The sequence below is a fragment of the Paenibacillus hodogayensis genome (assembly GCF_039536325.1).
GTDB lineage: Bacteria > Bacillota > Bacilli > Paenibacillales > NBRC-103111 > Paenibacillus_AB > Paenibacillus_AB hodogayensis.
Genome location: NZ_BAAAYO010000002.1, coordinates 1 through 115343, shown reverse-complemented (window position 1 = coordinate 115343; position 115343 = coordinate 1). Strand labels below are relative to the sequence as shown.

Below are 115343 nucleotides of genomic sequence, written 5' to 3'. Positions count from 1 at the left end.
GGTAAACAGGTTCGGTTCGACACGCTCCAACTATTGTCTTCCGGCAGGACATAGGCGCAAAACCATAAAGCCCGGATTAACTAGCGGAGACGGCCATACGGCTTCCGCGAGCATCCGGGCTTTTTGGGCATGCGTATTTTAAATCGAGTAAGAAGGATGTTTTGCTGCAGGGACGCTGCGTTCCTCGCGCCCGAGAATGCGGTCGAGAATGATTTTCTCGAAGTGGGCGAAGCCGCTATCCTTCTCGCGCGGACGGTCCAGCGTAATGGCGATGTCGAGCGTAATCCGGCCGTTCTCGATCAGCACGACCCGATCGGCGAGGGCGACGGCTTCGCTTACATCGTGGGTAACCAGCACGGCGGTGAACTTCTGCTCGTCCCACAGCCGCTCGATCAGCCGCTGCATTTCGATGCGCGTCAACGCGTCCAGCGCGCCGAGCGGTTCGTCCAGCAGCAGCAGCCGAGGCTCCCCGACGAGCGCCCGGGCGAGGGCGACGCGTTGACGCTGCCCGCCGGACAAGACGCCGGGCCAGTCGTTTGCGCGGTTCTCCAGGCCAACGTCCCGCAATGCGTTCAGCGCAAGCTGGCGCGAGCCGTTCCTGACGCCGATCTGCACGTTGGCCGCCGCTCTTTTCCAGGGAAGCAGCCGCGCGTCCTGAAACAGCATTCTCGTGCTTTCGCGTATGCCTGTAATGGCTGTGCCGTCGATCGTGACGTCTCCGTGCGTCGGCTGCTCGAGTCCGGCCATCAGCCGGAGCAGCGTGCTTTTACCGCAGCCGCTGCGGCCGACGACCGCGACGAATTGGCCGGCTGGAATATCGAGCTCGATACGGTCGAGCACCTGCTGTTCGCCGAACGATTTGCTGGCTCCGCCGACAAGCAGCCGGGCTCCTTTGCGGGTTTCATGCATAGGTTTTACCCCTTTCGTTCGCGTTTGGCATAACTAGGATGCCATTGCAGCAGCCATCGCTCCAGCCCTTTGGCCATACTGTCCGACAGTTTCCCGAGCAAGGCGTAGATCAGGATCGACAGCACGACGATGTCGAGCCGCATGAATTCCCGGGCGTTCATCGCCATATAGCCGATGCCCGAGCTGGCGGATATGGTCTCGGAGACGATCAGCGTCAGCCACATGAAGCCGAGCGCGTAGCGCAGCCCGACCAGAATCGACGACAGCGCTCCCGGCATAATGACGTGCCGGTAAAGCGCCAGCCCGCGCAGGCCGTATACGTCGGCCATCTCGTTCAGTCCAGGATCGATGGAGCGAATGCCGTGCAGCGTATTCATATAAATGGGGAAAAACACCCCGAGGGCGACCAGAAAAATTTTCGCCGACTCGCCGATGCCGAACCATAAAATGACCAGCGGAATGAGCGCCAGATGAGGCACGTTGCGCACCATTTGCAGCGTGCTGTCGAGCAGCCGGTTGGCGACCACGAACACGCCGTTCAGCAGTCCCAGCAGGAAACCGATGCCGCCGCCGATGCCGAGTCCGATAAAGGCCCGTTGCGTGCTGATGCCGATATGGCGAAAAATATCTCCGCTGCGCACGAGCGCCAGGCCGGCCTCCGCCACTTTCAGCGGAGTCGGCAGCGTGCGGGTGGAAATCCAGCCGAATTGGCCGAGCAACTGCCAGGCGACCAGGATCAAAATCGGCACAAGAGCCGGAACGTAAGGGCGGTACAGCTGTTTACGGAACCAATTCATGAGAAGCTCCTCCAGTTGGGGCCGGGACGCCCGGTTCGGGGCGTTTGTTGTAAGCGATCAATTCCCCGGAGGCGGGAATGGCCGGGGCCGCCGCGTTCTCTCTCGCTGCCAGCGGCAGAAGGGGGAACAACAGCTCGGCCGTCCGGTAAGCTTCCTCCAGGTGAGGATATCCGGATAAAATGAACGTTTCGATGCCCAGCTCTCCATAGCGCTTCATGGCTTTCGCCACGGAGGCGGGATCGCCCACCAGCGCCGTTCCGGCGCCGCCGCGGACCAGACCGATGCCCGCCCACAGGTTGGGTCCGATAACCAGCGACGCTTTGTCGCCGTTGTGCAGTTGGGCCATCCGCCGCTGCCCGACCGAGTCGTACCGACCCAATACTTGCTGGGCTTCGGCGATCGTCTTTTCGTCTACGTGGCGAATAAGCCGATCGGCCGCTTCCCACGCCTCCTGCTCCGTTTCGCGGACGATGATATGCAGCCGGATGCCGAAACGGACCTTCCTTCCGGCGGCGCGGGCCAGCTTGCGGACTTCCTCCAGCTTCTGCTCCACCGCTTCCGGCGGTTCGCCCCAGGTCAAGTAATAATCGACGTGATCGGCGGCAATCTGCTGCGCGTCCGGCGAGGAGCCGCCGAAGTAGAGCGGCGGGTAAGGCTTCTGAAGAGCGGGGAACAACAGCTCGCCGTTCTCGGCGCGCACGTATTTGCCCGCGTAGGAGACGACCTCCCCCTGCATCAGCCGCCGCCACACGGTCATAAACTCGTCGGTTTGCTCGTACCGCTCCCGGTGGGACAGGAAGATGCCGTCCCCGGCCAGCTCGTGCGGGTCCCCGCCGGTAACGATATTGACGAGCAGCCGGCCTCCGGACAGTCTGTCGAACGTAGCGGCCATTCGTGCCGCGGTCGACGGGGACATCAGTCCGGGCCTTACGGCGACAAGAAATTTCAGCTGCCGCGTCGAGGGGAACAGCGAGGACGCCGCTACCCACGCGTCCTCGCACGCCTTGCCCGTCGGCACCAGCACGCCGTGATAGCCGAGCCGGTCGGCGGCTTGGGCGATTTGCCGCATATAATCGAAGTCCACCGCCCGCGCGCCGGTCGCCGTGCCCAAGTAGCGGCCGTCTCCGTGCAGCGGAATAAACCAGAACAGTTCCATGCTTGTCTCCTCACTCCCTTCGTAGGGCAGGGGTTACTTCAATACCGCCTTGCTGACGTTGATCGCGTCCGGAATAAGCTTGAGCGCGAAGAAGGCGTCGGCGACCTTTTGCTGCTGGGCGATAATGCTGTCGTCGATTGGCAAAATCCCGTAGCCGCGGTGCGACAAAGCCTGCTTCAAGGACGGAACGTCCAGCCCGAGCCCTGGCGCCAGCAGTTTGGCGACCTCTTCCTGATTATCCTTGGCCCACCGGTCGGACAGCTCCAACTGCTTCAGCAGAATGTCGATCACATTGCGGTTCGCCTCTGAAAAACCGCGGGAGCCCAAATAAAATTCGTAGTTGCTTACAAGACCTTCCCCGTCGGCGAGCACCCGCGCTTCGGTGGCCAGCTGCGCTGCCGAATAGAACGGCTCCCAGATGACCCAGGCGTCGACGCTTCCCTTCTCGAAAGCTGCCCGCGCGTCGGCCGGGGGCAGGAATACGACTTCCACATCGGTGTACTTCAGCCCGACCTTTTCCAAATATTTGACGAGCAGGTAGTGCACGTTGGAGCCTTTGTTCAGGGCGATCTTCTTGCCCTTCAGATCGGCTCCCGTCTGAATCGGCGAGGTTTTGGGAACTAGAATGCTCTCCGCCTTCGGACTTTCCGGCGACCGGGCCAGGTAGACGAGAGGCGTGCCTGCGGCTTGGGCGAAAATGGGAGGCGCTTCCCCGACGTTGCCGAAGTCGACGCTGCCGACGTTCATCGCTTCAAGCAGTTGCGGCCCTCCCGGGAACTGGATCCATTCCGCCGTGTAGCCGATTTTGGCCAGCTCTTCCTCCAAGCCGCCCTTTTCCTTCAAAATGTTGATCGAAGCGTATTTCTGGTAGCCGATTTTGATCGACTTTTTGGCATCCGCCGTTTTGGCGCTGCCGGACGGAGTGCCTGCGTTCGCCGGCGCATCGGAGGTAGGGCTTGACCCGCATGCCGCCAACAGCCATAACGTCAGCGATAATAAAATAGCCCCGGCCGCGCGCATACCCGTTTTGAATGTCCCCGCTTGCAGTTTCATCGTCTCGCTTCACTGCCTCTCTAATCAAAAATTCATTTTAAAAACTTATAATTCCAATTGAATTACTAAGTTTTATTACACCGAAATTACCATCCTCGGGAAGGGGTGTCAATACAAGGAGCGCACATGAGGAGCAATGAGGAGGAATGAGGAACAAATTCGCAATGGCGAACGGATCAGCGAAAGTATCGATACCTATAGATAATCGTTATAAAATATCTTATAATACCTATAGTATTAATTGGTATTATCGTTTCGGAGTAGCGGGGTGCGGCTTATGTCCAAAGAACGCTTGAATTTGCTGACTCTTCAGGAGGCGATCGATCTGCTCGGCGTCAGCCGGGCCACGATCGACCGCTGGCGCAAGGAGAAGCAGCTTCCCTATATTAAGATCGGCAAAGAAATATGGGTCGACCCGGAGCAGCTGCACGCCTGGGTGCACCTGCACGCTCTCGGGAACGGAGCGGAACGGCGGAGCGTGCGGAAGGCTGCCCGCAAGACGGTTACGGTCGGCTATCAGAGCGGCGCGGCTTTGCTATGGAGCACGCTCATTATTAAGCAGCTCGGGCTGTTCGAGCAGGAACTGGAAAAAACGAGCCCGTCCGCGGACTACGAGGTGCGTTGGACGAACGCGTCCAACGGGATGGAGCTGGTCGAGGAACTGATCGCCGGTCGCGTGCAGATCGTGTCCGTCGGAGATTATCCGATCGTTGCCGGTCGCGGACTCGGACAGCTGCTTCCGCGCTTCCGGCCGCTCGTGCTCGCCTTCGACGGCAAAACGAGCGGCGGAGGCGGCATCTCGCTCGTCGTTCCTGCCGGCGGCCGCGTCCGTAAGCCGGAGGAGCTGGCCGAGGTAGCGATCTCCACGGTCGGCCATTCCAGCGCCTCGTACCGGCTCGGCCAATATATGGGCGCCTTCGGCTTCGATTCCGCGCCGGTCGTCCATCGCAGGATGGGCGACTGCCTGAGCGGGCTCATGGAGGGCAGCGCGGGAGCGGCTGTGCTGTGGGAGCCTTATCTGAGCTGGGCGCAGCTGCTCGGAGCCGGATCGCCGATCGGATCTGAAGGGGTAGGCGGGGACTATTTGACCGGATTGATGACGGACGGCAACTGGGCGGACGGGAACGAAGATACGGTGATTGCCTACTTGAAGGCACATTTGCGGGCGCACGCCTTTATCCGCCGCCAGCCGGAACAAGCCGCTGTTCTTATTCACCAGGCGAGCGGCTTTCCCGTATCTGTCGTCAGCCGCGTGCTGCCGCAAATTCGGTGGGACGCTTCCATATACGGCCGCGATCTGCAGACACTGAGCCGCGTCGGCGGAGGGCAATACGGAGAACCGAATGGAGACGGGGGAGCAGGCGGAGCGCCGGTTTTTCAGAAGCGGTATTTGCAGGAGGCCGTAGAGGCGCTCAGACTGCCGCTTTTACCGGACGCTCCATTGCCGGGGGAATGGTCGCGGGAGCACGTGTACTGACGCTTCGCGGCTTTCCGGCGTTTCGGATGAGATTTCTGTTGCCGCTTTCATAAGGCTGCATTATGATGGGAATGAAGGGCTTGTCTGGTCTTCTTTCCATGTTCGGGAGACTTTTGAACGGCTTGCCCGGTAAAAGACCATTATGGAGCATGGCAAAGGTGGAGCTTGAAATGACGGATACGCAGCAAGCTGGGGAACAACGTTACACGCTTCGGGCCAGAGATACGGCCGTCGTTCTCGGAGCGGACAGACAAAGGCACGGCCTGGTGTCCTTGACGGCCCCGGGTTTGGAGAGAAATGTCGTACGGGAGCCGTATTTTGCGCTGAATTTGTACCGGATTATGCATGGCGGTCGACTTGCCGCGATTGCCCGATATGAGCCGTTCGAGCTTGTATATGCGACGGAGAGCGGGCTGAAGCTGGCATGGCAGCCGACGGAAGCCAACCCGTGCCGGTTGGAAGCCGAATATACGATTGTCGACGAAGCGACCGTCGATCTCAAGCTTTTCCTGGAGGCGCAGCAGCCGCTGTCGAATTACGAGCTTACGGTATCCTCCTATTTCGATTTTGCCCTGGAACCCTATTCGGTCGTTCCGAGCTGGCCGGGGAAAACGGCAGAAGACGATCTGCTGCTGCTCAAGCTGGAGGACCATCCTTACATAAAAGGCCATTACGTCTATTTGCCGCGGGATAACTCGGCGGCGCACACGCTGCTGGACGGACGATGGCTGGACGAAAAATCCGGCAGGCCGATCGCCCATTTCGTCACGGGCCCGTGCTACGGGGTACCGGCGGCCGTCATGGGAACGGAATCGCTGCACATCGTTCAGGCCGCGCGGCCGGACGAGTGCCGGGCGATCGGCATTACGTACTCGAGTCCGGACGAGAGCGATATCATCCGGCAGCATAACGCGCTGTATTTCACCTTGTTCGGCGGAGATCTGGAGCCGGGCGACCGGCGCACTGCGGCCATCCGGCAAACCCTTGTGGCGGGACCTCCGACGCTGGCCAGCGTCCGGCGAGTGTACGAGAGCTTGACCGAGCCAGGATGATATGGACGAGTTAAAGACAGCTTCGTTTATTGCCGCAAGGAAAGCGGCTGTTTTATAATAATGGCATACAACGCTCATACGGTCTCCCAGCGTATTCGTCGGGAGACCTTTTTGCGGCTTGCGAGCAGCTACACTACGGAAGCGGAGGAAAGCCATATGAGTTACAAAGTAGCTTTAATCGGAGCGGGCGGCATTACCGTATCGCATTTGGAAGCGCTTAGCCTAATGGACGAATTGCAGGGTGTGGCGATTGCGGATATTTCGCAGGAACGGGCGGAGGCGGCCGGCGCGCAGTACGGACTAACCGCTTACACCGACTACCGGCTGATGATCGAGCGGGAGAAACCGGATATCGCCGTCGTCACGCTGCCGCATTTTCTGCATAAGGAAGCGACCCTGTTCGCAGCCGAGCGGGGCTGCCACGTCATGCTGGAGAAGCCGATGGCGCTGAACGCCGCCGAATGCGACGAGATCATCGAAGCGGTCGGCCGGGCGGGAGTGCGTCTGATGGTCGGCCATACGCAGCATTATATCGAGCAAAACCGCACAGCCAAGGCGATTATCGAGGAGGGCCGGCTGGGCCGGCTTGTCATGATAAACGACGTGCGGCATGTGCCGTATTACCGCGATACGCGTCCGGCCTGGTTTTTCGAGAAGGCCAAAGCCGGGGGCGGCATATTTATGAACCTCGGCTCCCACTCCATCGACAAAATCCAGTGGCTGACCGGCAGTCGCGTCGCCCAGGTGAAGGCGGAGGTCAGCCATTACGGGACGAAGGGCGACATCGAGGGCAGCGGCATCGCCTGGCTGCGAACCGAAAGCGGCATTACGGCGACAATTTCCCAATCCGGGTATACGGTCGTGCCGCGCAACGAGACGGAGCTTATTTTCACCGGGGGCATGCTGAAGCTGCTGACCGGGCAAAGCCTCTGGATTAGCGAAGACGGGCAGTACGTCGAAGTGCCGGTAAAGAGCGAGGAGCCGTCATTCGTGTTGCAATTCCGCGATCTGCTCCGCTATATCGAGGAAGGCGTCGAGCCCAGCTCGTCGATGACTTATTCCCGCAGCGTCGTCGCCGCGGTTGAGGCGATGTACCGGTCCAGCGAGACGGGTGCGGAACAAAGACTGTGACGGCGAAAGGTTTTGGACGGAAAAGGAGGGTGGAGCGATGAAGTGGAGTCTCTGCTCGACCGGCAACCAGGACAAGCCGGTCGAATATGTGTTGAATCGGGTAAGGGAACTTGGCTTGGAGGGCATTGAGCTGTGGATCGGCCATATCGACGATTACGCCGAGCGTCACGGCTCGATTGACGGCTTGATCGAAGAGTTGGGCCGGAAGGGCGTCAAGGTGCCGGCCGTCAGCCCGTACGTAGCGTTCTCCAAAAGCGACGAGGAGCGGGAGCGAAGCCTGGCTATCGTCGAGCAGGCGGCACAATACGCCGTTCGCTTCAATAGTCCCATCGTACGGATCTTTCTCGGCCATCTGCCTTCGGCGGAGACGCCGGTCGAACTGTGGGAGCAGTCGATGGAGGCTCTGCGGAAGGCGCTTGCCATTGCCGACCGCTACGGGGTGAATCTCGGCCTGGAGCTGCATAACAATACGTTTGCCGATACGATCGGCTCGATCGAGCGGATTGTCCGGGAAGCGAACCATCCCCGGCTGCGCCTGATCTTCGACGGATTCAATCTGTATCTGGAACGGGTCGATCAGGCGGAGGCGCTGGAGGCTCTGATCGCTTATACGGATCATGTGCATATGAAAAGCTATTTCTGGAATCTGGATGAGCCCGAGACGCGGAGGCCGACGTCGGTATTCGACGGGGACGTGGACAACGCCCGCATCTGCCGAGCGCTTCAGAGGCATGGCTACGCCGGATTTATTTCGTTCGAATATTTCGGGGAAGACGGGGAGAACTGCGTGAAAGCTTCCGTCAGCGAGCTCCGCACGAGCGGCTGGATGAAATAATGAAAAAGAGCAGGCGCCAATCCTGCTCTTTCTTGCGTTGCATGGTCTGAACGAACCTATGTATTCGTAAAAGGTCTGACTTTGTTCTATGGCTTGTCCGGACTATCCTTTCAGCTGGTCACACGACCGGCTTTTTTATTTTGCCGCCAGCGCCGCAAATATTCGCGGTTGTATTCGCTGTAATATTCCCAATTTTCGCTTTTCCATTTTTTATTGTAAGCGGTTACCTTCTCCAGGTTCGCCTCCCGGTATCTCCGGCTTGCTTCGCGGTGCCGCTCCAGTCGCTCCTCGTCGGTGTAAATGCGTTTTCTCGGCATATCATCATCATCCTCCTAAGGTAAGCGGTTCGGAGAACCGACTGTTTTGTGATACTAATTGTATCAAAAACCATCGTTTATGCCAAGTGAATTGTGACAATTTGTATCTTTTAAACCAACCCCGCGGTTCACCGAATGTTCGCTGGCGTTCCTGGCTCCGTTTCGGTATTCTTGTTGGTAGAACTAGCAACAGAAGGGAGATTGTCTGCCATGTTTCGCAAATATGCAAGCTGGGGTGCCATCGCGATGCTGCTGGCGGTTGCCTTGGGCGCATTCGGCGCTCACGGCTTGAAGGATAAAATCGAGGCCAATATGCTGGCCGCCTACGAAACCGGGGTGCAGTACCATATCGCCCACGCACTCGGCCTGATCGCGATCGGTCTGATCGCCGATAAGCTCGGCGAGTCCCGGACGATTTCCCGCGCTGCGGGATTTATCGTTGCCGGGATCATACTGTTTTCGGGAAGCTTGTATGTAATGGCGGTCACCGGCATCGGCAAGCTGGGCATCATTACGCCGTTTGGCGGGGTATCGTTTCTGGTCGGCTGGGCAATGGTCGCAATAGCCGTCCGCAAGCGCGGCTGAATCGGCAACGGAACAGGAAAGAAGCCGGTCCCCCGATAGGGGCCGGCTTCTTCTGTTATTGCCTGATCAAAAGCCTGTCACTAAAAAAAACCCGGATATCCGCCATACCCACCGTACCCGCCATATCCACCGTATCCGCCATACCCACCATACCCACCATACCCACCGTATCCGCCATAACCGCCATAGGAGCCGATAGCGAGCAGATCGAACAAAACCAGCGGTACAAACGCTTTTGTTTTGACCGTCTTCCCTTTGCTTTGCTCCACAATTAGTTCATTACCCTTCATGCCCCGCAGGAGACCGGTTACGACGGCGCCGTTTTTTCGCACCGCGTAGATTCTTTTCCCTATCAGCTTTTTCACGTCCTGCCTTTTCACGTTAGATTGCATCGGAAGAACCTCCTTAATCTCCAATCTACCGTATAGTATGCAGGCGAATGCTTGCTGCTTGGACAACAACCCGCTCTGTCCCAAAATCCGGCTTGTCTGCTCAGACGGGAGTGGCCGTTGGCCACTTGGGACGATTGAACCGGAACAGATCGGCATCCGGATGATACCCGTCCGTAATGAGTCCGGCGATGATCTGCGAGGCAAAGGTGCAGTAGGCGGTGCCGTTGCCTCCGTAGCCGAGTGTAAAGAAACACCGTGGAAACGACTCCTGCGTTCCGATCAGCGGCAGCCCGTCGTGGGTGTCGCCGAAGGCTGCGGTCCAGTGGTACTCGGCCCGCAAGCCGGGAATTTGCGGGAACAGACTTTGTAACTGCTCAATCAATAGCTCGGCTTTATGCGGCAGCATCCGCTCCCGTTCTTCGGCATCGTTCATCGGTTCGTCCAAGCCGCCGACGATGATGCGGTTATCCGCCGTCGTTCGCATATACAGGTAAGGACGGGCCGTTTCCCATATCAGGCTGCGCTCGTGCCAGCCGGGGAAACCGTCTAGCCGCTGCGTTGCGACCGCAAACGTGCTGGCGATCGCTGCATTCGGATTCCGCCTCCACTCCTGAGCCTCATAGCCTGCGGCGACAATGGCGTACCGCGCCCGGATGCGATTTGCCGGCGTATAGAATTCGATTCCGTCGGCGGTTTCGGTGTGGCGCTTGATTTCCGTATGCTCGTAGATGCGCGCGCCGTGCCGGGAAGCATAGAGCAGCAAAGCGTTTACATACCGGTACGGATTGATTTCGGCATCGTTTCGCGTATAGATGGCTGCTGGCTTACGGAAGGAGAATCGTTCGCCTATGACGCGCTCTTCCCAATACTCGACATCGAAGCCATGGGCGGACAATGCCTCGTATTCTTTGCGCAAATCGGCCACGTCCGCCTCGCTGCTCGCATAGTACAAGCTGTCCCGGCGTTTGAACTCAGGATCGACGTCCAGCATCTTGCTTATGACCTCGATGCGGGTCAGCGCCTCCCGGCAAAGCCGGTAAAACCGCACGCCCTTCTCCGTCCCGAGCGAGTTGATGCAGGCAAAGAGCGGCTTATCGTTGGATGTTTGCAGCAGCCCGGTATTGGCGCTGGAGCTGCCCGATCCGACCTCTCGCTTGTCCACGACGACGACGTCCAGGCCGCGACGTACAAGCTCGAAGGCGCACACGGCCCCTCCGCTGCCCGTGCCGATCACCAGCACGTCGCAAGTAATGTCCTTATCTAGAGCGGGATAGGAAGGAAGAGGCGGAAGTCGGTCCAGCCAATAGCTTTTTCCTGAATGCAGATCCATAACGTTTCAACCTCGTTTTAGAATGTATTTACCCTATGTACGCGAATCAATAACAGGCGCAAATAAACGGTTGGCCCGTGGAATGTGTACATAGTATGTGCGCCAAGTGTCAGGCCATTCATACATAAGAGGGAAGGCGTTGGGGAAATGTAATCGTCGAGAGAGCTAAGCTCTTAGCAGGAATGAGAAGGGAGGATACATGCAAATGAATCAAGGAATGAAGCCGTTAACCGCCAAGGAGTTGGAATATGTGGCGGATTCGATGTCCAACGAAGATTTGCTGATCAAGCAGCTGGCCGCTACAGCTTCCGAGACCAAAAATCAGGTGATCAAAGATAGCTGTCTGAACATTCTTCATACGCAAGAGAAACATTACCAGACGCTGCTCGGCAGCCTGCAGCAGCATATGAATCTGGCGCCCCAGCAACCGGCGGCGAACTAAGAAGAAGGAGGAGGTCCAAACGATGTATACGGGAACGCAACAGCAAACAAGACAACCCGGGCAGCAATCCCGGCAAATGACGCCCCAGACATGGCAGCAGCAACAGCAACAGGCCAGCGCGCAATGGCAGCAGGCTTCCCAGCACCAGCCCAACTATCAGCAGCAGCATGCCGCTCCCCAGCTCCAGCAGCAATGGCAGCAGCAATCCAACCAGCAATCTCAACAGCAACAGCAAAATGCTACGTTCATGGAGGACCAGGATTTGCTGTATACGATCCTGTGCGATCTGAAACGGACTTGCCGCGAATATACGACGGCCGCCACCGAATCGAACTGCCCGGCGGTCCGGCAAATGTTTACCCAACTGCTGAACGAAACGCTCAACTCGCAAGGGCAGCTGTATCAGTTGATGAGCCAGTTGAACATGTACAATACGTCTTCCCCGGCGTTGCGCCAGGAAGTTGACAAGCAGTCCAAGCAGTATACCCAGTCCGGGCAGAAAACATCCCAATTCGTTCAGCAAAAGCTGTCGGCTGCCGGAAAGCAGGCTCAACCGGGCGTTCCGTTCGCGGCGATGTCCTTCAATCAGGGATTTTCGACAGCGGGTCACCCGCAGTACAACTAACATTCGGCTAACAGCCAACAAAACAGGGACGGTCCCGCAGAAGTCGGCGAACTTCGCGGGGCGGTCCCTGTTTGCGCTACAAGACAATATCTTCGATTTCGTTTAGATTGAACGAGTACACTTTTTTCTCGTCGACGTGGTAAATCGTCAACTGCTGGGCAGAGCTGTCAAAATTGAGAATGCGGCAAGGGATGCTCAGCTTTACTCCTTTTTCTTTGACCGCCGTAATCCGTACGAGCGTCCCGCTTTCTTGCAAATGGAGCAAATTTTGCAGATTGAGCGTTCCGCCTTCGGCATTGACGGGCGACGGAGGAGGGCTCTGCCGCTGATCCGGAGAGACGAAGCTTCCCTGCTTCCGGGAAGAATCCCCGTTTTCTTTGCGGCTTGGCTGCTGCTGACGCGTATCTAAGCCGTTTTTTGCCGGAACGGTCTGATTTTGTGGAATAGCGAACGGCTGCGGCTTGGAAGTCTGTACGATCTGTTCGATCGCTTTCCCGAATTGCATACCGTCCAATATGCGGAAATCGTCGACCTTCGGATGATTCAATGCTTGCAGCAACGAAGCCAATGCCAGCGTGTGGGTCGATTCTTCGATCATAATCTCTAAGCGAAACAGATGCTTCTTCCTTTCAAATGCCGGTTTACGTGGTTCCATGAGCTCACTTCCTGAGTTTTCAATAGGTCTTCGGTCGTCTTATTATAACAAAACGAAACGGAAAAGTAGAGCCCGACCTTTTTGATCCCGCGAGAAGAGCATGGCGTAAACATCCCCGCGCAGCTTGGGCAAACGACCGGACTTCCCCGGCTGGGCATGCATATAGTGGTATTGACTACGAAGCGAAGGGAGAACGTCCGACCATGATGGAGGTAAAACCGATAGTGATCGAAGGCCGAACGGTTATCGGCGTCACCGTAGAGCTGCCGAAAACGACGCTCATCGCCGTATCGACCGACAAAGGCTACATTATGTGCGGGGCATTGGACGTAGGGCTGCTGAACGAACGGCTAAAGGACCGCGGTATCGTCGCCGGACGCGCCGTAGGCGTGCGTACGCTGGAGCAGCTGCTCGAAGCCCCACTCGAATCGGTTACGCACGAGGCGGTCGCTCTAGGCATTCATCCGGGAATGAAGGGGCGGGATGCGTTGATGCTGATGTAGGCTTGAACCGCGGAAGGCTGGAGAGGGGGCCATAAGGCCCGCTCTTTTTTAATCTTGTCATTTGCCGAAGGGGGGCTGGCTGACCGGCCCATTCGCAAGGAAGCGTTCTGGTCTCCTAGTTAGGCTCGACGCTATATATCGAATCGTTTGCTTTTTTTGATCGGAGCAATCAATTCCCCCGGAGTGATCCCCCAATATTTGCGAAAGACGCGAATAAAATGACTGTAATCTTTATAGCCAAGCGCAACGGTGACATCGACTATCCGGTTGCCGGCGAGCAGCATTTGTTTGGCCAACAGCATCTTTTTCTCCGACATATAGGCAGAGAAGGGCTTGCCCAGCTCTCTTTTGAACAAGCGGCTCAGGTGGGACGAGTTCACGTGCAGTCGTGCCGCGACGTATTGAAGGGTAAGCTCCCGATCCGGCTCCTGCTCGACAAGGGCAATGACTTGCTTGATCAGAATAGGGGCAGATGCAATATGCGCCGTGCCGGAGTAATCGACGAATCTCTGTAAAACACGCCGCAGAAGGGAGTAAGTGCCGTCGCTTAAAGTCATGCCCGGCAAATTCAACAGATCCATATAATCGTCTCGGGCAACTTCCTCAAGCTTCCATCCTCTCCTTTCGGCTATGTGCAAGAACACCCCGCCCATGTTCAACAAATATTCGCGTGTCCGGTTGTCGCTGCCGGCAACGTCCGGACGGCTGTTCCATATCAATTGCAGCGTCTCTTGAGCTTTGTGCAAGTTTCCCGCCAGAAGGCTGATTTCCAGCTGGTTCTCCCATGCTCCGACACTTCTTCCGATCGTGCGGTCTTCGGACACGAATGGTTTCCGCTGCGCTTGCTCCAGACCGGATGTCCTGGCGTTTGCTCGGGTTGCGGCCGCGTCGGTTATCAGCTCGATCCGAAGTTCATCTCGACCTTCCGGGGCCTCCGCCACGAATAGATGAACCTGCCACGAATCCCGATCAAAATGCCAGGTTGTATCCTCCCCTTCATTTCCCGGCGTAGCGATCCGTTCCGGCAACGATTGACTATTGACGAATACCCGAATCGGCTTCGCTTCCAAGTGGATATACACAGCGTAGCTGCGTATTCGGGGCATGCCTTGAAAATGGCCTTCTCTCGGCTCGATACGAATCGCGACATTCCCGTTCTCCGCCCTGACGCAAATGTTCGTTTTCGACAATTCCCGGTTTAAGTAGCCGTAAGTGACTCCATCATCTTCATAAAGGGTATATTCGCTCCATCCATGCGGGTAAACGTGCAGACCGATCCGTTCCGGAACCCCTTCTTCGATGGAATTCATTTCGGGCCAGACGGGAATGATGGAACCCGCTCTCGCGAATAGTGGACCTCCCGCATGGTCGGGCGCTGTATAGAGAAGCTCCTTGGGACCGGTGTGTCGTTCGTTCGTCCAGTAATCGATCCACGTTCCCTCCGGCAAATAGACTTTATTCGTGAAGGCCGCTACCAGAAAGGATCCGCCAAGCATATAGTGGTTCAGCAATTCGTCCGACCTTGCGTCATCCGGAAAGCAAAGAGGCATCGCTCGAAGGATGGGCATTCCCGTTTCCGCGGCAACGTGAGCTGCGGAATAGATGTACGGGATCAGGCTGTAGCGGAGCTTGGCGTATGCCCGGAACAGACGCAGCAATGCCGGATCCAGCATGCACGGATGCTGCCAGTAAGCGAAATTGTTCAGGTGGGACCAAGGCTGTAAAAAACCGAAATGAATGCCCGCCGGGGAATGGGGCTCCATGTCGCTGGTCGTGTGGACATGCCCGGACAAGCTGTGATTTAGCAAGGACACGAGCGATTTGGCGCCCTTGTTCGAGGACCCCGCCCACGTCGCGGCATATTGCTGCAAGCCCGTATAACCGGTCATGGCGTACATCATTGCCCGGCGGCCGGTCTGCTCCCGGTACCCTTCCTGCATCTGTTTGAAGAGCAGAAGCGGGTAAAGGTTATGAATTTCCTCGGGGCTCATCCCGTTCCCCCATTTTCGGTTGGGACGGGCAATCGGCATATGGCTTCCGTCCAGCTTGAACGCCGAAACTCCTTGGTCAACAAATTTGCGCAAATGATCGTACCATATTTCCTCCTCTCCGTCGCCGGATTGGACATCGCCGGATAGGAGACGCTCCTCGTGAAGGCTCAGATCGTAATTGCAGCAAAGCCATAAACTTAGCTTGAAGTTAAGCCGGTCCAGCGCGCCCAGAAACGTCCGCGGGCTTCTCGATGCCCATGGCGGGATAGAAAATCGTTCGGGATGCCAGTTTTTGTCCGTGGAGTGATCGTAATGTTTCTCCATCCAGCCGGGCTCCAGACCGATCATATCGCAGGGGATTTCTTCCCTGCGGAAGTTCAGCGCATCCTCCACGACTTCCCGAGCGTTGGCCTGCTGGTTGCAGGTGAAGGTCAGCCCGTAAGCCCATTTCGGCAGTAATACCGGCTTGCCGGCAATGTCGGTATACCGGTCGAGAATGTGTTCGTAGCGCTCCCCGGCGAACAGGTAATAATCGGGCTCGCCGCCCTCGCATTCGATGCGCAATTGATCCGGAATCGAATAGCCGATATCGATGGTTTGCCGCCAAACCGAATTGACCAGCATGCCCCAACCTCTACTGCTCATTAAAAATGGAATCGGTACGCGCGATTGATGCGGGGACACCCGCATGTCGGCGAGACGGCCTCTGTGCTGGATGCAGGATCGGGATTCGTCCCCGAGCCCGTATAGTTTCTCCCCCTCGGTCAAGCCAAACTGTGCCGTGAATCCTTGGGCGGAACTTTGCAAGCTAACGGCGCCTTGGAGCAGCATCCGTCCATCCGAACGCATAAGCCGGATGGTTCCGTCCCGTTTGTCTGCCTGGAGCGTCGCTTCGGATGTTTTTATGAACAGGGCGGATCCATCTTCGTTCAGGGTATAGTCGGCCGGATACGCGGAGCAGCGCAAAATCCCGTATCGGTTCAGCGGAGGCTCCGGGAATTCGTCCCGAACGCTCGTCCTGATGCGAAACGTATGCGCGGCCGCAGGCTGAATGCGAACGTAGTTGCCGTTCAAAGCGCGGAATTGAATAGGGGCGGGTACGGTAGACAATCAATCCCTCCTCAGCTGCTGCTTGTTTGCGATGTAATGAAAACGCTGTCATGTATGGGTGCAATTATCATACCATAGCGGATCAACAACAGTCATCCACGTACCGTAACATGCAATCGATGAACCTAGAATACAAGGATTATGCCTTATACAATTAAACCATACCGGATAAAGGGGGGAATTTCAGTCGTTTCGAATAACGATGGCACTATGAATTCGGAAACTATTCATTTTACAGGGAGGTAGAGATGTTGAAAAGATGGGCTGGAATGCTTGGCTTATTCGCGCTGTTTAGCGTACTTGTTCTGGGAGCAAAAAGTTACTTATTCCCGAATGAGATAGCAGCCCAACAAGATTATGGCTCTGCGAAACGATCGATTGTGGCCACCTCCCCAAGCAATAACGGCGGCATAAACTCCGGCGTTGTAAGCGGGGAAACGTTCGCTTACTTCAAGGATACCTATACCGTCTTGCAAGATGCAACCAATTTGCAATTCATCCTGACCAACTATTACGGAGATAAAATCGGCAAAAACAGTTTGACGCTGAAGATCGGCTTCCAGATTATCGGTTCGGCGACGTTTTATCCGGTGCATTTCCAGGGAAGCCGGCAAGTCGTAGTGGACCCGGGCGCGGATGTATTAACCGATCCGATCGGGGTATATGTCAAGGCGGGCGACAAAATCGTCGTTCAAACGAGAGTGGAGGTGCCGCCAGGCGGAGAATGGCCTGTAGGCAATCAGGCGCTCGAGTACGTGGCCGGCTCCGCATCGGGCAGTCTGGATTACACGTCCCGGACGTTTCCTCCCGGCTCGGCTGCCATAGCGGGCTACAGCCCTGTCGGTGTTCTGGGCACGGTCAGCAAGGATAGCTGGCTTCCAACCGTAGGGATTTACGGCAGCTCCACATTTGCGGGAACCAACGATAACTGGAGAGGTCTCGGCGCGGCCGCACTCGAAGGAAAGCTTCCTTATTTTAAAGTGGCCAAGGGCGGAGAAATACTGCAGCATATTACCTTCCCCCGTCTGTCCCTGTTAAAGTACGCTGACGCCGTTTTATTGTACGTTACCTCCAACGACCTCAATTCCGGCCATTCGTTTGAAACGATAAAAAGTAATCTGATGCAGTTGTTTAACCAAATGCATGTTCAAGGCATCAAAATATACGTTTGTCTCCCGATGCCCCGTACGACGAGTTCGAACAGTTGGGTCGATTTGAACGGTCAAACGCTGAATGCGGTCTACGGACCTGGGGGGAACTGGGAAAAAGTCGTGGAATGGCTAAGCTCCGCTCCATCCCCCGTATCCGGTGTATTCGATACGCTATCTCCTGTGGAGTACAGGCTGCCGGACGGACAACGAACGGGCAAATGGAAGCCCTTGCTTACGAAAGACGGGTCGCATCTGAAAGGTCCGCTGGCGTACGACACCGTTTCATCCGCTATTTATACGGATGTTATCAAGGCACTGGGCAATACCGGTAGCATACCCTTTATACCGATAACCGTAAGCGGTACGGATGCGCCTATGCCAGCAAGCGATTATGATTCGTTCGACCGCGCGAACGCGACGACTTTGGGAGACGGCTGGTTGGAGATGGAGAACGGCTTCGAGCAGTTCCCGGTCTTCGGGATCGAATCCAACAAAGCGTATAACTCCAAATATCAGGGCATGGCCATACGACGCATTGCCGACGGCAACAATTTTCATTTGACCGCGAATATCGAATTCCGCTCCAATTACCAATCCGGGCTCGCCTGGAACGTCATCAGCAGAAGCGATTTCTTCATGCTTAGGGGCGACAAGGGAGGCGGGGGCGGCGTTAAGCTATTTGCCATCAACTCGGGAGGCTATGTGACGGTCACTTCCGCCAATGTACCCATTGTAGCCGGTGTTCCCGTCAAAGTGGAGGTCATTAAATACGACGGTGTGATTACGGTCAAATTCGATGACGTTGCACTTTTAAGCTATACGTTGACCGCTGCCGAAAGCAGCAAATTCAACACGGTTAACAGTGCCGGAATATTTGTCAATGACGGGGCCAGCTCCGCTTCCAGATGGTTGGATTACAAGGCGGGCAAAGCTGTGGAATGATGTGGGCATGACAATACTCAATAATCGGGAGGATGGATCAAATGGATCACGAAAAGGGGCAGCAGGTCGAGCCAGGACAATCGGCGGATTCGGCAACAGGCGGGCAATCCGGGCAAATGCGCAAGGAAGCGATCGGTGCAAAGCCGATCAGCCGCCGGAAGCTCCTGGCTTCTCTTGGCGTATCGGGGGTGGCCTTCATGTCCGGAGGGATGGTGACGAACACGTTCGGCCAGCAAACGGTTACAGGAGCTGTATACGACGAAGCCTCCAGCGCCGATGACATCTATTACCGGCTGAATGCCAGTCTGACGGAAAGATCCGTAGGCGACAAATTGCGCGAATCGGTCAGCGTCAAAGACTTCGGCGCGGTCGGCGATGGCATTGTCAACGACACGGCCGCCCTGCAAGCCGCCGTGGACTACATGCGCAGCGTCGGCGGGGGGAGCATCTACTTCCCTGTAGGCGTTTATAGAGCGACCGGAGTCCGGCTCTATTCCTTTATAACGCTGCGCGGGCCGGGTCACAACATGTGGGGATTTTCAACCAGAGGGAAGAGCGCAGTCATTAAGTCGTGGGACGAGGGAGACATCTTCTACTCGACCGGGGATACGATAGAAAACGTTACATTCGAGGGCGTTACATTGGTCGGCTTGCAACCCACCGGTACGAAAAATACGCAGGGCATCGTCTTGCACAATTCCATAGGCGTAATCATCAACGGCTGCGACTTTTTTCTGTTCAAAAATGAGGCAGTTTGGCAAAAGGCCGGCGGCACGCTGCGAATGAACAATTGCAAAATATTCGGCGGCAGCCGAAGAGGAACGTCCTTTGCGGAACGGACGGGGGCGGTTCGCCTGAGCGGTCACGATAATATGATCGCCAATACGGAGATCGGCGCGGATTATTCGGGCGATTCGACGAACTTGTGGAATTGTGCGGTAAAGCTGGAGAAAGCGTCCGCGAACATGTTTGTCAATTGCGTATTCGAGGGGGCGGACATTGGGATCTACGTAGCCGGTCCGGACAACAACTTCGTCAATTGCCGGGCGGATATCAACTACGGACACGGCTGGTGGTTCAGCCGGGAGCTTCCCAGCCATGTTCCGCCAAGGAGAAACCGCTTGTCCAACTGTTGGGGTCACCGTAACAGCCGGTATGAAAGCAACACCTTCGACAATTTCAGAATCGAGCCCGGACAAAGTATTACAGGCATCCAGATGACGAACTGCAAGTCGTCTGCCAATGCGAGCAACGATAAGTGGGCGCATCGGTACGGCTTGTACGACGGAGCGGGAGACACGCTTGTTATCGGCTACAGGGATGATGAAGCGATGACCAAATGGTTTGATGGCATAAGCGGCTACGCGGGTCCGCAATGCAGCTTCAACCAGCAGGTATTCGTCCCGGCTAGCGGAACGACCGACCCGGATGTGACGGCCCGGGCCATTATCCGCTTTAACAACGCCGCCCCGACGACCGTTACGGGCTTTGCGAACGGAGTAAACGGACAGACGCTGGATGTACTGTCGATCAATGCGAATACGAGTATCGAACATAACGCTGCGATTAAAACGAACACGCTTGCGACCAAGGTGCTGGTCGCGTTTACCCTGTATCGTTTTAAAAATATTTTGGGAACCTGGTACGAAACGAATTAACGATAGAACTCATTGTTTATAAAGAACGGCGCTCCTTGGATTGGATCTATGTCAAAGATCTATCAACGGGGCAGCCGTTCTCGTTTTATTTCAAGCAAACTTGCAAAATGCATTCATTTTACCATGCACCCCCCGAAGACGTCATCTGCATACCATTTTCCTGCAATCGAATGCTCTAGGTTCCGATATCTTTGTTCTATACAATGAAGAAGCAAGCTTGATTGCAATTTGTATGTGGAGGAATGTACATGGGCGTTAACAAACCATCCAGCAGTAGAGAAACCGAGAAGCCGCCTCTCGCCGGAAAAGATGGAGGACTTCACGATTTGGAGAGGCCCGAAAGCGGGGAGCGGATGAGCCGGCGCAAACTGCTTACGACCCTTGGCGTCACGAGCGCTGCCGTAGCTTCCGGCGTATTGTTGAACGCCATGAACGGGGAAGCTTCTGTCACAAATTCGGTATACGGAGGACCGGAAGCTTCCGATGCTGATCAGATCATGTTCCGATATGCAAGCACGCTTCCGGAGCGGACGGTTGCCGACAAGCTGCGCGAACGGATCAGTGTGCGCGACTTCGGAGCGGTGGGTGACGGCTTGGCAAACGATGCGCCATCGATTCAAAGTGCGATCGATACCGCCATCTTCGCCGGCAAGAAGGAGGTATGGTTTCCGCCCGGAACGTACAAGCTCGATGCGGCGCTTAGCAACTCCACTTCTGTCGTGTTTGTCGGAGACAACGTCCAATTTAGCGGAGGAATGTACCGGACCGTCAGCTTGAGCGCGCATGAAGAGCAGCTTGCCATTCGGTTCAGACACCATATCAACGTGTTGTCCAAAGGGGCCGACCCTACCGGAGGGGCGGACGCAACGGCTGCTTTTGAGAGCGCTGTCACTGAACTGTTGTCGAAGACGACGAGCAGACCGGATATATTTGGCGTGAACAATGAAGGAAACGCTGTCATCGAGCTGCCTCCGGGAACGTTTGTTCTGAATGCGGACGATCCGCGGCTTTTCTCCGCTACGGCTATCCGGACAAGGGGGTTGGTTATTAAAGGTGCGGGCCGCGGCGTTACGAAGGTGCTGTTCAAGCCGGCGAATAATGACGGCTACTTGTTTTACAACAACGATAAATGGCTCCATATTCATATGGAGGGGATTACGTTTATCGGCGATTTTACGAAAAACACAAACTTTATGTTCTCGTTTTCCACGGGAGGCGCGCAAAACTACACGTTCAGCATGTGCGACTTTATTGATTTTAACTACGGTTGGAAATTGCAGGGCAATAATACAAATAGCGAATATTCGTTCTATCATTGCGGTTTCTACGGATCTTGGAACAAAGTCGTGTTTGCGGAAGCCTCCAATGCTAGCGATCAGTTTCTGAACTACAACTTTTTTGCTTGTCAATTCGAAGTGACGAGAGGCGATTTTCTTCATTTCGAGAAGGGCGGCAACATCAATATATGGGGCGGCAGCTACATCCATACGAGTGCAGCCGGAGGAACTTTCTTCAAGTTGTATGGAGGCGCTCACTCCTATGGCGTTCAGAGATTTCTGTGCATCGGGGCCAGATTCGAGACCAAATACGGAGCCGGAAAGTTAATCGATTGCAAATGGAATGACGGAAACGTTTCCTTCATAAGCTGCGATGCCGATGCGCAGGCTTTCCAGAGCGGGGCGGAGAGCTGGATGGTAGCCAAGTTCACGTCTACGAACGAAAAAATGCCGGTGATTTCATTCGATAAATGTAATCTGATGGGTATTCACGAGTATGCATACACCGGAAACTCGTTTAAGTTTCCGCATAATGTTTCTTATACGAATTGTCAGTTCGCCAAAAAAGCATCCCCTTCCGACTTCATCCTATATACCCCTACAGGTACGAGCAACACGGGGGGACAACCGCCAATCACTTTCCATCATTGCCGGGGAAACGGAGATACCAGGGCTGTAATCTGGAATATGGTGTATGGATACAACAAGGCTAGTACGGCGGTATTAGGCAGGCACATCGTATCGATAAAAGGCCCGGACGGCAAGTTCCCCGCTAATTCCGGGTTTGTCGACATAGAGCTCCCGCTCCATGCGATTGTTACCAAAGTCACCTTGTACGCTCCGACCGGCGCGGTAACCGAATCGGATAGCGCGACCTTCACGGTGCAAACGACGGAGACGGTCCCTACCGTTCTCGCGCAAGCGGCGCCGGCAGCACACCGCGACGGCTTTCAGGTTAGCGAGGAGGTTATGTTTGTCTGCGATTCCGATAAGAAACGGAAGCTGCAATTGGTAGCGGGCGCCGATGTATCCAATTTCAATCCGCTTGCGCTCTGTTTGATCGAATATATCGGGTAAATGGTTTATGAATGCGGCGAGGGCTTATCATAACGACTGGAGAAGATAGGATGGATACGAACGTGTTGCTGGGAACGGCAAAAATGGATATTACTCCGACTTTCCCGGCCGAATTGCAGCCTGCCCATCCGCTGCGTCAAGATGCAGCGTCGGAGTCGGTACGCAGGCTCTATGCACGAGTGGCGGTATTTCAATACACAAGCAAACGGAGTCGACCCCAATATGCCGTTGTCGTTTCCGCGGATATCATTTATTTCGTCGATCAAAGAATCGACTCGTTGCGAAAGCAACTACTTGAGCAATGGGGCATACCGGGTGAAGCGATTGTTTTTCAAGGCACGCATACCCATTCAGCCCCGTGCCCCGGAAGCCGATTCGGAGAAGCGTTCGATGGTCCGTACCGCACGTTCATTGAGCTGCTCGAAACGTCGATCGTGCAAGGGGTGGAGCGGGCGATCGCCAATCTGGAGCCGGTTGCCGCCGAGCGGGGCAGCGGCAGCTGCGGTTTCGCCACAAACCGGCGGAAACGGGAAGACGGCAAGATCGTCATGGCGCCATGCGACGAGGGGCCGACCGATCCGGAGGTGACGGTGATCCGGTTCCGGAAGCGTGACGGGCGTGAGAAATGCGTGTTCATCCACTATGCTTGCCATCCGACGACGACGTATGACAACGCCTTCTCGTCGGAATTTCCGGGCGTGGCGGTGGAGCAGGTGGAAGCGGCGCTCGGGCATGATGCGACCGTGTTCTATTTGCAAGGGTGCTGCGGAGACATCAGGCCTGCCGTCGTCCGTGACGGCCGGTATTATGCCGGCTCCAATCTGGAAGTGTCCCGCTATGGCTGCGAGCTGGCGGCAACCGTATTGGGGGTGCTCGTCTCCCGAATGGAGCCGCTTCGCTTCGTCCCGTTCGAGTGCCGCAGCGCACAGGTGCGGCTCCCCTTCCTGTCGCAACCTTCCGCCGATGAGCTCGAAAAGCACAGGGACAAGTCGGACGGCTTGGGTACGTGGAGCCGCATGCTGCTGGACCATCCCGATCGCAATGTCCCGTACGAGCTGTTGTGGATCGGGTATATCCGATTGGCGGACGGACTGGCGTTTTTGGCGATGAACGGGGAGGTTGTGGTGGAGTATGGGCTCTATACGAAGCGCGTCTTCGGCGGCAAGGTGCTGCCGATGGGCTATAGCAACGGGCACACGACCTATATCCCGACGGCGGCCCAATTGAAGGAAGGCGGATTCGAAGCGCATGACGTTTTTTATGCGAGCGGAAGACCTTCGCCTTACGACCTGTCGATCGAGCAGGCGATCAAGGAGGCGATCGTCAGGCTGGTTCAACAATAAACGCTGTGGCTGAATCTAAAGGCGACCTGCCCGTCCTTGTACGGCTGGCCTAAGCACAACCCGTTGTCGTCATCATCAAACGAGGGTAAGCGCGTGTAACATACAATCGTTCTCACCAGCCTGCTCTCTCCCTCCCACATTTTTGTGGGAGGTTGTTTGTTTTGGGGAGTTATTTTAAAGAATTGTTGTGGTCTTGGTTTCATCGGGAAACTGTTGTTGCCTTCTTGCTTACTGGACATCTGGAGGACCGCTCTAAACCAAAATGAACCTTTCTATGGTCCAAAGGATTGCACGAGCCAGTACAAAGTCAGAGCTAATAATGTTTATTCAGCAAAGCTCCCATCCTTTGCGCTGTAAGGGATCGGTCCGTACAATGGATACCGTTTAACTAGATGAAGATACCGTTTTGGCAAGGGGCGACCGAGCGACCGGCCGTTGAGCAGTTGAGACGGAGCTTTCCTGTTTACAGGCAGAGTCTCCGTTGTTTTGTCGTCTGACTTGTTGCGGCCTGGTGGTATTAGCGCCTTCAATAGGTCTTATGGTGTTTTATTGTAACAAAATGAAAAACGAAAAAGTGGAGTCTCCCGTGCTGCGCCGGATGCTAGCTTAAACACCGTACATTCCACAGGGATTAATGCCAATTGAGAAAAAGCGCTTAGTTAACGTGACAGCCCAAAGAATCCCATTCAATAGTACATGGGATTAGCAACGTCAAACTGGCCTCAGGATATACTTTGTTTTCGAGATAAAATCTAGTTGGACGATTGAATCTCAATCCTGTGCAAGCAGAGTTCATGCAAACGATTTAACTACATCTACCTATGTCGCTGGATGTGAGTGGCAAATCCTGAAGGACTTTTCGAAGGTTTTTATGAAGAGAGGTAACTTAATGAGGTGAATCAAGTAGGCATATCCAAACTTTTAAGTTTGAGGATATGCCTAACTTCTTCGAAAGGATCTACTTCAAGGAGCGTTCTGCCCGAACGAAAGCTATGAACCGTTTTGCCTCCTCAACCGTTAGTTTACGCCCGTCGACGGTAAGAGCGAATTTATCCAAAATGCTATCATCGGACAATTCCAAGCTGTCGACGAAATCCCGAACTTCTTGATCTAATACCGATTGCGGATCATTGGTACGTCCCAGTAAGTAATCCAATGAGATGTCAAAGAAGTTGGCAATATTTTTTAACGTATCGTAATCCGGCTCTCTTCGGTTCGTTTCGTAATGGGATAGGGCGGCGCGTGATATTCCTAGTTTGACGGAAAGCTCTTCTTGAGTGAGGCCACGCTTCTCTCGCAAGTACGCTATTCTGTCTCCGCATCTAGCCATTATTAAGTCCTCCCAGTTTGCTCAATTATCAACACAGCATAAGTATATCCACTAATACCCTGTTGAAACAAGAAGTTATATACGAGGCAAGCTAAAAAAAACATAAAAAAATAATAACTTGACTCTGATACGAACTGTATCTAAAATAAAAAAGGTGAAAGAAAACTACAGGGAATGAACTTTGACAGGTAAGGGCTAAATAGAATGAAAAATGTCGAATTTAACACATTGTCGGATTCTATTGTACAATATACATTCGTCTTTTGCACGTGACTTATGGGGGGAACGGATCACAACCCACGGAAAGGTATCATGGTTGACGAAGGAAAATATGTGGAAGATTCGTTATTCCAAGCGGCTGAGACGTTTCAGAACGGGGGCGCTATGAAACAAAAAGTGAACATCGATATTTTCGAAGTGATGAAATATCTAGAAATTGATCCTAAGAAAGCATACCAGTTTTTATCGCGTCTTCAGTATACGGAAGACGAATCAACAACCGGAGGAGTACAATCCCGCGAAAGGGTTAGTTTGGGGAAGTCACGCACAAGGTCGAAGAAAATGACAGATCGTTGAGCAGGGCTTTTTTTATCGCTTGACAAGATACGAAACGTATCATAAAGTAGGTGTTATGTTAATGATACATAATGTATCATTTTTGGGGGGGACACATTGAAAAGAAGAGCATATTTCCGTATCTATCTATCCACGCCTATTCGGACGGTCGCTACGCTGCTATGCATCGGAAATGTGATCGCAGCCAACGGTCGATTCCCAATGAATATACACGATATAGGCCCTGGCGGTATGCGCATTTCGAGCCAATTATGTTTTCCGGTCGAGAAAGGTTGTATCATCAAGATTCCCGCCCTGTGGGATACGACCTCGATGTCCTTTTGGGGAGTTATGGTTTGGAGCAGGAACGAAGCAGGCGTATGGGAGTATGGGATCCGGTTCTTGATCGGGGAGCGAAGAAAGGAAGCTTTGACGGGACAACTAATCCGAATGGCATATACGAGACCGTTCACTATTCGTACGGCCATCCGCGCATACGGACGTTATGTGCGTACGATTTCATCTGAATTTTTGGAGGGACCTTTATGGACTTGGAATTGAAGGAATTTTTGGCCATGATTCGCAAGCGCTTTTGGATAATCGCTCTTATTGTCCTGACCGTATGCTTGGCAACTGCAGCAGTAAGCTTGTATGTGGTTAAACCAGTTTACTCGGCTAGCACAAAGTTAGTCGTAACCAATACGAATCAGTATGCGACTGGTATCGTCTCGCTTGATCTCACTACATTAACCGCGCAAATCAAACTAGTAAATACATACAAGGAACTTATTACGACTGCGGCCATTATGGATCGAGTGGCGGAGCAGCACCCGGAGCTAGGGCTTTCGTCTGTTCAACTGTCCGAAAGAGTCAAGGTCAGCACTGTTGAAGATTCTCAGGTGCTTACCATAAGCGTGCTCAATTCCAAACACGAGAATGCCGTTACGATTGTCAACTCGGTAGCGGAATTGGCAAAGACGGAAATATCGAAAATCATGAAAGCAGACAACATTACGATTGTCAATCCGGCGAAACATTCCGATAATCCGGAACCGGTCCGACAGAACCTTATCTTGATTCTCATGATGGCCTTTGTAGCCTCGTGTCTGGTATCTTTAGGCCTTGTGTATTTGCTGGAGATGTTGGACGATTCGCTCAAAAACGAGAAGGATATACGGCAACATCTTGGATTGCCAGTACTTGCATCCGTTAACCGGATCACCAAGAAGGATTTGGAGCGATATCCTGCTTCTTCATCTTCTAAGTCCAGAAAGGTTGGTGAAGCGAATTATGTCGGTATTAACCAATAAAACTGCATTCGTTACTCAGATTAAACAGATATCATACGTAGCTGAATCGTACCGTGCATTGAGGACGAATATTCAATTTTCGTCTGTCAATAGGCCGATCCAAACCATTCTGGTCACATCTGCGCAGTCATCGGAGGGGAAAACGACCACTGTTACTAACTTGGCGATCGTATATGCGCAAGAGAATAAGAAGGTACTGTTGATCGACGCGGATATGCGAAAGCCTACGCTACATCAAATTTTCGTACGGCCGAATATACAAGGTTTGAGCAATTTGCTTGCGAATCAGATTGCGATCCAGGAAGCAGTCAATGATACACATATAAGCAATTTGTCGATTATGACATCGGGGCCGATTCCACCCAACCCTTCGGAACTGCTTGCTTCAATACGGATGCAAACATTAATAAAAGAACTTCGCGGAATATACGATGTCATATTGTTCGATTCTCCGCCAGCGCTCCAAGTAACGGACACGCAACTGCTGGCTGCACAGTGCGACGGTGTATTGCTTGTCGTCAAAAGCGGCAAAGTCAAACGCGATCATGTCAAAAAAACGATAAGCAGTCTGGAATACGTCAAGGCACGCATTCTAGGAGTTGTTCTGAACAATAAACGAAAAAAAACGAAAGATTCCCTTTACGCACAATAAAAGAGTTTGTATGAAGATAAGGGCGTCTGACTACCGGTTATGCTTGGGCGTCCGATCAACGTGATAAGAGAACGGGACGTAAGGTAATGTCTACTGTACCTTTATCACTGTAGGCACTCGGCCATGCTGTGGGAGCTTTTTAGCGCCTTAGACGTGAATCGTCGATGGTGTGGTGAGAGGAAGGGTTTGATGCCCTCATATTTATCATGGGAATAAAAGAGTCCGTTAAGTCTTGGATTATTCGGTACTTAGCTGATTCTTTTATTTGGTATGATGTGGAGGATGATCGGATATTATGAGCTATAACAACAAAAGATTGTCGGGCTTAATCGGCATAGACATGCTGATCGTATCGTTTGGAGTTTATGCGGCATATGTTCTGCATTATGGAGGAGTCGTAATTATTCCGGAACAATTGGGGGATTGGGGGGTCTATACAGGAATTTCAGTAGCAGTTTGTACGATCGGGATGATCACATTCAAGCTATATAATCGAATTTGGCATTATGCCAGCATCGGTGAGCTGTTATCTATTGTTAAAGCGGTAACCGTCACATGTTTAATTTCATGGATACTTACATCGGCCGTCATCGGTCATCTAGTGCCGATCCCCTTACTCGTACGATCCTTTGAGACTATTTTACTCCTCATGGGAGGCACACGTTTTGCATGGAGGGTTTTCCGTGATAGTTATTTTAAAAGCAGTGATAGACCCAACAGAGCTCTTATTATCGGAGCAGGCGACTGCGGAACACTGATCGCTAAAGAAATGAAATGTGACAAAAGCTCGCTAATGACGCCCGTGGCTTTCATTGATGATGATATTCGAAAACATCACTTGCAGGTATTGGGGCTTCCCGTATACGGTGGTCGTGACAAAATAAGCGAAGCCGTAGAACGTTTGAACATCGACGAAATAATAATTGCACTTCCTTCAGTGCTCAAAAAAGATATTTCGCAAATCATTAGTCACTGTAAATCAACTAAAGCGAAGTTGAAAATAATTCCGAAGATTGGAGACTTGATACAAGGGATTGTGACGATAAACGAAATTCGCGATGTCGAAGTAGAGGATTTGCTAGGTCGAGAACCGGTGAACATAGATTTGCAAGGAATCGCAGATTATGTTAGTGAGAAAATAGTCTTAGTGACGGGGGCAGGTGGTTCAATCGGTTCCGAATTGTGTCGCCAATTGGCACCTTTTAAACCTATTCGGCTGATTATGTTGGGGCATGGAGAAAACAGCATTTACTCAATCGAAGCGGAAATCCGTCGCAAATATCCGGAGCTTATTATTGAATCGGTAATTGCCGATATTCAGGATCGGGCGCGGATTGAGTTTGTTTTCGCAAAGTACTCTCCTCAGCTCGTATTTCACGCGGCTGCGCACAAACATGTACCACTTATGGAGCATAATCCGTCGGAGGCCGTGAAAAACAATATATTTGGGACGAAAAACGTTGCGGATTGTGCTGATCGTTTTGGAGTAGAACGCTTTGTGTTTATTTCTACGGACAAAGCAGTTAACCCAACTAGCGTAATGGGTACGACCAAACGTGTTGGAGAAATGTACATTCAAAGTCTAAATGCACATAGTGTCACTCGATTCGTTGCTGTAAGATTTGGCAACGTGCTCGGAAGTAGAGGTAGTGTAATTCCGAAATTTAAAGAGCAGATTCGAATGGGAGGTCCGGTAACTGTTACCCATCCTGAAATGATTCGATATTTCATGACCATACCTGAAGCTGTTCAACTCGTGATTCAAGCCGGAGCAATTGCTAATGGCGGAGAAGTATTTGTGCTTGATATGGGGGAGCCAGTAAAAATACTGGATTTGGCGAAAGACCTTATTCGTTTATCGGGATTTGAACCGGGTTTAGATATTGAAATCAGTTATTCTGGAGTGAGGCCTGGAGAGAAGTTGTTCGAAGAATTGCTCACCGATGAGGAAGGGCTTGCCTCTACCAAGCATAATCGTATCTTTATCGGAAAACCAGTCGTAATTGCCAGAGCAAATTTGGAGTTCCAATTGTCGATGCTGGAAAAGGAATTAAGTAAAAACGAACGAGAAATTAAAAGAGCATTGAAGCAGACAGTGCCTACTTATCAGTATACGGAACAAGAACAACAGATGGTGCTTGTATGACAAGTGTTGTATGGCTCTTCGGATTAGTTTCGGCCGTGTTTTTCTTCATTGTTTTTCTGACCGCTAAACCTGAATTTGTCGTAATCTTTTTATTGTTCGGGAAGCCTTTAACTGCCCACTTAATTGCAAAGTATGGCATACCCGTACCAGATATTGGGGTCAATCTGGCAGTGACAATACCGATTTTACTGAATCTTATAGTCCATAGAAAATTGGGACGATTATTCAACCCAATCATGTATATTAGTTTATTATTACTATGCTGGTTATGGATCGGATTGCTATATGTACCTCCTTCATCAGTCGGCTATGGTACCGCCAAATTTATTTATATAATAGCGGGAAACCTACTAGTTGGAGCGACTACCTTAATTCTCTTTAAAGACCAAGCCTGGGTAAATTCCATTCTGAAAGCAATGTATGTAACGGGCTGGATTTTTACAGTTTGGGGTCTTATCGAGCTGATTGGGAAAGATTTTTCTTCCTTAAGCCGATTCAGTCCCTCTTACTACAATCCCATTGAATACTCCAGGGTAATTGGATTAAGCGTTCTTTGTGCCATCTTTCTTGGAGAATCAAGGAACGAGGCAAGTACGGGAAAACTCAGAAATAGGGGGAGGATTGTACATATCATTATAGGACTCCTATTAATGGGTTTAACCGGATCAAAAGGTCCGATTATCGCTTTAGTGGTTGCGATTCTTCTATTCAACCTAGCTAAGAAGAGAAGAATATCCGGAGCCAAACTTTTCAAAATTGCAATGGTATCCTTTTGTACAATAGCACTTTTACTGGCTGCACTTCCTAATCAAATAAAGGATCGCTTATTATTTGAGGATAATAGTGGCGAAGGCAGTGTAGCTTCGCGAGTAGATTTGCTTACGATCGCTGTCAAAGGATTTGAGGAAAAGCCTCTAATTGGAGGAGGAACGGGGAGCTTCGCCGATTTCTTTACCGGCGCAAGGATATATCCTCACAATATATTTGCAGAACTTGCGACAGAAAATGGAGCAATAGGGTTGTTATTATTCATTGTCTTTTTGGGATACATCTTTTGGATAATTCGTCGAGCGTTTGCATCCACCCGTGATACAGATACTCTGAACGTGGAGAGGGTATTGCTGTCTGCAGCTGCTGCCATCACCATTTATTATTTGATTACGATGCAGTTCTCGTTCGATATGCAAAATGCTTCAGGAATATGGTTCGGAGCTGCACTAGCCTATTCGTTGACTCGCATGATTCGCACTTCTAGTCGTACATTTCAGTACGGGGGATAATTTTATGTCAATAAAACGACAAGTAGTGCGCGGTGTTTCGTGGACGGCCAGCTCTATGGCTATCACAACGATTGCTCAGTTCGCTCAGCTTTTGATTTTGGCAAGGCTGCTTCCGCCGAGTACGCTAGGATTGATGGCAATGCTGCTCGTTGTGCTCAACTTCTCCCAGCAATATGCCGATCTTGGTGTTTCCAATGCAATTATCCATAAGCAGGGACAGTCGCGCGAGACTTTATCCAGCTTATACTGGATCAATTTGATTGCGGGTTTCGCTCTTTTTCTGCTTATATTACTCGGGGCGCCTATCATTGCCGCTGTTTTTCAGGAACCGCACTTAACGAAGCCGCTGTACTGGACCGCGATTAACTTTGTCATTCTTCCGCTAGGTCAGCAATATCGCGTGCTGCTTCAGAAAGAGATGAGATTCAAGGCGATAGCGATAACGGATTGTACAGCGGTTGCTTTAGGGACGTTTGTTTCTATCCTACTAGCAGCTAACGGATATGAAATATACGCCATTGTGTGGGGCTATTTGATTATCAGTACGATAAAGAGTGTCACCTTCGCATATTGGGGTTTCAAAGCGCAAAAACCGATATTTCGGCTACGATTTGGTCATACCAAAGAATATTTGCGCTTCGGAATGTATCAATTGGGCGAACGGACTGTATTTTTCGTGAATTCCAATTTGGATTCCTTAATCATAGGTCGCATGCTGGGAGCAGAGGCGCTCGGGTATTACATGCTTGCCTATAACTTGGCCATCGTTCCGATTCTCAAAATAAACCCGGTTCTTACGAGTGTAATGTTCCCCGCATTCTCAAAAATGCAGGGAGAGGACAGGAAACTGAAAGAAAGCTACTTCAAGGTGATTCGCTACTTGTCTTTTGTCAATTTTCCGTTACTGCTAGGTATGGTTGCGGCGGCACCGTATGCAGTGTCTCTCGTCTTTGGTAATCATTGGAGCAGCAGTGTGACGCTTATTCAACTGTTGGCGTTTGTCGGAATTATGCGAGTGATCGGAAACCCGATCGGGGCATTGCTGATGGCAGTAGGTAAAGTCGATATGGGCTTTAAGTGGCATATGGCCATGCTCGTTACCGCGATCCCGATTTTGGCTACGGGTGCTTATACATTCGGGGTAGTCGGCGTCGCTTCCGGGTATATCCTTTATCAATTAATTTATGTAGTGACTAATTACTCCTATTTGCTTCGGGGGCTATTCGGTTCCTGCCTTCGCAGCTTTATTGGTAGTTTTGCGCCTGCGCTCGCTTTCAGCACAATAATGGCAGCATCCATGGTGGGGGCCGCGTTATTAATCGAAAGTGACAAGACAAGCGTAATCGTAGTGCTGCAATTGCTTTTGGGAACTATCGTTTATGCGCTAATCTCGCTCGTATTTGTTAGGAAAAGGCTGACCGGAGGCAAGTTGCATTCAGAAAGGAATTTGTCATGAAATTCATCATTATTAGTTACCATTATTCACCCGCTATGGTACCCAGGGCGTTCAGATGGAACGCTATCGCCGAACATTGGGTCCGACAAGGACATGAGGTCGACGTTGTGTGCGCATGGAAGCCTGGATATGAAAGGGCCGAGAAGATTAACGGCGTTCAAATATATCGGGTCGGCGGACAGTTCTCGGAAAAGTGGAGAGGGAGGCTGACAACGGCTCACCCAATTGCCTCCCCATCTGGTAGCGGTAGAAACAATATATCCTTGAAGCGGCTGTTCCGATTAACCGTAAAATTTTTGCACGATACGACATGGAAACAGTTGTATTGGCCGGATTTCGCATGTCTATGGACACGAATTGCAGTTCTGACGGCGAATGAGCTTGTGAGAGAAAGGGGATATGATGCTATGATATCGGTCTCTCACCCGTTCTCTTCACATTGGGCTGGAGCGGCTGTTAAAAGGAAGCGACCAGGATTGAACTGGATTGTAGATATAGGCGATCCGTTTTATTTTCATACGATGCCGGTCAACAATATCAGACTATTCGGACGGATTAACTTTCGAGCGGAGCTTAACATTGTAGAGTTGGCCGATAGGATCATTCTCAACACGGCAAAAATTATGGAAAAGTACATACAAACCTTCGGAACGGATGCCGACAAGTTTACTGTCAGTCCTCCACTATTGTCTGCGCCTCCGCTATTCGTCGCAACTAGAGATTACAGGCAGGAAGGACCTCTCAAATTCGTATTTATCGGTACGCTTTATTCAGATATTCGCAGACCGGACGGACTACTCCGATTATTCGAGTTGCTTCTGCAGGAAAAGATGCTCAGAAGACCGGAATTGCATTTTTATGGGAAAACGGATGAATGTGTTGCCTCTTTCGAGCCTTACCAACCTTACCTGAACCGTAGCCTGTTTGTTCATGGAGTAATATCGCGGGAACAAGTGTATCATGTGATGAAAGATGCTGACGTTTTGGTCAACATAGGAAATAAGACACCAGAGCTTCTTCCCAGCAAACTGGTCGAGTACGCCAGCACCGGAAAGCCCGTTTTAAACCTGATCTCCATTCTTGAAGACAGCTCCGCAGACTTTTTTGCCGAGTATCCTGCTGCTCTAACTATAGAGGAACGACTGATTTTCCCTGGATCGGACGTTATGGGAGATGTTGTCCGATTTTTGAGCCGTTTGCACGAAATCAAAGTAGAACACCTGAGGAAGTTTCTCGACCAATTCTCGATCGAGTCGATATCGAATCATTATGAAAATTTAGCCTTAAGGTTCGTATCTGAAAAGCAACGTGCGGCGCGGGAAATCCATACTCGTGCAGAAAAGGAACAGGGGGAATTTGGTTGAAGGTTAAACAACACGTCATTATAGTAGGACCACTGCCGCCACCTATTTCGGGCCAATCATTAGCCGTACAAATGTTGGTAGACGGATTTACGGAGCGGGATCTACCGTACTGTATCATCAATCTATCCAGCGGTACCGGGGAGAAAATCAACACGAAATCCAGGGCGTTGCAGTATGTAAGGATTTTGCTCGACTTTATGCGGAAAACCGCTTTTGGGAAAAAAACAGTATATATTACAATCGCCCAGTCTCTCCAAGGCTTTTGGAGGGATTTTTTCATGATATGGTTTGCCAGACTTTTCGGGCATCGTATTTTACTCCATCTTCATGGCGGGAATTACGACGGTTTCTATGCCAAGCAGCCTGCCTGGATCCGTGTCGTTATACGGGCAACGCTGCGAAAGGCGCATGGTTTATATGTACTTGGCGAAAAGCTTAGAGGGATGTTCGATTTCGAACCGGCATTGACCTCCAAAATTAGTGTTATTACAAATGGAATACCGATCAAGGCTGAGGACCGGTGCGGCCGCAAACGGTTGCCAAACTCCTCAGAAGAACCGATCCGACTATTATACCTATCGAACCTGATCGAGTCGAAAGGGTATTTGCACGTTCTAGAAGCGGTAAGACAACTCGTACATAATAGCCAATTAAATGTTAAATGTTCATTTTACGGAAGATTTCTCGCAAACCGAGACGATATCATAGTACGTGACGCGGAGCACGGCCGTCAATTGTTTGAAAGTTACGTCTTGCAAAACGGGTTGAAAGACTACGTTGAATACGGAGGTAGCGTAGAAGGAGAAGCGAAAATAAAGGCTCTCGAACAAGCACATTTTTTTGTTCTACCGACCAACTATGACAATGAAGGGCAACCACTTGCAATCATCGAGGCGATGGCATATGGCAATGTTGTCATTACGACAGATTATCGGGCAATCTCCGACATGGTTACAGATAAACAGAACGGAGCATTCGTTCCTTTTGCGGATCCGGATTCAATAGCCCGGATTATATCGGAAATCGCTGCTGACCGTGAACGCTATGAGGACATGAGCGATGCCGCGAAGATCCGCTTTCTAAACCAATTTACGAGAGAAGCCCACCTAGAACGGATGTTTTCTCTACTGCTAGAGGAGAAACACGATACGACGCAAAACAGTCGATACGGGAGGATGAACAATGTTTAACAATCACACGCTGTTGATAACCGGTGGGACCGGCTCATTCGGAAACGCCGTACTGAAAAGGTTCTTAAATACCGGGATTAAAGAGATTCGCGTATTCAGCCGAGACGAGAAAAAACAGGAAGATATGCGGATCGAATTGAATAGCGTCAAGGTCAAATTTTACATCGGTGACGTCCGGGACGAGGGTAGTATACAAGCGGCTATGCGAGGGGTCGATTACGTGTTTCACGCTGCCGCTCTGAAGCAGGTCCCGTCTTGCGAGTTTTATCCGCTGGAAGCGGTGAGAACGAATATCATCGGAACGGAAAACGTATTAAATGCTGCAATCGCGAACAATGTCAAAAAAGCGATATTTTTAAGCACAGATAAAGCCGTGTATCCGGTAAATGCAATGGGGCAATCTAAGGCGCTGGCTGAAAAAATCATGGTCGCCAAGGCTAGGACCTTAACCGAACATCAGACGGTGATTTGCGGCACCCGATACGGAAATGTCATGGGTTCCCGCGGTTCGGTTATTCCATTATTCGTGAAGCAGATAAAGGAAAATAAACCGCTTACGATTACCGATCCGAACATGACGCGGTTTCTGATGTCATTGGATGAAGCAGTCGATTTGGTGCTATATGCGTTTGAACATGGCCGTCAAGGCGATATTTTTGTGCAAAAAGCACCGGCGACGACAATCATCGATTTGGCCGAAGCTCTTAAACAGCTTTTTGACTCAGTAAGTCCAACCCAAATTATTGGTACCCGGCACGGGGAAAAGCTCTTCGAAACTTTGTTGACCCGGGAGGAACTTGCCAAAGCGTTAGATTTCGGAGAATATTTCCGGATTCCGGCCGATAATCGCGATTTGAATTACAACAAATATTTCATCGAGGGTGAACAGGAAATTTCGCAGCTCGAAGATTACAGCTCCCACAATACAGAGCGGATGAATGTGGAACAGATCAAGAGGCTGCTGCTCAATCTCGAATACATTCGGGAGGAACTTCAGGCAGGCGATCTTCTGAGAGTTTGAGGAGGCGAAAAACATAATGACAAACGTACTGGTAACGGGAGCAAACGGTTTTATAGGTAAAAATCTGATAGACCGCCTAAAAAGGCTCAACGTTACGATAAACGTGTTCGGTAGCAACGATGATCTTCAAACACTGGAGCATCATTTAATACAGGCGGATCTTGTTTATCATTTGGCTGGTGTGAACCGACCGGAATGGGAACAATCGTTTACGGATGTAAATGCGGGGTTGACCGAGCAAATTGTCTCCTTGCTGGAGCGTCACGGACGACGGACGCCAGTAGTGTTGGCTTCTTCATCGCAAGTCGCATTGGATAACCCTTACGGTAAAAGCAAGAAAAGTGCCGAGCAATCGGTTCTGCTCTATGGTAACAAAATGAGTGCAAAAAGCTACATTTATAGGCTGCCGAACGTATTCGGAAAATGGTGCAGACCAAATTATAATTCAGTCGTTGCCACGTTCTGCCATAATATCGCTCGGGACTTAGATATTTCAATATCCGATCCGGAGCGTAAATTGTCCCTTGTTTATATCGACGATGTCGTAGAGGCCTTTGTCAGCCTGATTGGGGAAATTGGGCTAGAGGGTTCTGCAGAATATCGCGAAATCGAACGCATCTTCGAAGTAACATTGGGAGAATTGGCCGATAAGCTGTACCTTATAAGGGATATTCGGAAATCTCACATTCTTCCGGATCTTTCTGATCCGTTTATGAAATGTCTGCACGCGACGTACTTGTCTTTTCTTCCGAAACAGAGATTTACATATCCGTTGGAAATGAAAACGGACCATAGAGGCAGTCTGGCAGAAATCGTCAAGTCAAAGCAGTTCGGTCAAATCTTTGTTTCAAAATCATATAAGGGAATTGTCAGAGGAAATCATTACCACCACTCAAAAGTCGAGAAGTTTTGTGTAATTAACGGAAAAGCAGTAATTAAATTCCGTAACGTTTTCGAAGAAGAGGTACTTTCTTACGAAGTATCTGGCGATGATATTCAGGTTGTGGATATTCCTCCAGGGTACACTCATTCTATCGAAAATAAGTCGGATGACGAACTTATTGTTTTGTTTTGGGCGAGCGAAATATTTGATCCGCAATCACCGGATACTTATCTGTTAGAGGTGTAGGATGAAAAAGATGAAAGTAATGACTATAGTCGGTACCCGTCCGGAAATAATACGGCTTTCTGCTGTTATTCGTGCATGCGATCGTCATTTCGACCATGTGCTCGTGCATACAGGACAAAATTGGGATTACACCTTAAATGAGATCTTTTTCGATGAATTAAACTTGCGAAAGCCCGATCATTTCCTCGGTGTGGTGGGCTCTCATCTTGGGGAAACAATGGGAAACATAATTGCGAAAACTTATGAAATTTTACAAAAAGAGATGCCAGAAGCTCTGTTGATTTTGGGAGATACGAATAGCTGTTTGAGTGCTATTGCCGCAAAAAGACTGAAAATCCCAATTTTCCATATGGAAGCAGGCAATCGGTGTTTTGACCAGAACGTTCCCGAGGAAATCAACAGAAAAATTGTTGATCATACCAGCGATATCAATATGCCATATACGGAACACAGCCGCAGGTATTTGTTAAGTGAAGGATTCAGGAAGGAGCATATTTTCGTAACCGGTTCGCCAATGTCTGAAGTGCTGCATGATCATTTGGGATCGATTGAACGCAGCGAGGTACTGGAGGAACTGCAATTGGAGCCTAGGCGTTATATTCTCGTTAGTGCACATCGCGAAGAAAACGTGGATTTGGAGAACAACTTCAAACAATTGGTTCAATCCTTGAATTCGGCGGCTGAAGAGTTCAATCTCCCGATCATTTATTCTACACACCCTAGAAGCCAAAAACGGATCGAGGAGAGGAGAATCCGCTTCCACCCGCTGGTCCGGTCGCTCCCCCCATTCGGATTTTTCGCATACAACAAGCTGCAAAAGCATTCCTTTTGCGTATTGTCAGATAGCGGAACGCTCAGCGAAGAATCGGCGATGCTCGACTTTGCAGCCGTGTTAATCCGAACGAGCACCGAAAGACCGGAGGTGCTAGACAAAGGAACCATCGTCATTGGAGGGATCAAGACAGAAGATGTGCTCCGATCCATTGATCTTGCCGTATCCATGCGAGAAGAAAAAACAAGCTTTACGCTTCCAGGTGACTATGCGGATCGTAACGTGTCGCTTAAAGTAGTGAAGCTGATCCAGAGCTATACCCCCATTATTAATGCTTACACTTGGCGTAAAATCGAAACGGAGCCAGAAACAGGCGGGGTCCGCATATGAACGTCTTATTTCTGATGATATCGTTTCCCGAAAGCTCTAAAGGCTCCAATTTGTATACAGACCTCGCACAGGAGTTTCATCGTAATGGGAACGAAGTATATGTCGCAACTTTACTAGAGAGCAAGTATGGACGCGATACCTGCTTGCAGGATGAGCAAGGACTAAATGTGTTACGAATCAAATGCGGTGATCTGTTTAATGTTGGTGCCATCAGGAAGGGGCTTTCGACTATCAGGTTGCCGGGAATTTTTAAGCAAGCGATTAACACCTATTTCAAAGGCGTCAAATTTGATTTAGTTATCTACCCTACGCCGCCGATCACGTTTGCTTCCGTAGCGAATTATATTAAGAGGAGAGATCGCTGTAAATCCTACCTTATACTTCGCGATATTTTTCCGCAAAACGCACGGGATTTGGGCATGATTTCGGGAGGCCCGGTGTTTGCTTATTTTCGAATGCTGGAAAAAAAGCTATACACGATTTCCGACCATATCGGCTGCATGTCGAAGGGAAACGTAGAGTATGTAATGACGCATAACCAGCAAGTAAAAAGAGAAAAGTTGGAATTATTGCCCAACTGGAAAAAAGTTAATCGGGAAAGCAACAAACCTAATATAGCCATTAAAAAGAAGTATGGGCTTGAAAATAAATTTGTAGCTATATTCGGGGGCAACCTAGGGAAGCCTCAGGAACTAGATTTTTTACTAGAATTAGCGGCGTTATATCGAGAGCGGGATGAAATAGCATTTCTTATTATCGGGGACGGTACTGAACGACAAAGGTTGCAAGCTAAAATTCATAAAATGGCTTTGAATAATGTGTTGTTGAAGGAGAGGGTGCCCACATCGGACTACGATGCACTAGTAGGAGTATGTGACATCGGACTGATAAATTTGAACAGGCACTTCACGATACCGAACATTCCTTCTAAAACGTTATCCTATTTCGAAGCGGGAATTCCGATATTAGCGGCGGTGGACCGCAGCACGGATTTCGGGGGGATTTTGGAGGAAGCACAAGCTGGTCTTTGTTCTGTGACTGGCGAATTGGAAGAGTACAGAGAAAATTTCGAAAAGTTGTATCGAGACGAATCATTGAGAAAGCGTCTCGGGAGAAACGGAAGGAACTATTTGGATAAAAACTTAACAGTAGAACAAGCTTACACGAATATTAAAAGGCATCTATCTAATGGATAACTCGGTTTTTTATATTATTTTTGATACAATTTGTATCTAGAGAGGAAGAAAATCAATGATCGCTAAAGTGTGTGTAATTGGTTTGGGGTACATTGGTCTACCAACTTCGCTCGTATTTGCAAAGGCCGGATTCGATGTCACCGGAGTCGATGTTAGTGAACATGTTATCAAGTCCTTAAATAATGGAATTATTCATATTGAAGAGCCGGGGATTGAGGAGGTTTACGAGGAGGTACGTAGCAAGTTTGCCTTCCGAGCGCAAAACGTACCAGAGATGGCCGATGCTTACATCATAGCTGTACCGACACCCGTTAATGGAGATCATACGGCCAACTTGGATTATGTAGAATCGGCCACCCGATCTATTGTACCGTATTTGCGGTCTGGGAATGTCGTTATTATCGAATCGACAATTCCCCCCAGAACTACGAATGACGTTGTCGCTCCTATTCTTGAAGATGCGGGTTGGCGGGTTGGAGAAGAGATTTATTTGGCGCATTGCCCCGAACGAGTACTTCCAGGCAGCATTTTTAGAGAACTGGTAGAAAACAATAGAATTATCGGAGGATATAACCGAACTTCGGCGGAAAGAGCCGCTTCATTCTATCGGACTTTCGTCCGGGGCGAGATCGTATTGACTACATCCACCTCTGCAGAAATGGCGAAATTGATGGAAAATACGTACCGAGATGTAAACATTGCTCTGGCAAATGAGTTGACTAAGGCTTCTTCCCTGCTTGGCGTCGATGCGTTGGAGGTCATAGAGCTTGCCAATAAACATCCGCGTGTAAATCTTCATTCACCAGGGCCTGGAGTTGGTGGGCACTGCATAGCCGTCGATCCTTACTTCATAATCGAAAAAGCTCCATCCGCCACTCCTCTTATGAGCGTATCACGTCAAATTAACAATTCGATGCCTGAATTTGTAGTCGAACAAGTGGAGAAGCTCGTTCCGCCATTTCAAGGTCACTCGGTTGCCGTTTTCGGCTTGACTTATAAAGGTAATGTTGACGACATCCGGGAAAGCCCAGCGGTCCAAGTTGTTAACCTGTTGAGGAAAAGAGGATTCCAGGTAAAGGTTCATGACCCTCACGTACAGCCCGATCATTGCCCGTTTCGGCTTCATTCGGCAGAGGATGCTTTAAATGAGGCGAAGTGTCTTATTGTTCTAGCGGATCATAATGAGTTTCGCTATATTAACCTTGATTGGTTGAAAGGTATGCAAATGCCAGTCGTATTTGATACGAAAAATTGCGTTAAATTTGCCGCAGATTCTAATGTGGAGTTATACAACTTTGGCAATTTGCACTCGCTTAATAATAAGGAAACGGTGGCAATACGTTGACGTATGTCAATGATAATTGGAGTGATGGGCATTATGAGAATAAAGCGTTTTTTAGATTTCACCATAGCATTAATTGCGTTTCTAGTGTTGCTGCCTCTCATTGGTATCACAGCACTGCTGGTTCGAATAAAGTTGGGTTCACCGATTTTGTTTAAACAGCTTCGACCAGGATGGAGAATGCAGCCGTTTCAAATTTATAAGTTCCGTACGATGGCCGATTTATACGACGTGCATGGGGAGCTTCTTCCTGCTGAAAAACGTCTTACTCCATTCGGTTCATTTTTGAGACGGTATAGTCTCGACGAGCTGCCCCAACTGCTTAATGTGATCAAAGGCGAGCTAAGCTTGGTTGGTCCGAGACCCTTGTTGATGAAATATGTGAGTCTATACAGTCCTGAACAGGCTCGACGTCACGAAGTTCGTCCAGGAATTACGGGATGGGCTCAGGTTAATGGTAGAAATAGTTTATCCTGGGAACAAAAGTTTTCACTGGATGTTTGGTATGTGGATAACAGGACCCTCTGGTTGGACTTTCTCATTATATGGAGAACGGTTCTAAAATTAATTCGCCCGGAGGGGATCAACCATTCCGGCTCTGTAACGATGCCTGAATTTCAAGGAAACTCTCAAAAGCAGGCGGTCAAACAGTGAAGACAAAAACCAAAAATAAAATTGTTATTATTGGCGCAGGGGGATTGGGAAAAGGAATCGCCCAATTGATCAATGATTTGAACAAAGTTGAGGATGTTTGGGAACTGGTCGGCTTTCTGGATGACGACCCCAGCTTGCGAGGGAAAATGGTCAACAATTACCCTATCCTTGGAAAAATGGATCTTTTGGCCGATCGGTCGTTTCAGGATGTTTATGTCATGAGTGCGATTGGTGATTCTTCCGGACGTATTCAAGTTTTACGTAAGGCGTTGGAGATAAACCATAATTTGCGTTTTCCTAGTTTGATCCATCCTACAGCAATTGTTGGGGAAGAAACGGAGATCGGTGAAGGTACATCCGTTGGTGCCTATGCGATTGTCGAACCTAGTAATCGAATTGGTTCGCATGTATTGGTTCATTATGGGACAACGATTGGCCACGATTGCGTAATCGAAGATTTTGCAACCGTGCTACCCGGAACGAACGTCTCGGGTTTTGTAAAGCTTTGTTACGGAACGTATTTGGGGACGAACGTTTCCGTACTGCCCGGCGTGGAAGTAGGAACGGGTACGATTGTAGGTGCAGGAGCGACAGTCATCCATTCGCTTCCTGCCAACTGCACGGCAGTAGGTGTCCCCGCCAAACTGATTAAGTTTCACGATGAAGTGTTCTCGTAAGGGAGGATAAAGAGAAATGGCAGTGTCGGAAAGAAAGAAAATTTACTTATCATCTCCGCATCTGGGAGATGTGGAGATGAAATATGTTCAGGACGCCTTCGCGACGAATTGGATTGCTCCTCTCGGTCCGCATGTAGAAGGATTCGAACGGGAGGTTGAACGATATGTAGGAGCTCGAGCAGCTGTCGCATTAAGCTCTGGAACGGCTGCTCTGCACCTTGCGCTCCGTTACTTGAATGCAGGCCCTGGACATACTGTTTTTTGTTCCACGCTAACCTTCGTCGCCAGCGCCAATCCAATTCTCTATGTAGGAGCGAAGCCAGTATTTATCGATTCCGAGCCCGATACATGGAACATGTCCCCAACTGCTTTGGAACGGGCGCTACAGGAAGCGAAATCTCGAGGAAACCTGCCTAAAGCCGTTATTGTTGTTCACTTGTACGGTCAAAGTGCCGACATGGATCCAATCGTGGAATTATGTGAAACCTACGGCGTACCATTAATTGAGGATGCTGCAGAATCGATTGGTGCCACTTACAAGGGCCGGTCTAGCGGCACGTTTGGTCATTTCGGGCTGTTTTCATTTAATGGCAATAAAATCATCACTACGTCGGGCGGAGGGATGCTCGTTTCTGACAAGGTTGAAGCGATCGATAAAATTCGATATTGGGCCACTCAGGCAAGAGACCCCGCCAGGCATTATCAGCATAGCGAAATCGGCTATAATTATCGCCTCAGTAATATACTGGCAGCCATAGGAAGAGGGCAGTTAGTTGTGTTGAACGATCGAATAGAGGCAAGACGGAGTATATTTGACTCTTACCATCAAAGATTCGGAAAGGTTCCAGGAATAACGTTTATGCCAGAGCTTCCCGAAAGTCGTGGAAACCGTTGGTTAACGGCCTTCACGATAGATCCCGAGGTTGCCGGGGTAACTGCTTCTGATTTGATGGAGCGGCTTGAGCAGGACAATATAGAAGCTAGGCCGATATGGAAGCCCATGCATCTACAACCGCTTTTTCAAGGCTGCACATACTATCCGCACAATGAGGTAGAAAGCATATCGGATCGCCTGTTTGAGAGTGGTATATGTTTGCCGTCGGGTTCTAATATGACCGATGAGGACTTGGACAGGGTTGTTCACGTCATTGAGAAATGCTTAAAAAAGGTCACACTCATATGAATACAGTTGAATGTTCACCCGAGCTGAGGGGGTTGTCTCGTGATTTAACCTTCTTTATTGCCAGCACGTATAAAAGATGGGAGCATGATACATCTGTGCAATGTTATATCGAAGAACTGAAACATATCCTTTTAAGACATATTATCAACGACCAGGATCGGAATTTTCGCGAAGGGGAACCGTTAAATGAAAGTGAGAAAAGCAATCATACCGGCTGCGGGACTCGGAACGAGATTTCTCCCTGCTACGAAGGCACAGCCTAAAGAAATGTTGCCGATCGTGGATAAGCCTGCTATTCAATATATAGTTGAGGAAGCGATCGCGTCCGGAATTGAGGACATTATCATTATTAGTGGCCGTAACAAAAGGGCAATTGAAGACCACTTCGACATATCGTATGAATTAGAGGATGTACTGCGGACGAAGAAAAAATGGACTGACTTAAAGGATATACGAAACATTGCAGAAATGGCCAATATTCACTATATCCGTCAGAAGGAACCACTTGGTCTCGGACATGCAATCTGGTGCGCCAGAGCCTTTATCGGAAAAGAGCCTTTCGCGGTCCTGCTTGGGGACGATATCATTCAATCCGATACGCCTTGTCTCAAACAGTTGCTAGGTGTATACCATCGCTACGAGTCGTCAGTAGTTGGCGTTCAGAGTGTTTCAGAACAGGAGGTGTCCAAGTACGGGATAGTTGCTCCTTCTGCAGAGCACTTTGGCGACAATATCATAGGCGTTGAATCGTTTGTCGAAAAGCCTGCGGCTCAACAGGCCCCCTCCACTTTGGCGATCATGGGCAGGTATGTACTCAGACCAGAAGTATTTGATGTCTTGGAAACACAAGAGCCCGGAATGGGTGGTGAAATTCAATTAACGGATGCTCTTAAAGGATTGAACCGGGACCAGAAAGTACTTGCTTACCGGTTCGATGGAAAACGTTACGATGTTGGCGATAAGCTTGGTTTTATCAAGGCTACGATTGATTTCGCTTTACAGCGTAAAGAGCTTGTACGGGAGGTCCGACAATATTTGCACGAAGTACTAGATAAGGATATTTATGCTTTGAGAAATTAGAAACAAGTTCGGGCAGCTTACCATGGCGATGATAAAATCCATTAAAACTTTGGAGGGTACGTTTGTCGTGAAGAGATTATTTGACTTTACAGTATCCTTGCTTTTATTAATTGTTTTTTCTCCTCTCCTAGGAGTGATAGCCCTTTTTGTTCGTATGTATCTTGGTTCCCCAGTCTTGTTCAAACAATGCAGACCGGGGCTTCTGATGCGGCCATTTTATATTTGGAAATTCCGTACGATGACGGACAAACGGGATGAAAACGGCTGTCTTCTCAGCGATTCGGAGCGACTCACTTCATTCGGGGCGTTTCTTCGCAAAACAAGCCTCGATGAACTCCCCCAATTAATCAATGTGATTAAAGGGGAGATGAGTCTGGTCGGTCCAAGACCTCTGCTACTCAGATACTTGCCTTTTTTTACTGGAGTGGAAAAAAATCGTTTTCTCGTCAGACCGGGAATCACGGGTCTTGCCCAAATATCAGGGCGTAATCGGCTGACATGGGATGAGAGGCTGCATCTTGATGTTCAGTATGTCGAGCGACATTCTCTTCTGCTGGATTTGTCAATTATGTGGAAATCTATTACTCAAGTATTGAAACGCAACGGATTTGAGGAAGTGACAGAGAGGCAACTGCTGGATTTGGATGTCGAGAGAATGTCGATTCCGTCTTCGGCTGCTATATCGAGAGGAATGACCGTTAATGGAACAAGATAATATGAAGAAGTCTGTTATATTATTCGGTTCGATGGGGCCGGCAGTCAGCATTTTGGAATGGCTTTTGGAAAATCCGATTTTTGAAGTAAAGGGAGTCGTATGTAGTAAGGAAGCAATGTCGAAATGGCGAGAGAGCATCAATGACCGTGATATGCAGGAGATTGCTCCGACTCTGGGCGTTCCCATACTGAACTTAGAAGATGTCGTCCAGATGGAAGCGGATATTGGTTTGGCAATACGATTCCATTTGATATTGCGAAAACGTCACCTTAGTCGGTTCCGCCTTGGAGTCGTGAATTTGCATGGAGCTCCGCTGCCAGAACTTCGGGGAGTTATGGGAGATGCGATCGCTATCCTAGAGGGAAGGGCGGATTTCGGACCGACACTTCACTGGATGGATGAGGGTATCGACACAGGAGATATTTTGGCAGAGGATAAATTTCCTATTTCAGAAAATTATACTGTGTATGATTTGTTCCAAAAATGTAATGAGGCTGGGATTGAGCTCGTGAAATCTCGGTTTCAGGATATCGTGAATGGTAAGGTAGTAGGAGCTTCGCAAGAAAAGGTAGCTGCAGAGCGAAAAGTTGAAGCCAGGACGTTTACTCGAAAAAAAATGATGAGACGCAAACAAATTGACCTATCTTTAGGGCAGGAACAGTGGAGAAGAGTTGCTAAGGCTTTCCAATTTCCAGGACAAGAGCCTGCTTATATTGAAACGCCCGACGGTCGAATTTATTTAACCGTTGACGAACGATGGGGAAAACGATAATTCGAGGAGTATGAGAACAATGAGTTTCGAAATTCTAGCGATGGCAGATAAAGAGGCATGGGAACGATATATTCTTTTACTTCCGAACGCGGACGTTTACTTCACATGGGGGTATTGCAAAATATATGAAGATAATGGCGAAGGTTTGGCTCGAATGTTCGTATATTCAGATCAAGACGGAATCATCTGCTATCCATTTCTGCTCAGGAAAATCAATGATTTACCAATTATTAGGGGGATAGGGATTGAAGAAGACTGTTACGATATTTCCACGCCTTATGGGTACGGAGGGCCTCTTTCTAATGTCACCGATAGCACCGTTCGAAAGCGGTTGTTTGCTAGTTTTTCGGATGCATTTGGACAATATTGCAGGAGTAACAACATTGTTACCGAATTCGTAAGATTTCATCCGATAATAAAAAATTATCTTGACTATGAGGATGTAGGACCTGTTTTTCTACGGAATACGATTAGCATCGATCTTTTCGGTACAGATCAGGAAATTATGCAAAGGTTTAGTGGAGAGAACAGAAACCGTATTCGGAAAGCGAAGAAAGAAGGGCTTCAGTTTGTTTGTTCCGATGAGACAAATCTAGACCACTTTATAAGGCTTTACTATTCTACAATGGATAGAAATAACGCAAATTCGTACTATTACTTCAGCGATAATTTTTTCCTCAATACAGTTGAACTTTTGTCTGGACATGTCAAATTGTTCGAAGTGAGGCTTAATGATCAAGTCTTGGTTTCTTCTCTTTTCATGTACTATAACAAATACGCACACTATCATTTTATGGGAGCAAACAAGGAATATTTACGCTTAGCCCCGGTCAATTTGCTAATTAGTGAAGCAGCCATGTGGGCGAAGGAACAAGGTTGTCAATATTTGCATCTTGGAGGTGGATATATAGATAAAGATAGTTTGTATAGGTTTAAACGCACATTCAACGAAGAAACTGCACTCGATTATTATGTAGGCAAAAAAGTACATCGCGCGGACATATATAACGATATTTTGACGCGTTTATCCATCGATGCTAAGGCGGAATATTTTCCTGCATACCGGAATCCGTCGTTACAGCGCAGCCATCTTCTAAATACGACTACAGGAACTTAAGTAGTGCAGTTTTTAAATTTAATACGCTGTCAGCACTGTTCGACATTGTTTGACTAACAAGCTCATCCATGAGATAATCGATACATAATGTATCGGGAGATGGTTGTGATGAAGGAAGAAAAATCGAAAAGGATGAATCGAAGGAAAGCGTTGGTAACGTTAGGGGCAGCTGGTCTTGGTTTAATAGGGGCTTCATGGATAAAAAATCGTGAAATTCCGACTGCGGAAGCAGCAGAAAATATATCTGCAGCTACCCAAGCCGGTAATTCTGCGAACAGCGTGTACAACGTGAAGACATATGGAGCTTTTGGAGACGGCTTAAATAACGATGCGGCGGCAATAAATCAGGCAGTCCAAGCGGCCGTTGGGTCAGGCGGAGGAACTATTTACTTTCCGACTGGTACCTATCGTATTCGCTCGGGTTTGACATTCCCGGAAAGCGTTGATTTGGAGTTCGTTAACGGCGCAAGGTTGTTGGTTGATAGCGGCTTTAATTTATACGTTTATGGAGGTGTCAAGGCCGGCATATATCAAATTTTTGAAGGCGGAGGGCGAATTTTTGGGGAGTTTAATGTGCCCCAAGTATATCCTGAATGGTGGGGGGCGAAAGCCGGTAATAACGATTCGACAGCAATCAGTTCGGCACTAGAGGTTTTGGATCCTAAAGGTGGACGCATCGTATTCTCGAAAGGCACTTACCAAATAACCGGTACGGTTACGTTTCAGGGTAAAAACAATATTGTGTTAGAAGGTTTCGGATCGGTCTTGTCGTTCCAAAACGTATCGCTAGGCTTGGAAATCATCGGCTGTACGAATTTTAAAATGCAGGGAATGGAGCTAAATGGAAATTACAATTCCAACAATTTAGTCCGGTTTTCTGGATGCGATCAAGTCTTTATAGAGGATGTAAAGGTGAAAAATTGCCGAAGGGATGAGAATGTTGCAATCGTCCCACTGGTTTTTGTAGGAACAACTAATGTGCTCCTTGAAAAATGTCATGTTGAAAATATCGATTCGAAAGTTTCGAAAATTTCCAGAGGTGTCTATTTTAGTTCGGTGCTGGGTGGCAAAACGAGCCGTTACATTACGATCCGAAGATGCAAGTTTCAAAATATTACACCTATTGATGATGGTGACGCCATTCACTTTTTGCAGCAGGATAACGAAAATGGTGTAGTGGACGGTACAGTCGATGCTTTCATTCAAGATTGTCACTTTATCGATTGCGCAAAAAGAGGCGTAAAGGCACAGGCCAGCGGTGTAACGGTGCAGGATTGCAAATTTTATGATCTTAACTTTCAATATGAGCACTACACCGCGATAGCCCTACATTGTTCCAATAGTTCCGCTATAAGAAACACAGTTCGCTATAACACGTGCTTGATCGGTATTGGAGCAAATAATCATGAAAGTTTACCGCAAAAAAATATACAAATTGAAGAGAATATCATAGAAATCACTCGAACCGGGAATGTCAACCAGTATGGGATTTTGTTCGGAAGCGCATTATCCAGATGGCGCTGCGACAACGTTCGAATCAGAAACAACAAACTGCTTGGCGATAAACTGTTCTCTGCCATTCAATTCACTTATGGTAATGATGTTACGGTTGAAGGCAACGTTGCCCAGTCGATGGCGTGTGTAGTTGGCCAGCAGGACTCTAACTTTAAGGTTACTAATGCCAGCATTACCGGTAATCTTATGAAGAGTCTTCAGTTGGGTGTTCAACAGTCTATAGTAACGCAAAATGCGGTGAAAGGCGGTGGCAACGGCTTCGATCTATTGGCGGTTTGTACCAATTTAGAGCTGGCGAACAACTATATCGACACTTGCAAGGTAGGGGTAAACGTAAGAGCAGGAACGAATTCTGTACAAATAACTGCAAATCGTTTTGTCGGAAATCTTGAGTGGGATCTTCGGATTGATGGGGACAGTCATAAATTGCAAAGGAACGAAGGATTACAAAAGATATACTCTGTTTCTGGAAAACAGTATCAGTTTGATATTCGTTTGTCTGAAGGTGACACCGCACCAGTATCCGGTTTTTGGAGCACTGGGGATATATTCAACAATACAGCTCCAACCAGGTTGAGAAACATCGGATTCTGGAAGTGCGTTTCCGGTGGTTCGGGGGGGGTATGGATGGCTTTCGGCTGTGGGTACGGTACCAAGAACGAAAGAGATTCCATCAAATTAACCCGAAACGATGCGGGATATCAGTTCAAGTTGAATGACGGATCTGGTTCATTATTTATTTGGGATGGAACAAAATGGGTTTAATATTGATAAGGAAGATGCCGTATTCCAGCATCTTCCTCCCATAGATTACTGCGATATTGGACCGAATGGCTTCCAAACACCGGGTTCTCCTGCTGTCGTACATATCCAACCAACATACCCGCCAGGTTTGGGGAGGGTGTTGTAGGTTAGATCCCCGACAGACCAGGAGCCAGTTGTTGGAGGTGAGGCGCTTTCAGTGGTTTTATGGTTTCTGATAGCTATTTGACCGTTCTGTGGCGTAGTCAGTTTGGACAATCCAACATTTGAGAAGATCTGATGTCCCCATCCGCTAATCTGTGCATCCAAATTTATATTTTGATTAAACGTATTTTCGGAGATCTGGATATTGACTGTTTTATCTCTGACCATTAATCCAACGGTTTGATTGGTAATCAGGTTATTATTTACTTTCACATTATTGCATGGAGCGAGCATATCAAGACCGTAGGTATCCCCTCTCATCGTATTGAACGAAACATGGGAATCCCTTGCGGCGAGTGTGATTGTAGAGAACGTGTTATTTGATATTTTGGCGTTGATGACAGGATATATCGTATTTGTTTGACCGATCGTAATTCCTTTCTGCTCCGAAATGTTACCGTTTACTTGAAGATTGTTTCCATAAGTGTACTGTATAACTGTGTAATACTTATCGCCTATAAAGACATTATCCTTGATAATCACGTTATCACATCGCCATGTCGAGTTAGCGTATCCGAACAAGATACCGTACTGATTCTGCGAATCTACCGCAGAAATTTCAATAATATTTCCTTCTACAATAAAATTACTTTGAGGTTTGTCGTTGGAGTTGTTTACGGCAATGACGGATGTGCAGTAATTATATTTAATTCTATTTCCAATTGCGGAGCTGTTTGAGCAAAATAATGCAATTGCAGATAGGTGTTTGTATTTATAATTTTGATCGAAAAATTGGCAATTAATTACCTTGACACCCTTTGCTTGTGACTTGACTCCACGTTTAGCGCAATCTATAAATGTGCAATCGAAAATCAATGCGTCTGCTGTCCCATCAGTTACTCCGGCTAGGCCATCTTCCTGTAATAGTTGGATACCATCTGCATCGTCCACAGGGGTAATGTTCTGAATAATGCATTTGTGGACTTCTATATAACGGCATACTTTCCCAGTATCGTCATATGCAAAATAAATTCCTCGAGCCACTTTTGAAACTGGCGAATCGATATTGTAAATATGGCAAAATTCCACTGTAATAAAAGTCGTTCCGACAAATCTTAATCCAATAACAGGGTCTGAGCTACTTTTTCTACAATCACGAATAATCAAGTTAAGGACGTGGATATTGGAGCAAGTGTTAAATCGCACTAGATAGTTCGAACTGTAGTTTCCGTTGAATTCTAAATCACGAACTTCGATATGTGAACATTTATTAAACTCAAGTCCGGTCTCTACGTTTGAAAAACTGAGCATGGAATTTGCACCATAAATTGTCATACCGTTGCGATTGTTGACCCTCAGTGTTTGTGTAATTTTATAAATACCTTTTGGGATGTATATTTCAGAATAACCGCTGTTCAGTGCAGCTTGAATCGCGTTCGTGTCATCAGCCTTTCCATCGCCCTTGGCGCCGAAATCCAATACATTCCCAGCCCCGTTAGCCATAGATTTGACCTCCTTGTCTTTGATTAAACATACTGTGGTTGTACATTCCTAGCATATGCAATCAGTTTATGAGATGTGAATAATTAGACAGAGCAGGAGATGTAGAGATATGAGACGCTTTTTTTATGTTTTTGGATTAGTAATGCTTTTACATATCTTCATAAGTCAGTCTCTCATGGCTAGTGAAGGGACAAAGCAGAACACAGCTCCAAATCACAATGTGCCCTCCAATGCGTTTCAAGAAATGAAGGAGTCTGTCATAGGGTCTGTCTATGTAAATCAGTATGTAACTGGAGGCCCAAAGTGGTTTGTCAAAAATGTACAGGTTTATGAGGGTGCGAAATCCGCTAAATTAACACTCTTGCGGATGGATGCCAGCGTCATGCAAGCGGTATATTACACAACGGTTGATGACACTGCAATCGCTCCATTGGACTATGTTTCAAACACCGGCCAAGTCCTTTTTAATCCAGGAGAATGGGAAAAAATGATCGAAATTGCGATTGTTAACGATGCGGTGCTGGGAATGGAAAAGCAGTTTTGGGTTGTGCTATCCGACACTTCAGGTGATTTTTCTAGTATCACGGTGCGTGCATCGGTAGTAATCATGGACAACTCTCCGAGCAAAATACGACTTTTTCTACTAAAAGTCGATGACGAAAATTATGATGTATACGTAAACGTAAGGAATAGTAAAGGTATGCCACTTGTGAACCAAACGGTAATATTCAACACCACGATTGGAACTTTAGTATCCAGCGCGGTAACGGATGAATATGGAGAAGCCAACGTCCGATTGAACAGCAAAACGTCCGGCTCAGGAATCCTATCGGCAAGTCTATCTTCAGGGGTTACTGTTAAGTCAAACATATACTTTGATATAACCCCATTGAGTATTAACACTGGATCAACAGATTCAGAAGTGAAGTTAACAGATATACGTTAGGGTAATTATCACTAATATAGTCCCCGTCATTATTTACGTTCGTGTAATTACTTTTTTTTTTATGACTTATTGAGTTAAATAGTGGGGGCGTGATGCATGGAAAAGAAACTTATACCGGAGATGTTTGTACTCAGAAGCATCGCATGTCTGTGTCTAGTTTTCCGCAATAGTTTAAACCGCACCTTTCCGGAATCGAGTTTGCTCGGCAATTTTTTTGAGCTCTTGCTAACGTTCGGCACACCTGCGTTTATTTTTATATCCGAAATGATATTGGCTCATTCTTCACGGAACTCCGTGGACAAACAGTTCTGGTCCAAAAGAATTCAATTTATACTAGCTCCTTACTTCGTGTTCGGAGCTTTTTATGCATGCATGAAATCGGTCCAAGTATGGGCCGAGAGCCGGGAAGTAGAGGTTGGGACGTTATTTACGTTTTTGTGGAGGCATTGGCTGCTCGGAGATTATCACGGTTATTTTATACTGATTGTGTTTCAGTTCTACGCTCTGCACAAATATATGAAAAGTTTGGACAACAGGTATTCTCCTCAAGTGCTTTTGGGGGCTTCGCTTGTTATCAATGTCGCGTATTTGGCCATCTTCAATTTGGTTCCGTCCCCGGGCTCTGCCGTTCTGCACTATGTGTGGAGCAAAGCATACTGGATTCCTTTCCCGGGCTGGGCCTTTTATTTTGTTGTGGCCTACTATTGCGGCAGCCGCTATGAACTGTTTAAAAAGCTGCTGCTCAAATATGGCGGATGGACTTGGGCGGCCGTAAGCGTGACAGCGGTGGTATGCTGGATTGTCCTGCAGCAGGGATGGATCACAAGCGTGTCCTCTAAACGGATCGATATGATCTTCTTTGCATTGAGCGCTATGTTTTTCATTAGTTATTTGGTAATGCGGATCGGGAAAGTTTCTCTCGTATTTATGCATATCAGTCGTTATTCGTTCGGGATTTATTTGCTCCATCCTATGTTTCTGGCTTTCATGTTTGTTCCTTTGCAAATGTTTCCCTCGTTACGCAACAATTGGCTGACGGTAGTTGTTCTGTTTTTGGGAAGCATAGGTTGCTCGGTTTTGATGTCACTCATATTGAATAAAACCAAATGGGGCCCCTATATGATAGGGAAAGTAGGAGCTAGTGAGAAAGGTCGGGCCCAGTACGAGAAAATTCCGAATACCAAGAAAGTTGGCATAGGGTAAGAGAGTCGGAAAATCTATCACCGAAATGATACAAAATGGAACTTGATAGAAAATTTTTCTTGAAAAGATCCAAAATGTATCATATTATAAATATATACGTAGTGTATCATTGTTTTGGACAGTGTGATTCCTATACGGACAAGATGGAGTGAGTTTCAATGGCAGGCTTGCAAGTCCAATTAGACATTGCAGAAATTTTACACCAACTTGCTGTAGACTCCTGCAAAAAGTCTAGCATTATCACATCCGTCACATTACAAGAAAACAGGGACAAGCTTCTTGATCCGCCAAGCAAGACAGATTCATAGTTTTATGCAGTATATCCCAAGTGATGGAACATGGCTTGGGTTTAATTTTTTTTTTTTGGAGGTATCCTTATGCATCGCAAATTGTTCACCTGTCTAATGAGCTTCTTCTTTATAACGTTTCTGTTCAGCAATACTCTGTTTGCTCAATACCCGCCTGACACGACATTGAGTAAAATTGCCGTGCCTTCTGTTTCGATGCCTTCCTATCTTGGCTCCATAACGGACCCGACGTTCGGCACTACAATTACACGAATAGCCGATCAAACGGCATTCAGTACGGTAATGGGAGCAACCTATCAGTACAACCGGCATGGGTACGCCAAGGAACAGCCTTGGAATGCAGACGGATCTCTCATGTTTCTGAAGTATCCGCGATCGGGATCGCCGGGTATCATTGTGGATGGCAGCACGTATGAGATCAAGAAAACAATAAATTTGCCGTCAGGGGCCAAATGGTCGCACAGCGATCCCAACAAAATTTATGGGACTAGCGGCAAGTATTTTGTAAGCTCCGATACGGACGGGAATCGGGTATGGATTCGTAATTTCTCTGAATACGACTCTATTGATATCGGGTATGGAGAAGGGAACTTGTCAGACGACGATCGTTATGTCGTTTTTATTGCCCCCAAAACCGTAAGCGGTATTACGAACTACTTCTTGATTGTGTACGATGTGACGAACAATCTCATCGTATCGACGGCTAATATCGGCCTGATCGCACCGGATGCGGCAACCATTTCTCCCTCGGGCAATTATGTTTGTATTATTTGGGACGAGGACGATGGCGGCAGAAACACGGGCGTGGAAGTGTTCGATCGCAATCTCAATTTTCTGCGGCAGGTCGAAACAAGGTCGGAGCATGGCGACTTCGGCTATGATACAGCCGGTAATGAGGTATTTGTCATGTTAAGCACTAAACCAGGCGAGAGCGTTATTTCTTCTCGTCTCGACGGCGGCGGTAGAATGGAAATGTTGTCAGGAAAGGATGTTAACGGCGGACATCTTTCCATGCAGAATCATCTTCGTCCCGGATGGGCCTACATTAGCGATTACGAATCCGAATCCCCGACTTATTGGGGTCATGATGAAGTATTAGCAGTCAAGTTGGATGGAAGCGGAACTGTAGAGCGTTTTGCCCACCAGCATCATCAGGCTTCGAAAAGCATATACGCGGCACAACCACAGGCCGTGCCTAATCGCGACGGAACCAAGGTCGTGTTTGCCAGCGATTGGGATGGAGGCAACTCGGCTCCGGTATACAGCTATGTAGCGGAGAAGAAGACGGGAAACCAGGTCATGGTCATTACCTCGGAAGGGACCTCCGGCAGTTATGGAGGCAAGCAAGAAATTGTACTGAATAGGGCGGTAAACAGTTTAACGGTTTCCGGAAGAAGCAAAGCAAGCAGTGTAAGCGGGACGAAAGGATCTACGTACAGTATAAATGTGGATATTCAATATTCGGACGGCTCCACTCTTAATCAAACCGCAAACTTCAATACGGGAACTCATGGCTGGGAAACGACTCATGCCACGATATACCCGACGAAATCGATCTATAAAGTAACGGTATACGCTTATTTTAAAAACAAATCGGGAACGGTTTGGTTTGATGATCTGAGAGTCTCGGAGGATCATAAAGAGGCGAACTTGCTAGTAAACCCGGGCTTTGATTCCGGAACGTATCCGTTGGCCGACTGGGTGCCGTACGGGTCGGGATATGGTCTTGCGTTGGAATGAGCGACCCTTTCTGTTTGTTAAGAAACCCGCGTTTCTTGTGGAAACGTCGGGTTTCTTTTTTTGTTTCCAGTGTCTTCAATCTCAATCGTTCACCCGAACAGCTTCCGCAAATTTTCCTCATAGGGCGCCGTCACGACGCCTTTCTCCGTAATAATGGCCGTTACATATTCGTGAGGCGTGACGTCAAAAGCGGGGTTGAACACTTTGACTCCGACAGGTGCGGTCCGCTTGCCGAACCCTTCGGTAATTTCCTGCTCGTTCCGTTCTTCGATTGGAATTTCCGCGCCGGTTGGCGTCCCCAGGTCGATGGTGGACAGCGGACACGCTACGTAGAACGGGATGCCGTGGGCTTTGGCCAGCACGGCGACGCTGTAAGTGCCGATTTTGTTGGCGACGTCGCCATTGGCCGCAACCCGGTCGGTGCCGACGATTACCGCCTGCACCCATCCTTTGGCCATCACCATTCCCGCCATATTGTCGCAGATCAAGGTCACGTCGATCCCCGCCTGTTGCAGCTCGAAGGCGGTCAGCCGCGAGCCTTGCAGCACCGGACGCGTTTCGTCGGCGAATACTTTGACGTTCCAGCCCCGCTCCTTGGCCAAATACAGCGGCGCCAGCGCCGTCCCGTACTTGGCCGTGGCGAGCCCGCCCGCGTTGCAGTGCGTCAGGACGCCCATTTCGTCGGCCAATAAGCCGAGCGCATGCTCGCCGATCAGCCGGCACGTTTCTTCATCCTCCGCGCGAATGAGCATCGCCTCCTGCAGCATCGCCGCCTTCAGCTCCTCCGCCGTAACTCCGCTCCGGACCGCGACCGCTTCCGCACGTGCTTTCATCCGGTCGAGCGCCCAGAACAGATTAACGGCCGTCGGGCGCGATGTGGCCAAGTAGTCGGCTTTGCGGACGATCTCGTCCAATACGTGCCGGACGTCGCCCTCCGCGCCGCTCACGCCCAAGTAGACGCCGAAGGCGGCCGCTATACCGATCGCGGGGGCGCCGCGCACCTTCAGGTGCCGAATGGCCTCCCACACGTCCTCGGCCGTCGTAAGCGGCAAATACACGATCTGCTCCGGAAGCAGCCGCTGGTCGAGCAGGCTGAGATGGTCGCCGGCCCATTGAACCGATTGCAGCGGCTCCTTGGCCGCGCCTTCCGACTGCGGGGCAGCCGGATTGGTGGAGTTGTTCATACGATTAGATATTCCTTTCTATAGGAAAATGGCCGATCTTGCATGTCAGATAACCGATTTCTCCGCAAGCTCGATCAGTTCGTCGATGGAAGCCGCCTGCCGATGCGACTTGATCAAGGATTTGCCGATAGTCAGAGCAAGCCGTTGGGCACGTTCCTTCGCCGCTGCGTCGGGGATCGTATCGATGTCGGCGACGTGGGCCAGTCCGACGATGCGGCGCACCATTTTGCAGCCGGCGTAGCCGAACGTATCTCGCAGCAGCTGTTCGACGTAAATATCCTGGAACGCCTTTGTGCCGGAAATGCGGTCGACGTTCGCTTCGTCCCACAGCTCGCGGAACTGCCGCTCGAAGGTCGTCCAGACGTCCTTGATCGTCTGCAGCAAATAGGCGCGGTATTCGTTCCGGCTCTCGCCCTCTTCGTTCCAGCCTTCCTGACCGGCGTAGTTAAGCAGCAGATTGGCCAGTACGGCGCCGATATCGAAGCCCATCGGACCGTAATAGGCGAACTCGGGATCGATGACCTTCGTCGACTGCTCGGTAACGAAGATGCTGCCCGTATGCAAGTCGCCGTGCAGCAAAGCCTGACCGTTCGTCAGAAAACCGTGGCGCAAGCGGGCTACCTCGAGATGAAGCTCCTTATCGTTCCACAATTGCTCGGCTTCGTCGCGGATCGCCGCGTCGAAGCTGTTGGTGTCGGCGTCCGTGTACGGGTGATCGAAGATGAGATCCTCGGTTATTTTGCACAGATCGGGGTTGATGAACCGCTTCTGCCGCTCCTTCTTGTCCTGCTGGTTCATGCCGAGATCCGACGTGAAGAACAGCGTGCGGGCCAAGAAACGTCCGATGTGGCCGGCAAACAGCGGATACGTGCGGCGCTCGATCAAGCCCTTGCGCATAATGATATGGTCGCTCAAGTCCTCCATGACCGTCAAAGCGAGCTCGGGCTCGTAACGGTACACCTGAGGGACGAGGTCCGGGCACAGCTCTCCCTCGATGCGCAGCGCTTCGCTTTCGATTCTCGCCCGGTCCAGCGACAGCGGCCACGATTCGCCCACCACTTTGGCGTAAGGAAGCGCCTGCTTCAGAATAATGCTCGCTCCCGAAGAAGGATCGGAGATATGGAACACCAGGTTCAGGTTGCCGTCCCCGATCTCGCGGGACGTTAAGACTGCGTCGGGCCGGAACAAGCCCGGGATCGTTTTGGCGAATTCGATCGCTTCCGGTTCCGTAAGCGGGTGGTACTGCTGCGTCATAAAGCACCTCCGTTATTTGCTACAACTTATTCTCTTAGTATAAGGCAAAACGATGCCCGGCGAAATACCTAGTTGACCAACCTGAAAAGTGTATATTTATTTTTACTTCATCTTAATATGTATTCCTGCACATAACGCAACCGGCGAACAGCCACAATAAACGGGCGAACGTTTCAAAGAAGTCCCAGGCGTTTAAGTAGAAACCATAGCGCACATGAATTCCAAGGAGGAATGGACCGATGGCAGCCGCAACCGATACGAAAACTGTAGTGGAAACGCTCAACAGGCAAATTGCCAACTGGGGCGTGCTGTACGTAAAAATTCACAACTACCACTGGTTCGTGAAAGGCAGCAATTTCTTTACGCTGCACGAGAAATTCGAAGAGCTGTATAACGAGGCGGACAAATGGTTCGACGAGCTGGCCGAGCGCGTGCTGGCGATCAAAGGCAAGCCCGTCGCCACGATGAAGGATATGCTGGCCCAAGCATCCGTGAAGGAAGCGAGCGGCAACGAGAGCGCCGACCAGATGGTAAAGGGAATCGTGAACGATTTCCGGATGATGATCGGCGAAATCGCCAGCGCCATCGAGAATGCCGAGAAGTCCGGGGACCATACGTCGGCGGATATGCTGACCGGGGTGCAGCAATCGCTGGAAAAGCACGTCTGGATGCTCGATGCGCTGCTGGGCTAAAGAACCGGGCTTCGTTTAGCGAAGGGAAAATGTGGACAAAAAAGGAAGAGAGGCTTCGAGCCCTCTTCCTTTTTGCTGATGCGGCTTACCTGCGGTGTTCGATTAAATCGATGGCACCCAAAACGATATGGGCGAGTCCGAAGCCGACAATGCCGATTCCCACTGCCGGGTATTTCCGGCCGAGGGCCACGCCGGAGGCTGTAACCGCCGTCCCGAGTACGGTCGGCACCAATCCTTCTCTCATGCGGTTCACCTTCTTTCGCGACAGAGTGCTTGCCTAAGCGAACAACCTTTATTAGATTCGACGGTTTACGGGGAATTATGCGCCCTCCGGTTTGCTTTGTTTTCCCTTTCAATCGTATAATGAAGGGTGATGGAGGTGCTTCGTGTACATGAGCATAGAACCAATCGCGCTTAAGGAATGGGCCGCTGCTATCCGCGCCTTGTCGGAGGGACGGCAAACCGTGCTGCTGCGCAAAGGGGGCATTGTCGAGGAGACGAGGGAATTCCGGCTGGAAAGCCCATCGTTCTGGCTGTATCCAACCTACGAGCATCAGAAGCGGGAGTTGTTCAAGGAAGAGGAGAAGTTTCTTCTGGACGAGTCCCTGTTAGGGTGGAGCCCGGAGATGACGCATGCGGGCATTACGTGCTACGCCGAAGTGGCCGCGGATATCGAGGTGACCAGCCAGGAGCAGCTCGATCGCATTCGCGATTTCCACGTATGGACCGACGAATTTGCCGAGGAACGGCTTAGGTGGAAGCGTCAGAAGCCGCTTCATGTGCTGATTCTGAGGGTGTACAAGCTGGACGATCCGGCGAGCGTGCGGATACTCGACGCCTATTCGGGCTGCAAATCGTGGATTCGCATCGAGGACGAGCTTCCGGACGGAGCCAGGACGCCGGTTTTGGACGACGAGGAGTTCGAACGGATCAGCGGAAATATTCGGCATTTACTTACTTTTTAAACAAAAATGTTGGGAAAATTCCGGATTGCCCTTTATTGATTTACCCGCAACGTTTATAATAAGATTAATTGTTGAGAATCAATGAGAATCATGTTATACGAATTTCAACTTCGTATTGACCATTAGGTTATAATGATTCCAATATAGTTATCACTCATTGCCGCGATTTTTTGCAGCTGGGAAACGAATATGTCGGAGGGAAGCATACATGTCAAACGTACCTAAGTTTACTATTGACGGTCTGAGAGCGTCGATCGAGGACAAAGAAATTTTGAAGGGCATCCAGCTTGAAATGAACGGCGGGGAAGTTCACGCGATTATGGGTCCGAACGGAACCGGTAAAAGCACGCTCGCATCCGCATTAATGGGCCATCCGAAGTACGAAGTCACCGACGGCTCGGTCACGATCGACGGCGAAGACGTGCTGGAGATGGGCGTCGACGAGCGCGCACGCGCCGGGCTGTTTCTGGCCATGCAATATCCGAGCGAAATTCCCGGCGTCACGAACGCCGACTTCCTGCGCAGCGCGATTAACGCAAGACGCGAGGAAGGCAACGAAATTTCGCTGATCAAGTTTATCCGTCAAATGGAAAAGAAAATGAAAGAACTTGATATGAATCCGGAGTTTGCGCACCGGTATTTGAACGAAGGCTTCTCCGGCGGCGAGAAGAAGCGGAACGAAATTTTGCAAATGATGCTGCTCGAGCCGAAATTCGTTATCCTGGACGAAATCGACTCCGGTCTCGACATCGATGCGCTGAAGATCGTGGCTGCGGGCGTCAACGCTATGCGCAGCGAGGAAAGAGGCTTCCTGATCATTACCCACTACCAGCGTTTGCTGAACTACGTCAAGCCGGATTTCGTGCACGTCATGATGCAAGGCCGCATCGTCAAATCGGGCGGTCCGGAGCTGGCTGAGAAGCTGGAAGCGGAAGGCTACGACTGGATCAAGGAAGAGCTTGGCATCGTGGACGAGACGGTCGGACAAAACTAATACGCTTGGAGGAATATGAATGAGCTCGCAAACCTTTCTTCCAATCGACCGCAATTCCGTAGCTGAGTTGTCCAAAAGCCGGAACGAGCCTTCCTGGTTGACCGATCTCCGCTTGCAAGCTTTGGAATTGGCAGGATCGTTGGAACTGCCCAAATTGGAAAAGACGAGAATCGACCGTTGGAACCTCGACGGATACGGAACCTATAAAGCGCCGGTCGCGCTGGAAAGCCTGGATCAGCTGCCCGAGGCGGCCCGGACCTTGCTTGGCGAAACGACCGACAATCTGATCGTGCACCGCAACTCCGGGGTGGTATGGTCCCACCTGTCGGAGGAGCTGGCGAAGCAGGGCGTCATCTTCATGGATCTGGAGACGGCGGCGCGGGAGCATTCCGAGCTGGTGCAAAGCTATCTGATGACGGCCGTCAAGCCGGACGAACATCGTCTTGCCGCGCTTCATGCGGCTTTGTGGAACGGTGGCGTATTCCTGTACGTGCCGAAGGACGTTCAAGTCGAGCTGCCGCTGCAGGCGATCTTCTTCTCCGACGACGGAGAGGCGACGTTCGCTCCGCACGTGCTCATCGTAGCCGAATCGAACAGCTCGGTCGTCTATGTCGACAACTATTTGTCGGAGGACGGACGGGAGCTTCTGCATAACGGCATCGTGGAAGTAATCGCCAAGCCGGGCTCGCGCGTCCAGTTCGCAACGGTGCAAAATCTCGGCAAAGGCTCGACCGCCTTCACGTACCGCCGCGCAATCATCGACAACGACGCCCGCATAGAATGGATCGTAGGGGAACTGAACAGCGGCAATGCGGTAGCCGATACCGATTCCGTATTGAAGGGCAACGGGTCCAGCTCCGACGCCAAGATCATTTCCGTCGGCACGCACGACCAGAAGCTGAACCTGACGACCCGCGCGACTCACTTCGGCCGGAACACGCCGAGCGATATGATTACGCGCGCCGTCATGAAGGACGAAGCGACGGCGATCATCAACGGAATTACGAAGATCGAGAAGCGGGCGACCGGAGCCAACGGCCAGCAAACCGAACGGGTGCTGATGCTCAGCCCGAAAGCTCGCGGCGACGCCAACCCGATCCTGCTGATCGACGAGGACGACGTTAAGGCCGGCCATGCCGCCAGCGTAGGCCAGGTCAATCCCGAGCATATGCATTATTTGATGTCGCGCGGCATTACCCGGGACGAAGCCCACAAGCTGGTCGTTTACGGCTTCCTCGCCCCGGTTATCAATGAAATTCCGTTGGAAAACGTTCAGAAGCAGCTTCAGTCGCTCGTCGAAAGGAAACTCGTATAATGAGCAGCCTAGGAGCCGACATTCGCGAACAGTTTCCGATTCTTCATCAGGAAGTAAACGGTCACCCGCTCGTCTATCTGGATAGCGGCGCGAGCTCCCAGAAGCCGATTGCGGTCATCGAAGCGATTAAATATTATTACGAGCACGACCATGCCAATGTGCACCGGGGCGTGCATACGCTCGGCTCCCGCGCCACCGACGCCTACGAGGAGGCACGCGACAAGGTCGCCGCCTTCCTGAACGCGAAGCGCCGCGAGGAGATCGTCTTTACCCGGGGCACGACGACGGCCATCAACTTGGTGGCTTCGAGCTACGCCCGTTCCGTGTGCGGTGAAGGCGACGAAATCGTCCTTACCCCGATGGAGCATCACAGCAATCTCATTCCGTGGCAGCAAGTCGCCAAAGCGACGGGCGCCACGCTGAAATATATACCGCTGCAGCAGGACGGCACGATCTCGCTGTCCGATGTGGAGGCTACGGTTACCGACCGGACCAAGATCGTTGCCATGACGTACGTATCCAACGTGCTCGGCGTCACGAATCCGATCCGCGAAGTCGCCGCAATCGCCCATCGGCACGGGGCCCGGATGGTTGTAGACGGAGCGCAAAGCACCCCCCACCTGAAAGTGGATGTGCAAGAGCTGGATTGCGATTTCTATGCCTTCTCCGGTCACAAGATGTGTGGTCCGACCGGAATCGGCGCGCTTTACGGCAAGATGGAGCTACTGGAGAAGATGGAGCCGATCGAGTTTGGCGGCGAGATGATCGACCGTGTCGATTTGTTCGAGTCCACCTTCAAGGACCCGCCCGAACGGTTCGAGGGCGGTACGCCGATCATCGCCGGAGCGGTGGGGCTCGGCGCGGCGATCGATTTCCTGAACGGCATAGGAATGGACCGCATCCGCGCTCATGACGCTCATCTGACCCAGCTCGCTTACGAGCAGCTTTCCGAGATCGAAGGGCTCACGATTTACGGGCCGCGCGACCGGACCGGACTTGTCACCTTCAATATGAAGGACATTCACGCCCACGACGTAGCTACCGTTATCGACCAGGAGGGCATCGCCATCCGGGCAGGCCATCATTGCTGCCAGCCGCTGATGAAGTGGCTGAACGTGAACGCGACCGCCCGCGCCAGCTTCTACTTGTACAACACCGAGGACGACGTGGCAAAGCTAGTAACGGCGCTGCGCAATACGGAACGTTTCTTCAACAGCATCGGGTAATGTGCCGACCTACACTGGCACGATTCTCATCAAACAAGGAGGGACACGACAATGGCCAAGCAAATGCCGGAAATGGAAGATTACAAATATGGCTTTCGCGACGAGCATCAGAACATATTCCGTTCGGAAAAAGGACTCACGAAGGAAATCGTCACCGAAATTTCCACGATGAAAAACGAGCCTCAATGGATGCTTGACTTCCGTCTGAAATCGCTCGACCAATTTAATAAAATGGCGCTCCCGCGTTGGGGCGGCGATCTGGACGATCTGGATTTCAACGATATTACGTACTACGTAAAGCCTTCAGAGAAGCAAGGAAAGACCTGGGAGGAAGTACCGCAGGAAATCAAGAATACGTTCGACAAGCTGGGGATTCCGGAAGCGGAGCAAAAGTTTTTGGCCGGCGTATCGGCTCAATACGAATCCGAGGTCGTTTACCACAGCATGCAGGAAGATCTGGAGAAGCAAGGCGTCATCTTCACCGACACGGACACGGCGCTGCGCGAGCATCCGGAAATTTTCCGCGAATACTTCGGCACCATCGTTCCGATCGCGGACAACAAGTTCTCCGCCCTGAACAGCGCAGTATGGTCCGGCGGCAGCTTCATCTATGTGCCAAAGGGCGTCAAATGCGAAATCCCGCTGCAAGCGTACTTCCGGATCAATTCGGAAAACATGGGTCAATTCGAGCGCACGCTGATCATTGCCGACGAAGACAGCTTCGTCCACTACGTGGAAGGTTGTACGGCACCGATCTACAGCACGAACTCGCTGCATAGCGCCGTTGTGGAAATCGTCTGCAAGAAAAACGCCCGCGTCCGGTACACGACGATCCAGAACTGGGCGCCGAACATTTACAACCTCGTCACGAAGCGCGCGGTTGCCGAAGAAAATGCGACCATGGAGTGGGTCGACGGCAACATCGGCTCCAAGCTTACGATGAAATACCCGGCCGTCATCCTGAAGGGCCGCGGCGCGAAGGGCATGGTGCTCTCCATCGCGGTAGCCGGCAAAGGCCAGCATCAGGATGCGGGCGCCAAAATGATTCACTTGGCTCCGGAAACGACCTCGACGATCGTCTCCAAGTCGATCAGCAAGCACGGCGGCAAAGTGACGTACCGCGGTCTCGCTTCATTCGGACGCAACTCCGAAGGGTCCAAAGCGAACATCAAATGCGACACGCTCATTCTCGACAACGAATCGACGTCGGACACGATCCCGTACAACGAGATCATGAACGACAACATTACGCTCGAGCATGAAGCGACCGTATCCAAGGTGTCCGAGGATCAGCTCTTCTACTTGATGAGCCGTGGCTTGAGCGAAGCGGAAGCGACGCAAATGATCGTCATGGGCTTCATCGAGCCGTTCACCAAGGAACTGCCGATGGAGTACGCGGTCGAGATGAACCGGTTGATCAAGATGGAGATGGAAGGCAGTATTGGGTAAGGCTTGCTGGAATAAGGATTTAGGGGATATGGCAGAACGTTTGCCCATTTAATTTTTATTGACGTACTGTCGTAAAGAGAATGGGCGCCGCCTTCGATCTTTTTTGTAACATGTAATACGTGTCCGCGTGATTTGCACGCTTGCGTGTCAAAGTCACTTGGGCACGTATTTTATATTTGCACCGAACTTATATTTGGTATGGGTTAAATCCTTGAGTCGATATTCCCAACATCGAGGTTAACCCGGCTTCGATAGTCCGTAGATGCATAAACCGCTGCGGGCCCAGGGCAAGGGGGGGCTGATTGTGATGGGGTACTTTGCTCAATGCTGTGATTATTGCAGGGAAAAGGGCTCGGTGCAAGAAATATGCATGAGCCCTTTTTTGTATAAAATTTAATAAGTATGCAGCCAAGCGGTATAGGCGACAGCAGGGTTATAGTCAGATGGGGTATGACCATGCACTCTAAACCATACTGTTTCTCCGGCAGGTAGGCTACCTATAGCAGCGGCATCGACTGCACCAGGGCCCAAATCTCCTACAGGAAATACATAACCAGGAATAAACGACATGGTATAGTCGTAATCGTAGTTAAGACCAGATGGAGAGTAGAGTTCTAGTACGAGATTAATGGACGAACCTGTCGTATTAGTGTAAGAATACCAGTCTTCATCCGCTCCGCTAGAAAGCACCTGAAAAGTGCTCGAACCCAATGTCAAAGGCTGGGCTGTCGCCTTAGTGTCTGCCCAACCAGAAAGGGCGAAGGCAGATGATGCGGATGTAATCGTGAGCGCCCCTGCAAGAGCCAATGCTGCAAGTTTTTTCTTCATTTTCATAAATAAATCCTCCTCATATTTTTTGAGTGATAATTGGGTAAATATTCCACTCGATAGATTAGACAACTTATACTGGGAAAAAGTTGCATAAATTTTAAAAAATAATAATAAATCTATTTAAATTGTAAAGATTCTTCTCTTACTGAATACGTGAGAACACCGAGTAAACCCAATAGACTCTGTTGTTTCCTGCACAGATCAGGACTGAACTTCAATTTCAAGCGAAATAGCCTGTTGTTCGGCATAAGGAAACAGAGCCTGCCCTGAAACAAAGCCCAAACCGAACATATGATCTTGCACTCATTCCAACAAAGTCATGTAAATACGTCGAAATGTTGGAAACCAGGGGCTGTGTCGACCGAAACGAAGTTTGGTTTGTCGCGCATGCTCAACCAGGAGGGAGGCGAGACAAATCAAGTTCTCAATGACCACTTTCACCCTTCTGCGACGTACCTTCGCATCAGCCACTCGACGGACTGATCGAGCTGGAAACGAACAGGATTCATGAGAGCACCTCCAGGGTGAAAGAAGAAATAAGGAACTTTTCCCTTTTCCTTCAGTTTGCTTCACTGGAGTCTACTTCTCTAACCTTTCTATTCTTTGTTTCACGTATTTAGGCTCATGTGATGGAAGAAAATTGTGACTCGAGCAGTTAGAAGTCGGCTTGAACGACGCACGGCTATGCATGAAGGTCCGGAGGACGTTATTTTGCTCTATCAATGGAAGACCTCCCGTTATATCTCCGAACCCCGCCCCAATCACGACCGCGCCGCGATCCACAGCGCCTCCAACAGCAGCCCGAGCGCCACAGCGGTTATCATAGCAGCACCCGGTTAAGGGGTTTGGCAGCAAAGCGTTTAACATAGCGAGAACACCTCCTCTATCCTTCTTGATCATGGAACTTGAATTTTATGATTGCTTGGCCTTTACTAAGGATGGAGACAAAACCTAGACTGGACAACTTCACAAAAGTCTTTTTATTCGCTCGGAACAAATCGACCCCGATGTAATACCAAACCGACTAGTCGCTCCCAATAAGAGATCACTGGTATTGAATCCTGAGATCATTCCGATTGCCATAACGATTACACCGGCGGCCCAAAGGAATAGTATCATGCAAAATCTCACTTCCCTTGCATAGGATCTTATTTAAAACAAACTAAACCCATTTATACTATTTTATTACATTCTTCTTCAAACTGTCATCTTCTATCCGCTTTCCCTTGGAAGGTTGATCCTCATGTGGACCTTGTTCTATCATGGATATAACGATTTTTTTATAAGAAACAATCTACCTCCTAGGAGACCCTTATGCTCTTTCTGGCCATTATACTTATTTTCATCGGCCTAACGATGCTGATTCGCCCCTCACTCATCTGGGCAATCACGGAATCGTGGAAGTCGAACGATGCGACCGAGCCGTCCGATTTGTACAAGCTGTCTACCCGGTTCGGGGGTGTCATGTTCACGTTAATCGGGATCGGGCTTTGTATTGCTTATGTATTCATTTAACGATACGGGTCCGGCGATGATCGACCGAATCCGCTTCGAAAATAAAACATCTCTCCGTATGCGGCAAGTGATTTGGCAAAAATGCCGTTTTTTGCATGCTTCATACCGGCCCGTGGCTTGTATAATTCGTATCTCCGCTCCTTAAGCTATAGTTTGGAAGCTTGTCTATTATAGCGGTCAAACGGAGGAGCGAGCATATGAAGCAAAAAATGCGAATTGGCGTAACGCTGCTGCTGGCGGCCGGAATTGCCGTGACGCCGGCATGCGGAGCCATGAACGGAACCGGCTGGCGAAAAACGCCGCAGGCGGCGCCCGAGCCGCAGACGGTCAACCCTTCCACCCCATCGGAGACGGGCACGCTGTCCGGCCCCGAAGTCCGGCTGCTGCAGGCGGAGGAAGGAACCATCCCAATCGTCACAGTGGACGGCAAAAAAATGATCTCTGCCGCCAAGCTGGCCGAGCTGCTCGACTACCAGCAGGACTGGGATGCGGCAGCCGGGAAGCTGCGTATGGGCGACAACGATGCCGAATACGAGCTGACCGGAGGCAGCAAGCAAGCCGTTATGGAAGGAGGAAACGTGACGCTGCCTGAAGCGCCGCAAGTTCATCAAGGGACGCTCTACGTTCCTGTAGACGCACTGGGCGACATTTTCCGTCACGACGTGTTTTCCTACAATCTGCGCGAAGGCGAGGTAGCGTTGCATCCGGCGCCCGGATTTATCGATAAGTCCGTGCTGAAGGAACCGCCCGAGCCTGCGGGAAAAACCGACGAATTCAGCTTCGCCGACGATCCGGACGATCCTTACCGGAACGCCGAGACGCCGGTTTGGCTGCCGGAAGAGGCGGAAGGCGCGTTTATGGCGGCCAAAGCGTACCGCCAGACGGACGAATCCAGGCAAGCTTTGAAAAATATCGATATGAACGACGTAATCTCTACGGCAAAACGGTATTTGGGCATCTCCTATTTGTTCGGAGCGGACCCTTATCCCAAATCCGGCAAATTCGACTGTTCCACCTTCACGCAGTACGTATACGGCAAGAAGGGCATCACGCTCCCCCGTACGGCGCGGGCGCAAGCCCGCCAAGGGGTGCTGACCAGCCGGAAGCTGCTGCGTAAAGGGGATTTGCTGTTTTTCTATGTGCCCGGCCGTTTCAAGTCGGATAAAACGATCGGACATGTCGGCATCTACATGGGCAATAACGAAATGATCCATTCATCGCCGGCTCCGGATAACGGCGTGCAAATTTCCAATATCAATCAGGCTTATTGGAAGAAGACGTTTTTGACCGCCAAACGGGTCGGCTCCTGACCGGTACCCGCCAAACAGACCTCCAGACCCGCCACCGTTGAAGGCGGCGCTGGGGGTTTTGCGTTTATTCAGACGTACCGGGTCGAAGCATGTCCCGGTAAAAATAGGCATAGAATGAGGGGGGGCCGCACGGCGATGCAGGAACTTGCGGGCGGCAGATCGAATGTATGGTGATGAAGGAAGCGAAGGAGGCGGACTTGGAGCATGGACGAGCGAAAACTGGTCCTTCTTCATACGAACGACATACACAGCCATTTCGAACGGATGCCCCGTATTGCGGGCGTACTCCGCCAATTGCGGGACAAACATGCGCCACATCGACCCATCGTAATCGACGGCGGAGACCATATGGACCGGATGAGGCCAGAGACCGAAGGAAGCACTGGTCTGGCCAATATCGCGGTGCTCAATGAGACCGGCTACGATGTGATCGTACCCGGCAATAACGAAGGGTTGACGATGACGATGGAGCAGCTCGGCATCGCCTACGGTCGTAGGCGGGGCTATTCGGTCGTGTGCGGCAATTTGCTCGATGCCGCTACGGGCGAGCCTCCTTCCTGGATGGAACCGTACCGGATCGAGGAGCGCGACGGCATCCGCGTCGGCATCATCGGACTGACGGCCTATTATCCGGACTTCTACTCGCTGCTCGGCTGGTCGATTGCCGAGCCTATTCCGGAAGCGGCGCGGCTGGTTGAACGGCTTCGCCCGGAAGTGGACGTTCTTGTCGTCGTCTCCCATCTGGGCATCAACAACGATAAGGCGATGGCGGAACGCATTGCCGGCATCGATCTGATTATCGGCAGCCATACGCATCATTTGCTGGAGCAGCCGCTTCAGATCGGCCGGACGTATGTAGCGGCGGCCGGCAGCCATGGCAGGCATGTGGGCGAGCTGGAGTTTGCCTACGACAAAGACGGAGGGACGCTTCGCCTTGTCGCCGGAGGGGTGCTGGAGACGGAAAACGTTTCTCCACTGCCTGTTGTGGAGTCGATTATCCGCAAGGAGGAGGAAGCGAGTCGGCTGAGGCTGGCCCGTCCGGTCGCTTTCTTGCAGCGGCCGCTCGCGTTAAGCTGGGAGCGGGAATCCGAGCTCGGCAACCTGCTCGCTTCGGGCCTACGCCTTTCGACCGGAGCGGAGGTCGGAATCGTCAACGCCGGGCAAATTTTGCAAGAGCTGGAGGCGGGCGAGATCAGCCAGTACAAGCTGCTGGAAATATGCCCGTCCCCGATCAATCCTTGCCTCGTGCTGCTGAGCGGGGCGGACTTGCTGCTGGCGCTGGAGGAAGCGCTGCTCGGCGATTTTATCCATAAGCCGATCAAGGGCTTCGGCTTTCGCGGCAAGGAGCTGGGGACGCTGTGCTTGTCCGGAATTCGCGCGGAATACGCTGAGGAAGCGGAGCCTTACGCCAAGCTGCGCTCCGTTACCGTAAACGGGGAAACGCTCGACGTACGACGGACGTACCGGGTCGGCACGATCGATATGTTCACGTTCGGCATCGGCTACTTGTCGCTCGGCCGCGGGGAAACGGTCTCCTACTTTTTGCCCGAATTTATCCGCGACGTACTGGCACAGCAGCTGGACGACGAAGAGGAAGTTCGGCAATGCGCTTCTCAGCGCTGGTTTTCAGTTTCATTTTAACTTGCCGTCATCGGGAGGAATCGGTATTTATGTTCAGCTTATGGGTAGCGTTGATTATCGGGATCGTTGAAGGGCTGACGGAGTTTTTACCCGTCTCTTCGACGGGTCATATGATTTTGGTCGGCCATTTGATCGGCTTTACGGGCGACAAGGCCGATACGTTCGAGGTCGTCATCCAGCTTGGCGCCATTCTGGCGGTTGCGATCATTTACTGGCGGCGCGTGCTGCGCCTGTTCGGGCTGAACGATCGGGAAGTTCGGGCGAAGCCGAAGCGCCTTAACCTGATTCATATCGCGCTGGCGATCGTGCCGGCGCTCGGTCTCGCTTTTGTGCTGCGCGACTATATCAAGCTGCTGTTTATGCCTGAGACGGTCGTAATCGGTCTCGTGGCCGGCGGCATCTTTATGATTATCGGCGAGAAGCAGCAGCCGAGAATTTCGGCCACGGATATGGACCAATTTACGTACCGGCAGGCTTTGTTCGTCGGGGTGGCGCAATGCTTGTCGCTTTGGCCGGGATTTTCCCGCTCGGGCTCGACGATCGCCGCCGGGATGCTGGCCGGGGCTAGCCGCGCCGCCGCCGCCGACTTTACCTTCCTGATCGCTATACCGGTCATGTGCGCGGCAACCGGCTACGAGCTGCTGAAGAGCTTCGGCTCGATGACGGCGGACGACATCGGCTTCCTGGCGGTCGGCTTCATCGTTTCGTTCGTCGTTGCCCTCGTCGCCGTCGTCACGTTCATCAAGCTGGTCGGCAAGCTGAAGCTGACTTATTTTTCGTATTATCGCTTCGTCTTGGCGGCTATTGTGCTAATTTACATGTACACAGTAGGTTTTTAGGTAATTATACCCATCTTTTGAATGGGACTTTTGTCGAATGGTGATGATTTCTGTTGCTCTTTCTCGCGCGATCCGATACATTAAAGAAAGCGGATTGTGAAATTGAAGAGAAGCGTGGGAGAAATCATGAGGCTTGTGCCGATACAGTTGTGCCGCCCCGGCATGCGGCTCGGGAAGAAAGTGTTCAATGAGGAAGGACTCGTGCTGCTGGCGGAGCATGTGGAGCTGTCGCAGAGAATGATTGAACGGCTGGCACAATATGGGATTGCTCATTTATACATAGAGGATTCGCGAACCGACGACATCGTCGCCAACGATCCGCTTCGCGACGAGACGAGACGCGAGGCGCTCGGCACGATACGGACTCAGTTTAAGAAGGTAATGCTGGATTCGGCGCCCCGCTATTCGGTCGGGCACTCGTTTATCGGCAAGGCGTTCAAGGAGGCGTTGACGCTCATTATCGACGACCTGAGTCAAAATCCGAATGCCATGATCATGCTGACCGACATCAGCGTAGCGGACGATTATTTGTACCGGCATTCCTTGAACGTATGCATTTACGCTACGATGCTCGGCTTGTCCGACGGCTATTCGCGCAGCGACTTGACGATGCTCGGTCTGGGCGCGCTGCTGCACGACATCGGCAAGACGAAAATCCGCATGGACGTCTTGCGCAAGCCCGGCCGTCTGCTGGAGGAAGAGTTCGAAGAGATGAAGAAGCATGCCGAGTTCGGCTTCAAGCTGTTGAAGGACGAGCCTAATATTCCTCTTCTGTCCGCCCATTGCGCCCTGCAGCACCATGAGCGGATGGACGGCAGCGGCTATCCGAGAGGGATCGTCGGAGCGGACATTCATGACTTTTCCAAATGGATCGGCCTTGTCGATTCGTACGACGCCATGACGTCCACCCGGGTTTACCGGAAGGCGATGCTGCCGCACCAGGCAATGGAGCAGCTGTACGCGGGAGCCGATACGCTTTATGAGAAAAGCAAGGTCGAGCATTTCCGCGACAAGGTGGCGATCTATCCGCTCGGCGTCACAGTGACCCTCAATACCGGGGAAACCGGCGTCGTCGTCGATGTAAACGGCCAGTTCCCGCAGCGGCCGGTCGTGCGGATTCTGGAGGATGCCGACGGTCAGACGATCCGGCAGCCTTACGAGCTCGACCTGTCCAAGCAGTTATCCCTGATCGTCGTCGGCGTAGGAGACGTCAAGCTGACGAATGTCATATAGAGCCATTGCCCGTCAAACGGAAGCCGCCGCAAGCGCGCGAACCGTGTGTACGGGTTTTCTTTTTGCACCGCTTTCGGGTAAAATGGGTAAGATAAGGAACAGTCAGGTGGGGAAAGGCCATAATGAGACAAAACGATCAAACGGTTGTCCTGCAGCCGCTGTCGCCGGATTACGATCCATGGGACCCGATCCGGTCGCTGCGGCAGTACGGGCGCCACGTACTGACCAGCGTGGAATTTACCGTCACAAACTTATGCAATATGCGCTGTGAGCATTGCGCGGTCGGCGATGCGCTGACGATGACCGAGGGCGCGCGCGTGCCGCTGGCGGACGTGCTGAAGCGGTTGGACGAGGTCGAGCATCTGGAGACGATCAGCATCACCGGCGGGGAGCCGTCATACCAGGCCAAGACGGTGCGCGACTATATCGTGCCGCTGCTGAAATATGCGCGGGAGCGCGGGGTGCGGACGCAGATCAACTCGAACGTGACGCTCGACCTGTCGCGCTACGAGCAGATGGCCCCGTACCTCGACGTGATGCACATCTCGTTCAACTACACCGGAGCCGACGATTTCCATAGCGTCGGGTTCGCCCATGCCGGGCACCCGGTCGGTCGGGAGACGGCCTCGGCGATGTACGAGCGGATGATGCGCAATGCGGCGGAGCTCAGCAAGGGCGGGATGTTCGTCTCCGCCGAATCGATGATCAACTTCCGCACTCACCACAAAATAGCGGATATTCACCGGCTAATCGGCGAAATGGGCTGCAGGCGGCATGAGGTGCATCCGATGTATCCGAGCGCTTTCGCCGCCGATCTCCCGCAGCTGTCGCTCGAGGAAATCCGGGCGGCTATCGACCGTCTGCTGGACAACCGCGATCCGGACATGTGGATGCTGTTCGGGACTTTGCCGTTTTTTGCTTGCAGCTCCGTCCCTGCCGATCAGGAAATCGTCAGGCGGCTCCGCCGCGAGCGGAATGTAACGGTACGCAACGATCCCGACGGCAGAAACCGGCTGAACGTCAACCTGTTCACCGGCGACTTGTTCGTAACCGACTTCGCCGATTTATCTTCGCTCGGCAATATGGCGACCGATTCGTTCAACGGGGTGTTCGACCGCTGGCTAGCCCATCCGCTTCAATCCGGGGTCGACTGCCATTGCGACGCGGCCGCCTGCTGCGGGCCTAACCTGCTTGTGGCCGACGCCTATTACCGCGATGTCGATTTCAAGCGGCGCCGGGCTTATGTGTAGCACAAGCCCGTCCTCATGGGGACAATCGCGCACGAAAAGGAGGAATTCTCCGGGAGTTACCGGAGAGTGACCAGTGGACTATAATTGGATCGAACTGCTGTTGTACATGCTCCTCGTGCTCGTGCTCGTCTTGCTGAATGGCTTGTTCGTGGCCGCCGAATTCGCGCTTGTCAAGGTGCGTCAATCCCGGCTTACGCAGCTTGCCAACGAAGGGAACAGCAAAGCCAAAGCGGCGCTTAAAGCGACGGACAATCTCGATTCGTATTTATCCGCCACGCAGCTCGGCATTACGCTTGCTTCGCTCGGACTCGGCTGGGTCGGGGAACCGGCCATATCGCGACTGATCGTAGACCCGCTGCTTGCCCGACTGGGATTTGGCGATGCGTTATGGGGCCATACGGTGTCGTTCATCATCGCCTTCTGCGTCATTACGTTTTTGCATATCGTACTGGGCGAGCTTGCGCCAAAGTCGCTCGCGATCCAGAAGTCCGAGGGCACTTCGATGTGGCTGTCCACTCCGTTGATGCTGTTCTACAAGCTGTTCATGCCGGCCATCTGGCTGTTGAACGGGGCCGCGAACCGGCTGCTGCGCTTGTTCGGCGTAGAACCGGCGAGCGAGCACGAAGCCGCTCATACGGAAGAAGAGATTCGCATCCTGATGAACCAGAGCGCACGCAGCGGTCATATCGACAAGGACGAGATGGCGCTGTTCGACAACATCTTCGAGTTCTCCGAACGGCTGGCCCGCGAGGTCATGGTGCCGCGTACGGACATGGACTGCCTGTTCACGACGCTGTCCTTCGAAGAAAATTTGAAAACCGTATACGCCTCCAAGCATACCCGTTATCCGGTGGCGAGAGGCGACAAAGACCGGATCGTCGGCTTCGTACACATTACCGATCTGCTGACGTGCGATCCCGACGAAGAGCAACAGCTGAAAACGTTCATCCGTCCGATTTTGACCGTTCCGGAGTCGATGGAGGTCAGTCATGTGCTGCGGCTGATGAAGAAGAAGCGTTCGCAAATCGCGATCGTTATCGACGAATACGGCGGCACGGCCGGGCTTGTGACGATTGGCGACATTCTGGAGGAAATCGTCGGCGAAATGATGGACGAATTCGACCAAGGGCGTTCCAGCGTCGAGGTGAACGGCGAAGTGACGTCGGTTGAAGGCCGGATGCTATTGGAAGACATTAATGATATGTTCCATATCCTCATCGAGGACGAAGAGGTCGATTCGATCGGCGGCTGGCTGTTCAAGCAGTTGGAGGATGTGCCGGTGAACGGCATGAGCGTGGAGTACGGCGGATACTTATTCGAGATAGCCGAGACCGATCGGCTGCGGATTATGCGGGTAAACATAACGAAGGTGAAGACGCCTCAGGAGAGCGAAGAGCAGACGTAAGTCGGAGCGGGAGGCTTCGAACCCGGCGCTGATACGGCAAGCAAGTGGCAGGCGTTTGGAAAGCGCGGGGGTGCGCGCCGAGGCTCGATTGGAAGCGCGGTTGGCGGCATCTCCGTTTTTTTTTGAATGCGGCAAAGCGGTATCGAACCTTTTTATCGCTTTCGTCGTCTTTTTTGTTGGCCTTTGAAAAGTCAAAATCTGTTTGTAGTAGAGAGAGGAGAAGCAAGAGCGTGGGTGTGTGGGAATATTTTGTGGCGATCGTGCTCGGGATCGTCGAGGGCTTGACGGAATTTGCGCCGGTGTCTTCCACCGGGCACATGATTTTGGTTGACGATATGCTGCTTCATTCGAAAGAGCTGTTTCCAGCCTCGGTTGCCAATTCGTTCAAGGTCGTTATCCAGCTCGGTTCGATCTTGGCGGTCGTGGTCGTATTCAAGGATCGCATTCTCGATCTGCTTGGCCTGCGCAGAATGCGCAAGCCCGGAGCGGCTCCGGCCAGAAAGGGCGAACCTCGCTTGAAGCTGGCCCAGGTCTTTGTCGGACTCATTCCGGCGGGAGTTGCCGGGGTATTGTTCGAAGGCTATATCGACAAATATTTGTTTTCCCTGCACACGGTGCTCATCGGCCTCGTGTTGGGCGGTATCCTGATGATCGTTGCGGACAAGCTGGGACCGCGAGTACTGAAGGTAGATACCGTGGATAAAATTACGTATAAGCAGGCATTCGGCATCGGCCTGTTCCAATGCCTCGGCATGTGGCCGGGCTTCTCGCGCTCCGGCTCGACGATCTCCGGCGGGGTGCTGCTCGGCATGAGCCACCGCGCGGCCGCCGACTTTACGTTTATTATGGCCGTGCCGATTATGGCCGGAGCAACCCTTCTTTCGCTGGTCAAGCATTGGGATTCGTTTACGCCGGAGGCGCTGCCGTTTTTTATCGCCGGTTTTATCAGCGCATTCGTATTCGCATTGATATCCATCCGTTTTTTCCTGAAGCTGATTCAACGGATCAAGCTCACGCCTTTTGCCATTTACCGTTTTGTGCTTGCAGCCATTATTGCTCTATTCCTTTATCTGTAATCACCAAGGGAAAGTCCGACCAGGACTTTCCTTTTTTGTTTTTTATCGCTCAGCCCCCGCCCGCAGGCTCCTTGCGGTATTCCGCCGGCGACTTGCCGAACGTCTTTTTGAATACTTTGCTGAAATATTTCTCGTCTTCGTAGCCGGTCATATGCGCGATCTGCACGATTTTCAGCTCCGGGTTCAATAGCAGCGTCTTCGCCCGCTCCATCCGGTGGCGCAGCAGGAAATCGCTGATCGTCTCGCCGAACTCCTGCTTGAACCGGCGGGAGACGTATTCCCGGCTCAAATAAAAGTGGGCGGCTACCTCCTGGACGCTAATATCCTGATCGATCCGGCTTTGCAAATAGCGGGCGATCTCGTAGATCAAATGGCTCTCCTGCTGCGTCACCTTGCGGGCGAGCTCGGACAACCGGAAGAGACTTGCGCTCATTTCCTCCCGCCACAAATCCAGGGACAGTTCGCCGTTCGCGTTCAAAGGCAGCGGCAGGGCGGCCGTTTCCGGGGGTATGCGCACGTCTCCATCGTCTCCGGGGAAAAAGTCTTTCACCCATCGCGACTTCAACGCCTGAAATTCGTGGCTCCACAGCTCCAGATGCTCCAACGAAACGAACGTTTTCTTGCGCACCTCCCCGATCCACCCCCCGACGGCTTCTTCCATTTTCGGCTTGCTGGCGCTGCGGATAGCCAGCCGAATCGGTTCCTCGAATTCGGAGAGGTGAAGCTCGGCCGCGTGCGGCTTCTGCTGCGGATCGAAGGCGTGAACCCATAACGAGCGTTTCAGCAGGTTGCGCTGGCGCAGCGCCGTCTCGGCTTCCCCGAACGATTCGCTTACCCCGCCAGGAAACGGGTGGACGCCGCCCAGGCCGAATTCGACCCGGGCTTGGTACGTCCGCTGCAGCCCGTCGTTGATCGCAGCCAGCAGCGCCGGGGCTTGGTCGGTCCGACCCCAATGGAGCAGGACGACCGGATGCCGGCTGTCCCACAGCCGGAAGGCGATACCGGCCTGCTGCTCGCCAAGCAGCTCGTTGCAGATGTTGACGAGGCTGAACAACAGCAGATCGGTATGAGAGGCGAATTTGCCGCGCAGCTTGCCATGCAGCGTATCCGCAGCAAGCAGGCTGATCCGGCACGGAGCGCCTTCGGCCAGCCCGGGAAATTCCTGAGCGAACGTTTGCTTCTCTGCGGAATAGGAGGACGGCTCGCGGATCAGGTTGGACAGCAGCCGGTCGTAATAGACAGGGCGAAGCGAATTGATGCGCATCGAGCGCATGTGCGCCTCCGTCCGTTCCTTCTCTTCGTCGCGCCAGCTTCCCAGCGCCTTCTCCGTAATGTCCAGCAATTGCTCGGCGTCGATCGGCTTGAGCAGGTAATCCATACCGCCGTATTTGAGCGCCCCCCGCACAAACTCGAAGTCGTCATGGCCGCTGATGACGATCGTTTTGCAGGAAGGGGCGTTTTCCTTGATCCAGCGGAGCAGGGAAATGCCGTCCACGTTCGGCATCATCATATCGGTATAGACGATTTGCGGTCGCTCCTCGGCGATCAGCGTCATGGCGCTGGCCCCGTCCGCCGCCTCTAGTACGGTATCGATACCGAGTGCCTTCCAATCGATCAGCAGCTTGATCGCATCCCTCACATGCTTTTCGTCATCCACGATTATGATTTTCATCGTCAGCCTCGTTTCTTTCCGCAGGAATAAGGATGTCCACCTCGAAGCCGTGCGGCTTTACCGTTCCGATCCGCATATCGGCCGTATCTCCGTACGTCAGCTTCAACCGGGACAGCACGTTGACGAGGCCGATTCCGCCTTCGTTCGCCGTGTCGAGCTCGGCATCGAGGTCATTGCCGGCCCGGCGCAGCAGTAGTCGAAGCTCGTCCAGCTGACCCGGGTCCGCTCCTTTGCCGTTGTCGGCGACGCTAATGGCGATGCGTCCGTCTTCGGTAAACGAGCTGCGTACGACGATCGCCCCCGTCGTCTCGGACGCCGCGTCGAAGCCGTGCTTGAAGTAATTTTCCAGCAGCGGCTGAAGCGTCATCTTGGGCACCAGGATGTGCAGCGTGGCCGGGTCCATCTCCAGCTCGAGCGTCAACCGCTCGTCGAACCGGTTGCGCTGCAACTCCACGTAGGAGCGGATATGATCGATTTCTTTGGCGAGCGGAACCGTTGTTTCCGACGTGTTCATGCTGTAGCGCATCATTTTGCCGAGCGCGGAGATCAGCTTGTAAATGTGCGGGGCGTTCATATGCAGCGCCAGCGTGCCGATCGACTGCAGGGCGTTGTATAGAAAGTGCGGGTGAATCTGCGCCTGCAGCGCCTTCAGCTGATTGGTCCGGTTCGCCAGCTCCAGCCGGTATTCCTTAACGATTAGATTGTTGATATGCTGCATCATCGAACGGAACCTGGCGGCGAGCAGGCCGAATTCGTCCTTTCGCCGTATGTCGATATCCACGTTCATATTGCCTTTCTGGATGGCGCCGATATAGCCGATCAAACGTTTGATCGGAGCCGTGAACAAGATGGCCACGCCTACGGTCACGATAATCGACAGCAGCGAGAAAGCGGCCAGTACGAACGTGTTGATCCGCGCCAAATCGCGGGCTTGCTTATAGAGAACCTCGTCGGGAATGCGTTTGACGATCGTCCAGCTCAAGTAACTTGTCTCCAGCGTATCGTATACCTGCACTCCCTGAAAGCCTTCGCCTTTGGCGAACATGCTGCCGGCCTGCTCCGGTCGGGCCAATAAACCGGAAGCCCACCCGCCGGTCAGCCGGCTGCCCCATAACCGTTCATCCGGACCGTAGATGACCGCCCCGGAGCGGTCGAGGATATAGAACTGCTCCCGGCCCGGGTCGTACAAGCTTTCCGCCATCGCCCGCAATCCTTGCATATTGACGTCCATGGATAAAATGCCCAGCCCTTCGGTCAACGGCACGCGCCGGATGTTCCGGTGCATCGTCATGACGGTCGCCGGCGCGATATAGGCGGTAGGCGCGAAGCCGTAATCGTGACTCGGATGCGGGGGCTCGACAATGACTTCGGCACCGCCGAAATCCGGCTGGTACGGCTGCGGCGAGCCGGGCTCCGGCACCCGCTTGAGCAGGGCGTTGATCATGACGAACGGCTTCTTCGCCTTCTCCATGTACAGGTACACCTGGTAAATGTCCGGCATCACATTGGCCATGTGCATGAGCGCGCGGTACGTTTCCTGGTCGCTCAAATAATCGGTCGATCCGGTCTCGATGATCGCGTTGAGCTTGGCGTCGTTGTAGACGGACAAGGTCGCCTGATGGATCGTGTCCATGTAGTGCCGGATGTTTTCCTTGCCCTGCGCCAGCAGCGTCGAGGTGACCTCGATTTTGTCCTGCGTGATCGTTTTTTTCGTATACCCATAGTTGATCGCAATCGACGTCGCCAGCGGCACGATGACCGCGGCGAGCAGGAAGGCAATCAGTTTGTTGCGAATGCTTGTCCGGAACAACAGAGTCTCAACTCGCTTTCAGCCATGCCCTGCAGGGATCACGACGTCATCAGGTTCCACCTAATAGATCACGATGTTACGTTTGATCGGATTAAATACGGGTTTACAATACAAGTATAAAGATCAAGGAGGTCGATGCCATGAAACGCAGTAAAAGATGGACCGAATGGTCGCTCCAGGCGGCATTCGTCGGACCTGCCGTACTGGCGTTCGCCGTGATCGTGCTCGTACCGTTTCTGATGAGCATCTATTATTCGTTTACCGAATGGAACGGAGTCAGCTCGGATATCAAATGGATCGGTTTTGCCAATTATAAAACCATCTTAACCGATGACCAAGCATTTCTCCACTCCTTTGCCTTCACCGCCCGTTTTACGGTGGCGAGCGTCGTGCTGACGAACGTGCTCGGCTTTTTGCTGGCCCAGCTGCTCACCCAGGCGCTCAAGACGCGCAATGTGCTGCGGACCGTGTTCTTCATGCCGAACGTGATCGGGGGCTTGCTGCTGGGTTTTATTTGGCAATTTATCTTTGTCAAAGGCTTCTCGACGATCGGGGAGATGACCGGCATCGGCTTCTTCAACCTCCCGTGGCTCGGCGACGAGACGACTGCCTTCTGGGGGCTGGTCATCGTCAGCGTCTGGCAAGGCGCCGGCTATCTGATGATCATCTATATCGCCGCGATTAGCAACGTGCCCAAGGACGTTATCGAAGCGGCTCGCATCGACGGGGTCAGCCGGCTGCAGATGCTTCGCCACATTACGGTGCCGCTCATTATGCCGGCCGTGACGGTAAGTCTGTTCCTGGCGATTTCCTGGGCGTTCAAAATGTTCGATCTGAACATGTCGCTGACGAAAGGCGGGCCGTTCGGCTCTACCGAATCGATTGCGCTGAATATTTACCAGGACGCCTTCCGCAACAATATGCTCGGACTGGGCTCCGCGAAGTCGGTCGTGTTCTTCGCCGCCGTCGCTCTGGTTACGCTCATTCAGGTTAGCCTTACGAAGAAAAGGGAGGTGGAGGCCTGATGGAAGCGCGTTCCCGCTATTCGTCCCGCACGCTGCTTCTGGAGCTGTTGGCGGTGCTGCTTGGCCTGCTGTTTCTCGCACCGTTCTACTTCGTTATCGTCAATTCGGTGAAAAGCTTCGGCGATCTTCTCGTCAACTCGGCCAATTTGCCGAAGTCGCTGCATTTCGAAAACTATTCGCGGGTATGGGAGATTACGCAGTTTCCCAAAGTATTCGCCAATTCGTTGATGATTACGATCGCCAGCAACGTCGGCCTTGTCGTCATCAGCGCGATGGCCGCCTACCGCATGGTGCGCGTGCCGAACCGTCTGAACAAGCTGCTGCTGCTTGGCTTCGTCTCGGCAATGGTCATCCCGTTCCAATCGGTCATGATCCCGCTCGTACGAGTGGCCGATACCTTGCATCTGATGGACAGCATTCCCGGACTGGTCATCTGTTATTTCGGCTTCGGGGTATCGCTTAACTTGTTTTTGTACCATGGCTTCGTCAAGTCGATTCCGCAGGAGATCGAAGAATCCGCGGTCGTGGACGGCTGCTCGCCGTTTGGCGTGTTTTGGAGAATCGTGTTCCCGCTGCTCAAGCCGATGACCGTCACGGTCGTTCTGCTGAACAGCTTGTGGATCTGGAACGACTTTTTGCTGCCTTTATTAATACTGGCCAGCCCGGATTTGCGCACCATTCCGCTTGCGACGTATTCGTTTTTCGGGCAATATACGAAGCAATGGGATTTGGCCTTGGCCGGTCTTGTGCTCAGCGTAACGCCGATCGTGCTGTTTTTCCTGGCGATGCAGCGGCATATTATCGAGGGGATTACGGCCGGCTCGGTCAAAGGGTAAGCGGTTCACAAAATTCCACCTGTTCGTTCATCCCCGTACGTGTCGGTGGTGAAGGACAGTGGTTACAATACAGGTAGAACCTAAATCAAACAATAGATTTCAAAAAAGGGAGGAACTTCAATGAAAAAGCGTGTAGCCATACTCGGTGTCGTGTCCGCTTTAACCCTCTCCATCGTCGCGGCCGGCTGCGGCAGCAAGGAGCCTTCTTCCGGGGGTTCGACAGGCGGCGGAGCGAAAAACGTAACGATCAAGATGTTCCAATTCAAAGTAGAAATCGCGGAGCAGCTGGCCAAGCTGGCGAAGGAATACGAGAAACAGACCCCCGGCGTGAAAATCCAAATTGACACCGTCGGCGGCGGAGCCGACTACGGCGCCGCGTTGAAGGCGAAGTTCAGCTCGGGCGACAAGCCGGATATTTTCAACAACGGCGGCTTTACCGATCTCGATCTGTGGCTGGAGCATCTGGAGGACTTGTCCGATCAGCCGTGGGTGAAGGATCTCGTCGAAGCGGCCAAGGAGCCGATGACGAAGGACGGCAAGCTGTACGGCCAGCCGCTCAATCTGGAAGGCTACGGCTTCGTCTACAATAAAGACCTGTTCGCACAGGCCGGCATTACCGAGCTGCCGAAGACGCTGACTCAACTGGAGGATGCGGCCAAGAAGCTGCAAGCGAAGGGGATTACCCCGTTCGTCAACGGCTACGGCGAGTGGTGGGTGCTCGGCAACCATTTCATTAACCTGCCGTTCGCGTACCAGTCTAACCCGAATACGTTCATTGACGGCTTGAATAAAGGCACGGCCAAAATCGCCGGCAACGCCACCTTCGACAACTGGGTGAAGCTGTTCGACCTGCAGCTGAAATACGGCAACGCCAACCCGCTGCAAACCGACTACAACACCCAAGTGACGACGTTCGCCACCGGCAAGGCGGCGATGACGCAGCAGGGCAACTGGACGCAGGTACAGTTGACCAAAACAAACCCGAACTTGAAGGTCGGCTTCCTGCCGATGCCGATCAGCGACGATGCGGCGGCCAACGACAAGCTGCCGGTCGGCGTGCCGAACAACTGGGTCGTCAACAAAAACTCGGCCGTCAAGGACGAGGCCAAAAAGTTCCTCAACTGGATGGTGACGTCCGATATCGGCAAAACGTATATGACGAAGGAATTCCAGTTCATTCCGGCGTTCAAATCGATCCCGGCCGATGAAGCGACGCTCGGACCATTGGCTGCCGACATTATGAAATACGTCAAAGACAACAAGACGCTTAGCTGGAACTGGTTCAAGTTCCCGGGCGGCGAGGCGTCGAGCAAGAAGTTCGCCGATGCGATGCAAGCATACGTGGCCAAGAAGATGACGAAGGAGCAAATGTTCGACGAGTTCCAGAAAACATGGAACAGCCTGAAAAAATAAAGCGTGCCAGAAGCTTCCCGGAGACAACGTTCTTCGGGGAGCTTTTGTCAGGATGCATGACAACATGCATGAAATGCCGCAAAAGGAACAAAATAAACGCGGTTCTATTTTAAAACACAGGAGGAATTACGGAATGCACGAGGTTACGAATCAAATCCGGCAATGCGAGCAGCTGATCGGCCAACTGATGAATCAAACCCAGCAAGCGACGCAGGCGTACCAGCAGCTTCTCCAGCAGGAGCAGCAAAATGCGGCGCGTCTGGAAGAACTGGCTCAACGGGAGCATCAGGCTTCGCAGATGATCCAGAACGCTTTGCACGGCCATCAGCTGGCTATGCAGCAAATGCAGCACATGACCGAGCTTTGTCGGCAAATCGAGCAGACGGCACAGTATTCCGCCTCCAACGCTTACGCGAACGGATACGGCCAAAACTCGGTGAACAATCCGTATGGCAACCCCTCGTACCGTAATTTTCAGTAAACGTTGTCCCCATGGCAAGATGCCGTGGGGCTTTTTTTGCCGTTCTGATGAAAAAAAGTGCATTTCTCGGTTGAAAACAGGTGCATTCAAATTATGTTATCGCTTACATTATGATGGAACTATCTGTAAAGCAATTAAAATTACATTTTTTAAACGATTGGGGGGGTTGGAATGAGAAAGGCATTCGCGCTACCGATTTCCATCATTTTGTTTGCGGCCGTCGTACTTGGCGGCTGCGGGAAAGCGGATAACCAGGAGGCGGGGGCAAAGGAACCGGGTGACGGCAACAAGGCGCCGGCGATCAGCAGCGCACCCGTCAAAATTCGCGTATCGCTCGACGGTACGAATTTGGACGACGATTTCATGGAGCAGCTTGCCGGCGTCCTCCAGAAGACGCATCCGAACATCACGCTGGACTATATCAAGCCGGGCAAAGGGACGACGCTTCGCGAACTGATCGTCGCCGGCGATACGCCCGATATCGTCATTACGTATAACGGCAACATGGCTTCCTACAACGAGCTCGACCTGCTGTACGACATCATGCCGCTAACCAAGCAATATGGCTTCAATCTCGGCCGGTTCGAGCCTTACATTATCGAGGACGCCAAAATCGCTTCGACGAAGGACGAACTGTTCGGCATTCCGATCAATTTGAACTACCACGCGCTGTATTACAACAAGGACATCTTCGATAAATTCGGCGCTCCGTATCCGACGGACGGGATGGCCTGGGAACAGGTGATCGATCTTGCCAAAAAAGTGACGCGTACCGACGGAGGCGCCCAGTACCGGGGACTCGATCCCGGCAGCATCGTATGGGCTTCCCAGCCTCTCGGCATAGCGGCGATCGATTATAAGACGGATAAGGCGACCGTCAACACGGATTCGTGGAAAAAAGTGTTCGAACTGATGAAATCGATATACGCCATACCGGGCAACGAAAATAAAAGCGATCCGAAAAAGGGCTTTCTCACCGACAAGACGGTGGCGATGTACGCGAATTTGAGCATTATCAACGAGTTGGAGAAGGCGAGCCAGGACGGATTGAACTGGGACGTCGTGCAATACCCGAGCTATCCGGAAAAGCCGAACACGTATGGCAATGCCAGCGTCAATGTCATGATGATTACAAAGCCGAGCAAATATAAGGAGCAGGCTTTACAGGTTATAGAAGCGGCCGTTTCCGACGAGCTGCAGCTGGCCAGCGCCAAGCAGGGCCGGGTTACGCCGATGAAAGATCCGCAGTTCAAAGCCGCTTTCGGAGCGGGGAGAGAGGTAATGAAAGGGAAAAACGTACAGGGCATATTCAAAAGCCGTCCGGTCAAATACCCAATTGCCTCCAAATACCGCAGCAAGGCGGAAGCGATTCTTAGCGCGAAGTTCGTTCAGTTCAACGCGGGTCAACTTGACGTCAACACCGCGCTGCTCCAGGCGGAGGAGGAAATCAACAAGATGGTAGAGACGGAGCGGGGCAAATAATCGCCCCCCGACGACGAGGCAGCCAAACAAGCTTTGCACGAAAGCCCGTCATACTTGATGGGCTTTTCGGTATTGCGACGGAGAGACTGCTTTTTTACGAGTGAAAATCCGGCTCAAGTAAAAGCCGTTTTCGTACCCGCATTGAACGGCGATCTGGTCGAGGCTGAGCGAAGTTTCCTCCAGCAGCGTACACGCTTTGCCGAGTCGCAGCTCCGTAATATACTCCGATGGCGTTTGTCCGAAGGCACAGCGGAAGCGGCGAGTGAGCTGAACGGGGGTCATATTCAGCTCCTTGGCCAAACGGCCCAGGCTCATTGTATCGAAGGCGTTGTCTTGAATGTAGCACAGCGCTTGGTTCATGAGCGGGGACTCGGCTTGACGCGAATCCGCGTGAACGGGCGGGGCGCTCTCCAAGGCCGCCTGCTGCCAAATATCCCGGATGTAATGATTCAGGATATGGGGGGTTTTACAGCCTCCTTGTCGCAAGTACCGGTAGGTGGACGACAGCCGCTTCGTGTCCGCGATCGCCACTTTTCCTTCGGGAAACGCGGCAGTGCCGACGGGCAGAGATGTCACCCAGCGGAACGTCACAAAATGAAACGAAAGCGGATGCAGTGTTTTGCGTTTGAACGATACCCCAGGCGGGCACAAGACGAGATCTCCGAACGTTGCTTCTCCCCGGTGGTCGCCGATCTCGTAGCTGAAGCTCCCTTCCTCCACGGCAAACAGGGCGTGGTCGGGGTACGTATCCGCCTCCAGCATGAAATGCTCGATTTTCCTCCAATATTTGTACCCGGTCGTCATAAGCGACCAGTCTGCAGAGAAGCCGTTTATCATCCGGTTACCAGCCTTTCCGCCACTAAGTTTTCGGCTCATTATATACCATGGAGCTTGCCCGGACAAACGTTTCTTCAGTGCGTGGAACACGCTCCTACGGACTCGCAGCAAGAAAAAGGAAAGAGGAGCGAGCTATCCTCATATGCTTAGCAAAGAGGCGGCGATACGGCCGTCAAATATGCCAAGCAAGGAGGATGCCGCTTTGAATCATCCCTATCCGTCGAAGCAGGCGAAAGCGAAGCATTCGCAGTGGCGGACATGGCGGCCCTTTATCGGACCGTTCGACCCGTGTCCGCCGGTTGCCGTCAAAACGTTCATCATCCCGCCCAATGTGACGATGCCGTTTCAAGCCCCGAACTTACCGCAGTTCAGTCCGGCCGAGGCGCTAAGGTTCGGCACGCTATGGCCGGCTTATTTCAGCCCTTACGAGAGCAGGAGATGCTAGGATGAACAAAGTCGACGCGCGTTATTACGAGCTGCTGTGCAAGCTGCAGGAGGCAGATTTCGTGCTGGTCGAGCTGACCCTCTATCTCGATACGCATCCCGACGATTTGCAGGCCGTTCAGCAATTCAACCAGATGGCGCTGCACCGCCAGACGATCGCCTGCGAGTTCGAGAACGAGTTCGGCCCGCTTTTGCAATTCGGACATAGCTTCAGCCGGTTTCCATGGGATTGGAAAAACAGCCCTTGGCCCTGGCAAGTATGACGGCGGTTCCGCCGTTGCCGGACGCTTGCGCGTCCAGGCGCACATAGATCGAGCAGCAGGCCAATCCGGCCTATCGCTTTCCGGCAAACGTCCGGCGGTTTGGAGAGCATGCTGCCGGGCGGGTGAAAGGCGGTCCCGGTATGGTTTGGGATTGTATCCGTAGACGACGATGGCGGCGTTCGCCAGATCAGGAGGAACGTGCATGTGGGTGTATGAGAAGAAACTGCAATATCCGGTCAGGGTGAGCAAGTGCGACCCGCGGATGGCCAAATTTTTGCTGGAACAGTACGGCGGCGCGGACGGCGAGCTGGCCGCGGCACTGCGTTACTTGAACCAGCGCTACACGATCCCGGATCAGGTGATCGGGCTGCTGACGGATATCGGCACGGAAGAGTTTGCGCACTTGGAAATGATCGCCACCATGGTATACAAGCTGACGAAGGACGCTTCGCCGCTCCAGATGGAGGAAGCCGGACTCGGGGCTCATTTCGCCAACCACGACCACGCCTTGTTCTACCAGAACGCCGGAGGCGTCCCCTGGACGGCGACCTATATCCAGGCCAAGGGCGATCCGATCGCCGATTTGTATGAGGATATCGCCGCCGAAGAGAAGGCGCGGGCGACGTACCAATGGCTGATCGACATGACCGACGACGTCGATTTGCAGGACGGCTTGAAGTTTTTGCGCGAGCGGGAAATCATTCACTCGCTCCGTTTCCGCGAAGCGGTGGAGATATTGAAGGAGGACCGGGAGGCTCAGAAGGTGTTTTGAGAAATAAAAAAATCGCTCCCCATGCGGGGAGCGCGAATTAACCCTTGTTGCTGAATCTGAAAAAATTACCCCGCCGCGGAGCCGGACTCCGCCTTCTCGATCGTCCGGGCATTGGCCGGTCGGGCCAAGCCGAGGTTTTCGCGCAAGGTCGTTCCTTCGTACCGCTCACGAAACAGTCCGCGGTTTTGCAGCTCGGGGACGACCTTGTCGACGAAAGCCTGCAGCCCGCTCGGGTACAGCTGCGGCATCAGGTTAAACCCGTCCGCCCCGTAGCCGTCGATCCAACGTTCGATCAGATCGGCCAACTGGACGGGTGTCCCTGCGAAGGTGATATGCCCGCGCGCTCCGGCCAACCGCCGGATGATTTGGCGGATGGTCAGGTTTTCCCTTTGGGCCAGATCGACGACGAGCTGGTAGCGGCCTTTCCGGCCGTTGATCGCCTCGACGCCGGGCAGTCGGTCGTACGGGATCGGGCCGTCCGGATCGCAGTCGGACAGATCGATGTCCAGCCGGCCGGACAAGCTGGCGATCGCGCGTTTCTCATTGATTAGACCGTTCAGCTCTTCCTCCTGTTCCTTCGCTTCCGCTTCCGTATCGGCAATAATCGGACTTAGCCCGGGCAGGATCAGCAGCTGCTCGTGCGTTCTTCCATACCGGATCAGCCTCGATTTGACGTCCGCATAGAAGCTTTGCGATTCCTCCAGCGTTTGATGGGCCGTGAAGACGACCTCAGCGGTTTTGGCTGCCAGCTCCCTGCCGCTTTCCGACGAGCCCGCTTGCACCAACACGGGGTAGCCTTGCGGCGGCCGCGGAATATTGAGCGGTCCTTTGATCGAGTAGGTGTTGCCTTTGAAATCAATGTCGACGACCTTCTCCGGCACAATGCTGACTCCCGAGTTTTTGTCGTAAAGGACGGAGTCGTCCTCCCAACTGTCCCACAACTGCTTGGCCGCCTCCACGAACTCCTCGGCGATATCGTAGCGCAGCCGGTGCTCGGGATGCTTGACGAAGCCGAAGTTGTCCGCGGTCGCTTCCGTCCCGGTCGTCACGATATTCCAGCCGGCGCGGCCTCCGCTAATATGGTCGAGGGAAGCGAACTTGCGGGCGATATGAAACGGCTCGTTATACGTCGTTCCGACGGTGGCGATCAGCCCGATGTGCTGGGTGACCATCGACAGCGCGGACAGCAGCGTGAAAGGCTCCAGCTTGTTGGCGGTGCGGCCGTAATAGCCGTCGGCGAGAAACAGCGAGTCGAACAGCCCTTTTTCCGCCAATTGGGCGAGCTCTGCGTAGTAGCGGACATCCAGACCCCGCTTCGGATCGGAAACCGGATGCCTCCAGGACGCCTCGTGGTGGCCGGTCGCCGAAATAAACGCGTTGATATGCAGTTTGCGCTTGCGCTGTTCGTTGGACATGTGGGATCGTTCCTTTCTCCGGTTAATTGAGGTTTTTGAGCGTTTGTACCGCTTTGTCGACTTTTTCCGACCCTTTGCGCAGCGCCGAGTTGACGTCCGCGCCGTTCAGGACGATATCGTCCGACACTTCGGTCAAAATCGAAGTGACTTTATCTTCATATTCGTGAATCCGGTGGTTTTTCAATTGCTGGCCGACGAAGGTATCTTCGATGCGCTTTCCTTTCAGAACGGGGATGTCCGAGCCGAAATCTTTCTCCAACTGCGGATTTATGACGGCCGGCACCCGGGCGTTGCGGGCAAGCAGCCGCTGTACCTCATCGGTTAAAATTTCTTTGATCCCGAGAAACGCCTCTTCCTTATGCTTGCTTGTCCGGGTAATCACGAAGGAATGCACCTGCGCCTCCCGGGCTTTCGGCAGCTGATCCTCGAAATTCGGGCTGGGCGCCAGATCCCAGTTGAATTCGACCCCACCTTGACGAAGCTCCTCGAGAGGACCGACCATATTCGCCAGGTTGGCGACGCGGAGGGCGACCGTCTGGTCTTTCATAAACGCATCCCGTCCGTAGCTGTAGGTCCGGTTGGCGCCGACAAACCCCGGCGTATCGTACACTTTTTTCAGAAAAGAGAACACTCTCGTCCATTCCGGACGCTCCAGCAGCAGCGACTTGCCGCTGTCCGGGTCGAGCAGAGGCAGCTGCAGCAGCCTCATCAGATCGGAGGCGCCGTTGGGCTCAAACCCGATGTAGTTGGTACCGTTGACCGTCCGGGTCAGCTTTCGCCCGAGCTCCAGCAGCTGCTCGTAGGAAAGCTGTTTTCCGGCAGGCGGGTATTCGACCCCGAATTTATCGAAAATATCTTTGTTGTAATACAGAACGGCCTGATTGGAGTTGAAGGGAATGGCGATAATTTCCCCGCTTTTGCCGAATTCCTTGATATGGTCGTACAGAATCGGTTTCAGACGGCTTTCATCGAAGCCGTATTTTTGAATATAGGGCCGCAAATCCTCGGCGGCATTCAAGCGAATGAGCGGATGGGGATTGATGATCAGGGAAAAGTCCGGCGGCGTGGTCGTAAATACGTCCTCGATGGTGACCCCGGTTTTGGGCTGGATGCGTTCGAGCGTGATGTGGGGGTACTTGTTGGTAATCGGCTTGGCGATGAGCTGGTTGAATTCCGTATCCGTCAGCGTAGGCCCGTTGACGTAAAAATACAGCTTGACCGGCTCGCGCGGAGCGGACGCGGCGGTCCCTACGCCGTGGACCGCGGAGACGGCGGCATCGCCGGCGGGGCCCGGGATGGCGGAACTGCCTTTGTCCGAGCAGGCGGATAGAAGCAGAGAGCCGAGAAAGGGAAGCAGGACAAAGGACGCGCGGTACTTCATGTGGATTCCTCCCTGGAACGCAAAAGTGTTGGACGTTTGGCGGGTCGCTTCCAGCCCCATGGCGGCTGAAAGAAAAAAAAAGGAGATATGACCGAATGGGGATTCGGTATATCTCTTCCGGCTGTCCGGTCAACAAATCGTTCTGTCCGGGTAAAAAGTAAAGTAATCCAATGAGTTAACTCGGTAAAACGTTGTGACTAATGCTAACACGCTATTTGCCGTCTGTCAATAACCGGAACTTTTCTTATACCGATTGCCGGCGGGATTGTTCCCTGTAGGCGGAAGGGGATAAGCCCAGCGTTTTTTTGAACATCCGGGAGAAAAGCAGCGGGTCCTGGTAACCGACGGACCGGGCGATCTCGGCGATGCCGGGCAGCTGCCGCCGGAGCAAGCGGCAAGCTTTGCGCATACGAATCTCCGTCAAGTACCGGTACGGAGACATCGACAGACTTTGTTGAAAAAGCCGGCACACATATTTCTCGTCCAGCCCGACATGACTGGCAATATCCGCAAGGCCGATCCGTTCCATGTACCGCGCGTTCATAAAAGCGACGGCTTGTCGCACGTGAACGCCGACATTCGCTCGTAGCGGCACCGTCTCGTCCGGCACGGCCAGCATGCCGAGCAGACGGTACAGCAGTCCGGTAAGCAACAGCTCTTTGGCCGGGAGGTCGCGGCAGCCCATCATATCCCGGAACAACGGCTCTACCGGACGGTCGGGATCGGCCTGTTTCACGGGAAGCATCTCCGTGAAGCCCGCTTGTTCAATGAACCGGGCGGCGAACGAGCCGTTGAAGCCGATCCAGGAATAAGACCAGGGCATGGCCGCATCGGGGCGGTAAGCGTGGACGGCGTCAGGCACGATGAGGAACAGCTCTCCCGGTCCGACCCGGAACGCTCGTCCGCCTTGCTCGTACGTCCCTTGTCCGTCATGGACGTAGTGAAGAATATACATGTCGCGTACGCCGGGCCCGAAAATCGCTCCGGGCCAGCAGTCTTGCGTGCCGACCTCCCATACTTCCAAGTCCGCCAGTCCGAGCGGGGACGTATAAATAAACTCCACGGCCGATGCCTCCTATATGCGTCAAAGAGAAGATAATCCATAGGGTGGGGAAGTTTTGCTATTTGATTATAACGGAGATGGCCTACAATTTACTATATGGGAGACGGGTCAAATGAGAGCAATTCGCCGCATATTTCGCAAGAATGGGGAGGAAATGTCATGTATATAGACAGCCATGTTCATTTTTGGAGGCTGGACCGGGGCGATTACGACTGGCTGAAGCCGGGCAATACACTGTTGTACCGGGACTATTTGCCGGAACAATTGCTGCCGTCCTTGCACCGGCATCAGGTGGAAGGGCTGGTCATCGTCCAGGCGGCGCACACGGTCGAAGAGACGGATTATATGATTGATTTGGCCGAGCAGATTCCACTGCCCGTCCGCGTCATCGGGGGCCTGAATCCGCTGACCGAAACGTTCCGCGAGCAGCTTGAGCGTCTGGCGGGGCATCCCCGGTTCGCCGGAATTCGGGTCAACGGCAGCCTGCTCCGGGAGCAGGAAGGCATGTCCGGGGACGGGCTGAAGCAGGCGCTGCGCCTGCTGGAGCGGGCCGGTCTTGTGTTGGAGCTGCTCGTTCGCCCCGACGACCTTGCGGCGGCGGAGACGTATTTGAGGGACGTTCCCGGACTGACGGCGGTCATCGATCATCTGGGAGTCCCTCCCGTCCGCGAGCAGCTTATGGACCCATGGGCAGAGCTTATGGAAAATATGGCCGCGCTCCCGAACGTCGCCGTCAAGCTGTCCGGCATGATTACGCAAGCCGGAGGATACGACCCCGAACGGCTAAACCCGTACGTTCGGCACTTGACGGATTCATTCGGTCCCGGACGGCTTCTGTTCGGCAGCGATTGGCCGGTCGCCCTGCTCGGCGGCGGATACGACGACGTGGTGCGGCTGTTCGAAGAGCTGCTCCCGGCCGAATGGAGCGAGCGGGATAAGAGCCTTGTACGCGCGGAAAACGCCAGACGCCTATACGGCTTGCCCCCGGCGCAAGCTTAGTACAAAGTCAGACCTCAAACCGTATTCATGAAATGGACGAATCCCTTGCACCGCAAAGGATCGAGTCTTCCCGAATACACAGGATTAGCTCTGATTTTTTACTGGAGCAAGGGCGGAAGGATAACGTTTTGGGTTCGACGAAATCAAGCGATTTTGACGACGACAGGGAGGAATGGAAGAAATGGAATATACGACATTGGGCCGTACGGGACTGAAGGTATCCCGACTTGGGCTCGGCGGGGCTCCGCTGGCGGGCGGTTTCGGTCAGACCGATCCGGGAGAAGTGCAGCGGATGATCCACGAGGCGCTGGATGCGGGAATTACGTTTATCGATACCGCTCCCCTCTACGGGAAGGGAGAATCCGAGAAGCGGATCGGCGAAGCGCTGGTCGGCCGGCGTGACCGGGTCGTGCTCGCTACGAAAGCCGCCACCTCCGACCGGATCTACGATTACGAAACCGTCTACCAGTCGGTGGAGGACAGTCTTCGCCGTCTGCAGACGGACTGGGTGGATGTGCTGCAGCTTCACGACGTCGAGACCCAATCGTTCGACCGCGTCATGAACGAGGCCGTACCTGCATTGGACCGGTTAAGACGGGAAGGGAAGGTCCGTCATATCGGCGTCAGTACCCGCAAGCTTTCGCTATTGGAGCGGTATATGCATACGGGCGTTTTCGATACGATTCAATTTTACGTGCGCTATATGCTGATCGACCATACGGCCAAGGACGCGGTCATCCCGCTCGCCGAGCGGCTGAATATCGGGGTGATCAATGGCAGCGTGCTAGGCATGGGGCTGCTGGCGGACTCGCCTGCTTCTTTTATGCAGAAAGACATCGTCATACAGGCGCAGGAGAGGATGGAGCGTATCGCCTTCCTACGCCGTACGTCGAATGGAGGGCTTATCGAACCGGGCATGCGCTTCAGTCTCGGCCACCCCGGCATCGCCGTAACGTTGACCGGGGCGGAAAACTCCGAGGTGATCCGAAGGAATGTCCAATTTTGCGACGGCCGGGGTCTTGCTCCGGAAGAGCAAGAGGCCGTCTACAAGCTATTCGACCGGGAGGCGCTGTTTCCGGACCGCCCAGATTGAAGGTTCGGCCAAGCCGTTCAGGGCGTCAGCCGGCTCCGGTCCCGCGGAAAGGCGGACGCCTCGCGCACATTGGCTTGCCCGAGCAGCCGCGACGTCAGCCGTTCCAGCCCTATGGCGAAACCGCCGTGGGGCGGCATGCCGTAGCGGAACAGGTCGAGATAGCCGGCGAAGCTGCCGGGGTCGAGCCCGCGCTCGCGGATGGAGTCGGCAAGCTGGCCGTAGTCGTGGATGCGCAGCCCTCCGGTCGTAATTTCCAGACCGTTGAACAGCAGGTCGAACGACGCGGTCAGCGTGCCGTCCTCCGGCGCCGGCATGGCGTACATCGGGCGGATGTCGCGCGGATAGCGCGTCACGAACACGAACGCCGGTTTGTTCAGCTCGCTTACGTACCGGCACAGAAGACGCTCGCCTTCCGGGTCCAGGTCTCCTTTGGGAGACGTCTTGCCGTACCGCTGCTGCAAAATGCGCTGCGCCTCGGCGACCGGAATGCGCGGAATGTCCCGCGGCATCGGCAGTTCGACGCCGAGCAGCGCCAGCTCCGGCCCGCACGTCCGCGCGACCTCGCCGAACATATGGCGCAGCAGCTCCTCCTCCAGCTCCATCAGCTCTTCCTCGGAGCGGATGAAGCCCATCTCGACGTCGAGCGAGACGTATTCGTTCAGATGACGGGACGTATCGTGCTCCTCGGCCCGGTAGACGGGCGCGATCTCGAACACCCGCTCGTATCCGGCCCCGACCATCATCTGCTTGTAAAATTGCGGCGATTGGGCCAAATAAGCCCGCCGTCCGAAATAATCGACCGGAAACAGGTTGGAACCGCCCTCGGTGCCGGCGGCCACAAGCTTCGGCGTGAAAATCTGGGTGAAGCCGCGCCCGCTCATGAATTCCCGGAACGCCCCGGCCAAGGCGGACTGGACGGTAAAGGTCGCATGCGTCTGCGGATGGCGAAGCGAAAGGGCCCGATGATCGAGCATCGTGTCCAGCCGGGCCGGGATCGTCTTCTTGTTCAATTCAAACGGCAAAGGGGCGGCGGCGCTCAGACAGTCTACGGAGGCGGCGCGCAGCTCGGCGCCTCCCGGCGCTTTCGGCGCTAGGACGGCTACGCCGCTCACGGCGACGACCGATTCCGGGGCAAGCGCGGCATTGGCCAGCTCCCCCTCCAGTACGCATTGCGCGATGCCGCTGCGGTCACGCACATTCAGGAAGGCGAGGCCGCCCAGGCGCCGGATACTGTGCACCCAGCCTTCGAGCATAACCGGCTGTTCCGCATAGTCGGGGAGATTCGCGCACAGCGTGCGCGGCTGAACGGATGAATGGGTTGACATGGTTTATACACTCCTCGTGGTTCGATCTCCGGTTGGCATCCGGTCGATCGTCATAATGGCTTTTGCCGAAATGGTTGTTGTTATCGTCGTCATCATCATCGTCGCCGTCGTCCATGCGCATCACCTCCCCTGAAATATACGTCCACAACGTAACCCCGCCTTCCGTACGTCCGGCAATCCCGAACATGCAGAAAAACCCCGTCCCCACAAAAGGGACGAGGTTCGATATAACGGCTCGCGGTACCACCCTGATTATCACGCGGCGAAGCGCGATCGCTCAAAGCCCCGTAACGAGGGGGACGTCCGCTCCTACCGGATCGCAAGCGTCAGCGATCGTTCAGGCGGAACTCGCCGGTGTCGTTCCCCCGGTCGCGGCCGCCGTCCTCCCAGCCTAGGGACGGCTCTCTGTGCGCTGCGGAATCGGCGTACTTCTCCGGTTCATCGTTTTCGTTGTTTGAATTATAATATTCACTTTATTCGGAAATGTCAAACATTTTCCCTGAGGCGGGCTTCCGAAATCTGATCCGAAGAGTTGTTCTCTTATTGCAGCAGCTCCTGAGATTATGATCGTATAGATTCGCAAGTGCGGCTATGATATGATAATGCTGAGTGAATATGTTCTTTTAATTTCATTTGGTTTCATTTATCAAATCATACGTTTCCTAATCAAAGGAGGAGCTACACTTGACCGCCGCCCATTCATCTTTCACTACCCGCACCATCAGCTCGCTCGAGAAAGTGTTTGCCGACGAAGAGCTGCAAGCCGCCGAGTTCCGCCGCGCTACCGCTTTGCAAAAGGAAACGTTTTCTTATCAGGTTGCCTACCGCTCTGCCAAACTGGCCAAAAAGATCCAGATTCGGGTCGAATCCGCACTGGCATCGAGCATCGCCGTCCGTACGGTCGGACTGGTCCCCGCCGAGATGCCGGTGTATCACGACCATGATGAACACGTGCTGCGCTCCACGCCGGGCTTGTATCCCGATCCCTTGCTGCCCGTAACGGAAGCGGAAGGCTTGACCGGTCTGCCGCACCAATGGCGCTCTATTTGGGTAACGGTCGACTTGTCCGCAGGGGTGCCGGCAGGCTCCTATCCGATTACGGTCGTCTTTACGGGCCAGGACGGTCAGGAGCTCGCCCGCGAGACGCTGGAGCTGGACGTGCTGGCTGCCGCCCTGCCGGAGCAGAAGCTGATTCATACGGAATGGTTTCATACGGATTGCCTCGCCACTTATTACGGGGTCGACGTCTTCAGCGAGCGTTATTGGGAAATCGTCGACAACTATGTGAAAACGGCGGTCGCCCATGGCATCAATATGCTGCTGACGCCTCTGTTCACTCCGCCGCTCGATACGGCGATCGGCGGCGAACGGCCGACCGTGCAGCTCGTGGATGTAGAGAAGGCCGGCGATGCCTATACGTTCGGCTTCGAGAAGCTGAAGCGCTGGGTCGAGATGTGCGACCGGAACGGCGTGCGCTATTTCGAGCTGTCCCATCTGTTTACCCAGTGGGGGGCGAAACATGCGCCTAAGATAGTCGCTGTCGAGGACGGAGAGACGAAGCGGATTTTCGGCTGGGATACGGACGCCACCGGGGAGGGCTACAAAAGCTTCTTGGAGCAGTTTTTGCCGGAGCTGGTCGGGTTCATCCGCAGCAACGGGCTGGAGGAACGGGTATACTTTCACGTATCCGACGAGCCTCACAAGGACCACATTCCGTGGTACGAGAGCGCCAGCCGTTTGCTGAAACGGTTTGTCGGCGATTTCCCGTCGATCGACGCGCTGTCGGACTACGATTTTTATGAAAAAGGGCTTGTGCCGACGCCAGTACCGGCAAGCAACCATATTGAGCCGTTTTTGCAAAACGCCGTGCCCGGCTTGTGGACCTATTATTGCTGTTCCCAGTACAAGCAGGTGGCCAACCGGTTCATCAGCATGCCGTCTGCCCGCAACCGCGTGTTAGGCTTGCAGCTATACAAGTTTCAGATCGCCGGCTTTTTGCACTGGGGCTATAATTTCTGGTATGCGCAATACTCGCGTTTTCCGATCGATCCGTATCGCAATACGGATGCGAACTACGCCTTCCCGTCCGGCGATCCGTTCGTCGTCTATCCGGGCGAGGACGGCACTCCGGTAGAGTCGCTGCGGCTCGAAGTGTTCCGCGAAGCGCTTCAGGACCTGCGGGCGCTTACGCTGCTCGAATCGCTGATCGGCCGCGAGCGGACGCTGGAGCTGATGGAGCAAGGAACGGACGCCCCGATTACGTTCGACGTTTATCCGCGGGACGCGGCTTGGCTGCTCGCATGCCGCGAAAGAATCAACGAAGCGATCCGCAGCCATACGGCTTAAACGGAAGGACCCCTGCCAGCGTTCGACGGCAAGGGGTCTTTTCGCATGGCTGGGCGATTGATAGCCAGATTCGCTATCTTTTTTGTGTATCCGGCATGTACAGGAACTGCGGCGTATGGTTAGATGGTAACGAAGAAGGATTTGCACAGACCATTGATGAGGTGATCGCTGATGAGCTCCTGGAAAGTCGGGATTCAATTGTATACGCTCCGCGAAGAAACGTCCAAAGATTTCGTCGGAGCTTTGCGCAAAGTAGCCGAAGCGGGCTTCGCTGGCGTCGAATTTGCCGGTTACGGCGGGCTGGAAGCGGGCGAGCTGAAGAAGCTGCTCGACGAGCTGGGGCTGAAAGCGATCGGCAGCCATGTCGGGATCAAACGGCTGGAGGAAGCGCTTGACGAGGAAATCGCCTTCAATAAGACGATCGGCAGCTCTTACATCGTTTGTCCGGGGCTGGGTAAGGAATACCGTGACAGCGAAGAGGCATGGCGCAGAACGTTCGGCCTGCTGGAAGACATTGGCCGCAAGTGCGCGGAGCAGGGCATTCCGTTCGGCTACCACAACCATGCGTTCGAGCTGGAAGAAAACGTCGGCGACCAAACGGCGCTGGCCGCTCTGTTCGATACGGTACCGGCCGGCACGCTCAAGGTGGAGCTGGACTCCGCTTGGGTTTATGCAGCCGGTCACGACCCGATCGCGACGATCGGCAAGTATGCCGGGCGCATTCCGCTCGTTCATTTCAAGGACCTGCGCCGCACCGAGGAAGGCAAATGGCTGACCGTCGAGCTTGGCACGGGCTCGGTCGATCTGAAGGCGATCGCCAACGCGGCGGACGAAGCCGGAGCGGAATGGCTGATCTACGAGCAGGACCTTACGCAAAACCCGCCGTTCGAAGCGATGGCAAACAGCATCGGCTGGATCAAGGCAAACGGATTGGCATAAATGGATAGCTGAATACGACGTACGCATAATCGAGTCCCGCTTTTCAACGTAAAGTTGAAGGGCGGGGCTTTTCCTTGTTGGGGGACGCAAGCTGTCGGGCGTACTGCAATAATTTGAACGGCAATCGAAAGAATGTCCTATAGTGAAGAAGGTGGCTTATCGCTGCTTCCTTCCGGATCGTCCACCAACTCGGCTATGCGCCGACGACGGGCAGCTATCATGTCAGCTCCGCATCGGAAGCGGCAGCGTTGTCCGGGGTATGGGTAGACAGTGCCGACGAAACGCATATTACGGTCTCCTTCGCGACGGCTCCGCCAAACGGCGCGGCAGTGAAATTGAACTGGCTGGTCCGGTAAAGTTGTCTTCGTGGAACGTCGGTTTGGCACGGTGGTCGCCCGCAGCCTTGCAAGACGGGCGGTCTACTGGTCTCACCCTGCCGGCCCAGCCGGGCCGATGCCCTCCGTCTCCCCTTCCCGCCCCGCCGGCTGCCGCAGCAGCTCCAACTGGTATCGTTTCGGCGAGATCCCGTAGCGGGCGCGGAACGTCCGGTGAAAGTACGAATAGCTGCTAAAGCCGGACAGCTCGGCGATCTGTTCCAGCGACATCGGGCTGTACAGCATCCGCTCCCTCGCAATGGAAAGCCGCATGCGCAGCGCATATTGCATAATGCTTTGGCCGAAGCAGGCTTTGAACAAATGAACCGCCCGGGACGTACTCAGCCCGACGTTGCGGGCGACATCCTCCAGCTTGAACGATTCGAGAGCGTGCTCCTCGACGTAATTGCGCATTCGCTGTGCCAGGAACGATTGACCGCCGTCGGCTCTGGCCGAGTGGGCGGTCATCTCGCGGTCGACGGTCAGGCAGAAGATGCGCATGTAATAATCGGTAATTTGTTTATAAGGGCGCTTCCTCCGGTAATGCTCCAATACGATCTGGCGGCAGATGGAGAGCAGGTCGTCGTGCAATGGGATGCTGATCAAGGCGGGCCGCGTCCGCTCCTGCCACCATTGATCCAGCCATTCCCCGCGGCAAAAGAAGTAGTAATCGCCGCTGGCAACAGCCGACTCGCCGGAAGCCTGCGTCTCGGCTTCGACTTGCAGCTCATACGGGTCGCCGGGCTTGAGCGCCAGCAAATCCCCCGTTTCGACGGTGCGGAGCGTGCCGTCGACCAGCACTTTGCACCGGCCCTCGGACTGAAAACGGAATAAGTAATGGGTCAGTCCGGGATAAGCCTCCGATAGAAACGGCTTCGTATGGTACGAATAGCCGGCCGTCAGCACCTCGCATTGCATCGCATCATTCTTCCTTCCCTTGCGGTTGTGTTGGCCGCGTCAAGTCGTTCTGCTGCCTTCATTGTATAAGGGAGCATCGAGCAATGCAAATGCAGGAGGCATATCCATTTGCGGGAATAAACTGGCCTTGCGGACTTAACAATCGGGAGGAACGCCCGTCGCCGAAGCGGGGTACGGCGCAGGCTCGCGTTCCCGGTCGCAGGCCGTTTCTGCGGTAGACACAGCCCTCGCGACGCCCTTTTGTCCGTCTCCGGCAGCCCAGGCGGCGCATTCCCGGAATGCGGACTGCCGGCAGCCCAGGCACCGATTCGCGTCCACCTCGCCCAGCGCGTAACGCACGGCGTCTCCCGTATGGTCGAAAAAGCGGCTTTCCCCGATCGCCCGGACCAAGCCGTGCTTTTTCAAACAGGATTTGGGACCCGGAGAAATGCCGGAGACGAGCACCATACAGGCGGAACGCGCCGACCGCTTGACGATATGCTCCAGCGCAGCCGCTCCGGAAGCGTCGACGAACGAAACCTTCCCCAAGCGAAGCAGCAGTACGTGTGGCTGCCGGTGCAGCTCGTCGATCATGCGGGCTTCGAACAGGCTGGCGGAGCCGAAGAACAGAGGCCCCTCGACCGTATAAATGGCGATCTGCGGACAGTCGCGGCCTTCGGTCACAAGGTGCCCCTTCCCATTCTCGTCAGGCTCTGCCGGGTCGGGCAGCATCTGCCGGACCGTCAGGACATCCCGCATCCGCTTCACGAAGAGGAGAATCGCCAGACCGAGTCCGGCCGCTACGGCCGTAGGCAAATCGATAAGCACTGTAAGCGCGAACGTAACCGCGGCCACGAGGGAATCTCCGGTTTTTGCGCCGATCAGCCGGGCAAACGTCTTCCTTTCGCTCATATTCCAAGCCACCAGCATCAGGATCGGCGCCATGCCGGCGAGCGGAATCGCGGAAGCGAGCGGCGCGCCCAGCACCAGAACGAGCAAGACAACGAGCGCGTGAATCATTCCCGAGAAGGGGGAGACGGCGCCGCTCTTGATATTGGTGGCCGTGCGAGCGATCGCCCCGGTGGCGGGAATTCCTCCGAACAGCGGGGCGACGATATTGGCGATCCCTTGACCGACGAGCTCCCGATTGCTGCGATGCTTGTCGTCCGTCATGCCGTCCGCGACGACGGCAGACAACAGGGACTCGATCCCGCCGAGCAGGGCGATGACCAGAGCCGAAGGAAACAGCTGAAGCGCCAGATCGAGGGACATGGGCGGGAAGGCGAACGTGGGCAGCGCATCCGGAATCGCTCCGTAGGCGGAGCCGATCGTCGCCAGCTTTCCTTTAAACATAGAGGCTGCTACGACGGTGGAGGCGACAAGCCCGGCCAAAGAAGCAGGAAGCTTCGGAAACAGCTTGGGGAAGACGAGCAGGACGGTCAGACTGATAGCCGCGGTAATGATACTGTAAAGGTTCGCGGAGGCAAGGTGGGTGACGATTTCCTGCATGGTGGCCCAAAACCGCTCATGCTTGGGCAGGTGATCCAGTCCCAGGAAGTTGGCAATTTGCCCGGTAAAGATAATAACGGCTATCCCCGACGTGAATCCGACGACGACCGGTTTGGGAATGAACTGAATCCACGCGCCGAGCTTGAGCAATCCCATCACAAGGAGAATAACCCCGGCCATCATGCCGGCCAGGAGGAGGTGCGCGTATCCGTATTGCAGCACGATGCCGAGCAAAACCGGCACGAACGCGCCGGTAGGACCGCCGATCTGAAACCGGGAGCCGCCGAACAAGGCGATGAGAAACCCGGCGACGATGGCCGTGTAAAGGCCTAATTGGGGCTTCACCCCCGAAGCGATGGCGAACGACATGGCGAGCGGAATCGCCACGACCCCTACGATTGTCCCTGCAAGAAGATCTCTGCGCAAGGAACGGATGCTGTACCCTTCAAATCTCCCCGACCCTCTCATTCCAAAACCTTCTTACTTTTCGTATTTTATAAATATTATAAATATTATAAATATTATAAATTTTATATATTTGATTATTTGAATATATGGCGAATATACACCCGTAATTCCGGTTTTGTCAATCGGCAAATAAGATGCGCCCGGCGAACGCATCTTGCCCTTACTTGGTTCGGATGTTCTCCAGCATGGAAATGGCGTCTACAAGATGATTGTCGAAAATTTGCTTGGCTACGGCCAACAGATCTTTGATCAGAGGGTCCCGAAGGGAGTAAATGACCGAAGTGCCGTCCTTCGTGCCGCTTACGACGTTTTTGCTGCGTAAAACAGCCAGCTGCTGGGATACGGCCGAGCCTTCGCTTTCCAGTATGCTCTGAAGCTCATTGACGTTTTTGTCCCCTTCGCTTAATACCTCCAAAATTCGAATGCGCATAGGGTGAGCCAACGCTTTAAAAAATTCCGCTTTAAATTGCTGGACTTCACGATTCATGGATGCAGTCCCCTTACAGAAAAAAGATTTTGTATTCGCACGTTTAAACTGTATCATATTCAATGGGGCAGTCCAATCCTTTCTTGTCCGCACTCATACGGCCGTCTCCGTCGGCGGCCAAAATACCGTTCCGGCGGGCACCGACGAGCCCGGCAAGGAATACACTGCCTTTAGGCCAATGCGGGCGGTAAGGACGGTGGGTCCGTCCGAAAAGAAATGGTTTACAGACTGGGTAAAACCCCCTATAATCCTAGTATATTAATCGGATATGATTGACGCGGAGGAGAAACACGATGGAGATGGACTGGGGCATCTCGCTGCTCGGATTGCTGGTCGGTTTTTTGGTCGGTTTGACCGGCGTGGGAGGGGCGGCGCTGCTGACTCCGATATTGGTGCTCGTGGGCATTAACCCGACCTTGGCGGTCGGGACGGATTTATTTTACAACTCGGTAACGAAGCTGTTCGGGACGATTCAACATTTCCGGCAGAAGACGGTGGAAATACGCCTTGTGTTTTTCTTGGCCGCGGGTAGTATCCCCGGCGCGGTCGTATCGATTGTCGCTTTGCACCAGTTTTCTTCCTTTTATCATAATCAGGAGCAGATCGTTCGCTTCGCGCTCGGCATTATGCTGATCGTGGTGGCGGTGCTGACGATCGCCAAGCAGCTGTTCGAGCGGAAGGGATCGGAAAATCGCTGGCAGGCGAAGCCGCTCGAACAGAAGAAGGCCATGACCATTGGAATCGGTTTCGTGCTGGGCTTTATCGTCGGTCTAACCTCGATCGGCTCGGGCTCGCTGTTCGCGATCGCGCTTATGTATTTGTACCGGATTCAAGCCTCCAGACTGGTCGGCACCGATATCGCCCATGCGCTGCTGCTCGTAACCGCAGCGGGGCTGCTGCATGCCAGCTACGGCAACGTCGACTTCGGGCTGGCGTTCCAGCTCTTGATCGGCTCGGTGCCCGGCGTCTGGATCGGCAGTTCCTTAAGCGCCAAGCTGCCATCGAAGCCGCTGCGCGCCATTATGGCCTCGCTTATTCTGATCAGCGGGCTCAAGCTGCTGTAAGGGCTGTGCTCGGCCCCCAACGACAAAAATGAAGCCAAAAACCCTCGAAGCCAGCGGGCCTCGAGGGTTTTTGGTCATACTGTCAGTTCGTTTGCGCTGCCGGGTCGATGGCCCCGCGCACAAAGCCGCCGCTTTGCTCCAGCAGTTTTCCGGCTTGCGTCCTGTCTACGCCGGCAAGCAGCATCACGATCGCGGTTTTCACGTGGCCGTCCGCCAGTCGGTACGCTTCGTCGATCTGCTCCTGCGAAGCCTGGGTCGCCATGCCGATAATCCGTTTGGCCCGGTGGACCAGCTTGCCGTTCGTCGGCTGCAGGTCGACCATCAGGTTGCCGTACACTTTGCCCAGGCGGATCATCGCGGAGGTCGACAGCATATTTAGCACCAGCTTCTGCGCCGTTCCTGCCTTCATGCGGGTTGAGCCGAGTATCGCTTCCGGTCCGACGACCGCTTCAATCATAAGATCGGCGATGCCGATCATCGGTGTATGGTGATTGTTGCACAGCCCCACCACGTAAGCCCCCAGCTCTTTAGCCCGCTTCATGGCGCCGATCACATAGGGCGTCCGTCCGCTGGCGGCGATGCCGACCACGGTGTCTTTGGGGCCGATCGCGTGCTCGTTCATATCTTGAGCGCCAAGCTCTTCATTATCCTCAGCGCCTTCTACGGCATCCTTAACTGCGCGGAACCCGCCGGCGATCAATCCCTGCACGAGCGAAGGATCGGTGCCGAAGGTCGGCGGGCATTCGCTGGCATCGAGGATGCCGAGACGTCCGCTCGTTCCCGCGCCCACATAGAACAGCCTGCCTCCGCTGCGAAACGAACGGACGATATGATCCACGGCTTCGGCGATTTGCGGCGTCAGCGCCCCTAGCGCATCGGCAATCAGCCGGTCCTCGTTGTTGATCAGCTTGACGATCTCCTCTGTTGGCAGCCGGTCTATCTGTTTCGTGCGTTCGTTCACCTGCTCCGTTGTCAGTTCGTTCAGCAAATTGCTCATTCCGTCTAGCCCCTTTATCTTGTCAGTTTTGTCGTAGTTGTCGCCAAGCGAGCAGCGCGGCGCCGTATGCCGGCTCTCGCGTCGCCGGATGAATCCGGATCAGCGGCGCATGGAGCAGCAGCTCCTGTCGGAACGTCTCCGCGAATCGTTTGGCGTAATGAAAGATCGAGCCGGTCGTGACCAGGCTGCATTGTTCGAACCAGGCGTCTTTGCGGATCAGCGCGGCTGCCGTATCGGACAAGTCCTTGGCCGCCTGATCCATAATGGTTCTGGCGACGGCATCGCCTTGTTCGTCGGCGCGGATGCACAGCTCCGCAAACTTGGCGATATCGTGTTTCTTCATATGAGGTTGATAAATATAAGTGCGCAGATCGGTAATCGCCTGAAAGCCGTAAGCCTCCACGATCATGGCGCCGAGCATCGTCGGCCGTTCGATCCCGTCATGACTGCGCATCGCGGCGCGCAGCGTCCGGATGCCGATGTCGTACCCGCTGCCTTCGTCGCCCAGCAGGTTCCCCCAACCGCCAACGCGGTATTTGTTCCGCTCTTCCGTCAGCCCGTATGCGATCGAGCCGGTGCCCGATATGACGATGATGCCCCGGTCGTCTCCAAGCGTCGCCATCAGCGCGATTTGCGCATCATTGTTCATGAAGATGGCGAAGGTCAGCTTGTGTCTGGTCCGATAATCTTCCATATAAGAAAGGAAGCGCGCCCGTTCCTCCACGGTGTCGACGCCGGATAAGCCGAGACAGATGGCGGAGCAGGTCATCGTTTGCGTTTCGGGAAAGGCAAATACCCGGTCCAGCAGTGTTTCCATGTGACGGACAGCCATTTCGAATGTAATGGCGTGAGGGTTGGTCGAATCGACCGTAAAACCGCGCCATTCCCGTCCATCCTCGGCGAGCAGAAGCGCTTCGGTCTTCGTGCCCCCGCCGTCAATGCCAATGACGTAATGCAACACTGTTCACCCGCTTATTCCATGCTAATCGCATAGTATTGGATTATAAAATCGCTTGTGCATGTTCTCTTGTCAGTTCAAGTATAAGGGAATGCTAAGGCTTTGTAAAATAAAATTTATCGATATTAAATTATTGTTGAAATATTATTTCCTAGGCGATATAATAGCCCATGTGGACGTTAGCCTCTCCATATGGCAGTCAGGAAAGCCGTCTGTTGCCGGTTCGGCGGTTTGCAGAAGCAGAAAGAAAACGTTTTCGGGAACATAACGGATGGAAGGACATTGTCCGTCTCTTCATCATTCCCCGGGAAACATTTTTGAATAACAAGCCGGGCATGATTGCAAACTAAACGGAAACTGCCGAATTCAACCAACAATCAAGGGGGAACGAGAAATGAAATTGAACAAATGGCTTTCCATAGCCATGGTAGTCGTGTTTGCTACCGTTACCGCAGCATGCGGAAAGACGGCGGAAACGCCTCAGGCGGACGGTTCGACACCAAGCGCGGCACCCGATACTGTTAAAGTGTGGACTTATCCGGTTCATGCCAAATATGAGGACGATATCAAGCAGTTGGTTGCCGATTTCAATAAAACGAATCCTAACATTAAAGTAGAATACGAAGTATTGTCCTGGGCCGAAGGGCCGAAAAAATTCGACGTCGCCCTCAATGCCGGCAATCCGCCCGATCTGTACTTCAGCGGCATGAACGGTCAATACGTCAACACGGGCTTGGCTCTGCCGATCGACAGCTACATGACCGACGAGATCAAGAATGACTACCTGCCCGGAACGCTGGATACGATGAAGTTCGGCGGCAAGCAATACGGCATGCCTTTGTACCAGTCGCTTTGGGGTTGGGGAGCGAATAAGCGCATCCTCGAAGAAGCGGGCGTCGATTACAAGAAGATTCAAGAGAACGGCTGGACGTGGGACGAGTTTCTCGAAGCGGCCAAGAAGCTGAACAAAAAGCTGCCTGACGGCAACACGCAATATGCGCTCGTAACCGACGGCTCGTCGATCGACTTCCTCGATATGATCAGCCGCAGCGCCGGCCTGGTCGACGCGGTGGACGAGAAGGGCAACTTCATCTGGAACGACAGCAAAATTGCCGACGCCATCGGTTTTATCAGCAAGCTTGTTAAGGACGGCGTGCTGCCGAAAGAAACGGTCGCCCTGCAGCCGGCCAAGCGCTCGGAAATGTTCTATGCCGGACAAGCGGCCATTATCAGCAAAGCGATTCCTTATTACGACGTTATGATCGACAACCGCAACAAGGACATCGATTCCGGCAAGGTGCAAGGCGAGAAGATCGAATATATCCAGCTCCCGGTTCCGCACTCTTCGTCGGTTAAAGGCTACGGCGTAACGGCGGGCGCAGGCGAAGGCTATGTCGCGTTTACGCAAAAGGGCGCAACCAGCGACCAGCACAAGAAAAATACGTTCCTGGTAATGGAAGCGCTGAGCGGCGCCAAAGCCGGCAATTCCGCCAACGAGCTCTGTCTGCCGTTCGTGCGCAAATCGCAGGCGAAAGAGTTCGAGGGCAAAGGTTTGGCCAAGCCGATCAACTTTACGGTATCGCAAAAAATGCGCGAAACGCTTGCTCCGCAAGTATCGCTCACCATTGATGTCGACAAAGCGGCCAAGCTGAAGCAGTACCGCGAGCAAGTGGAAAGACCGATCTTCCAAGCGCTGCTTACGGGCGAGAAGACGCCTGAAGCGGCTGTAGAAGAGCTGAAGAGCAAAGGGCAGCAAATGCTGCGCTAAGCAGGCAAACCTTTAACGGTTCAAAACGCGAGGGAAGAGCGATCGGTGCGGGAGCGGATACGACGGCTTCCGCGTCCGGCCCATTGCCGCGGAGCCGCCCCGGCGTCGACGCTGTTCCGTGCGCGTACTTGAAGCATGACGGACCAACGCCCTGTATGGCAGCATATGGGGCGTTTCACGTCATGTGTTAGACTGCATTCCGGATAAGCTTCTCTTGCGAACAAAACCGGAATTTGATTGAGGAGGATTGTAATGAACAATAGATCGGTCGGTGCAATACCGGGACCGAAGGCTCCGAACTCGAAATTCGTTCAGTTCTGGAAAGATTACGGCTGGGCGTACTTGTTCATCTTGGCCCCGGTGCTGCTATTTTTGCTGTTTACGTTTTACCCGGTCATCTCGGCCTTTCTGATGAGCTTTCAGAAATATAACGTGCTGCAGTCCAAATGGATCGGCTTTGACAATTATACTTACATGATCAAGGACGAAGTGTTCTGGAAATCGATCAAAAACACGGTGATTTTCACCGTAGGCACCGTGCCGGTCAATATCGCGATCACGTTTATACTGGCATTCTTTATTTTCCAGATGAAAAACGGCTGGCAAACGTTCTTCAAGGCTTCGTTGTATTTGCCGGCAGTAGCGTCCGGCGTAACGATCTCGCTCGTCTGGCTGGCGATCTTCGATCCGACCGCCTCCGGCTTGATGAACCGCGTCATCGGCCTGTTCGGCCTCGATCCGGTCGTCTGGCTCGGACAGTCGAACAAGGCTTTGTTCTCGCTGATGCTGATGAACTACCTGGGCGCTCACGGCAGCGGCATTATATTGTATTTGGCGGCTATGGGCGGCATTCCGAAATCGCTCTACGAGGCGGCTGACATCGACCACGCCAGCGGCTGGGCGAAGTTTGGCAAGATTACGTGGCCTCTGCTCAAGCCTACGACGCTGTATTTGATGGTAACCGGAGTAATCACATCGTTCCAGGTGTTTATCAGCGTTTACCTGATGACGTCCGGGGGACCGAACTACGCCACGACTACAATTGCCTATCTCGTGTACCAGTCGGCGTTCGTGTTCTACGATTTTGGCCTCGCCTCCGCGCAATCGTTCGTACTGGCCGGCATTATCGTGCTCGTTTCGGTCATTCAGTTCAAATTTTTCTCGTCGGATATTGAATATTAAGGAGGCGGTCGCTAGTGTCCAAGCAATCCAAAGTGATATTCATCAGCATTGCGGCGGCCGTTCTGCTGCTTTGGGTCATCATTACGATCATCCCGCTGTACTGGATGGTCATCGGCTCGTTCCAGGATTCGCAATCGTCGGCTTCTTTCCGGCCGCAAATGTGGCCCAGCATATGGTCCATCGCTCCTTATGAACGGTTTTTTACGAAAACGAACGCTTTGCGCTGGTTGTTCAATTCGTTGTTCGTCTCGGCGGTCATTACCGTCACCAACCTGTTCTTTGCTTCCCTGTCCGGCTACGCGTTCGCCAAGCTGAAGTTTCCCGGACGCGACTCGATCTTCTGGGTGCTGCTCAGCACGATGATGATCCCGGCTCAAGTTACGCTCATTCCGCTGTACGTATTGGTCATCAACGTGTTCAACCTGGCCGATTCGTATACTGCGATCATATTGCCGTCCATCGTTACGGTAGGCAACATATTCCTGATGAAGCAGTACATGTCCACCTTGCCCACCTCGCTTATTCATGCGGCGCGGATCGACGCTTGCAGCGAGTTCGGTATTTTCCGCAAAATTATATTGCCGATGGCGAAGCCGGGCTTGGCCGTATTGGCGATCTTCACCTTCGTCGCGAGCTGGAACGACTTCTTCTGGCCGCTGCTTGTCACGCAAACCGATCAAATGCGCACGATTCAGGTCGGCCTGGCCAGCTTCCGATTCGCCGAAGCGACCGACTTCGGGGCGATTATGGCCGGTGCGACGATCGGCGCGCTGCCGATGATGGTGCTGTTCTTCGCGCTGCAACGATATTTCCTGCAGGGCATTACGATCGGAGCGGTAAAAGGATAAGGGCTTGTCGCAACAGGACCGCTCACGATGTCATTTAGGAGGGAACCGCATGGCTCAAGTTGAATTTAAGCATGTAATCAAGGAATACCACGACGAAAAGCGCGGAACGTTCACCGCCGTATCGGATTCGAATTTCGTCATTCAGGATAAAGAGTTCGTCGTGTTCGTCGGCCCTTCGGGCTGCGGCAAAACGACGTCGCTGCGCATGATCGCCGGTCTGGAGACGCAGTCGAGCGGAGATATCATTATCGGCGACCGGATCGTCAACAATCTGCACCCGAAAGACCGCGATATCGCCATGGTGTTCCAGGACTATGCGCTGTATCCGCATATGACGATCAAGGAAAACTTGTCGTTCGGGCTGAAAAACCTGAAGCGCCCGAAAGCGGAGATCGAGCAAAAGGTAATGGACGCCTCGAACATTCTCGGCTTGACCGAAATGCTCGACCGCAAGCCGAAGGAGCTTAGCGGCGGGCAGCGTCAGCGGGTTGCCGTAGGCCGCGCGATCGTCCGCGATCCGCAGGTGTTCCTGTTTGACGAGCCGCTGTCCAACCTGGACGCCAAGCTGCGCATCCAGATGCGCGTCGAACTGGCCGAACTGCACAAGCGTCTCGGCGCGACGATCGTGTACGTCACCCACGACCAGGTGGAAGCGATGACGCTCGGCGAGCGGATCGTCGTCATGAACAAGGGGCGCGTGCAGCAGATCGCTTCCCCGTCGGTGCTGTACAACCAGCCCCAAAATATGTTCGTGGCCGGATTTATCGGCTCCCCGGCGATGAATTTCATGGATGCCCGCTTCGAGAACGGCAAAGCTCATCTGGAAGGCGCGACCTTCACTTTGAGCGAAGCGCAGATCCGGGCGTTGAAAGCTTACGAAGGACAGCCGGTTACAATGGGCGTCAGACCGGAGCATATTTACGACCCGCTGTTCGCGCAAAAGATGGACATTTCGGACGTTAACTCGATGAACGCGACCGTTCAGGTGATCGAGCATTTGGGAGCGGAGACGCTGGTCTACTTCCGCGTCGGCGAGCGGATGGTGACGGCACGGGTCAATCCGGAGACGGATATTCGGCTCGGTCAGACGATCACCTTTATATTCGACCCGAACAAAATGCACTTCTTCGATCCGAAGACGGAAGAACGTATCGCGGTCCAATAAGAAGACCCTTTGGGCGGGCGGCTCTGCCCGGCGGACTATTCGTCTGCCGGAGGCAGGGGCGTCCCGGCCGGTTAAGGTCCGGCGTCGTTTTGTATGAAAGGAGATGCAAGGGAATGCGTAAACTTAGCAACATTGTCATTCAATCGGCAAAAAGGGTGTATCAAGACATTGTCCCCGTCGCGCTGCTCAGCATCGTCGGGGCATTGCTGCTTGTACCGTTCGTTTTTTTGCTGCCGGTCGGCCTATCGCTGCTGGTGCTGCCTTTCCTGTTCGTACCGCTTTGCGCAGGGGCGCTCCATGCCAGTCACCGGATGATGAAAGGCGCGAAGCTGAAGGTGCGGACGATGTTTGCCGGAGCTTGGACGTTTTTGCTGCCTTCTTTTGCGCTTGCCGTCGTGTATTCGCTGTTCTCCTTGATCATCGTATCGACCTGGTGGTATTACGGGGGCCGGTCCGGCACATTGTCCCTGGCGCTTGCCGTATTCCAGACCTATTTCGTGGCGATGGTGCTCGTCTCGCAAGTGTATGCTCTCCCGCTGATCGTGCAGGAGCGCATGGGCGTTTTTGCCGCTATGGGACGCAGCGTGAAGCTGTTTTTGCGCCATCCGGGCTATACGATCGGAGCGTTTATCCAATTGCTGTGCCTAACCGTGCTGCTCGGGATTACGATCGTCGGTTTCGGCTGCTTGTTCCTTGGCATGTACGGCATCTATGCGAATCTCGTGACCGCCAACGTGTTGGGCCGGTTCGAGAAAGAGGACGGCGAGAACGGCTCCTCCAAAGAAGAGACGCTTCAGCCTTTGCCGGGAGAACGGTTTGACGCCGCGTCGGCTATAGGGAGATAAGCCGGATGCAGGCGTAGGGAGAGGGAAGGTGGGGAAAACGATGACATACGTTTCGAGAACCATTCCGCAGGTGCGGACAGGGGCGGATCAGCTCGAGGAAGCGTCGGCTACGGTGTTTGCCGGCGCCCGCGTCGGCTTGGTGACTTGCGCCGCTGCGCTCGACAGTAAGTTCGTGCCGACGGTGGACCGCTGCGGGGCGTTGACCGACGCCAAGCTGACGGCGCTGTTCGCCTGCGAGCACGGCATTCGCGGCGAACGGCAAGCGGGAGTCTTATTCGGCGACGAAACAGACCCCCGCTTCGGCGTTCCGGTATTCAGCCTGTACGGAGACACGAAGAAGCCGACCGAGGCGATGCTGTCGCATGTGGACGTCGTGCTGTTCGATATTCAAGATATCGGCGTCCGTTTTTTTACTTATTTGGCTACGCTTTCTTATGTGATGGAAGCATGCGCGCAAGTCGGCAAAGCTTTGATTGTCCTCGACCGTCCGAATCCGTTCGGGGGCAACGGCTGCGAGGGCGGCAAGCTGGTTCCCGGCTTCGAATCGTTCGTCGGCATCGCTCCGGTTCCGTTTCTGACCGGGATGACGCTCGGCGAATTTGCCATGTACATGAACAGTCGTTTGGAGAAGCCGTGCGAATTGAAGGTGGTGCGTCTGGAAGGATGGCGGCGGACGATGGGGTTTGCCGAGACCGGCCTGCCTTGGATCATGACGTCTCCCAATACGCCGACGCTCGATTCTTGCCGCGTCTATCCCGGCACATGTTTGTTCGAAGGTACGAATGTTTCGGAGGGCCGGGGGACGACGAGACCGTTCGAATTGGTCGGGGCCCCTTGGCTGGACGGCAGTCGGCTGGCGGCGGAGATGAACCGGCAAAGCTTGCCGGGCGTGCATTTCCAGCCGGTCTATTTTACGCCGACGTTTTCCAAGCATCAGGGCGAGTTATGCTCCGGGGTTCAGCTCTATGTGACCGATCCGGCGTCGTTCCGCGCGGTGGAGACGGGGCTGCGGCTTGTCCATCAGGCATCCAGGCTGGCGCCGGACCGTTTCGATTGGATTCCGCCGTTTAAGGAAGGGCGCAAGCCGTTCATCGACTATTTGAGCGGCAGCGAGCTGGTGCGCACCCAAGCACACGATGCGCAGGAAGTCGAGCGGATCGTGGAGCGGTGGAACCTTGAGGCCGACGAATGGAAACGCGAGCGCGAGCCTTATCTTCTTTATGAGTAACGATAGCACGGGGGCGAAGCGGAAACGTTTTGAACGATTACAGATGGAATAGCTATGATTTGGGGTACTGAGGAGGAGAAGACGTTGAGCGACACGAGCAGAGGAAATAGGGCGGCGCCGGGCGCTGTCGCGGAGCAGCTATCCGCGATGACGCTGCGTCAAAAAATCGGGCAATTGCTTCATTGCGGCTTTCACGGCTTCGAGCCGGGCGAGGACATTTCCCGGTTGATCCGCGAGCGGCATATCGGCGGGGTTATTTTGTTTGCCCGCAATGTGCGCGACGTTCGTCAGGTGGCGGCGATGAATGCCGGCTTGCAGCGGATCGCCGAGGAGGCGGGCGTCCCGCCGCTGACGATCGCGATCGATCAGGAAGGCGGCATGGTTGCCCGTTTGACCGAGGGCGTAGCCCTGATGCCGGGTAATATGGCCATAGCGGCCGGCGGAGAGCCCGAAGCGGCCTACGAGGCCGCCCGGATTACAGGGGAGGAGCTGCGCGCGCTGGGCGTCAATCTGAATTACGCGCCGGTGCTGGACGTGAATGTGAACCCGGCGAATCCGGTTATCGGAGTGCGTTCTTATGGCGAGTCCTCGCAGCTGGTAGGCGATTACGGCGTGCAAGCGATCGCAGGCTTGCAGGAAGCAGGCGTGACCGCCACGGCCAAGCATTTTCCGGGACACGGGGATACCGATACGGACTCCCATCTGGATTTGCCAACGATCGGGCACGCGCGGGAACGGATTTACGAGGTCGAGCTGGCGCCGTTCCGGCGGGCCATCGAGGCAGGTATCGATGCGATCATGTCCTCTCATATTTATTTCCCTTCGTTCGAAACGGAAAAGCTGCCGGTTACGCTGTCCCGCAACGTGCTGACCGGGCTGCTGCGCGAGGAATTGGGCTTCCAGGGCGTTATCATGACCGATTGCATGGAAATGAAGGCGATCTTCGATCATTACGGCACGGTCGCCGCCGCGGTCATGGCCGTTGAAGCGGGAGCCGACTGCGTGCTGATCAGCCACCGTCACGATTTGCAGGAAGAGGCGATCGAAGCGTTGGTCGCGGCTGTGGAGAGCGGGCGTATTAGCGAGGCGCGTATCGACGCTTCCGTTGAGCGGCTGCTTGCGATGAAGCATAAGCGCGGAGTAACGGCGGAAACCGTAGCGACGGCTGCGGACGAAGCTTATTTCGCCGGCGAGGCGTTTCGCAAGGTCGGCAGCCCCGAGCACCGCGAGACGGCGCGGCGTATCAGCGAAGCGAGCGTGACGATCGTCAAGGCGGAGGACGGGATGCTTCCGCTCGGGCGGGAACGGACGCTCGTGATCGGCGTACAGGCGACAGCCGTGTCCGAGGTTGACGAATCGCTCGACCTGCCGCTGACGCTCGGTCAGGCGCTGGCCGCCCAAGGCGTGGATACGGAGGAACGCTCGATCCCGCTTGACCGCGTTGCCGAGCATACCGATGAACTGGTCCGGCTGGCCTCGGGCTTCAAGCAAATCGTCATCGGCACGTACAACGCCTCCCTCCGGCCCGAACAGGCGGCGTTCGTCCGTGCTATACTGGATACAGGAGCACGGCCGGTCGTCGTGGCGCTGCGCAATCCTTACGATATCGCGGCTTTCCCGGACGTTCCGGCGTATATCGCCGTCTACGAATCGCGGCCGCTCGCTTTGCAGTCTGCAGCGAAGGCGCTCGCCGGATCGATTCGCCCGCACGGGCGGCTGCCCGTATCCATCTCGCCGGAATATCCGGCTTACACGGGAGGTCAACCTTCATGATCGCCAATTTGATTGCCAAGCCGTCCCGGCTGATTATCGGTCTGATGTCCGGCACGTCGCTGGACGGCGTAGATGCCGCCATCGTGAAGGTGGAGGGCAGCGGGCTGGATACGAAGACGGAGCTGCTCTCGTTCACGACGGTCGCGTACGACGACACGCTGCGCGAGAAGCTGAAGGAGCTGTGCAGCCTAGAGCATTCCGATGTGGCGAAAGTATGCGGGATGAACTTTTATATCGCCGACGTATTGGCGGACGCAGCCGAACGGGCCGTCCGGGAAGCCGGGCTGACCATGAACGACATCGACCTCATCAGCTCGCACGGCCAGACGATCTGGCATATTCCGGCCGCCGACCCCGCCGACTGGTCGCTCGTGCGCTCGACGCTGCAGATCGGCGACCTTTCCGTGATCGCCAAGCGTACCGGCAAGCCGGTCGTCGGCGACTACCGGACCGCCGATATGGCCGTAGGCGGGCAAGGGGCGCCGCTTGTGCCTTACGCCGATTTTATTCTGTTTCGTCATGAAGCGAAGGGACGGATTCTGCAAAATATCGGCGGCATCGGCAACTGCGCGGCGATTCCGGCCGGCGGTTTGCCGGAGCAGGTCGTCGCCTTCGATACGGGGCCGGGAAATATGCTGATCGATCAGGCGGTCCATACACTGTCCGGCGGCGCCAAAAGCTATGACGACGGAGGGCAATGGGCAGCGCAGGGGGCGGCGGACGAGACGATCGTGGCGGAGATGATGAGCCATCCGTATTTCTCCATGCCGCTGCCCAAGACGACTGGACGGGAGCTGTTCGGCAAAGCTTATGCGCAGCAATGGATCGGGCGGATGCGGGAGAAAGGTCTGTCCGACGCCGACATCGTAGGGACGTTCACGGCGTTCACGGCGCATTCGATCGCCCGGAGCTACCGTGATTACGTGCTGCCGGTCATGACCGTGCATGAGATCGTCGTGTCGGGAGGAGGCGCTCACAATCGGACGCTGCTGGCGATGATCGCCGGTCTGCTGCCGGAGCAGACGGTTACTTCCACCGATGCACTCGGCATGTCGAGCGACGCCAAGGAAGCAGTGGCGTTCGCGTTGTTCGGGAACAACTTTTTGTTCGGCGTGCCGAACACGCTGCCTTCGGCTACGGGCGCGCCTGTGGCGACGATTATGGGCAAGCTGGCTTTGCCGGGGTAAGGAGTGGCGACCGGAGCAGAATCGCCGATTCGGCGGGTGCTGTCGGCTGCGGGCTGTCGCGCGCAAGGCGCGGGCAGCCCTGCCGCTTCTTCTTTTGTGGAAGCGCTTATACTAGATCAGGTCAACCAAATAACGGAACGGCCGTGCGATGCGGACGTTTTCAGGGAGAGAGGCGTAACGGAATGAGCGAGCTTCATACAAGTACGGCTGTGCAAGCGAATATGGACCCGGAGCGGATCGGGGATGCGTTCCGGCTGCTGGACGAGGCGGTCGCGCGTGGCGATACGCCGGGCGGCGCGGCGCTGATCGGCCGCCATGGCCGGATAGCCGGCGTACATACTGCCGGGCAGGCGCATACGTCCGCAACGTCCGGATCGGACGGAGACGGCTCCATTGCCGTTAAGACGGATACGATCTACGACTGCGCCTCCTTGACCAAGGTGGTGGCGACGCTGCCGCTTATTTTGCTGCTTACGGACCGGGGACGGTTGAGGCTCGGGGACCCGGTTGCCGAGTATATCCCCGCCTTCGCGGCGGCGGGAAAATCGGCCGTAACGGTCAAGCAGCTGCTGTCGCACACGTCCGGCCTGCTGTCCCACAAGGACTTGTACTCGCACGGCTGGTCCCCGGACGAGGTGAAGGCGCATATTTACGCTCAGCCGCTCGAATACGAGCCCGGAACGAAGATGGTGTACAGCGACCTCGGTTTCATTACGCTGGGGGAGATCGCTTCGGTTTTGTTCGGCGAGCCGCTTGCGGCTGCTGCGACCAAGCATGTGTTCGAGCCGCTCGGCATGACGGATACGCGCTATTTGCCCTCGGAAGAGCTGCTTCCGCGCATCGCCGCGACCGAATACGACGATGCTCTCGATCGGCACAAATGGGGAGAGGTGCATGACGAGAACTGCGGAGCGTTGGGTGGAGCGAGCGGCCATGCCGGTCTGTTCTCGACGGCTGGCGATCTGGCGAAGTATGCCGCCATGTGGCTGGCCGGCGGCAAGGGCGGGCAGGGGCGTCTGCTCAGCGAAGCGGCCGTAGCGACAGCTATTCGCAGCCATACGGACGGACTGCCGGCCAACCGCGGCTTGGGCTGGGTGCTTCAAGGCGACCCTTGGGACGCCTCCGGCGACCTCCTGTCTCCGCGCTGCTTCGGCCATACCGGTTTCACCGGAACGAGCATCTGGATGGACCCGGCGAAAGACTGCTTCGCGGTGCTGCTTACGAACCGGGTGCATTACGGGCGGGAGAAGTCGGTCGTGCGGCTGCGCAATTGCTTCCACAACGTCGTGGCGGCGGCTTGCCTGCCGGAATAAGGAAGAGGCCGGAGGAAGGATGCCGTTTATTTTAAAATAACGGCTCAATCAGTGCTTGACCCATGATGATGTTGACTGGAGCGCGCAGGGAGAGAATGTCGTTGGAGGGAAGGCCGCCGCTTTGTACGATATTTCATACAGGAAACGATCTTTCCCAGGCAATGACGACTGTTTTATATGAAATATGGACTTATGTCAAGAAAGTGGACAGTGAATTAAGGAACCTTTAGCTGGAGCGGCGTTTG

General features: G+C 53.2%; 103 protein-coding genes, 2 pseudogenes and 1 other annotated feature (1 of these 106 running past the window's edge). Of the genes and pseudogenes, 77 read left to right on the top strand and 28 right to left on the bottom strand.

The features are described from left to right. A protein-coding gene (gene recQ, locus ABD796_RS06185; protein WP_344904567.1) for a DNA helicase RecQ crosses the window boundary here: on the top strand, nt 1–5 show its 3' portion. Its footprint begins 1804 nt before the window's first position; the window shows 5 of its 1809 coding nt (coding positions 1805–1809); the start codon falls outside the window, past its left edge; it ends in the stop codon at nt 3–5. 133 nt (nt 6–138) lie between these two features. Here the strand turns inward: recQ and ABD796_RS06180 are convergent, their stop codons facing one another. The 4 genes from ABD796_RS06180 to ABD796_RS06165 are packed head-to-tail and all read right to left on the bottom strand — an operon-like array spanning nt 139 to nt 3915. Next, the gene (locus ABD796_RS06180; RefSeq protein ID WP_344904565.1) at nt 139–909 is read right to left on the bottom strand and encodes an ATP-binding cassette domain-containing protein; all 771 of its coding nucleotides are present in this window, start codon (nt 907–909) and stop codon (nt 139–141) included. A 5-nt stretch (nt 910–914) separates the two neighbouring features. After that, nucleotides 915–1706: an ABC transporter permease subunit gene (locus ABD796_RS06175; protein WP_344904562.1), complete on the bottom strand. Its 792-nt coding sequence runs from the start codon at nt 1704–1706 to the stop codon at nt 915–917. Then, complete coding sequence (gene ssuD / locus ABD796_RS06170; RefSeq protein ID WP_344904559.1) at nt 1690–2862, bottom strand: FMNH2-dependent alkanesulfonate monooxygenase; 1173 nt, start codon at nt 2860–2862, stop codon at nt 1690–1692. The genes ABD796_RS06175 and ssuD overlap by 17 nt, the downstream gene beginning before the upstream one ends. Before the next feature lie 33 nt (nt 2863–2895). Beyond that, nucleotides 2896–3915, bottom strand: a complete 1020-nt coding sequence (locus tag ABD796_RS06165) for a sulfonate ABC transporter substrate-binding protein (RefSeq protein WP_344904556.1) — start codon at nt 3913–3915, stop codon at nt 2896–2898. 277 nt (nt 3916–4192) lie between these two features. On the opposite strand from ABD796_RS06165, the gene ABD796_RS06160 reads away from it, so the two are divergent. The 4 genes from ABD796_RS06160 to ABD796_RS06145 all read left to right on the top strand — a co-directional run bounded on the left by ABD796_RS06160 (nt 4193) and on the right by ABD796_RS06145 (nt 8410). Next, nucleotides 4193–5392: a helix-turn-helix domain-containing protein gene (locus ABD796_RS06160; protein ID WP_344904553.1), complete on the top strand. Its 1200-nt coding sequence runs from the start codon at nt 4193–4195 to the stop codon at nt 5390–5392. A 170-nt stretch (nt 5393–5562) separates the two neighbouring features. Further along, entirely contained in the window at nt 5563–6444 is an 882-nt protein-coding gene (locus ABD796_RS06155) for a hypothetical protein (RefSeq protein WP_344904550.1), read from the top strand. Between the two features lie 156 nt (nt 6445–6600). After that, nucleotides 6601–7575, top strand: a complete 975-nt coding sequence (locus ABD796_RS06150) for a Gfo/Idh/MocA family protein (protein WP_344904547.1) — start codon at nt 6601–6603, stop codon at nt 7573–7575. A 37-nt stretch (nt 7576–7612) separates the two neighbouring features. Next, a complete protein-coding gene (locus tag ABD796_RS06145) occupies nt 7613–8410 on the top strand; it encodes a sugar phosphate isomerase/epimerase family protein (RefSeq protein WP_344904544.1) in 798 nt (265 codons plus the stop codon). A gap of 110 nt (nt 8411–8520) precedes the next feature. Here the strand turns inward: ABD796_RS06145 and ABD796_RS06140 are convergent, their stop codons facing one another. Next, complete coding sequence (locus tag ABD796_RS06140; protein ID WP_344904542.1) at nt 8521–8727, bottom strand: hypothetical protein; 207 nt, start codon at nt 8725–8727, stop codon at nt 8521–8523. 210 nt (nt 8728–8937) lie between these two features. Between ABD796_RS06140 and ABD796_RS06135 the strand changes: the two genes are divergently transcribed. Then, nucleotides 8938–9312 carry a DUF423 domain-containing protein gene (locus tag ABD796_RS06135; protein ID WP_344904539.1) on the top strand — a complete coding sequence of 125 codons (375 nt, stop codon included), beginning with the start codon at nt 8938–8940 and terminating at the stop codon, nt 9310–9312. A gap of 80 nt (nt 9313–9392) precedes the next feature. Here ABD796_RS06135 and ABD796_RS06130 read toward each other — a convergent pair whose 3' ends face one another. Then, nucleotides 9393–9704, bottom strand: coding sequence for a hypothetical protein (locus ABD796_RS06130; protein WP_344904537.1), 312 nt, complete (start codon nt 9702–9704; stop codon nt 9393–9395). 100 nt (nt 9705–9804) lie between these two features. Beyond that, nucleotides 9805–11034 carry an NAD(P)/FAD-dependent oxidoreductase gene (locus tag ABD796_RS06125; RefSeq protein WP_344904534.1) on the bottom strand — a complete coding sequence of 410 codons (1230 nt, stop codon included), beginning with the start codon at nt 11032–11034 and terminating at the stop codon, nt 9805–9807. 199 nt (nt 11035–11233) lie between these two features. On the opposite strand from ABD796_RS06125, the gene ABD796_RS06120 reads away from it, so the two are divergent. Together ABD796_RS06120 and ABD796_RS06115 are read left to right on the top strand one after the other, a co-directional pair. Beyond that, on the top strand, nt 11234–11476 hold the full coding sequence (locus tag ABD796_RS06120; protein ID WP_379121258.1) for a hypothetical protein: 243 nt from the start codon (nt 11234–11236) through the stop codon (nt 11474–11476). A 22-nt stretch (nt 11477–11498) separates the two neighbouring features. Then, nucleotides 11499–12101, top strand: coding sequence for a spore coat protein (locus ABD796_RS06115; RefSeq protein WP_344904529.1), 603 nt, complete (start codon nt 11499–11501; stop codon nt 12099–12101). Nucleotides 12102–12177: 76 nt separating this feature from the next. Here the strand turns inward: ABD796_RS06115 and ABD796_RS06110 are convergent, their stop codons facing one another. Continuing rightward, nucleotides 12178–12756, bottom strand: coding sequence for a hypothetical protein (locus ABD796_RS06110; RefSeq protein ID WP_344904526.1), 579 nt, complete (start codon nt 12754–12756; stop codon nt 12178–12180). 203 nt (nt 12757–12959) lie between these two features. Between ABD796_RS06110 and ABD796_RS06105 the strand changes: the two genes are divergently transcribed. Further along, entirely contained in the window at nt 12960–13259 is a 300-nt protein-coding gene (locus ABD796_RS06105; RefSeq protein ID WP_344904524.1) for a YunC family protein, read from the top strand. A 131-nt stretch (nt 13260–13390) separates the two neighbouring features. Here the strand turns inward: ABD796_RS06105 and ABD796_RS06100 are convergent, their stop codons facing one another. After that, the gene (locus ABD796_RS06100) at nt 13391–16360 is read right to left on the bottom strand and encodes a TIM-barrel domain-containing protein (protein WP_344904521.1); all 2970 of its coding nucleotides are present in this window, start codon (nt 16358–16360) and stop codon (nt 13391–13393) included. 248 nt (nt 16361–16608) lie between these two features. Here ABD796_RS06100 and ABD796_RS06095 point away from each other — a divergent pair, with 248 nt between their 5' ends. The 4 genes from ABD796_RS06095 (at nt 16609) to ABD796_RS06080 (ending at nt 23808) form a co-directional block, all read left to right on the top strand. Continuing rightward, nucleotides 16609–18453, top strand: coding sequence for an SGNH/GDSL hydrolase family protein (locus ABD796_RS06095; protein WP_344904518.1), 1845 nt, complete (start codon nt 16609–16611; stop codon nt 18451–18453). A gap of 41 nt (nt 18454–18494) precedes the next feature. Further along, nucleotides 18495–20111 (top strand): glycosyl hydrolase family 28-related protein, encoded by a 1617-nt coding sequence (locus tag ABD796_RS06090; protein ID WP_344904515.1) that lies wholly within the window; start codon nt 18495–18497, stop codon nt 20109–20111. 248 nt (nt 20112–20359) lie between these two features. Further along, on the top strand, nt 20360–22465 hold the full coding sequence (locus tag ABD796_RS06085; protein ID WP_344904513.1) for a glycosyl hydrolase family 28-related protein: 2106 nt from the start codon (nt 20360–20362) through the stop codon (nt 22463–22465). Nucleotides 22466–22515: 50 nt separating this feature from the next. Next, nucleotides 22516–23808, top strand: coding sequence for a hypothetical protein (locus ABD796_RS06080; RefSeq protein ID WP_344904511.1), 1293 nt, complete (start codon nt 22516–22518; stop codon nt 23806–23808). A gap of 958 nt (nt 23809–24766) precedes the next feature. On the opposite strand, the gene ABD796_RS06075 is transcribed toward ABD796_RS06080, so the two are convergent. Beyond that, nucleotides 24767–25138 carry a helix-turn-helix domain-containing protein gene (locus ABD796_RS06075; protein ID WP_344904509.1) on the bottom strand — a complete coding sequence of 124 codons (372 nt, stop codon included), beginning with the start codon at nt 25136–25138 and terminating at the stop codon, nt 24767–24769. A 312-nt stretch (nt 25139–25450) separates the two neighbouring features. Between ABD796_RS06075 and ABD796_RS06070 the strand changes: the two genes are divergently transcribed. From ABD796_RS06070 to ABD796_RS05965, 23 genes and pseudogenes are all read left to right on the top strand, one after another. Further along, nucleotides 25451–25714 carry a hypothetical protein gene (locus ABD796_RS06070; RefSeq protein ID WP_344904507.1) on the top strand — a complete coding sequence of 88 codons (264 nt, stop codon included), beginning with the start codon at nt 25451–25453 and terminating at the stop codon, nt 25712–25714. 96 nt (nt 25715–25810) lie between these two features. Next, a pseudogene (locus ABD796_RS35605) lies at nt 25811–26062 on the top strand (hypothetical protein); the annotation flags it as partial. A gap of 11 nt (nt 26063–26073) precedes the next feature. Beyond that, nucleotides 26074–26220 (top strand): hypothetical protein, encoded by a 147-nt coding sequence (locus ABD796_RS06065; RefSeq protein WP_344904505.1) that lies wholly within the window; start codon nt 26074–26076, stop codon nt 26218–26220. Between the two features lie 18 nt (nt 26221–26238). Next, nucleotides 26239–27003: a YveK family protein gene (locus ABD796_RS06060; RefSeq protein ID WP_344904502.1), complete on the top strand. Its 765-nt coding sequence runs from the start codon at nt 26239–26241 to the stop codon at nt 27001–27003. Next, nucleotides 26984–27655, top strand: a complete 672-nt coding sequence (locus ABD796_RS06055) for a CpsD/CapB family tyrosine-protein kinase (protein WP_344904499.1) — start codon at nt 26984–26986, stop codon at nt 27653–27655. Before ABD796_RS06060 ends, ABD796_RS06055 begins: the two co-directional genes overlap by 20 nt. A gap of 295 nt (nt 27656–27950) precedes the next feature. Then, entirely contained in the window at nt 27951–29801 is a 1851-nt protein-coding gene (locus ABD796_RS06050) for a polysaccharide biosynthesis protein (RefSeq protein ID WP_344904496.1), read from the top strand. Beyond that, complete coding sequence (locus ABD796_RS06045) at nt 29798–31081, top strand: O-antigen ligase family protein (protein WP_344904493.1); 1284 nt, start codon at nt 29798–29800, stop codon at nt 31079–31081. The genes ABD796_RS06050 and ABD796_RS06045 overlap by 4 nt, the downstream gene beginning before the upstream one ends. A gap of 4 nt (nt 31082–31085) precedes the next feature. Next, on the top strand, nt 31086–32537 hold the full coding sequence (locus ABD796_RS06040; protein ID WP_344904491.1) for an MOP flippase family protein: 1452 nt from the start codon (nt 31086–31088) through the stop codon (nt 32535–32537). Continuing rightward, entirely contained in the window at nt 32534–33901 is a 1368-nt protein-coding gene (locus tag ABD796_RS06035) for a glycosyltransferase (RefSeq protein ID WP_344904489.1), read from the top strand. The genes ABD796_RS06040 and ABD796_RS06035 overlap by 4 nt, the downstream gene beginning before the upstream one ends. Further along, nucleotides 33898–35091 (top strand): glycosyltransferase family 4 protein, encoded by a 1194-nt coding sequence (locus tag ABD796_RS06030; protein ID WP_344904487.1) that lies wholly within the window; start codon nt 33898–33900, stop codon nt 35089–35091. The genes ABD796_RS06035 and ABD796_RS06030 overlap by 4 nt, the downstream gene beginning before the upstream one ends. Beyond that, entirely contained in the window at nt 35084–36112 is a 1029-nt protein-coding gene (locus tag ABD796_RS06025) for a polysaccharide biosynthesis protein (RefSeq protein WP_344904485.1), read from the top strand. The genes ABD796_RS06030 and ABD796_RS06025 overlap by 8 nt, the downstream gene beginning before the upstream one ends. 16 nt (nt 36113–36128) lie before the next feature. Continuing rightward, nucleotides 36129–37241 (top strand): polysaccharide biosynthesis C-terminal domain-containing protein, encoded by a 1113-nt coding sequence (locus ABD796_RS06020; RefSeq protein WP_344904482.1) that lies wholly within the window; start codon nt 36129–36131, stop codon nt 37239–37241. A gap of 1 nt (nt 37242) precedes the next feature. Next, a complete protein-coding gene (gene wecB / locus ABD796_RS06015; protein ID WP_344904479.1) occupies nt 37243–38403 on the top strand; it encodes a non-hydrolyzing UDP-N-acetylglucosamine 2-epimerase in 1161 nt (386 codons plus the stop codon). Next, nucleotides 38400–39599 (top strand): glycosyltransferase family 4 protein, encoded by a 1200-nt coding sequence (locus ABD796_RS06010; protein WP_344904476.1) that lies wholly within the window; start codon nt 38400–38402, stop codon nt 39597–39599. Before wecB ends, ABD796_RS06010 begins: the two co-directional genes overlap by 4 nt. Nucleotides 39600–39654: 55 nt before the next feature. Next, nucleotides 39655–40944 carry a nucleotide sugar dehydrogenase gene (locus tag ABD796_RS06005; protein WP_344904474.1) on the top strand — a complete coding sequence of 430 codons (1290 nt, stop codon included), beginning with the start codon at nt 39655–39657 and terminating at the stop codon, nt 40942–40944. Nucleotides 40945–40968: 24 nt separating this feature from the next. After that, entirely contained in the window at nt 40969–41595 is a 627-nt protein-coding gene (locus ABD796_RS06000) for a sugar transferase (protein ID WP_344906263.1), read from the top strand. Then, nucleotides 41592–42272: an acetyltransferase gene (locus ABD796_RS05995; protein ID WP_344904472.1), complete on the top strand. Its 681-nt coding sequence runs from the start codon at nt 41592–41594 to the stop codon at nt 42270–42272. Before ABD796_RS06000 ends, ABD796_RS05995 begins: the two co-directional genes overlap by 4 nt. Before the next feature lie 16 nt (nt 42273–42288). Continuing rightward, nucleotides 42289–43455 (top strand): DegT/DnrJ/EryC1/StrS family aminotransferase, encoded by a 1167-nt coding sequence (locus tag ABD796_RS05990; RefSeq protein WP_344904471.1) that lies wholly within the window; start codon nt 42289–42291, stop codon nt 43453–43455. Nucleotides 43456–43641: 186 nt separating this feature from the next. Beyond that, the gene (gene galU / locus ABD796_RS05985) at nt 43642–44535 is read left to right on the top strand and encodes a UTP--glucose-1-phosphate uridylyltransferase GalU (protein WP_344904469.1); all 894 of its coding nucleotides are present in this window, start codon (nt 43642–43644) and stop codon (nt 44533–44535) included. A gap of 67 nt (nt 44536–44602) precedes the next feature. Further along, on the top strand, nt 44603–45250 hold the full coding sequence (locus ABD796_RS05980; RefSeq protein WP_344904468.1) for a sugar transferase: 648 nt from the start codon (nt 44603–44605) through the stop codon (nt 45248–45250). Further along, on the top strand, nt 45237–46022 hold the full coding sequence (locus ABD796_RS05975) for a formyl transferase (RefSeq protein WP_344904465.1): 786 nt from the start codon (nt 45237–45239) through the stop codon (nt 46020–46022). The genes ABD796_RS05980 and ABD796_RS05975 overlap by 14 nt, the downstream gene beginning before the upstream one ends. A 19-nt stretch (nt 46023–46041) precedes the next feature. Further along, entirely contained in the window at nt 46042–47139 is a 1098-nt protein-coding gene (locus tag ABD796_RS05970; RefSeq protein ID WP_344904463.1) for a lipid II:glycine glycyltransferase FemX, read from the top strand. Between the two features lie 108 nt (nt 47140–47247). Further along, complete coding sequence (locus ABD796_RS05965; protein WP_344904461.1) at nt 47248–49419, top strand: glycosyl hydrolase family 28-related protein; 2172 nt, start codon at nt 47248–47250, stop codon at nt 49417–49419. A gap of 45 nt (nt 49420–49464) precedes the next feature. Here ABD796_RS05965 and ABD796_RS05960 read toward each other — a convergent pair whose 3' ends face one another. Further along, the gene (locus ABD796_RS05960) at nt 49465–51063 is read right to left on the bottom strand and encodes a glycosyl hydrolase family 28-related protein (protein ID WP_344904458.1); all 1599 of its coding nucleotides are present in this window, start codon (nt 51061–51063) and stop codon (nt 49465–49467) included. Nucleotides 51064–51172: 109 nt separating this feature from the next. Between ABD796_RS05960 and ABD796_RS05955 the strand changes: the two genes are divergently transcribed. The 3 genes from ABD796_RS05955 to ABD796_RS05945 all read left to right on the top strand — a co-directional run bounded on the left by ABD796_RS05955 (nt 51173) and on the right by ABD796_RS05945 (nt 55260). Further along, entirely contained in the window at nt 51173–52009 is an 837-nt protein-coding gene (locus tag ABD796_RS05955) for a Calx-beta domain-containing protein (protein ID WP_344904455.1), read from the top strand. 96 nt (nt 52010–52105) lie between these two features. Then, entirely contained in the window at nt 52106–53212 is a 1107-nt protein-coding gene (locus ABD796_RS05950; protein ID WP_344904453.1) for an acyltransferase family protein, read from the top strand. A 377-nt stretch (nt 53213–53589) separates the two neighbouring features. After that, on the top strand, nt 53590–55260 hold the full coding sequence (locus ABD796_RS05945) for a hypothetical protein (RefSeq protein ID WP_344904450.1): 1671 nt from the start codon (nt 53590–53592) through the stop codon (nt 55258–55260). Nucleotides 55261–55349: 89 nt separating this feature from the next. Here ABD796_RS05945 and mtnA read toward each other — a convergent pair whose 3' ends face one another. Beyond that, the gene (gene mtnA, locus ABD796_RS05940; RefSeq protein WP_344904447.1) at nt 55350–56444 is read right to left on the bottom strand and encodes an S-methyl-5-thioribose-1-phosphate isomerase; all 1095 of its coding nucleotides are present in this window, start codon (nt 56442–56444) and stop codon (nt 55350–55352) included. A 45-nt stretch (nt 56445–56489) separates the two neighbouring features. Then, entirely contained in the window at nt 56490–57698 is a 1209-nt protein-coding gene (mtnK, locus tag ABD796_RS05935) for an S-methyl-5-thioribose kinase (RefSeq protein ID WP_344904443.1), read from the bottom strand. Nucleotides 57699–57937: 239 nt separating this feature from the next. On the opposite strand from mtnK, the gene ABD796_RS05930 reads away from it, so the two are divergent. Further along, the gene (locus tag ABD796_RS05930) at nt 57938–58390 is read left to right on the top strand and encodes a Dps family protein (RefSeq protein ID WP_344904440.1); all 453 of its coding nucleotides are present in this window, start codon (nt 57938–57940) and stop codon (nt 58388–58390) included. A gap of 85 nt (nt 58391–58475) precedes the next feature. Here the strand turns inward: ABD796_RS05930 and ABD796_RS05925 are convergent, their stop codons facing one another. Next, on the bottom strand, nt 58476–58634 hold the full coding sequence (locus ABD796_RS05925; RefSeq protein WP_344904437.1) for an asparagine synthase: 159 nt from the start codon (nt 58632–58634) through the stop codon (nt 58476–58478). Nucleotides 58635–58782: 148 nt separating this feature from the next. Here ABD796_RS05925 and ABD796_RS05920 point away from each other — a divergent pair, with 148 nt between their 5' ends. From ABD796_RS05920 to sufB, 5 genes are all read left to right on the top strand, one after another. Beyond that, the gene (locus ABD796_RS05920) at nt 58783–59355 is read left to right on the top strand and encodes a DUF1802 family protein (protein ID WP_344904434.1); all 573 of its coding nucleotides are present in this window, start codon (nt 58783–58785) and stop codon (nt 59353–59355) included. A gap of 208 nt (nt 59356–59563) precedes the next feature. Beyond that, nucleotides 59564–60349 (top strand): Fe-S cluster assembly ATPase SufC, encoded by a 786-nt coding sequence (gene sufC, locus ABD796_RS05915; RefSeq protein ID WP_344904431.1) that lies wholly within the window; start codon nt 59564–59566, stop codon nt 60347–60349. A gap of 19 nt (nt 60350–60368) precedes the next feature. Then, on the top strand, nt 60369–61664 hold the full coding sequence (gene sufD, locus ABD796_RS05910) for a Fe-S cluster assembly protein SufD (RefSeq protein ID WP_344904428.1): 1296 nt from the start codon (nt 60369–60371) through the stop codon (nt 61662–61664). Then, entirely contained in the window at nt 61664–62890 is a 1227-nt protein-coding gene (locus ABD796_RS05905) for a cysteine desulfurase (RefSeq protein WP_344904425.1), read from the top strand. The genes sufD and ABD796_RS05905 overlap by 1 nt, the downstream gene beginning before the upstream one ends. Nucleotides 62891–62941: 51 nt before the next feature. Then, entirely contained in the window at nt 62942–64339 is a 1398-nt protein-coding gene (gene sufB / locus ABD796_RS05900; protein WP_344904422.1) for a Fe-S cluster assembly protein SufB, read from the top strand. 393 nt (nt 64340–64732) lie between these two features. On the opposite strand, the gene ABD796_RS05895 is transcribed toward sufB, so the two are convergent. Then, entirely contained in the window at nt 64733–65173 is a 441-nt protein-coding gene (locus tag ABD796_RS05895; protein WP_344904419.1) for a hypothetical protein, read from the bottom strand. Nucleotides 65174–65473: 300 nt separating this feature from the next. Beyond that, nucleotides 65474–65629: pseudogene (locus tag ABD796_RS05890) on the bottom strand (IS1380 family transposase); the annotation flags it as partial. 855 nt (nt 65630–66484) lie between these two features. Between ABD796_RS05890 and ABD796_RS05885 the strand changes: the two are divergent. From ABD796_RS05885 to ABD796_RS05850, 8 genes are all read left to right on the top strand, one after another. Continuing rightward, the gene (locus ABD796_RS05885; protein ID WP_344904416.1) at nt 66485–66685 is read left to right on the top strand and encodes a DUF6199 family natural product biosynthesis protein; all 201 of its coding nucleotides are present in this window, start codon (nt 66485–66487) and stop codon (nt 66683–66685) included. Nucleotides 66686–66882: 197 nt separating this feature from the next. Continuing rightward, nucleotides 66883–67995: a C40 family peptidase gene (locus ABD796_RS05880; protein WP_344904413.1), complete on the top strand. Its 1113-nt coding sequence runs from the start codon at nt 66883–66885 to the stop codon at nt 67993–67995. 204 nt (nt 67996–68199) lie between these two features. Beyond that, on the top strand, nt 68200–69636 hold the full coding sequence (locus tag ABD796_RS05875; protein ID WP_344904410.1) for a bifunctional metallophosphatase/5'-nucleotidase: 1437 nt from the start codon (nt 68200–68202) through the stop codon (nt 69634–69636). 29 nt (nt 69637–69665) lie between these two features. Beyond that, on the top strand, nt 69666–70475 hold the full coding sequence (locus ABD796_RS05870) for an undecaprenyl-diphosphate phosphatase (RefSeq protein WP_344904407.1): 810 nt from the start codon (nt 69666–69668) through the stop codon (nt 70473–70475). Nucleotides 70476–70571: 96 nt separating this feature from the next. Next, entirely contained in the window at nt 70572–71708 is a 1137-nt protein-coding gene (locus tag ABD796_RS05865; RefSeq protein WP_344904404.1) for an HD-GYP domain-containing protein, read from the top strand. Nucleotides 71709–71830: 122 nt separating this feature from the next. Beyond that, nucleotides 71831–72958, top strand: coding sequence for a radical SAM/CxCxxxxC motif protein YfkAB (gene yfkAB, locus ABD796_RS05860; protein WP_344904401.1), 1128 nt, complete (start codon nt 71831–71833; stop codon nt 72956–72958). 106 nt (nt 72959–73064) lie between these two features. Continuing rightward, nucleotides 73065–74363, top strand: a complete 1299-nt coding sequence (locus ABD796_RS05855; protein ID WP_344906260.1) for a hemolysin family protein — start codon at nt 73065–73067, stop codon at nt 74361–74363. Nucleotides 74364–74599: 236 nt separating this feature from the next. Then, nucleotides 74600–75439 (top strand): undecaprenyl-diphosphate phosphatase, encoded by an 840-nt coding sequence (locus ABD796_RS05850; protein ID WP_379121286.1) that lies wholly within the window; start codon nt 74600–74602, stop codon nt 75437–75439. Between the two features lie 49 nt (nt 75440–75488). Here ABD796_RS05850 and ABD796_RS05845 read toward each other — a convergent pair whose 3' ends face one another. Together ABD796_RS05845 and ABD796_RS05840 are read right to left on the bottom strand one after the other, a co-directional pair. Then, nucleotides 75489–77111 (bottom strand): response regulator, encoded by a 1623-nt coding sequence (locus ABD796_RS05845; protein WP_344904395.1) that lies wholly within the window; start codon nt 77109–77111, stop codon nt 75489–75491. Further along, nucleotides 77089–78921, bottom strand: coding sequence for a cache domain-containing sensor histidine kinase (locus ABD796_RS05840; RefSeq protein WP_344904392.1), 1833 nt, complete (start codon nt 78919–78921; stop codon nt 77089–77091). The genes ABD796_RS05845 and ABD796_RS05840 overlap by 23 nt, the downstream gene beginning before the upstream one ends. 140 nt (nt 78922–79061) lie before the next feature. Between ABD796_RS05840 and ABD796_RS05835 the strand changes: the two genes are divergently transcribed. The 5 genes from ABD796_RS05835 (at nt 79062) to ABD796_RS05815 (ending at nt 84158) form a co-directional block, all read left to right on the top strand. Then, on the top strand, nt 79062–79946 hold the full coding sequence (locus ABD796_RS05835) for a carbohydrate ABC transporter permease (protein WP_344904389.1): 885 nt from the start codon (nt 79062–79064) through the stop codon (nt 79944–79946). Beyond that, nucleotides 79946–80782 carry a carbohydrate ABC transporter permease gene (locus tag ABD796_RS05830; RefSeq protein WP_344904387.1) on the top strand — a complete coding sequence of 279 codons (837 nt, stop codon included), beginning with the start codon at nt 79946–79948 and terminating at the stop codon, nt 80780–80782. Before ABD796_RS05835 ends, ABD796_RS05830 begins: the two co-directional genes overlap by 1 nt. A 120-nt stretch (nt 80783–80902) precedes the next feature. Then, complete coding sequence (locus ABD796_RS05825) at nt 80903–82195, top strand: ABC transporter substrate-binding protein (protein ID WP_344904385.1); 1293 nt, start codon at nt 80903–80905, stop codon at nt 82193–82195. A 133-nt stretch (nt 82196–82328) separates the two neighbouring features. Further along, entirely contained in the window at nt 82329–82676 is a 348-nt protein-coding gene (locus ABD796_RS05820; RefSeq protein ID WP_344904382.1) for a hypothetical protein, read from the top strand. Between the two features lie 171 nt (nt 82677–82847). After that, nucleotides 82848–84158, top strand: a complete 1311-nt coding sequence (locus ABD796_RS05815; protein WP_344904379.1) for an ABC transporter substrate-binding protein — start codon at nt 82848–82850, stop codon at nt 84156–84158. A gap of 48 nt (nt 84159–84206) precedes the next feature. On the opposite strand, the gene ABD796_RS05810 is transcribed toward ABD796_RS05815, so the two are convergent. After that, on the bottom strand, nt 84207–84995 hold the full coding sequence (locus tag ABD796_RS05810) for an AraC family transcriptional regulator (RefSeq protein ID WP_344904376.1): 789 nt from the start codon (nt 84993–84995) through the stop codon (nt 84207–84209). 271 nt (nt 84996–85266) lie between these two features. On the opposite strand from ABD796_RS05810, the gene ABD796_RS05805 reads away from it, so the two are divergent. The 3 genes from ABD796_RS05805 to ABD796_RS05795 all read left to right on the top strand — a co-directional run bounded on the left by ABD796_RS05805 (nt 85267) and on the right by ABD796_RS05795 (nt 86474). Next, nucleotides 85267–85440 (top strand): spore coat associated protein CotJA, encoded by a 174-nt coding sequence (locus ABD796_RS05805; RefSeq protein WP_379121282.1) that lies wholly within the window; start codon nt 85267–85269, stop codon nt 85438–85440. Nucleotide 85441: 1 nt separating this feature from the next. Beyond that, on the top strand, nt 85442–85702 hold the full coding sequence (locus ABD796_RS05800; RefSeq protein WP_344904370.1) for a spore coat protein CotJB: 261 nt from the start codon (nt 85442–85444) through the stop codon (nt 85700–85702). Nucleotides 85703–85904: 202 nt separating this feature from the next. Next, entirely contained in the window at nt 85905–86474 is a 570-nt protein-coding gene (locus tag ABD796_RS05795; RefSeq protein WP_344904368.1) for a manganese catalase family protein, read from the top strand. A gap of 65 nt (nt 86475–86539) precedes the next feature. On the opposite strand, the gene ABD796_RS05790 is transcribed toward ABD796_RS05795, so the two are convergent. From ABD796_RS05790 to ABD796_RS05780, 3 genes are all read right to left on the bottom strand, one after another. Next, on the bottom strand, nt 86540–87889 hold the full coding sequence (locus tag ABD796_RS05790) for an LLM class flavin-dependent oxidoreductase (protein WP_344904365.1): 1350 nt from the start codon (nt 87887–87889) through the stop codon (nt 86540–86542). Between the two features lie 22 nt (nt 87890–87911). Continuing rightward, nucleotides 87912–89270, bottom strand: a complete 1359-nt coding sequence (locus tag ABD796_RS05785) for an ABC transporter substrate-binding protein (RefSeq protein ID WP_344904362.1) — start codon at nt 89268–89270, stop codon at nt 87912–87914. 244 nt (nt 89271–89514) lie between these two features. Then, entirely contained in the window at nt 89515–90333 is an 819-nt protein-coding gene (locus tag ABD796_RS05780) for an AraC family transcriptional regulator (protein WP_344904359.1), read from the bottom strand. 159 nt (nt 90334–90492) lie between these two features. On the opposite strand from ABD796_RS05780, the gene ABD796_RS05775 reads away from it, so the two are divergent. Both ABD796_RS05775 and ABD796_RS05770 read left to right on the top strand, forming a co-directional pair. Then, complete coding sequence (locus tag ABD796_RS05775; RefSeq protein ID WP_344904356.1) at nt 90493–91332, top strand: amidohydrolase family protein; 840 nt, start codon at nt 90493–90495, stop codon at nt 91330–91332. A gap of 181 nt (nt 91333–91513) precedes the next feature. Beyond that, on the top strand, nt 91514–92425 hold the full coding sequence (locus ABD796_RS05770) for an aldo/keto reductase (protein ID WP_344904353.1): 912 nt from the start codon (nt 91514–91516) through the stop codon (nt 92423–92425). 17 nt (nt 92426–92442) lie between these two features. Here ABD796_RS05770 and aspS read toward each other — a convergent pair whose 3' ends face one another. Beyond that, the gene (aspS, locus tag ABD796_RS05765; RefSeq protein ID WP_344904350.1) at nt 92443–93750 is read right to left on the bottom strand and encodes an aspartate--tRNA(Asn) ligase; all 1308 of its coding nucleotides are present in this window, start codon (nt 93748–93750) and stop codon (nt 92443–92445) included. Here aspS and ABD796_RS05760 point away from each other — a divergent pair. The 3 genes from ABD796_RS05760 to ABD796_RS05750 all read left to right on the top strand — a co-directional run bounded on the left by ABD796_RS05760 (nt 93749) and on the right by ABD796_RS05750 (nt 97035). Beyond that, the gene (locus ABD796_RS05760; RefSeq protein ID WP_344904347.1) at nt 93749–93883 is read left to right on the top strand and encodes a hypothetical protein; all 135 of its coding nucleotides are present in this window, start codon (nt 93749–93751) and stop codon (nt 93881–93883) included. The two genes, aspS and ABD796_RS05760, sit on opposite strands and share 2 nt — an antisense overlap. A gap of 75 nt (nt 93884–93958) precedes the next feature. Further along, nucleotides 93959–94201: a binding site (T-box leader), on the bottom strand. A gap of 233 nt (nt 94202–94434) precedes the next feature. Next, entirely contained in the window at nt 94435–96096 is a 1662-nt protein-coding gene (locus tag ABD796_RS05755; RefSeq protein ID WP_344904344.1) for a DUF4091 domain-containing protein, read from the top strand. 171 nt (nt 96097–96267) lie between these two features. Further along, nucleotides 96268–97035 carry a sugar phosphate isomerase/epimerase family protein gene (locus tag ABD796_RS05750; protein WP_344904341.1) on the top strand — a complete coding sequence of 256 codons (768 nt, stop codon included), beginning with the start codon at nt 96268–96270 and terminating at the stop codon, nt 97033–97035. Nucleotides 97036–97463: 428 nt separating this feature from the next. Here the strand turns inward: ABD796_RS05750 and ABD796_RS05745 are convergent, their stop codons facing one another. The 3 genes from ABD796_RS05745 to ABD796_RS05735 all read right to left on the bottom strand — a co-directional run bounded on the left by ABD796_RS05745 (nt 97464) and on the right by ABD796_RS05735 (nt 100770). After that, nucleotides 97464–98327 (bottom strand): helix-turn-helix transcriptional regulator, encoded by an 864-nt coding sequence (locus ABD796_RS05745; protein ID WP_344904338.1) that lies wholly within the window; start codon nt 98325–98327, stop codon nt 97464–97466. A gap of 135 nt (nt 98328–98462) precedes the next feature. Then, entirely contained in the window at nt 98463–100283 is a 1821-nt protein-coding gene (locus tag ABD796_RS05740) for a SulP family inorganic anion transporter (RefSeq protein WP_344904335.1), read from the bottom strand. A 160-nt stretch (nt 100284–100443) separates the two neighbouring features. Then, on the bottom strand, nt 100444–100770 hold the full coding sequence (locus tag ABD796_RS05735) for an ArsR/SmtB family transcription factor (RefSeq protein WP_344904333.1): 327 nt from the start codon (nt 100768–100770) through the stop codon (nt 100444–100446). Between the two features lie 299 nt (nt 100771–101069). Here ABD796_RS05735 and ABD796_RS05730 point away from each other — a divergent pair, with 299 nt between their 5' ends. Next, nucleotides 101070–101834, top strand: coding sequence for a sulfite exporter TauE/SafE family protein (locus ABD796_RS05730; RefSeq protein ID WP_344906257.1), 765 nt, complete (start codon nt 101070–101072; stop codon nt 101832–101834). Nucleotides 101835–101916: 82 nt separating this feature from the next. On the opposite strand, the gene murQ is transcribed toward ABD796_RS05730, so the two are convergent. Both murQ and ABD796_RS05720 read right to left on the bottom strand, forming a co-directional pair. Further along, the gene (murQ, locus tag ABD796_RS05725) at nt 101917–102831 is read right to left on the bottom strand and encodes an N-acetylmuramic acid 6-phosphate etherase (protein ID WP_344904330.1); all 915 of its coding nucleotides are present in this window, start codon (nt 102829–102831) and stop codon (nt 101917–101919) included. Between the two features lie 22 nt (nt 102832–102853). Next, a complete protein-coding gene (locus ABD796_RS05720) occupies nt 102854–103789 on the bottom strand; it encodes an N-acetylglucosamine kinase (protein WP_344904327.1) in 936 nt (311 codons plus the stop codon). A gap of 170 nt (nt 103790–103959) precedes the next feature. Here ABD796_RS05720 and ABD796_RS05715 point away from each other — a divergent pair, with 170 nt between their 5' ends. The 10 genes from ABD796_RS05715 to ABD796_RS05670 all read left to right on the top strand — a co-directional run bounded on the left by ABD796_RS05715 (nt 103960) and on the right by ABD796_RS05670 (nt 115098). Beyond that, nucleotides 103960–104139, top strand: a complete 180-nt coding sequence (locus ABD796_RS05715; RefSeq protein ID WP_344904322.1) for a hypothetical protein — start codon at nt 103960–103962, stop codon at nt 104137–104139. A gap of 44 nt (nt 104140–104183) precedes the next feature. Then, the gene (locus ABD796_RS05710; protein ID WP_344904318.1) at nt 104184–105557 is read left to right on the top strand and encodes an ABC transporter substrate-binding protein; all 1374 of its coding nucleotides are present in this window, start codon (nt 104184–104186) and stop codon (nt 105555–105557) included. Nucleotides 105558–105809: 252 nt separating this feature from the next. Continuing rightward, on the top strand, nt 105810–106739 hold the full coding sequence (locus ABD796_RS05705) for a carbohydrate ABC transporter permease (protein WP_344904313.1): 930 nt from the start codon (nt 105810–105812) through the stop codon (nt 106737–106739). Between the two features lie 14 nt (nt 106740–106753). Then, entirely contained in the window at nt 106754–107587 is an 834-nt protein-coding gene (locus ABD796_RS05700) for a carbohydrate ABC transporter permease (protein WP_344904310.1), read from the top strand. A 49-nt stretch (nt 107588–107636) separates the two neighbouring features. Further along, complete coding sequence (locus ABD796_RS05695) at nt 107637–108752, top strand: ABC transporter ATP-binding protein (protein WP_344904307.1); 1116 nt, start codon at nt 107637–107639, stop codon at nt 108750–108752. A 113-nt stretch (nt 108753–108865) separates the two neighbouring features. Beyond that, nucleotides 108866–109597, top strand: coding sequence for a DUF2189 domain-containing protein (locus ABD796_RS05690; RefSeq protein ID WP_344904304.1), 732 nt, complete (start codon nt 108866–108868; stop codon nt 109595–109597). A gap of 40 nt (nt 109598–109637) precedes the next feature. Continuing rightward, the gene (locus ABD796_RS05685; protein WP_344904301.1) at nt 109638–110825 is read left to right on the top strand and encodes an exo-beta-N-acetylmuramidase NamZ family protein; all 1188 of its coding nucleotides are present in this window, start codon (nt 109638–109640) and stop codon (nt 110823–110825) included. A gap of 84 nt (nt 110826–110909) precedes the next feature. Further along, nucleotides 110910–112598 (top strand): beta-N-acetylhexosaminidase, encoded by a 1689-nt coding sequence (gene nagZ / locus ABD796_RS05680; RefSeq protein WP_344904297.1) that lies wholly within the window; start codon nt 110910–110912, stop codon nt 112596–112598. Then, complete coding sequence (locus ABD796_RS05675) at nt 112595–113785, top strand: anhydro-N-acetylmuramic acid kinase (RefSeq protein WP_344904294.1); 1191 nt, start codon at nt 112595–112597, stop codon at nt 113783–113785. Before nagZ ends, ABD796_RS05675 begins: the two co-directional genes overlap by 4 nt. A 182-nt stretch (nt 113786–113967) precedes the next feature. Next, entirely contained in the window at nt 113968–115098 is a 1131-nt protein-coding gene (locus ABD796_RS05670; RefSeq protein WP_344904291.1) for a serine hydrolase domain-containing protein, read from the top strand. Nucleotides 115099–115343 lie beyond the last annotated feature (245 nt).

Bases quoted from the DNA above. Each gene is read 5' to 3' on its own strand.
- ABD796_RS06150 (WP_344904547.1), top strand. From the start codon at position 6,601: ATGAGTTACAAAGTAGCTTTAATCGGAGCGGGCGGCATTACCGTATCG.
- ABD796_RS05975 (WP_344904465.1), top strand. From the start codon at position 45,237: ATGGAACAAGATAATATGAAGAAGTCTGTTATATTATTCGGTTCGATG.
- ABD796_RS06160 (WP_344904553.1), top strand. From the start codon at position 4,193: ATGTCCAAAGAACGCTTGAATTTGCTGACTCTTCAGGAGGCGATCGAT.
- ABD796_RS06085 (WP_344904513.1), top strand. From the start codon at position 20,360: ATGGGCGTTAACAAACCATCCAGCAGTAGAGAAACCGAGAAGCCGCCT.
- ABD796_RS06005 (WP_344904474.1), top strand. From the start codon at position 39,655: ATGATCGCTAAAGTGTGTGTAATTGGTTTGGGGTACATTGGTCTACCA.
- ABD796_RS05715 (WP_344904322.1), top strand. From the start codon at position 103,960: ATGTGGACGTTAGCCTCTCCATATGGCAGTCAGGAAAGCCGTCTGTTG.
- ABD796_RS05925 (WP_344904437.1), bottom strand. From the start codon at position 58,634: ATGAGAGAAGGATTGGTGCCGACCGTACTCGGGACGGCGGTTACAGCC.
- ABD796_RS05885 (WP_344904416.1), top strand. From the start codon at position 66,485: ATGCTCTTTCTGGCCATTATACTTATTTTCATCGGCCTAACGATGCTG.
- ABD796_RS06135 (WP_344904539.1), top strand. From the start codon at position 8,938: ATGTTTCGCAAATATGCAAGCTGGGGTGCCATCGCGATGCTGCTGGCG.
- ABD796_RS06130 (WP_344904537.1), bottom strand. From the start codon at position 9,704: ATGCAATCTAACGTGAAAAGGCAGGACGTGAAAAAGCTGATAGGGAAA.
- ABD796_RS06080 (WP_344904511.1), top strand. From the start codon at position 22,516: ATGGATACGAACGTGTTGCTGGGAACGGCAAAAATGGATATTACTCCG.
- ABD796_RS05790 (WP_344904365.1), bottom strand. From the start codon at position 87,889: ATGTCCAACGAACAGCGCAAGCGCAAACTGCATATCAACGCGTTTATT.
- ABD796_RS05880 (WP_344904413.1), top strand. From the start codon at position 66,883: ATGAAGCAAAAAATGCGAATTGGCGTAACGCTGCTGCTGGCGGCCGGA.
- ABD796_RS05735 (WP_344904333.1), bottom strand. From the start codon at position 100,770: ATGAATCGTGAAGTCCAGCAATTTAAAGCGGAATTTTTTAAAGCGTTG.
- ABD796_RS05745 (WP_344904338.1), bottom strand. From the start codon at position 98,327: ATGCAATGCGAGGTGCTGACGGCCGGCTATTCGTACCATACGAAGCCG.
- ABD796_RS06070 (WP_344904507.1), top strand. From the start codon at position 25,451: ATGGTTGACGAAGGAAAATATGTGGAAGATTCGTTATTCCAAGCGGCT.
- ABD796_RS05775 (WP_344904356.1), top strand. From the start codon at position 90,493: ATGTATATAGACAGCCATGTTCATTTTTGGAGGCTGGACCGGGGCGAT.
- galU (WP_344904469.1), top strand. From the start codon at position 43,642: ATGAAAGTGAGAAAAGCAATCATACCGGCTGCGGGACTCGGAACGAGA.
- ABD796_RS06120 (WP_379121258.1), top strand. From the start codon at position 11,234: ATGCAAATGAATCAAGGAATGAAGCCGTTAACCGCCAAGGAGTTGGAA.
- ABD796_RS06115 (WP_344904529.1), top strand. From the start codon at position 11,499: ATGTATACGGGAACGCAACAGCAAACAAGACAACCCGGGCAGCAATCC.
- ABD796_RS05670 (WP_344904291.1), top strand. From the start codon at position 113,968: ATGAGCGAGCTTCATACAAGTACGGCTGTGCAAGCGAATATGGACCCG.
- ABD796_RS06045 (WP_344904493.1), top strand. From the start codon at position 29,798: ATGACAAGTGTTGTATGGCTCTTCGGATTAGTTTCGGCCGTGTTTTTC.
- ABD796_RS05820 (WP_344904382.1), top strand. From the start codon at position 82,329: ATGCACGAGGTTACGAATCAAATCCGGCAATGCGAGCAGCTGATCGGC.
- ABD796_RS05690 (WP_344904304.1), top strand. From the start codon at position 108,866: ATGCGTAAACTTAGCAACATTGTCATTCAATCGGCAAAAAGGGTGTAT.
- ABD796_RS06065 (WP_344904505.1), top strand. From the start codon at position 26,074: ATGGGAGTATGGGATCCGGTTCTTGATCGGGGAGCGAAGAAAGGAAGC.
- ABD796_RS05970 (WP_344904463.1), top strand. From the start codon at position 46,042: ATGAGTTTCGAAATTCTAGCGATGGCAGATAAAGAGGCATGGGAACGA.
- ABD796_RS05965 (WP_344904461.1), top strand. From the start codon at position 47,248: ATGAAGGAAGAAAAATCGAAAAGGATGAATCGAAGGAAAGCGTTGGTA.
- sufD (WP_344904428.1), top strand. From the start codon at position 60,369: ATGAGCTCGCAAACCTTTCTTCCAATCGACCGCAATTCCGTAGCTGAG.
- ABD796_RS06020 (WP_344904482.1), top strand. From the start codon at position 36,129: ATGACAAACGTACTGGTAACGGGAGCAAACGGTTTTATAGGTAAAAAT.
- ABD796_RS06055 (WP_344904499.1), top strand. From the start codon at position 26,984: ATGTCGGTATTAACCAATAAAACTGCATTCGTTACTCAGATTAAACAG.
- ABD796_RS05795 (WP_344904368.1), top strand. From the start codon at position 85,905: ATGTGGGTGTATGAGAAGAAACTGCAATATCCGGTCAGGGTGAGCAAG.
- ABD796_RS06010 (WP_344904476.1), top strand. From the start codon at position 38,400: ATGAACGTCTTATTTCTGATGATATCGTTTCCCGAAAGCTCTAAAGGC.
- yfkAB (WP_344904401.1), top strand. From the start codon at position 71,831: ATGAGACAAAACGATCAAACGGTTGTCCTGCAGCCGCTGTCGCCGGAT.
- ABD796_RS06000 (WP_344906263.1), top strand. From the start codon at position 40,969: ATGGGCATTATGAGAATAAAGCGTTTTTTAGATTTCACCATAGCATTA.
- ABD796_RS06050 (WP_344904496.1), top strand. From the start codon at position 27,951: ATGAGCTATAACAACAAAAGATTGTCGGGCTTAATCGGCATAGACATG.
- ABD796_RS05835 (WP_344904389.1), top strand. From the start codon at position 79,062: ATGAAACGCAGTAAAAGATGGACCGAATGGTCGCTCCAGGCGGCATTC.
- ABD796_RS05730 (WP_344906257.1), top strand. From the start codon at position 101,070: ATGGACTGGGGCATCTCGCTGCTCGGATTGCTGGTCGGTTTTTTGGTC.
- ABD796_RS05785 (WP_344904362.1), bottom strand. From the start codon at position 89,270: ATGAAGTACCGCGCGTCCTTTGTCCTGCTTCCCTTTCTCGGCTCTCTG.
- ABD796_RS06125 (WP_344904534.1), bottom strand. From the start codon at position 11,034: ATGGATCTGCATTCAGGAAAAAGCTATTGGCTGGACCGACTTCCGCCT.
- ABD796_RS06175 (WP_344904562.1), bottom strand. From the start codon at position 1,706: ATGAATTGGTTCCGTAAACAGCTGTACCGCCCTTACGTTCCGGCTCTT.
- ABD796_RS06040 (WP_344904491.1), top strand. From the start codon at position 31,086: ATGTCAATAAAACGACAAGTAGTGCGCGGTGTTTCGTGGACGGCCAGC.
- ABD796_RS05870 (WP_344904407.1), top strand. From the start codon at position 69,666: ATGTTCAGCTTATGGGTAGCGTTGATTATCGGGATCGTTGAAGGGCTG.
- ABD796_RS05830 (WP_344904387.1), top strand. From the start codon at position 79,946: ATGGAAGCGCGTTCCCGCTATTCGTCCCGCACGCTGCTTCTGGAGCTG.
- ABD796_RS06025 (WP_344904485.1), top strand. From the start codon at position 35,084: ATGTTTAACAATCACACGCTGTTGATAACCGGTGGGACCGGCTCATTC.
- ABD796_RS06060 (WP_344904502.1), top strand. From the start codon at position 26,239: ATGGACTTGGAATTGAAGGAATTTTTGGCCATGATTCGCAAGCGCTTT.
- ABD796_RS05950 (WP_344904453.1), top strand. From the start codon at position 52,106: ATGGAAAAGAAACTTATACCGGAGATGTTTGTACTCAGAAGCATCGCA.
- ABD796_RS05920 (WP_344904434.1), top strand. From the start codon at position 58,783: ATGAGCATAGAACCAATCGCGCTTAAGGAATGGGCCGCTGCTATCCGC.
- ABD796_RS05770 (WP_344904353.1), top strand. From the start codon at position 91,514: ATGGAATATACGACATTGGGCCGTACGGGACTGAAGGTATCCCGACTT.
- sufB (WP_344904422.1), top strand. From the start codon at position 62,942: ATGGCCAAGCAAATGCCGGAAATGGAAGATTACAAATATGGCTTTCGC.
- ABD796_RS05740 (WP_344904335.1), bottom strand. From the start codon at position 100,283: ATGAGAGGGTCGGGGAGATTTGAAGGGTACAGCATCCGTTCCTTGCGC.
- ABD796_RS05955 (WP_344904455.1), top strand. From the start codon at position 51,173: ATGAGACGCTTTTTTTATGTTTTTGGATTAGTAATGCTTTTACATATC.
- murQ (WP_344904330.1), bottom strand. From the start codon at position 102,831: ATGAGCAATTTGCTGAACGAACTGACAACGGAGCAGGTGAACGAACGC.
- ABD796_RS06155 (WP_344904550.1), top strand. From the start codon at position 5,563: ATGACGGATACGCAGCAAGCTGGGGAACAACGTTACACGCTTCGGGCC.
- ABD796_RS05825 (WP_344904385.1), top strand. From the start codon at position 80,903: ATGAAAAAGCGTGTAGCCATACTCGGTGTCGTGTCCGCTTTAACCCTC.
- mtnK (WP_344904443.1), bottom strand. From the start codon at position 57,698: ATGACGCAGCAGTACCACCCGCTTACGGAACCGGAAGCGATCGAATTC.
- ABD796_RS06095 (WP_344904518.1), top strand. From the start codon at position 16,609: ATGTTGAAAAGATGGGCTGGAATGCTTGGCTTATTCGCGCTGTTTAGC.
- ABD796_RS05960 (WP_344904458.1), bottom strand. From the start codon at position 51,063: ATGGCTAACGGGGCTGGGAATGTATTGGATTTCGGCGCCAAGGGCGAT.
- ABD796_RS05685 (WP_344904301.1), top strand. From the start codon at position 109,638: ATGACATACGTTTCGAGAACCATTCCGCAGGTGCGGACAGGGGCGGAT.
- ABD796_RS05895 (WP_344904419.1), bottom strand. From the start codon at position 65,173: ATGAAAATGAAGAAAAAACTTGCAGCATTGGCTCTTGCAGGGGCGCTC.
- ABD796_RS06035 (WP_344904489.1), top strand. From the start codon at position 32,534: ATGAAATTCATCATTATTAGTTACCATTATTCACCCGCTATGGTACCC.
- ABD796_RS06075 (WP_344904509.1), bottom strand. From the start codon at position 25,138: ATGGCTAGATGCGGAGACAGAATAGCGTACTTGCGAGAGAAGCGTGGC.
- ABD796_RS05815 (WP_344904379.1), top strand. From the start codon at position 82,848: ATGAGAAAGGCATTCGCGCTACCGATTTCCATCATTTTGTTTGCGGCC.
- ABD796_RS05945 (WP_344904450.1), top strand. From the start codon at position 53,590: ATGCATCGCAAATTGTTCACCTGTCTAATGAGCTTCTTCTTTATAACG.
- wecB (WP_344904479.1), top strand. From the start codon at position 37,243: ATGAAAAAGATGAAAGTAATGACTATAGTCGGTACCCGTCCGGAAATA.
- ABD796_RS06145 (WP_344904544.1), top strand. From the start codon at position 7,613: ATGAAGTGGAGTCTCTGCTCGACCGGCAACCAGGACAAGCCGGTCGAA.
- ABD796_RS05705 (WP_344904313.1), top strand. From the start codon at position 105,810: ATGAACAATAGATCGGTCGGTGCAATACCGGGACCGAAGGCTCCGAAC.
- ABD796_RS05905 (WP_344904425.1), top strand. From the start codon at position 61,664: ATGAGCAGCCTAGGAGCCGACATTCGCGAACAGTTTCCGATTCTTCAT.
- ABD796_RS05845 (WP_344904395.1), bottom strand. From the start codon at position 77,111: ATGAAAATCATAATCGTGGATGACGAAAAGCATGTGAGGGATGCGATC.
- ABD796_RS06090 (WP_344904515.1), top strand. From the start codon at position 18,495: ATGGATCACGAAAAGGGGCAGCAGGTCGAGCCAGGACAATCGGCGGAT.
- ABD796_RS06105 (WP_344904524.1), top strand. From the start codon at position 12,960: ATGATGGAGGTAAAACCGATAGTGATCGAAGGCCGAACGGTTATCGGC.
- ABD796_RS05810 (WP_344904376.1), bottom strand. From the start codon at position 84,995: ATGATAAACGGCTTCTCTGCAGACTGGTCGCTTATGACGACCGGGTAC.
- ABD796_RS06165 (WP_344904556.1), bottom strand. From the start codon at position 3,915: ATGAAACTGCAAGCGGGGACATTCAAAACGGGTATGCGCGCGGCCGGG.
- ssuD (WP_344904559.1), bottom strand. From the start codon at position 2,862: ATGGAACTGTTCTGGTTTATTCCGCTGCACGGAGACGGCCGCTACTTG.
- ABD796_RS05695 (WP_344904307.1), top strand. From the start codon at position 107,637: ATGGCTCAAGTTGAATTTAAGCATGTAATCAAGGAATACCACGACGAA.
- aspS (WP_344904350.1), bottom strand. From the start codon at position 93,750: ATGTCAACCCATTCATCCGTTCAGCCGCGCACGCTGTGCGCGAATCTC.
- ABD796_RS05750 (WP_344904341.1), top strand. From the start codon at position 96,268: ATGAGCTCCTGGAAAGTCGGGATTCAATTGTATACGCTCCGCGAAGAA.
- ABD796_RS06140 (WP_344904542.1), bottom strand. From the start codon at position 8,727: ATGCCGAGAAAACGCATTTACACCGACGAGGAGCGACTGGAGCGGCAC.
- mtnA (WP_344904447.1), bottom strand. From the start codon at position 56,444: ATGAACAACTCCACCAATCCGGCTGCCCCGCAGTCGGAAGGCGCGGCC.
- ABD796_RS05800 (WP_344904370.1), top strand. From the start codon at position 85,442: ATGAACAAAGTCGACGCGCGTTATTACGAGCTGCTGTGCAAGCTGCAG.
- ABD796_RS05875 (WP_344904410.1), top strand. From the start codon at position 68,200: ATGGACGAGCGAAAACTGGTCCTTCTTCATACGAACGACATACACAGC.
- ABD796_RS06110 (WP_344904526.1), bottom strand. From the start codon at position 12,756: ATGGAACCACGTAAACCGGCATTTGAAAGGAAGAAGCATCTGTTTCGC.
- ABD796_RS05930 (WP_344904440.1), top strand. From the start codon at position 57,938: ATGGCAGCCGCAACCGATACGAAAACTGTAGTGGAAACGCTCAACAGG.
- sufC (WP_344904431.1), top strand. From the start codon at position 59,564: ATGTCAAACGTACCTAAGTTTACTATTGACGGTCTGAGAGCGTCGATC.
- ABD796_RS05710 (WP_344904318.1), top strand. From the start codon at position 104,184: ATGAAATTGAACAAATGGCTTTCCATAGCCATGGTAGTCGTGTTTGCT.
- ABD796_RS05675 (WP_344904294.1), top strand. From the start codon at position 112,595: ATGATCGCCAATTTGATTGCCAAGCCGTCCCGGCTGATTATCGGTCTG.
- ABD796_RS05990 (WP_344904471.1), top strand. From the start codon at position 42,289: ATGGCAGTGTCGGAAAGAAAGAAAATTTACTTATCATCTCCGCATCTG.
- ABD796_RS05855 (WP_344906260.1), top strand. From the start codon at position 73,065: ATGCTCCTCGTGCTCGTGCTCGTCTTGCTGAATGGCTTGTTCGTGGCC.
- ABD796_RS05760 (WP_344904347.1), top strand. From the start codon at position 93,749: ATGGTTTATACACTCCTCGTGGTTCGATCTCCGGTTGGCATCCGGTCG.
- ABD796_RS06180 (WP_344904565.1), bottom strand. From the start codon at position 909: ATGCATGAAACCCGCAAAGGAGCCCGGCTGCTTGTCGGCGGAGCCAGC.